Annotated in this window: 107 protein-coding genes, 1 tRNA gene, 1 pseudogene and 2 riboswitches (2 of these 111 only partly in view); of the genes and pseudogenes, 29 read left to right on the top strand and 80 right to left on the bottom strand. The window is 66.4% G+C overall.

Annotated features, from left to right (window positions below):
- The 16 genes from fliI to ACVWWW_RS12550 form a co-directional block, all read right to left on the bottom strand.
- Positions 1-998: the 5' portion of a flagellar protein export ATPase FliI gene (gene fliI / locus ACVWWW_RS12625; RefSeq protein ID WP_027083234.1), read on the bottom strand. It extends 382 nt beyond the left edge of the window; the window shows 998 of its 1,380 coding nt (coding positions 1-998); its start codon is at positions 996-998; its stop codon lies off the left edge, out of view.
- Positions 995-1,582: a FliH/SctL family protein gene (locus tag ACVWWW_RS12620; protein ID WP_027083235.1), complete on the bottom strand. Its 588-nt coding sequence runs from the start codon at positions 1,580-1,582 to the stop codon at positions 995-997. The genes fliI and ACVWWW_RS12620 overlap by 4 nt, the downstream gene beginning before the upstream one ends.
- Positions 1,579-2,565: a flagellar motor switch protein FliG gene (fliG, locus tag ACVWWW_RS12615; protein ID WP_027083236.1), complete on the bottom strand. Its 987-nt coding sequence runs from the start codon at positions 2,563-2,565 to the stop codon at positions 1,579-1,581. The genes ACVWWW_RS12620 and fliG overlap by 4 nt, the downstream gene beginning before the upstream one ends.
- Positions 2,566-2,581: 16 nt before the next feature.
- On the bottom strand, positions 2,582-4,258 hold the full coding sequence (gene fliF, locus ACVWWW_RS12610) for a flagellar basal-body MS-ring/collar protein FliF (RefSeq protein WP_027083237.1): 1,677 nt from the start codon (positions 4,256-4,258) through the stop codon (positions 2,582-2,584).
- A gap of 43 nt (positions 4,259-4,301) precedes the next feature.
- The gene (gene fliE, locus ACVWWW_RS12605; protein ID WP_027083238.1) at positions 4,302-4,661 is read right to left on the bottom strand and encodes a flagellar hook-basal body complex protein FliE; all 360 of its coding nucleotides are present in this window, start codon (positions 4,659-4,661) and stop codon (positions 4,302-4,304) included.
- A gap of 336 nt (positions 4,662-4,997) precedes the next feature.
- Positions 4,998-5,378 carry a VOC family protein gene (locus ACVWWW_RS12600; protein WP_027083239.1) on the bottom strand — a complete coding sequence of 127 codons (381 nt, stop codon included), beginning with the start codon at positions 5,376-5,378 and terminating at the stop codon, positions 4,998-5,000.
- 222 nt (positions 5,379-5,600) lie between these two features.
- Positions 5,601-6,674: an OmpA family protein gene (locus tag ACVWWW_RS12595; protein ID WP_081672129.1), complete on the bottom strand. Its 1,074-nt coding sequence runs from the start codon at positions 6,672-6,674 to the stop codon at positions 5,601-5,603.
- A gap of 493 nt (positions 6,675-7,167) precedes the next feature.
- On the bottom strand, positions 7,168-7,818 hold the full coding sequence (locus tag ACVWWW_RS12590) for a GNAT family N-acetyltransferase (RefSeq protein WP_081672131.1): 651 nt from the start codon (positions 7,816-7,818) through the stop codon (positions 7,168-7,170).
- 105 nt (positions 7,819-7,923) lie between these two features.
- Entirely contained in the window at positions 7,924-8,289 is a 366-nt protein-coding gene (locus ACVWWW_RS12585) for a hypothetical protein (protein ID WP_027083242.1), read from the bottom strand.
- Between the two features lie 207 nt (positions 8,290-8,496).
- Complete coding sequence (locus ACVWWW_RS12580; RefSeq protein WP_155914333.1) at positions 8,497-8,910, bottom strand: hypothetical protein; 414 nt, start codon at positions 8,908-8,910, stop codon at positions 8,497-8,499.
- Positions 8,911-8,994: 84 nt separating this feature from the next.
- Positions 8,995-9,465 carry a hypothetical protein gene (locus tag ACVWWW_RS12575; RefSeq protein ID WP_027083244.1) on the bottom strand — a complete coding sequence of 157 codons (471 nt, stop codon included), beginning with the start codon at positions 9,463-9,465 and terminating at the stop codon, positions 8,995-8,997.
- 290 nt (positions 9,466-9,755) lie between these two features.
- Positions 9,756-9,983 (bottom strand): hypothetical protein, encoded by a 228-nt coding sequence (locus ACVWWW_RS12570; RefSeq protein WP_027083245.1) that lies wholly within the window; start codon positions 9,981-9,983, stop codon positions 9,756-9,758.
- A 109-nt stretch (positions 9,984-10,092) separates the two neighbouring features.
- Positions 10,093-10,395, bottom strand: a complete 303-nt coding sequence (locus ACVWWW_RS12565; protein ID WP_027083246.1) for a hypothetical protein — start codon at positions 10,393-10,395, stop codon at positions 10,093-10,095.
- A 2,110-nt stretch (positions 10,396-12,505) separates the two neighbouring features.
- Entirely contained in the window at positions 12,506-12,913 is a 408-nt protein-coding gene (locus ACVWWW_RS12560; RefSeq protein WP_051235208.1) for a DUF4844 domain-containing protein, read from the bottom strand.
- A gap of 1,296 nt (positions 12,914-14,209) precedes the next feature.
- The gene (locus ACVWWW_RS12555) at positions 14,210-14,692 is read right to left on the bottom strand and encodes a hypothetical protein (RefSeq protein ID WP_027083248.1); all 483 of its coding nucleotides are present in this window, start codon (positions 14,690-14,692) and stop codon (positions 14,210-14,212) included.
- A 69-nt stretch (positions 14,693-14,761) separates the two neighbouring features.
- Positions 14,762-15,148, bottom strand: coding sequence for a hypothetical protein (locus ACVWWW_RS12550; protein ID WP_155914335.1), 387 nt, complete (start codon positions 15,146-15,148; stop codon positions 14,762-14,764).
- A gap of 621 nt (positions 15,149-15,769) precedes the next feature.
- Between ACVWWW_RS12550 and ACVWWW_RS12545 the strand changes: the two genes are divergently transcribed.
- On the top strand, positions 15,770-16,753 hold the full coding sequence (locus ACVWWW_RS12545) for an integron integrase (RefSeq protein WP_027083250.1): 984 nt from the start codon (positions 15,770-15,772) through the stop codon (positions 16,751-16,753).
- 87 nt (positions 16,754-16,840) lie between these two features.
- Here the strand turns inward: ACVWWW_RS12545 and ACVWWW_RS12540 are convergent, their stop codons facing one another.
- From ACVWWW_RS12540 to ACVWWW_RS12430, 23 genes are all read right to left on the bottom strand, one after another.
- Complete coding sequence (locus ACVWWW_RS12540) at positions 16,841-18,301, bottom strand: sigma-54-dependent transcriptional regulator (protein ID WP_027083251.1); 1,461 nt, start codon at positions 18,299-18,301, stop codon at positions 16,841-16,843.
- Positions 18,298-18,696 (bottom strand): response regulator, encoded by a 399-nt coding sequence (locus ACVWWW_RS12535; protein WP_027083252.1) that lies wholly within the window; start codon positions 18,694-18,696, stop codon positions 18,298-18,300. The genes ACVWWW_RS12540 and ACVWWW_RS12535 overlap by 4 nt, the downstream gene beginning before the upstream one ends.
- A 13-nt stretch (positions 18,697-18,709) precedes the next feature.
- Complete coding sequence (rpoN, locus tag ACVWWW_RS12530; RefSeq protein ID WP_027083253.1) at positions 18,710-20,119, bottom strand: RNA polymerase factor sigma-54; 1,410 nt, start codon at positions 20,117-20,119, stop codon at positions 18,710-18,712.
- A 240-nt stretch (positions 20,120-20,359) separates the two neighbouring features.
- A complete protein-coding gene (locus ACVWWW_RS12525; protein WP_051235211.1) occupies positions 20,360-21,016 on the bottom strand; it encodes a response regulator transcription factor in 657 nt (218 codons plus the stop codon).
- Positions 21,017-21,085: 69 nt separating this feature from the next.
- Positions 21,086-21,652, bottom strand: coding sequence for a PilZ domain-containing protein (locus ACVWWW_RS12520; protein ID WP_027083254.1), 567 nt, complete (start codon positions 21,650-21,652; stop codon positions 21,086-21,088).
- Positions 21,649-21,933 carry a hypothetical protein gene (locus tag ACVWWW_RS12515; RefSeq protein ID WP_155914339.1) on the bottom strand — a complete coding sequence of 95 codons (285 nt, stop codon included), beginning with the start codon at positions 21,931-21,933 and terminating at the stop codon, positions 21,649-21,651. Before ACVWWW_RS12515 ends, ACVWWW_RS12520 begins: the two co-directional genes overlap by 4 nt.
- The gene (gene fliS / locus ACVWWW_RS12510; RefSeq protein ID WP_027083256.1) at positions 21,930-22,316 is read right to left on the bottom strand and encodes a flagellar export chaperone FliS; all 387 of its coding nucleotides are present in this window, start codon (positions 22,314-22,316) and stop codon (positions 21,930-21,932) included. The genes ACVWWW_RS12515 and fliS overlap by 4 nt, the downstream gene beginning before the upstream one ends.
- A 20-nt stretch (positions 22,317-22,336) precedes the next feature.
- Entirely contained in the window at positions 22,337-23,668 is a 1,332-nt protein-coding gene (gene fliD / locus ACVWWW_RS12505) for a flagellar filament capping protein FliD (RefSeq protein WP_027083257.1), read from the bottom strand.
- Between the two features lie 82 nt (positions 23,669-23,750).
- On the bottom strand, positions 23,751-24,062 hold the full coding sequence (locus tag ACVWWW_RS12500) for a flagellar protein FlaG (RefSeq protein ID WP_036142036.1): 312 nt from the start codon (positions 24,060-24,062) through the stop codon (positions 23,751-23,753).
- A 65-nt stretch (positions 24,063-24,127) separates the two neighbouring features.
- Positions 24,128-25,273 (bottom strand): flagellin, encoded by a 1,146-nt coding sequence (locus tag ACVWWW_RS12495; RefSeq protein ID WP_027083258.1) that lies wholly within the window; start codon positions 25,271-25,273, stop codon positions 24,128-24,130.
- Positions 25,274-25,732: 459 nt separating this feature from the next.
- On the bottom strand, positions 25,733-26,488 hold the full coding sequence (locus tag ACVWWW_RS12490; protein ID WP_036142039.1) for a flagellar brake protein: 756 nt from the start codon (positions 26,486-26,488) through the stop codon (positions 25,733-25,735).
- 63 nt (positions 26,489-26,551) lie between these two features.
- A complete protein-coding gene (gene flgL, locus ACVWWW_RS12485) occupies positions 26,552-27,742 on the bottom strand; it encodes a flagellar hook-associated protein FlgL (protein WP_036142042.1) in 1,191 nt (396 codons plus the stop codon).
- A gap of 17 nt (positions 27,743-27,759) precedes the next feature.
- A complete protein-coding gene (flgK, locus tag ACVWWW_RS12480; protein ID WP_027083260.1) occupies positions 27,760-29,634 on the bottom strand; it encodes a flagellar hook-associated protein FlgK in 1,875 nt (624 codons plus the stop codon).
- A gap of 3 nt (positions 29,635-29,637) precedes the next feature.
- Positions 29,638-30,627, bottom strand: coding sequence for a flagellar assembly peptidoglycan hydrolase FlgJ (flgJ, locus tag ACVWWW_RS12475; protein ID WP_036142711.1), 990 nt, complete (start codon positions 30,625-30,627; stop codon positions 29,638-29,640).
- Positions 30,628-30,752: 125 nt separating this feature from the next.
- Complete coding sequence (locus ACVWWW_RS12470; protein ID WP_027083261.1) at positions 30,753-31,850, bottom strand: flagellar basal body P-ring protein FlgI; 1,098 nt, start codon at positions 31,848-31,850, stop codon at positions 30,753-30,755.
- A 175-nt stretch (positions 31,851-32,025) separates the two neighbouring features.
- Entirely contained in the window at positions 32,026-32,799 is a 774-nt protein-coding gene (locus ACVWWW_RS12465) for a flagellar basal body L-ring protein FlgH (RefSeq protein ID WP_027083262.1), read from the bottom strand.
- A 9-nt stretch (positions 32,800-32,808) separates the two neighbouring features.
- The gene (flgG, locus tag ACVWWW_RS12460; RefSeq protein ID WP_027083263.1) at positions 32,809-33,594 is read right to left on the bottom strand and encodes a flagellar basal-body rod protein FlgG; all 786 of its coding nucleotides are present in this window, start codon (positions 33,592-33,594) and stop codon (positions 32,809-32,811) included.
- A gap of 12 nt (positions 33,595-33,606) precedes the next feature.
- Positions 33,607-34,353 (bottom strand): flagellar basal body rod protein FlgF, encoded by a 747-nt coding sequence (locus tag ACVWWW_RS12455; RefSeq protein ID WP_027083264.1) that lies wholly within the window; start codon positions 34,351-34,353, stop codon positions 33,607-33,609.
- Between the two features lie 745 nt (positions 34,354-35,098).
- Entirely contained in the window at positions 35,099-36,322 is a 1,224-nt protein-coding gene (flgE, locus tag ACVWWW_RS12450; protein WP_027083265.1) for a flagellar hook protein FlgE, read from the bottom strand.
- 36 nt (positions 36,323-36,358) lie between these two features.
- Complete coding sequence (locus tag ACVWWW_RS12445) at positions 36,359-37,015, bottom strand: flagellar hook capping FlgD N-terminal domain-containing protein (protein ID WP_027083266.1); 657 nt, start codon at positions 37,013-37,015, stop codon at positions 36,359-36,361.
- 19 nt (positions 37,016-37,034) lie between these two features.
- Positions 37,035-37,442, bottom strand: a complete 408-nt coding sequence (flgC, locus tag ACVWWW_RS12440) for a flagellar basal body rod protein FlgC (RefSeq protein ID WP_027083267.1) — start codon at positions 37,440-37,442, stop codon at positions 37,035-37,037.
- Between the two features lie 10 nt (positions 37,443-37,452).
- The gene (flgB, locus tag ACVWWW_RS12435; protein WP_027083268.1) at positions 37,453-37,821 is read right to left on the bottom strand and encodes a flagellar basal body rod protein FlgB; all 369 of its coding nucleotides are present in this window, start codon (positions 37,819-37,821) and stop codon (positions 37,453-37,455) included.
- A 661-nt stretch (positions 37,822-38,482) separates the two neighbouring features.
- On the bottom strand, positions 38,483-39,427 hold the full coding sequence (locus ACVWWW_RS12430) for a chemotaxis protein (RefSeq protein ID WP_027083269.1): 945 nt from the start codon (positions 39,425-39,427) through the stop codon (positions 38,483-38,485).
- A gap of 90 nt (positions 39,428-39,517) precedes the next feature.
- Between ACVWWW_RS12430 and flgA the strand changes: the two genes are divergently transcribed.
- The 4 genes from flgA to ACVWWW_RS12410 all read left to right on the top strand — a co-directional run bounded on the left by flgA (position 39,518) and on the right by ACVWWW_RS12410 (position 42,237).
- The gene (gene flgA, locus ACVWWW_RS12425) at positions 39,518-40,204 is read left to right on the top strand and encodes a flagellar basal body P-ring formation chaperone FlgA (protein WP_051235213.1); all 687 of its coding nucleotides are present in this window, start codon (positions 39,518-39,520) and stop codon (positions 40,202-40,204) included.
- Between the two features lie 99 nt (positions 40,205-40,303).
- Positions 40,304-40,618 carry a flagellar biosynthesis anti-sigma factor FlgM gene (flgM, locus tag ACVWWW_RS12420; protein WP_027083271.1) on the top strand — a complete coding sequence of 105 codons (315 nt, stop codon included), beginning with the start codon at positions 40,304-40,306 and terminating at the stop codon, positions 40,616-40,618.
- A gap of 3 nt (positions 40,619-40,621) precedes the next feature.
- Positions 40,622-40,990, top strand: a complete 369-nt coding sequence (locus tag ACVWWW_RS12415; protein WP_051235215.1) for a flagellar protein FlgN — start codon at positions 40,622-40,624, stop codon at positions 40,988-40,990.
- On the top strand, positions 40,987-42,237 hold the full coding sequence (locus tag ACVWWW_RS12410; RefSeq protein ID WP_155914341.1) for an ATP-binding protein: 1,251 nt from the start codon (positions 40,987-40,989) through the stop codon (positions 42,235-42,237). Before ACVWWW_RS12415 ends, ACVWWW_RS12410 begins: the two co-directional genes overlap by 4 nt.
- Here the strand turns inward: ACVWWW_RS12410 and ACVWWW_RS12405 are convergent.
- The 6 genes from ACVWWW_RS12405 to ACVWWW_RS12380 all read right to left on the bottom strand — a co-directional run bounded on the left by ACVWWW_RS12405 (position 42,226) and on the right by ACVWWW_RS12380 (position 48,067).
- Complete coding sequence (locus ACVWWW_RS12405; protein ID WP_051235217.1) at positions 42,226-43,245, bottom strand: sensor domain-containing diguanylate cyclase; 1,020 nt, start codon at positions 43,243-43,245, stop codon at positions 42,226-42,228. The two genes, ACVWWW_RS12410 and ACVWWW_RS12405, sit on opposite strands and share 12 nt — an antisense overlap.
- A gap of 66 nt (positions 43,246-43,311) precedes the next feature.
- Positions 43,312-45,051, bottom strand: coding sequence for an EAL domain-containing protein (locus tag ACVWWW_RS12400; protein WP_051235219.1), 1,740 nt, complete (start codon positions 45,049-45,051; stop codon positions 43,312-43,314).
- A gap of 61 nt (positions 45,052-45,112) precedes the next feature.
- Positions 45,113-46,543, bottom strand: coding sequence for a M28 family peptidase (locus tag ACVWWW_RS12395; RefSeq protein WP_027083274.1), 1,431 nt, complete (start codon positions 46,541-46,543; stop codon positions 45,113-45,115).
- 75 nt (positions 46,544-46,618) lie between these two features.
- Positions 46,619-47,035: a large-conductance mechanosensitive channel protein MscL gene (mscL, locus tag ACVWWW_RS12390; RefSeq protein ID WP_027083275.1), complete on the bottom strand. Its 417-nt coding sequence runs from the start codon at positions 47,033-47,035 to the stop codon at positions 46,619-46,621.
- 13 nt (positions 47,036-47,048) lie between these two features.
- Positions 47,049-47,759 (bottom strand): fumarylacetoacetate hydrolase family protein, encoded by a 711-nt coding sequence (locus tag ACVWWW_RS12385; protein ID WP_027083276.1) that lies wholly within the window; start codon positions 47,757-47,759, stop codon positions 47,049-47,051.
- Between the two features lie 2 nt (positions 47,760-47,761).
- The gene (locus ACVWWW_RS12380) at positions 47,762-48,067 is read right to left on the bottom strand and encodes a hypothetical protein (RefSeq protein ID WP_051235221.1); all 306 of its coding nucleotides are present in this window, start codon (positions 48,065-48,067) and stop codon (positions 47,762-47,764) included.
- Between the two features lie 76 nt (positions 48,068-48,143).
- Here ACVWWW_RS12380 and ACVWWW_RS12375 point away from each other — a divergent pair, with 76 nt between their 5' ends.
- Complete coding sequence (locus ACVWWW_RS12375) at positions 48,144-48,473, top strand: Rieske 2Fe-2S domain-containing protein (protein ID WP_036142045.1); 330 nt, start codon at positions 48,144-48,146, stop codon at positions 48,471-48,473.
- On the opposite strand, the gene ACVWWW_RS12370 is transcribed toward ACVWWW_RS12375, so the two are convergent.
- The 9 genes from ACVWWW_RS12370 to thiS all read right to left on the bottom strand — a co-directional run bounded on the left by ACVWWW_RS12370 (position 48,470) and on the right by thiS (position 55,534).
- The gene (locus tag ACVWWW_RS12370; RefSeq protein ID WP_027083279.1) at positions 48,470-48,844 is read right to left on the bottom strand and encodes a YciI family protein; all 375 of its coding nucleotides are present in this window, start codon (positions 48,842-48,844) and stop codon (positions 48,470-48,472) included. The two genes, ACVWWW_RS12375 and ACVWWW_RS12370, sit on opposite strands and share 4 nt — an antisense overlap.
- 53 nt (positions 48,845-48,897) lie before the next feature.
- Positions 48,898-50,160, bottom strand: coding sequence for an RNA polymerase sigma factor (locus ACVWWW_RS12365; RefSeq protein WP_027083280.1), 1,263 nt, complete (start codon positions 50,158-50,160; stop codon positions 48,898-48,900).
- Complete coding sequence (locus ACVWWW_RS12360) at positions 50,157-50,579, bottom strand: VOC family protein (protein WP_027083281.1); 423 nt, start codon at positions 50,577-50,579, stop codon at positions 50,157-50,159. The genes ACVWWW_RS12365 and ACVWWW_RS12360 overlap by 4 nt, the downstream gene beginning before the upstream one ends.
- A gap of 10 nt (positions 50,580-50,589) precedes the next feature.
- Positions 50,590-51,012, bottom strand: coding sequence for a VOC family protein (locus tag ACVWWW_RS12355; protein WP_027083282.1), 423 nt, complete (start codon positions 51,010-51,012; stop codon positions 50,590-50,592).
- Between the two features lie 34 nt (positions 51,013-51,046).
- The gene (locus tag ACVWWW_RS12350) at positions 51,047-51,469 is read right to left on the bottom strand and encodes a YciI family protein (RefSeq protein WP_027083283.1); all 423 of its coding nucleotides are present in this window, start codon (positions 51,467-51,469) and stop codon (positions 51,047-51,049) included.
- 109 nt (positions 51,470-51,578) lie between these two features.
- Positions 51,579-53,420 carry an SLC13 family permease gene (locus ACVWWW_RS12345; RefSeq protein WP_027083284.1) on the bottom strand — a complete coding sequence of 614 codons (1,842 nt, stop codon included), beginning with the start codon at positions 53,418-53,420 and terminating at the stop codon, positions 51,579-51,581.
- Between the two features lie 68 nt (positions 53,421-53,488).
- A complete protein-coding gene (gene trmB, locus ACVWWW_RS12340) occupies positions 53,489-54,211 on the bottom strand; it encodes a tRNA (guanosine(46)-N7)-methyltransferase TrmB (RefSeq protein WP_027083285.1) in 723 nt (240 codons plus the stop codon).
- Positions 54,211-55,005, bottom strand: coding sequence for a thiazole synthase (locus tag ACVWWW_RS12335; RefSeq protein WP_027083286.1), 795 nt, complete (start codon positions 55,003-55,005; stop codon positions 54,211-54,213). Before ACVWWW_RS12335 ends, trmB begins: the two co-directional genes overlap by 1 nt.
- Before the next feature lie 316 nt (positions 55,006-55,321).
- The gene (gene thiS / locus ACVWWW_RS12330; protein WP_027083287.1) at positions 55,322-55,534 is read right to left on the bottom strand and encodes a sulfur carrier protein ThiS; all 213 of its coding nucleotides are present in this window, start codon (positions 55,532-55,534) and stop codon (positions 55,322-55,324) included.
- 154 nt (positions 55,535-55,688) lie between these two features.
- Here thiS and ACVWWW_RS12325 point away from each other — a divergent pair, with 154 nt between their 5' ends.
- The 6 genes from ACVWWW_RS12325 to ACVWWW_RS12300 all read left to right on the top strand — a co-directional run bounded on the left by ACVWWW_RS12325 (position 55,689) and on the right by ACVWWW_RS12300 (position 61,540).
- Entirely contained in the window at positions 55,689-57,578 is a 1,890-nt protein-coding gene (locus tag ACVWWW_RS12325; RefSeq protein WP_036142049.1) for an autotransporter domain-containing protein, read from the top strand.
- Positions 57,579-57,633: 55 nt separating this feature from the next.
- Positions 57,634-57,707, top strand: a tRNA-Gly gene (locus tag ACVWWW_RS12320).
- Positions 57,708-57,770: 63 nt separating this feature from the next.
- Positions 57,771-58,235 carry a putative ATP-dependent zinc protease gene (locus tag ACVWWW_RS12315; protein WP_196804379.1) on the top strand — a complete coding sequence of 155 codons (465 nt, stop codon included), beginning with the start codon at positions 57,771-57,773 and terminating at the stop codon, positions 58,233-58,235.
- The gene (gene rimK, locus ACVWWW_RS12310) at positions 58,232-59,140 is read left to right on the top strand and encodes a 30S ribosomal protein S6--L-glutamate ligase (protein WP_051235223.1); all 909 of its coding nucleotides are present in this window, start codon (positions 58,232-58,234) and stop codon (positions 59,138-59,140) included. The genes ACVWWW_RS12315 and rimK overlap by 4 nt, the downstream gene beginning before the upstream one ends.
- 305 nt (positions 59,141-59,445) lie before the next feature.
- Positions 59,446-60,129: a response regulator transcription factor gene (locus ACVWWW_RS12305; protein ID WP_027083289.1), complete on the top strand. Its 684-nt coding sequence runs from the start codon at positions 59,446-59,448 to the stop codon at positions 60,127-60,129.
- 82 nt (positions 60,130-60,211) lie between these two features.
- Positions 60,212-61,540, top strand: coding sequence for a sensor histidine kinase (locus ACVWWW_RS12300; RefSeq protein ID WP_027083290.1), 1,329 nt, complete (start codon positions 60,212-60,214; stop codon positions 61,538-61,540).
- Positions 61,541-61,576: 36 nt separating this feature from the next.
- On the opposite strand, the gene ACVWWW_RS12295 is transcribed toward ACVWWW_RS12300, so the two are convergent.
- From ACVWWW_RS12295 to ACVWWW_RS12235, 13 genes are all read right to left on the bottom strand, one after another.
- A complete protein-coding gene (locus tag ACVWWW_RS12295; protein ID WP_027083291.1) occupies positions 61,577-62,494 on the bottom strand; it encodes a branched-chain amino acid transaminase in 918 nt (305 codons plus the stop codon).
- 55 nt (positions 62,495-62,549) lie between these two features.
- Positions 62,550-63,176, bottom strand: a complete 627-nt coding sequence (locus ACVWWW_RS12290) for a hypothetical protein (RefSeq protein ID WP_051235225.1) — start codon at positions 63,174-63,176, stop codon at positions 62,550-62,552.
- 46 nt (positions 63,177-63,222) lie between these two features.
- Positions 63,223-63,852 carry a hypothetical protein gene (locus ACVWWW_RS12285; RefSeq protein ID WP_155914343.1) on the bottom strand — a complete coding sequence of 210 codons (630 nt, stop codon included), beginning with the start codon at positions 63,850-63,852 and terminating at the stop codon, positions 63,223-63,225.
- Between the two features lie 118 nt (positions 63,853-63,970).
- Positions 63,971-64,792 carry a methylenetetrahydrofolate reductase [NAD(P)H] gene (gene metF / locus ACVWWW_RS12280; RefSeq protein WP_027083293.1) on the bottom strand — a complete coding sequence of 274 codons (822 nt, stop codon included), beginning with the start codon at positions 64,790-64,792 and terminating at the stop codon, positions 63,971-63,973.
- An 86-nt stretch (positions 64,793-64,878) separates the two neighbouring features.
- Positions 64,879-65,568, bottom strand: coding sequence for a hypothetical protein (locus tag ACVWWW_RS12275; protein ID WP_027083294.1), 690 nt, complete (start codon positions 65,566-65,568; stop codon positions 64,879-64,881).
- Between the two features lie 278 nt (positions 65,569-65,846).
- Entirely contained in the window at positions 65,847-67,277 is a 1,431-nt protein-coding gene (gene ahcY, locus ACVWWW_RS12270; protein ID WP_027083295.1) for an adenosylhomocysteinase, read from the bottom strand.
- Positions 67,278-67,320: 43 nt separating this feature from the next.
- Positions 67,321-67,418: riboswitch (S-adenosyl-L-homocysteine riboswitch) on the bottom strand.
- 55 nt (positions 67,419-67,473) lie between these two features.
- A complete protein-coding gene (locus tag ACVWWW_RS12265; RefSeq protein WP_027083296.1) occupies positions 67,474-69,072 on the bottom strand; it encodes an SDR family NAD(P)-dependent oxidoreductase in 1,599 nt (532 codons plus the stop codon).
- Between the two features lie 224 nt (positions 69,073-69,296).
- Positions 69,297-70,508, bottom strand: a complete 1,212-nt coding sequence (gene metK / locus ACVWWW_RS12260) for a methionine adenosyltransferase (protein ID WP_027083297.1) — start codon at positions 70,506-70,508, stop codon at positions 69,297-69,299.
- A gap of 107 nt (positions 70,509-70,615) precedes the next feature.
- Positions 70,616-71,455: a class I SAM-dependent methyltransferase gene (locus ACVWWW_RS12255; protein ID WP_051235228.1), complete on the bottom strand. Its 840-nt coding sequence runs from the start codon at positions 71,453-71,455 to the stop codon at positions 70,616-70,618.
- Positions 71,456-71,510: 55 nt separating this feature from the next.
- Positions 71,511-72,503 carry a tRNA dihydrouridine synthase DusB gene (gene dusB / locus ACVWWW_RS12250; RefSeq protein WP_027083299.1) on the bottom strand — a complete coding sequence of 331 codons (993 nt, stop codon included), beginning with the start codon at positions 72,501-72,503 and terminating at the stop codon, positions 71,511-71,513.
- Positions 72,504-72,524: 21 nt separating this feature from the next.
- Positions 72,525-73,505: a ribokinase gene (locus ACVWWW_RS12245; protein ID WP_027083300.1), complete on the bottom strand. Its 981-nt coding sequence runs from the start codon at positions 73,503-73,505 to the stop codon at positions 72,525-72,527.
- Positions 73,506-73,514: 9 nt separating this feature from the next.
- Complete coding sequence (locus ACVWWW_RS12240; protein WP_027083301.1) at positions 73,515-74,792, bottom strand: nucleoside permease; 1,278 nt, start codon at positions 74,790-74,792, stop codon at positions 73,515-73,517.
- Between the two features lie 85 nt (positions 74,793-74,877).
- Entirely contained in the window at positions 74,878-75,441 is a 564-nt protein-coding gene (locus ACVWWW_RS12235) for a TMEM165/GDT1 family protein (protein WP_027083302.1), read from the bottom strand.
- Between the two features lie 288 nt (positions 75,442-75,729).
- Between ACVWWW_RS12235 and ACVWWW_RS12230 the strand changes: the two genes are divergently transcribed.
- From ACVWWW_RS12230 to ACVWWW_RS12205, 6 genes are all read left to right on the top strand, one after another.
- Positions 75,730-76,704, top strand: a complete 975-nt coding sequence (locus ACVWWW_RS12230) for an aldo/keto reductase (protein WP_027083303.1) — start codon at positions 75,730-75,732, stop codon at positions 76,702-76,704.
- A gap of 118 nt (positions 76,705-76,822) precedes the next feature.
- On the top strand, positions 76,823-77,767 hold the full coding sequence (locus ACVWWW_RS12225) for an SPFH domain-containing protein (RefSeq protein ID WP_036142052.1): 945 nt from the start codon (positions 76,823-76,825) through the stop codon (positions 77,765-77,767).
- 10 nt (positions 77,768-77,777) lie between these two features.
- Positions 77,778-78,218, top strand: coding sequence for an NfeD family protein (locus ACVWWW_RS12220; RefSeq protein ID WP_027083305.1), 441 nt, complete (start codon positions 77,778-77,780; stop codon positions 78,216-78,218).
- Between the two features lie 75 nt (positions 78,219-78,293).
- Entirely contained in the window at positions 78,294-79,397 is a 1,104-nt protein-coding gene (gene gcvT / locus ACVWWW_RS12215; RefSeq protein WP_027083306.1) for a glycine cleavage system aminomethyltransferase GcvT, read from the top strand.
- Between the two features lie 110 nt (positions 79,398-79,507).
- Positions 79,508-79,900, top strand: a complete 393-nt coding sequence (gcvH, locus tag ACVWWW_RS12210) for a glycine cleavage system protein GcvH (RefSeq protein ID WP_027083307.1) — start codon at positions 79,508-79,510, stop codon at positions 79,898-79,900.
- 867 nt (positions 79,901-80,767) lie between these two features.
- Entirely contained in the window at positions 80,768-81,310 is a 543-nt protein-coding gene (locus tag ACVWWW_RS12205; protein WP_051235230.1) for a histone H1-like repetitive region-containing protein, read from the top strand.
- 704 nt (positions 81,311-82,014) lie between these two features.
- Here ACVWWW_RS12205 and ACVWWW_RS12200 read toward each other — a convergent pair.
- Both ACVWWW_RS12200 and ACVWWW_RS12195 read right to left on the bottom strand, forming a co-directional pair.
- Positions 82,015-83,370 (bottom strand): serine hydrolase domain-containing protein, encoded by a 1,356-nt coding sequence (locus ACVWWW_RS12200; RefSeq protein ID WP_027083309.1) that lies wholly within the window; start codon positions 83,368-83,370, stop codon positions 82,015-82,017.
- 219 nt (positions 83,371-83,589) lie between these two features.
- The gene (locus ACVWWW_RS12195) at positions 83,590-85,185 is read right to left on the bottom strand and encodes a choline dehydrogenase (protein ID WP_027083310.1); all 1,596 of its coding nucleotides are present in this window, start codon (positions 85,183-85,185) and stop codon (positions 83,590-83,592) included.
- Positions 85,186-85,292: 107 nt separating this feature from the next.
- On the opposite strand from ACVWWW_RS12195, the gene ACVWWW_RS12190 reads away from it, so the two are divergent.
- Both ACVWWW_RS12190 and ACVWWW_RS12185 read left to right on the top strand, forming a co-directional pair.
- A complete protein-coding gene (locus tag ACVWWW_RS12190; RefSeq protein WP_051235232.1) occupies positions 85,293-86,600 on the top strand; it encodes an MFS transporter in 1,308 nt (435 codons plus the stop codon).
- Entirely contained in the window at positions 86,597-87,451 is an 855-nt protein-coding gene (locus ACVWWW_RS12185; protein WP_051235234.1) for a metallophosphoesterase, read from the top strand. The genes ACVWWW_RS12190 and ACVWWW_RS12185 overlap by 4 nt, the downstream gene beginning before the upstream one ends.
- A 3-nt stretch (positions 87,452-87,454) precedes the next feature.
- On the opposite strand, the gene ACVWWW_RS12180 is transcribed toward ACVWWW_RS12185, so the two are convergent.
- Together ACVWWW_RS12180 and ACVWWW_RS12175 are read right to left on the bottom strand one after the other, a co-directional pair.
- On the bottom strand, positions 87,455-87,928 hold the full coding sequence (locus ACVWWW_RS12180) for a hotdog fold domain-containing protein (protein WP_027083312.1): 474 nt from the start codon (positions 87,926-87,928) through the stop codon (positions 87,455-87,457).
- Positions 87,929-87,994: 66 nt separating this feature from the next.
- A complete protein-coding gene (locus tag ACVWWW_RS12175; protein ID WP_027083313.1) occupies positions 87,995-90,469 on the bottom strand; it encodes an acyl-CoA dehydrogenase in 2,475 nt (824 codons plus the stop codon).
- Positions 90,470-90,676: 207 nt separating this feature from the next.
- Between ACVWWW_RS12175 and ACVWWW_RS12170 the strand changes: the two genes are divergently transcribed.
- Genes ACVWWW_RS12170 through ACVWWW_RS12160 form a run of 3 tightly spaced genes read left to right on the top strand, consistent with a single transcriptional unit; the run spans position 90,677 to position 94,695 of the window.
- Positions 90,677-91,261, top strand: a complete 585-nt coding sequence (locus ACVWWW_RS12170) for a TetR/AcrR family transcriptional regulator (protein WP_027083314.1) — start codon at positions 90,677-90,679, stop codon at positions 91,259-91,261.
- Positions 91,262-91,305: 44 nt separating this feature from the next.
- Entirely contained in the window at positions 91,306-93,105 is a 1,800-nt protein-coding gene (locus ACVWWW_RS12165) for a phosphoenolpyruvate carboxykinase (GTP) (RefSeq protein WP_051235236.1), read from the top strand.
- A gap of 45 nt (positions 93,106-93,150) precedes the next feature.
- Complete coding sequence (locus ACVWWW_RS12160) at positions 93,151-94,695, top strand: tetratricopeptide repeat-containing sulfotransferase family protein (protein ID WP_027083315.1); 1,545 nt, start codon at positions 93,151-93,153, stop codon at positions 94,693-94,695.
- Positions 94,696-94,785: 90 nt separating this feature from the next.
- Here the strand turns inward: ACVWWW_RS12160 and ACVWWW_RS12155 are convergent, their stop codons facing one another.
- The 3 genes from ACVWWW_RS12155 to hslO form a co-directional block, all read right to left on the bottom strand.
- Positions 94,786-97,695, bottom strand: a complete 2,910-nt coding sequence (locus tag ACVWWW_RS12155; protein WP_456998756.1) for a TonB-dependent receptor domain-containing protein — start codon at positions 97,693-97,695, stop codon at positions 94,786-94,788.
- A 228-nt stretch (positions 97,696-97,923) separates the two neighbouring features.
- Positions 97,924-98,754 carry an XOO1806 family protein gene (locus ACVWWW_RS12150; RefSeq protein WP_051235238.1) on the bottom strand — a complete coding sequence of 277 codons (831 nt, stop codon included), beginning with the start codon at positions 98,752-98,754 and terminating at the stop codon, positions 97,924-97,926.
- A 104-nt stretch (positions 98,755-98,858) separates the two neighbouring features.
- The gene (gene hslO / locus ACVWWW_RS12145; protein WP_027083318.1) at positions 98,859-99,767 is read right to left on the bottom strand and encodes an Hsp33 family molecular chaperone HslO; all 909 of its coding nucleotides are present in this window, start codon (positions 99,765-99,767) and stop codon (positions 98,859-98,861) included.
- Positions 99,768-99,841: 74 nt separating this feature from the next.
- Between hslO and mtgA the strand changes: the two genes are divergently transcribed.
- Together mtgA and ACVWWW_RS12135 are read left to right on the top strand one after the other, a co-directional pair.
- Positions 99,842-100,567: a monofunctional biosynthetic peptidoglycan transglycosylase gene (gene mtgA, locus ACVWWW_RS12140; RefSeq protein ID WP_027083319.1), complete on the top strand. Its 726-nt coding sequence runs from the start codon at positions 99,842-99,844 to the stop codon at positions 100,565-100,567.
- A gap of 30 nt (positions 100,568-100,597) precedes the next feature.
- Positions 100,598-101,548 (top strand): glycosyltransferase family 2 protein, encoded by a 951-nt coding sequence (locus tag ACVWWW_RS12135; RefSeq protein ID WP_081672138.1) that lies wholly within the window; start codon positions 100,598-100,600, stop codon positions 101,546-101,548.
- Here ACVWWW_RS12135 and ACVWWW_RS12130 read toward each other — a convergent pair.
- From ACVWWW_RS12130 to ACVWWW_RS12115, 4 genes and pseudogenes are all read right to left on the bottom strand, one after another.
- Positions 101,545-103,527 carry an AsmA family protein gene (locus ACVWWW_RS12130; protein WP_081672140.1) on the bottom strand — a complete coding sequence of 661 codons (1,983 nt, stop codon included), beginning with the start codon at positions 103,525-103,527 and terminating at the stop codon, positions 101,545-101,547. The genes ACVWWW_RS12135 and ACVWWW_RS12130 overlap by 4 nt on opposite strands.
- Before the next feature lie 4 nt (positions 103,528-103,531).
- A complete protein-coding gene (locus tag ACVWWW_RS12125) occupies positions 103,532-103,960 on the bottom strand; it encodes a hypothetical protein (RefSeq protein ID WP_155914345.1) in 429 nt (142 codons plus the stop codon).
- A 73-nt stretch (positions 103,961-104,033) separates the two neighbouring features.
- Complete coding sequence (gene trhA / locus ACVWWW_RS12120) at positions 104,034-104,654, bottom strand: PAQR family membrane homeostasis protein TrhA (RefSeq protein ID WP_027083322.1); 621 nt, start codon at positions 104,652-104,654, stop codon at positions 104,034-104,036.
- Positions 104,655-104,760: 106 nt separating this feature from the next.
- A pseudogene (locus tag ACVWWW_RS12115) lies at positions 104,761-106,366 on the bottom strand (peptide chain release factor 3).
- A gap of 177 nt (positions 106,367-106,543) precedes the next feature.
- On the opposite strand from ACVWWW_RS12115, the gene ACVWWW_RS12110 reads away from it, so the two are divergent.
- Positions 106,544-107,638 (top strand): HDOD domain-containing protein, encoded by a 1,095-nt coding sequence (locus tag ACVWWW_RS12110; RefSeq protein ID WP_155914347.1) that lies wholly within the window; start codon positions 106,544-106,546, stop codon positions 107,636-107,638.
- Here ACVWWW_RS12110 and ACVWWW_RS12105 read toward each other — a convergent pair whose 3' ends face one another.
- Together ACVWWW_RS12105 and ACVWWW_RS12100 are read right to left on the bottom strand one after the other, a co-directional pair.
- Positions 107,639-108,556 carry a M23 family metallopeptidase gene (locus ACVWWW_RS12105; protein WP_036142057.1) on the bottom strand — a complete coding sequence of 306 codons (918 nt, stop codon included), beginning with the start codon at positions 108,554-108,556 and terminating at the stop codon, positions 107,639-107,641.
- Positions 108,553-109,650: a hypothetical protein gene (locus ACVWWW_RS12100; RefSeq protein WP_027083325.1), complete on the bottom strand. Its 1,098-nt coding sequence runs from the start codon at positions 109,648-109,650 to the stop codon at positions 108,553-108,555. The genes ACVWWW_RS12105 and ACVWWW_RS12100 overlap by 4 nt, the downstream gene beginning before the upstream one ends.
- Positions 109,651-109,757: 107 nt before the next feature.
- Positions 109,758-109,858, top strand: a riboswitch (SAM riboswitch).
- Between the two features lie 65 nt (positions 109,859-109,923).
- On the opposite strand from ACVWWW_RS12100, the gene metX reads away from it, so the two are divergent.
- The 3 genes in view from metX to ACVWWW_RS12085 are tightly spaced (at most 8 nt apart) and all read left to right on the top strand, a layout consistent with a single transcriptional unit that may run on beyond the window.
- Positions 109,924-110,952 (top strand): homoserine O-succinyltransferase MetX, encoded by a 1,029-nt coding sequence (metX, locus tag ACVWWW_RS12095; RefSeq protein ID WP_027083326.1) that lies wholly within the window; start codon positions 109,924-109,926, stop codon positions 110,950-110,952.
- Entirely contained in the window at positions 110,949-112,145 is a 1,197-nt protein-coding gene (gene metB, locus ACVWWW_RS12090; protein ID WP_027083327.1) for a cystathionine gamma-synthase, read from the top strand. The genes metX and metB overlap by 4 nt, the downstream gene beginning before the upstream one ends.
- 8 nt (positions 112,146-112,153) lie before the next feature.
- Positions 112,154-112,871 carry the 5' portion of a homoserine dehydrogenase gene (locus tag ACVWWW_RS12085; protein WP_456998755.1) on the top strand. It continues 371 nt past the right edge of the window, so the window shows 718 of its 1,089 coding nt (coding positions 1-718); the start codon lies at positions 112,154-112,156; its stop codon lies beyond the right edge, outside the window.

Below are 112,871 nucleotides of genomic sequence, written 5' to 3'. Positions count from 1 at the left end.
TGGTCGTCGCCTTCGGTGAGCACCGTGTAGAACGCGGTGATCGAGCCGCGGCCGTCGGCGCCGTTGCCGGCGCGTTCGACGAGGGCAGGGAGCTTGGCGAACACCGACGGCGGATAGCCGCGCGTGGTCGGCGGCTCGCCGACCGAAAGGCCGATCTCGCGTTGCGCCTGCGCGTAGCGGGTGAGCGAATCCATCAGCAGCAGGACATGCAAGCCCTGGTCCCGGTAGTACTCGGCGATCGCGGTGGCACGCAGTGCGCCGTGCAGGCGCGCCAGCGGCGGGCGGTCGGCCGGTGCGGCGACAACGACCGCGCGACGCAGGCCTTCCTCGCCGAGCGTGGCTTCGACGAAGTCACGCACTTCGCGGCCTCGCTCGCCGATCAGGCCGACGACGATGACGTCCGCCGCGGTGAACCTGGTCATCATGCCGAGCAGCGTCGATTTACCGACACCGGAACCGGCGAACAGGCCGACGCGCTGGCCGCGACCGATCGGCAGCAGCGCGTTGATCGCGCGCACACCGACGTCGAGCGAACGCGTGATCGGCTCGCGCATGAGTGGATTGATCGAGCGACCGGTCAGGCCCATGTGGCCTTCGGCGCGGATCGGGCCGCGGCCGTCGAGCGGCACGCCGTCAGAATCGATGACGCGGCCGAGCAGGCCTTCGCCCACGGCGACTTCGCCCTGCAGACGACTCGGCACCACGCGTGCGTTCGGCAGCAGGCCTTCGAGATCGGCGGTCGGCATGAGGAACGTACGGTCGCCGGCAAAACCGACGACTTCCGTATCGACCCAGCGGCCACCAGCGACTTCAACGCGGCAACGCGAGCCCATCGGTGCGGAGCAACCGCTGGCTTCGAGCGTGAGCCCGACCGCGCGACGCAGCACGCCTTCGCGCGCAAGGCCGGCATTCGCGATCGTCGGCTCCGTACCGCCGAGACGCGCGGCCAGGCGCAGGTTGCGTGCTTCTTCCCACTGCGCGGCGGCGATCGAAGTCATGCGGCACCCTTGGGTTTGTCGAGCATCGCGTCGAGGCAGGCGCGCAGGCGCGCATCGAGCGTGCCGTCGATACGCATGCTTTCGCTGTGCAGGCGCAGCTCGCCACGGGCGAGGGTGGTATCGCCAGTGAGGCGCACACCGTCGAGCGTCATGAGTTGCGGCATCAAGATGCCGAGGTCGTCCGGATGAAGGCGCAGTTCGACATCGCGCGAGCTGCTACCGACGGCGTCGAGTGCTTCGCGCACGAGGTCGCCGAGCAGTGCGGGGTCGACGCGATACGCGTAGCCGACCAGCGAGCCCGCGATGCGCGTGGCGAGGTCGGCGAGCGCGTCCGACACTTCGCCATCGAGGCGTGCGAGCGGACGCGTGAAGCTGTCGAGGATGCCTTCCATCTGCGCGGCCATGCGGCGCAGGTCGGACTGGCCGGTCGCGAAACCTTCCGAATGGCCGCGACGGAAGCCTTCCTGGTACGCGGCGTCGGTGATCGCCTGCAGCTCTTCCACGCTCGGCGGCTGCGGCACGTCGACAGGCGCGACATGCTCGAAGCCCGGCGCGATCCAGCGCAGCACCGCGGCGTCGCTCATACGAACGTCTCCGCCTTGGCGATGAGCTGGATGGTGCCTTCCTCGGCCATCTTGCGGACGATCTGCAGGATTTCCTTCTGCGCGGCTTCGACATCGGCCAAGCGCACCGGGCCGCGCGCTTCCATGTCGTCCTTCAGGATTTCAGCGGCACGCTGCGACATGTTGCCGATGATCTTGTCCTTGACCTTGGTGTCCGCGCCGCGAAGCGCGACCGCGAGCTTCTCGTTCGGCACTTCGCGCAGGATGCTCTGCATCGCGCGGTCGTCGATCTCGCCGAGGTTGTCGAACACGAACATCAGATCGCGGATCTGGCCGGACAGCGTCTCGTCCATCTGATTGATGGCGCCCAGGATGACTTCGTCCTGGCCGCCGTCCATGAAGTTCAGGATGTTCGCCGCGCACTTCACGCCGCCCAGCGCGGACGACTTGATGTTCTGGCTGCCGGCGAACTGCTTGGCCATGACATCGTTGAGTTCGTTGAGCGCATGCGGCGGCACGCCGTCGAGCGTGGCGATGCGCAGCAGCACGTCGGTGCGCGTGCGCTCCGGCAGCACCTTGAGCACTTCGGCGCCCTGGTCGGGGTCGAGATGCGACAGCACGATCGCGATGATCTGCGGATGTTCGTTGCGAACGAGCTCGGCGATCGCGCGCGGCTCCATCCACTTCAGCGTGTCGAGGCCCGACGTATTGCGGCCGAGCAGGATGCGGTCGATCAGGCTCGACGCACGATCCTCGCCCAGCGCCTGCACCAGCACCGCGCGCACGTATTCGTCCGCACCCGAGCCCAGGCCCGAGGGCTGCTGCAGCGTGTCGACGAAGTCGTCGACCACATCGATGACCTGATTGCGCGTGACGCCGCCGACCGACGTCATCGCGACGCCGAGCTTCTGCACTTCCTTCGCCGACATGTGCTTGAGCACTTCGGCGGCCTGCTGCTCGCCGAGCGTGAGCAGCACGATGGCTGCGCGCTGCGTGCCGGTCAGTTGCTGCTGGTTGTTATCAGCCATCGGATGCCACCAGATCACGCACGACCTGTGCGACGCGCTTCGGATCGCTCGTCACGGCCGTGCGGGCCACGTTGATTTTTTCGTCGAACTGCATCGCGGCGGTGGCGATCGCCGGGTCCTGCGATCGCTGTGCACGCGGCGCCGCCGCCTGCTCGAGCTCTTCGGCCACGATCGTCTGCACCGCGGACTGCTGCGGAATCACGATCTTCGGCTGCAGCAGCTGGCGGAACGCCGGGCGCAGCACGGTGAAGATGAGCACGATGACCGCGATGCCGCCCAGGATGGTGCGCAGCAGGTCGCGTGCATGCGGGTCCTGCCAGATCGGCGTCGAATCGCCGGCGTCGTCACCGACATCGCGCGCGAACGGCGAGTTCACCACTGACACCGCGTCGCCGCGCGTCTGGTCGAAACCGATCGCCTGCTGCACCAGCGTCTGGATGCGCTGCTGTTCGGCGGCGGTCAGCGCGCGCAGCTTCTGCTTGCCCGCCTTGTCGGCAGGGCCGGCCGGCACGTTGTCGACCAGCACCGCTGCAGTGACGCGCCGGATCTTGCCGGGCGCCTGGCGCGTATGCGTCAGCGTGCGGTCGACTTCGTAATTGCGGACTTCGTTGCGCGTGCCCTGCGCGCTGGCCGGAGCGGTCGGCTTTGCGGGCGCGGCCTGCGCCGTCGGGTTACCGGCGTTCGGATTCGGGGTATTGCTCGCGCTGCCGGGCACGCCCTGCGCCGGCGCACCGTTCGCATTGGCCGCGGCCATCGCACCGATGTCGCCGCTCTGCGAGACCTGCTCGCTGCGCACCTTGGCTTCGGGGCCGTAGGTTTCTTTCGCTTCCTCGGTCTCGTTGAAGTCCATGTCCACGCTGACCTGCGCGCTCACGCGGCCCGGGCCGGTCATCGGCTCGAGCAACTGCTCGATGCGCTGCACGTAGACGGCTTCCTGACGATGCTGCTGGTCGAACTGCTGCTGGCCGATCGCTTCGGCCGACGTCGGATCACGCGAGGTGAGCATGCGGCCGAACTGGTCGACCACCGTAATGCGGTTGGTCGGCAGGTCCGGCACGCTGGTCGCGACGAGATTGACGATCGCATCGACCTGGTTCTGTTCGAGCGTGGCGCCGGTGCGCAGCTGCAGCACGATGGACGCGCTCGCGGATTCCTTGTCACGGGTAAACGCGCTCGGCTTGGGCAGCGCGAGATGCACGCGCGCCTCGCGCACCGGGCGCAGGTTGGAAATGGTGCGGGCGAGTTCGATTTCCTGCGCGTGCTGGTAGCGCGCGTTCTCGACGAACTGGCTGGTGCCGAAGCCCTGGTCGCCCTCCATCGACTCGAAGCCCTTGTCGCCGCCCGCAGGCAGGCCGGCCGAGGCCAGCGCCATCTTCGCTTCGCCGATCTTGTCGGCCGGAACGGCGAGCGCGCCGGTGCCGGTGTCGATGCGGTAGGGAATCTGCGCGGTGGTGAGCAGCTGCGACGCGTCTTCGGTCGACTTCGCGTCCTGGCCGGCATACACCGGCACGTAGTTCGGCTTCTGCGTCCAGAAGAACAGCCACAGGCCGGCCGCGATGGCCGCAGCGACGAGCGCGATCATGCCGACCTGGCGGATGGCCGGGATGTCCTGCAGACGCCCCAGTTTCTGCAGGTTCTCGGAGGGCTTGGGAAGCGCGATCACGGCCATCGGTTCGGTCTCGTTTCTCTATCGATCGTCAGGTCGGGTGCCGTCAGATCGGCATGTTCATCACGTCCTGGTACGCCTGCACCAGCCGGTTTCGAACCTCGACCGTGGCGCGGAAGGCAACCTGGGACTGCTGCATGGAGACCATCACGCGGGCGAGGTCCGCCTTGGGGTCGCCGAGTTCGAACGCGCGCTGCAGCTCGCTGGCGTCGTTCTGCACCTTGCTGACGTTGTCGATGGCGTTCGACATGGCGGTCTTGAAACCGCCACCTGAGGTGCCTTCGACACCGGCCGGCGCACCGCCGGTGGGGGCGATGCCATTGCCGGAGGCGATGTCCGACATGCCGCGCATCCGCGTCTCGTGGGCGCGGATCTGGGACAGAACGGAGGAAATCGCGTCGGTCATGGCCTGGCGGGCTCGTCACGGGAACTCGACGGGGCTCAGGCAAGGGGCGTGCCACGAGGGCGCCGGGAAACCGGCGGTGGCGGATTTGATGGGGTTTTTCAGGCCGCTGGGTGGGCCAAGCGGCGGTTGATGCGGGGGCGACCGTCCGGTCCGGTCGGGCGGGGGCGGTCTGGTCAACGGATGCCTCGAAGCGGCTGTCGGGCACGGCCTTCGACCCGTCTATGCCCGACCGGCACGTTTAGGCGCCGCTTCCCAACCGTACTGCCGGTTCTTCGATTCAATGTCCGATGGAACGCGCCACCGAGGGACGCTCGCCGAATAAGGAGGGCGACGGCACTACTTCCCCGCCGGCGGCTGCCACAGCTCGACCTTGTTGCCCTCCGGATCGATCACCCAGCCGAACTTGCCGTATTCGGAGTCGTCCACGCGATCCATGACGTTGCAGCCCTCGGCCCGCAGCGCCGCCAGCAGCGCCGTCAGGTCGCGCACGCGGAAATTGACCATGAAGGACGCTGTGCTCGGCTCGAAATGCTTTGTGTCGGCCGGGAACGGCGTCCACGCCGTCGTGCCGGACGGGTTCTCGGGCGTACCCCAAGTCAGCTTCGCGCCGCCCCAGGGCTTCACGTCGAGGCCGAGATGGTCGCGATACCACGCCGAAAGCGCGGCCGGATCCTTCGCCTTGAAAAACAAACCGCCGATGCCGGTCACGCGTTCCATTGCTTTCCCCTTGCTGCACAACAGTCGGATGGCGCCGAACGACGAGGTCTCGGCATTCGCGTCGCGCAGGAGATGTCACGTTGCACGCCGGTCGGGCGATGGTAGCGGTGCGCGGATGCGGCGGCGCGCCGATCGTCGCCGACGCGGCAGGCACGCAAGCTCCGACGCAAACAAAAAGCCCCGCACTAAGCGGGGCTTTTCGACACGACTGCTTGTTGCGTGTTACTCGCCCAGACCCACCGCGAGCTCGACGCGCCGGTTCGTCGCCTGGTTCGCCGGCGACGTGTTGGCCACCTTCGGATTGTTCGGCCCGTACCAGAACTTCACCATGCGCGACTCGTCCACGCCCTGCGTCGCCAGGTAGCTGCCGACCATGTCGGCACGTCGGCGCGAAAGGCCTTCGTTATGGTCGCGGCTGCCGACGTTGTCGGTGTAGCCGGCGATCACCACGTACGACCGCGGCTTCTCCTTCATGAAGGCCGCGACCTTATCGAGATCCGCGGTGTCTGCCGCGACCAGCGCCGTCTTGTTCGTCGCGAAGTTCACGTCATCGATCTTCAGGCCGACGATCTTCTTGTCGGTCGACGTCTCGACATGCTCGGTCACCTTGACGTCGTACAGCGCGCCGCTCGTGTAGTCCGGGTGGTGCACGAAGTCCGCGAGCGGAATCACGCGCGAACACGAATTGAGCGTCGCGACGTCCGCCTTCAACGACTCTGCGCGCGAGCCCGTCGCGCTGCTGATCACGTAGAAGCAAACGTCGTTTTCCTTCGCGATCTTGCGCGCCACGTCCGCCGGGTTTGCGCCGGTGTATTCGCCGTCCCAGAACACGAACGCCGCGGTGCGTCCCTGCAGCGGCTTCACGATGCTCTCCAGCTTCACCAGCCCGCTGCGGAGCGGTGTAATACCCGAGCCCTTCGTGCGCACGGTGTCCAGCGCGGCCGCAACTTTTTCGCGGTTGTACGGCTGCACCGGCAGGTTGTCCTGCCAATCGGTGTACGTGTAGATGCCCACGTTGTGGCCGAGATCCGGGAAGTACGCGTTGCGCGCCTTCATCAGATCCGTCACCACCTGCACCACCGGGCGATCGGTGTCCTCGAAATCCCGGTTCGACGATGACGACGTATCGAGCAGGAAGATCGCATTGTCCGCAACCTTCACCAGCTGATTCGTCTTCACCACGTTGTTGACGATGTCGTCCCGCGTAATGATCTCCACGGCCCAGGACGGCGCAGCAGCGAGACCCCCGAGAACAACGGTTGCAACCGCACTCCAGATCTTCGACTTCCGTTGCATGGCACATCTCCAAGTCGCGAGCCCCGTGGCCGCCGCTTGAGAGATTGATCGCGACCGAAATCGCGGTTGTTCAATAACCGTGAATCTGCACCAATGGGCACGACGGTTCGCCTGTGGAGGCAGGTCGAAATATCTTTAGCGGCGACGCGTTGTCGTGCGTGATGCGTGCGGTGGCCGCGTTGATGTCACGTAGCGGGCGCGACCGCGTGTCCATGTACATATATACCTGTCCGCGCGGAACTCACTCTCAACGCTGCGTCGGCCTTCCGTGATCGCGACGTCGTCTGCCTGGCAACCGCAAACGCAGCGGACGGATTTCTGTGTCGCTGCGAATATGACGAGCTTGGGCTCCGTGAGCCTCTTCGCAACCGGAGGGCCGATCAGGGCCCGATCTACGCCACGCCGCCGTCGATGCAGCGGCGTGCATTACACGCGGCGTCCCTCGGACCAGCTCGCGTGCTTCGCGCAGGGCGAAGGACAACACCACGACGTCTTACGGAGGGGAAATCACGAACGAAAGGAGCGTGTCTGACGTCTGTATCGGCTTCGCACCCATCGCTTCGTACAAAGCGATGGCCCGGTGATTGCTCATCCGTACGCCCTTGATCACGAACTCCATGCAACCCTTCTCGCGCGCCTTCAACCGCAATTGTTCGATGACTGCCGAGCCGTACCCGCGGGACCGTTTCGCGGAATCGACTTCGATCTTCTCCAGAACGAATTTGCCGCCGGTGCTGAACCAGCCGTACGCACGCCCGATGCGAACGCCATCCAGCCACGGCTCGATCACGTAATGCTGCCGCTCCTCGCTTTCCTCGAAGTGCCAGTCAGCGCGAAACTGGAGGTCGCGAGATTGCAAGTTATGTCCTGTCTCTGTCGGCAAAATTGTGGGCGACCCGTGCGGCGGAGCGGTGTGTCGATGGGTGCCGGTGCTTCGGCGTGCCCGCATCCGCCTGAGGCAGTCGAACGGATAATGTGGTCGCGTGTGGTGCATCGGGGCGCGCGTTGACGCGATGCACTGCCCACGTCGCGCCATTCGAGCCACGCAAGGGTACAGCTGCGGGCGCATGCTGGCCGTCAGTGCGGCGCAGGCATTGGAGATTCGGCGCGAACGCCGGTCGTTCGAGACCACGTCGTACTTCATGTGCAGCGAGACCTCGCGTCAGTTCCCCAAGCCCTGAACTGAAGGCGTGCACCTCGATCGAGCCTCGTTGCCACGCAGCGAGGCTTCGGTCCGCGGTCGCCGCTGCTAGGGGCAGCCCGACTTGTTCGCCTGCGGTGGGCTCGAGTACGCGACCGCGCCTTTGCGGCAAAACGCATACATGAATTGCTTCGGATTCGAGCTGCCCGGCGGGCTGGCGCTCGAGTGGAGTTCCTTCCCGGCGCGGTCGACCAAGCGCACTGTCGACCCGCCCGCCGCGTCCACGGACATCTCCACGACCTGCCCACCCGGTAACGCCATGGTGCGCTTCTGTCCCGGCGGTATCAGGTCGTCGAACTTGAAGCTGACGCCGCCGTTGTCCCATATGGAGCCGACGAATCCGACGGGTTCGGCCGCTGAGCTGGCCGCGATCGGAAGCAGAGCGAGTAACGCGATCAGTGCGAAGCGCTTCATGTCACTCTCCAGTTTTGCGGACAGACCAGTGAATACCTGACACGGAAGTCAACATACGAGGACGCCTCGTCGAAGCACATGTGCGGCCCATATCGCCGCGAGTGTCCCGACAATCCCGCGCCTCACACGGCCATCAGCTCGACTCTGTCGCAACCCCGTCGAGCACCCGAACGCGCCGCGCGCGAGGGGCGCCGCTTGGCGGAATTGCTATGTCTCCGATCGCCGTTTCCACCAGCCCCTGAGTCCGATCAGCAGCATAGCGGCAAGTAGGACGGCAGACGCCGCGAATACACCACGGCACACGGATCCCGATCCGATGCCAGATGCGTCAATCCCGCTTACAACGCACCTCCGTGCGCCCGATCCGGCGGCCACCCAGAGCTCGATCAGCAGCATGAGGCCGACGATCGCCAAGGCCAGCGTCTGGCCTAGGCGCGGGCGATTGAACGCGCTCGCCAATTGCGCGCAACCGGCGACCACAAACGCGGTGGCTGCCAAATACGCCACCCAGGCCGGGGCGTTCAATCCTTCGGGGTACAGCGCGATCATGCCGGCCGTAAAGACGCCGACCGCGATGATGGCCGCGCCGAAGAGCCTGGGATGCGAATCGGCTGCGTTCAAAGGTTTGGAACTCCGGTCAAGCCACGCAGCGGCGTCCGGCTGCACGAGTTCGGGAGCGCCACTCTCGACAACGCGCGCACACGCCTAGCGAGGGCCGACGGCGTTAACCAGCTGCGGTATCGCAAGAAAGATGCTCAGCATGGAGTAGTCATCACCGTCCTCGATCTGCTTGAACACGCGCGTGATCGGGAAAACGATCTTCGAGTGCTCGGGCAATAACACACCCATGCCCTCCTGATTCTCGACCCAGCGGCCATTCAGGGCCTTGTAGTGCTCAATGATCGCGGTGCCGAGAAATGCCCCGTAGATGTTCGCGACCTTCACCTTGGGCTCGCCGGAATATGCCGAGCGCTGTGCACTCACATCGTCCGACAGCCACTTGATGCTCTCCGCGTCGTATCCAAGAGATGGCGACACATTGGAGCGGAGCGATTGCAGCAAGTTGTCCGCGTAGCTTCGAAGGGTAGTGGACGTCTGGAGCGGTACTTCCTCGTAGATCGGCCCCGCCGGAGCCGGCTGCGCCTTACCCCATTTCAGCGAAAATGGATTCTTCATTGGCGCATGCTCCTTACCTGGCTAGGGCGACATTCGCCACTGGGTCGCGTGATGCTGGACGGGCAAGCGACCGTGGTCAAGCAAGGGTGGTTGGTGGCGCACTGTCCGATGTCCGCATCCGAAGTGACGCACTTGTCGTATTGCTTCGATTGCGCATAACACCTGAGTTAAGCCGCGGCGCGTAGTGGAGGTTTTGCAGTGGCAAGCTCTATCTGCCACTGCAAAGCTGGAACGAAGCGACGTCGGCTCGGACGAATTGTTAGGCCTGTTGCCGCGCAGGCCGGCGCCCATCACTGGCGGTCGCCTTTGAACCAGACGATCAGCACCAAAGCAAAGGTTGCGGCGAGTACCCCGGCGTAAAAAGGCACAGCGTCGGTTTCGGGTGGGAAGCGCACGTACACCATGGCGAGCGCCGCGACGTACAAGCCAACGACCACCCAGCCCTGCCATGCAATCGGCAAGCCAAAACCGACGCCGAACTTCTTGGAAGGAAACCAGTACCTCGGCGGTTCGTTCACCACGTCCTCCTTGATTTGTCCAAACGGGCCTAACACCTGAGTTAAGCCGCGCCGCGGAGCGGCGTCGGCTTGGACGAATTGTTAGCGCTCAGGCCTGGAAGGCTACGACTCATGCTTTGCCAGCGCCGAAAACCGAGGAATACCAGTACGCACCTTTGCGGCGGAACCAGGCCGAGTTGTCCGCGCTCTCCAGCCCTGCCAGTTGGCTCATCGGTACCTCATATCGATAGAGCAGGCCCGCCAGCTCCCGGAGCGAATCATCGTCTACTGGTGCCGCCCGTAGCGACAGAATGATTTCGTCCCGTTCGCCCCAGACCTCTGCCACCGCCGGAATACTCTTCGCCCAGCCAAAGAAGCTGTTTTCGTCTCCTGCTGACAGGAACTGGACACGCTTGCAGCGGACTTCTGACATGAGCGCTAACACCTGAGTTAAGCCGCGCCGCGAAGCGGCGTCGGCTTGGACGAATTGTTAGCGCCCACCGCCAGATGGGCTCCGCTGTCGGATTTGGGCAAGCTGCAGTGTTCCTGCAGGCCGAAAATAGTATTGATTACTCTCACTTGGCGCTCCAAGCCGGCCAATAACCGTTGCCCAGCTGCCCGCCAACTCCGCGCAGGCTCGTGGGTCGCTAGTGACACACTCTAGGCCGTTCTCGACAGCGGAATGGTCCGCCAACTCAGACGAGCCAAAGATGTAGACGTGACCCTCTAGAGCTCGAGCAACGCCGCGCACCGCGACCAACCTGCCGCGCAGCGCCGATGGGTTCGCCAAAATGACGGCAAACGGGACGCGACAAACCTTTTCGGAAAAGCCGCCCGAATAGGCGCAATGAACGTCCAAGTCGACTGGGGCGCTCACTGCCGACGAGCTGGTTCGCGAGCAGGCGGCTAAGTAAGCTGCTGCGATCAAAAGACCTGCTAGTAGGGAACGTTTCAAGTGGGCGCTAACACCTGAGTTAAGCCGCGCCGCGAAGCGGCGTCGGCTTGGACGAGTTGTTAGGCAGCGGCCGAGCTACCCATGGAAACGACATGCCTGCGCCAGCTAATCGAAGGCAAATGTCGACTCAGAAAATAGAAAAAGTGAAGGTCGTCTGCATCGATGCCATCGAAAGTTAGGTCGAGTCGCATGCTCACAGCCCGCAATGGGTGGAGCAATAGCGAGCGGTGAATGACTAGCCCGTTGTGTTCGACTGCAACTCTAGATGCCATACCGCTTGCCAGCAGCTCGAATTCTGCGCTAACGACACCGTCGGTAAGGTCCCAAGAGTTTCCGCCGGACCGAAAGAAGAAGCGACCGTTGTACCCATACACAGCATAGAAGCGGCGCCACGGAAAGCCGCGAGCAAACTCGTGGTTCGCGAAGCCGTGAACCACACTTTCCCGTGCTTTTCCCCAGGACGTCCGACGGCTGCCGTCCTCCGGATTGAGATGATGGTGCACCCAAGCACTTCCCCAAGACCTCAAGACAACCATGCGCTGCCTAACACCTGACTTAAGCCGCGCCGCGAAGCGGCGTCGGCTTGGACGAATTGTTAGGCCCCAACCTTGGGAAGCACGGGAGCCGCGTTCTAAACTGGTGTTAAGGCGCATGCCCGGGTGTTCAGGATTCGGCTCTTCTAGCGACGCGACGACCGTACGCAGCGGCGCGCTTGCGAGCGGCGACCTTAATCTTGTCGGCCACCGAATGAAGCCGCAATCCAATAGGAGAAGTAGCAGCGCGATGGGCAAGGGCGCAAGAAAAAACAATGGAGGCGCGTTCTTCACCCACCGAATCAGCGGAATCCCCAAGCCACTCGAGACGGCGGGAGTCACGAGGAACGAAGCCGTGAAATAGAGCCCAAAAAGCGTGCCCCGGTAGAACCATCGGGTCACAAGAATGGGGCTGTTGATCGACTCAGTCGAGAGCAAGAACGCGGCGATCCATCCTCTACTCATGAGTCCAGCTAAGGGAATAATTATCAGCAGCAGCGAAAGCAGCCGTTCTGCAACGGTAAAGTGCATTGTTAAATCTCAAAAAGAGTTTCGTTGCTGAATGCTTTGCCGTTGGGGAGACGTGCAGCCGCCTCTGGGGCCTAACACCTGAGTTAAGCCGCGCCGCGAAGCGGCGTCCGCTTGGACGAATTGTTAGCGCGCATGCCAGAGACCCAAGGCGGCGGCCGCCAGGGACAACACGAGCACCGCGCGAGCTAGTGCACCCCAAATTCCGCTTGACGCGTTGGGCGCACAACGCCAAATGCTCACCGACGCGTACACGGCGTAGCTGATCAGCACCGCGCCGGACAGCCCATCGGACCACCAATTGTCTTGCGGGCCGCGCCAAAATGGATACGTGACAGCAAAGCAGATCAGTAGGGCAGCCGACTGCCCAGCCACACCAACGAGCCAGTACGCTTGCCAGAGCTTCGCCTCGCCAGACCAGCAGCGACGGAAGAAGCCTTTTGGTATTGCACCTGCGATCGCGTTCATCTGCGCGCTAACACCTGAGTTAAGCCGCGCCGCGAAGCGGCGTCGGCTTGGACGAATTGTTAGGGCTCAGCCGACTTGAACTGCAGCGGATCGAACCCGTACATCCACTGGTTCAGAGCGCCGCCCGAACTCTCCAGGCCGGACGCTTCCAAAAGCTCCTCGAAGACCGTTGCAACACGTTCGGCGTCTTCCGTATCGAGTGCCTCGCGATCAACCAGGACCAGCGACTTTTGGAAAACAGCCAGGACTTCGCCGTCGGATGCGCCGGCGGCACGCGCCGACGCCAAGGCGGCTGCGGCCGAATCGACTGCGCCATTCAGCGATGCACGTACCAGCGGGTCATTGACGCCCGTATAGAGGCCATGCGCATCTGCTGCGAAATGGTCCTGACCCGCAAACGAGGCAAGGGCCTTTTCAGCGTCGGCAGGTTCCATCGCGAATGCCGGGTAGACGAGCAGCAGGAGCACAAAGCTTACGACGAGAGCGAATTGTTTTCCCATGAGCCCTAACACCTGAGTTAAGCCGCGCCGCGAAGCGGCGTCGGCTTGGACGAATTGTTAGGCCCCTCAGCGGACCTGTTCGATTGCCGGCTGGGACTCACACGTAAGCTCATAACTCGCACCAGCCTTGAAGCGCTTCATTAGCGTAGGCGGCCCGTCTACAGAAACCCAACCCGGGCATTGATAGGCGATCTCGTGCCGGCCAGGCGACACCCAAAGCGCACGTGCAGGTCCCCCTGGCACCGCGTGTGTGCCGACCGAAAGCAAGCCATCGACCCCCGGCACGAATGGGTAGTCGGGGCGTTCGCGAACGGAGAGATGCGCCATGGTCCCGCTGGCGGGCACGTCCAAGGCAAACGGTGCGCTCGTGCATCCGGAGAGGAATATCAGCAGCAGGATGCTCGCAAGCTTCATGAGGGGCCTAACACCTGAGTTAAGCCGCGCCGCGAAGCGGCGTCGGCTTGGACGAATTGTTAGGCCGCAGCTTGGCGCAACGCCTCATTTGGCGGTCTGTTCGCACAGGCGCGTGGCGAGCATGCCCGGTGGGGGCGGCGACGTACTCACCGTGCACTTGTAGCCGCACTCGTACTCAGGCACGGAACCTTCCTCCGGATGTGTCTTCGCGAGTACGGCCTTCGCGGCCGCGCGACATTCCTCAAGGGTTGCGAAGTGTCCTATCGCCAGATCAAAGGGAGTCTGGCCCGTCTTCGGATAGACCAAACCTTCCCAGTTGTGCTTCTCGCACCCAGCGACCAGTACACAAACGAGCGCCAGAAAAGACAGGCCAGATCGCGAGGATGTTTTCATGCGGCCTAACACCTGAGTTAAGCCGCGCCGCGAAGCGGCGTCGGCTTGGACGAATTGTTAGGCCTCATAGCCACGAGACCAGCCCAGCCATTTGCCAGCTGGCACTAGTTTGACCGTGAGCGCATCGGCGGGCCACATTGCTACAAGGGCGACCGCGCCCGCGAGCAGGCCTACACCTGGTTGAGTAAGGCCTAGCCAGGCCGCTCCGATGAGACTGCCTAAGAGCGACAGCGCAACGCACCAGAACTGGAAGTCAAACTGGCGATTAAGTGCCGCGTGGCAAGCAGGGCAACGGACGTTAGACCAACGGGAGATCTTCCACACTGACCAGGGCACGAACGAGTGGCCGCAGCGTGGACAGCTTCGGGCGCCGGTGGAAGTGTTCATGAGGCCTAACACCTGAGTTGAGCCGCGCCGCGAAGCGGCGTCGGCTTGGACGAATTGTTAGGCCCCAGCTTACGGGACCGCCAGGGCTATGAGCTCGGCGCGGCTGAGCGCAGCAGTGGGAGCTGCGGAAATGGTGCCGCACAACACGCGGTCAGGGCCCGACGCAATTTCGCGAAGATCGTACTGAATGGGAAAGACGTCGGTGAGTGACAGGCCGAGGAAGCTTGCCAGCGCCTCCGGCCCATGAGTATCACGCCCAATATCGTGGTACCTCGCGAGCTCAAACGATTTACCGCTGGGCCCGAAAACCTGCAGCGTTAAAAAGTGCTCGTTGTGGCTCGGCTGATCGATGCTGAAGTTGCCGATTAACCCAGCGATGCTCTCGCCGTTCGCAAGCCGCAACTGGGTGGCGACCAAGCGGCACGCCAAGCTCGAGACCGGCAGGCGCTCAACCGGAACGACAAACACGTCTTCGTCGCGCACAAGGTCGAGTTGCCACACTCTGGCGGCTAAGAGCCGAAGCGGAGACAGCGAATGCAGCGGACGGCTCATGCTGGGGCCTAACACCTGAGTTAAGCCGCGCCGCGAAGCGGCGTCGGCTTGGACGAATTGTTAGGCCACTTACCGACCAACTGCGAGCGTGACTTCTTCAGTTGCGATGATCGCGCCGTTCGACTTGATCTGAGATTCGTACGACGCGGATTCACCGTTCGGCGCGACCGTGACCGTGAAGGCCACCGCGCTTGTACCAGGCGCTCCGGTTGCACCGACCTCCGCCTTTGCCGGAACGCCGGCTTTGACGACGAGCACGGGCTGCGACAGAACATTGTTATTGCGCAAATCGCGCACGGTGGCAGACACCCGGAACGTATTGGCTCCCGCGCGGGCGACGGAAACGTTTACGGCTGGACGGGCGCCGGCCCAGGCAGCACCCGCAGGAGTGGCAACTGGTGCGGCGGTTGCTGCGGCGGCGATAGCGAACAGCGAGAGAGCGAAGAGCTGCTTCATGGGACCTCCTTGTGGTTTCAATGAGTGGCCTAACACCGATTCTGTCTTCAAAATAGGACGGTAACGCCAATCGGCGGGCGTCTGCCAACGGATCGCAACTTCAAACCTGCGAAATCAGCCACTTAGAAGCCGTCAGCCTCGGCACGGCAACGCTGATCGGTCTTACAGCGGTACATGGAGTTGTCGCGCGTTACTCCGTAGGCATGGCCACTGTAGCGGACCGACGACAGAACCGGATTGTTCCTACGCACAGTAAGAACAGCGACCTACAGAAAAAGTTCTTCGTGCAGTCCATCTTACCCGCCTCGAATTGAGGTGTTGCGGGGGATGTACGGCATGGATGCGTTGGTAAATATTTACCGCGGACTGCGGCGGTTGCGTGTTCGTTTGCGCGAGGAGCGCGGTCGGTACGGTTCGCGCGCCGGATCAGGGCAAACTCGCAGTCCGGGAGTGCCGCCCGCTACGGAAATGAGCTCGGTGGCGAACGTGCCGCGCGCGCCTACAGCGGCCAAACAATCGGGGAGTGCTGCGGCGTTCAGTTCTGGCCCACAGGACGACGGCATTCGCTGGCTCGGTGAGCCTTGGGACAATGACCTCGCCGGGCGGGCCACCCGGCCTCCGATCACGAAGCACACGGAGCCCGGCGGCAAGCGTCTCCTCGATCTCGTGCGCGAGCGGGTGCGCGTGCGCCACTACAGCATCCGCACGGAGCGCGCTTACGTCAGCTGGGTGCGGCGCTTCATCATCGCGAACGGGCGGCGGCATCCCCGCGAGTTGGGCGGGCCCGAGGTCGAGCGCTTCCTGACAGATCTCGCTGCACGCGATGACGTCGCGTCGGGCACGCAGAACCAGGCACTCGCCGCGCTGCTGTTCCTGTATCGCGAGGTGCTCGGCCTTAAGCTGCCTTGGATGCAGGATGTCGTGCGCGCGAAGCGGCCTCGTCGTTTGCCTGTCGTGCTGTCGCGATCGGAAGTCGATCGACTGCTCGGTGCGATGGACGGCCAGACGCGGCTGATGGCGGCGTTGTTGTATGGCACAGGCATGCGCTTGATGGAATGCACGCGGCTTCGCGTCAAGAACATCGACTTCGAGCGCTGCGAAATTCTTGTGCGCGAAGGCAAGGGCGACAAGGATCGTCGCGTGCCGTTGCCGCAGACGCTGCGAGAAGACCTGCGTCGTGCGATCGAGCGTGCGTTGCTACTGCATCGGCACGATCTTGCGGAAGGGTTCGGCGAAGCGCGACTGCCGCATGCGCTTGCGAAGAAGTATCCGACCGCGGCTCGCGATCCCGGTTGGCAGTTCGTGTTCCCTTCGGCGCAGCGGTCGGTCGATCCACGCACCGGGCGCACGCATCGTCACCACGTCGACGACAGTGCGCTCCAGCGCGCGGTCAAGCGTGCACGTACGCTCGCAAGCATCACGAAGCCAGCCACATGCCACACGTTGCGACATTCGTTCGCCACGCATCTGCTCGAAGCGGGGCAGGACATCCGCACGGTGCAGGAGTTGCTCGGACACAAGGATCTCGGCACGACGCAGATCTACACGCACGTGCTCGGACGCGGTGCCGGCGCGGTGCTCAGCCCGCTGGATCGACAGTTCTGATCAAATGCCGGCGCCTGCAAACGGTCTAGGTCTCTAGACGCATCACAGTACACACGGAGCATTGCGCTACTTAGAGCGCGACGCGCATCAATCCGCGTCGCGATCAATCCCGTACTTGCGCAATTTCTCGACCAGTGTCGTCCGACGCAGACCGAGCAATGGCGCCGCATGCGCGACCACGCCGTTCGCCTGCTGCAACGCGGCCTGGATCAGCTCGAGCTCGAGCTCCGCCATGTGGCTCTTGAGGTCGAGGCCTTCCGGCGGAAGCGTGGCGCGCGGATTGATCGTCGTCGGGTCGGCACCATCGGCACCGTTACGCGCGGACGGAAGGACCGACGGCGCAAGCGCCGGCGCGGGCGTCGCGGCGACAACAGGTTCTTCGAGGATTTCCGGCGCGCCAGCGCGATAACGCGCGGGCAGGTCGCTGGCGCGCACCTGTCCATTCGGATGCAGCACCGCCAGGCGTTCGAGCAGGTTGTGCAGCTCGCGTACGTTGCCGGGCCAGTGGTAGTGCTTCAGCACATTGACTGCTTCGCCGGTCAGCGTGACGCGACCGCGACCGCTGTCGGCGAGCTGTCGCGTAATCGCCGCGATCAGATCGAGTAGGTCCTCGCTGCGTTCGCGCAGTGCGGGCATCTCGATCGGGAAGACGTTGAGTCGGTAGAACAGGTCTTCTCGGAACTTGCCTTCCGCGATGTGCCCTTCGAGGTTGCGGTGCGTCGCGGCGATCACGCGCACGTTGCACGAATACACCTGCGTGCCGCCGACGCGCTCGAACGTGCGTTCCTGGAGGACGCGCAGCAGCTTGACCTGCATCGCCATCGGCATGTCGCCGATTTCGTCGAGCAGCAGCGTGCCGCCCTCGGCCATTTCGAAACGGCCCTTGCGTTGCGTGAGTGCGCCGGTGAACGCGCCTTTTTCGTGGCCGAACAGTTCGCTTTCGAGCAGGTCGGCCGGGATCGCGCCGCAGTTGATCGCAACGAACGGCTTGCCGGCGCGCTTGCTGCGCTCGTGGATGGTGCGCGCGACGACTTCCTTGCCCGTGCCCGATTCACCAAGCACCAGCACCGTGGTATCGAAGCCGGCGACCTGGTCGATCATGCGATTCAGTCGCACGACCGCTTCGGACGAGCCGGTCGGCCCGACGTTCTGCTTTTCCTGGCGTTCCTCCGCATCGATACGCTTGAGGCTCGCGCGACGCAGCGCTTCCTGCAGTTGCGGGCGACGGATCGGGTAATCGAGCGGCCACACCGCATCGGGATGCACGAGCGAACGCCATGGCGCGCGCTCGTCATGGCCGGGCAGCACCATCAGCGGCGAGTGCAGCGGTTGACGCGACAGCCAGTCGACGAACTTCGTCCACGCATCCGCGTCGCCGACATCGCCGGCGACGATCGCGACCCAGTCACTCGCTTTCGCGCGCGACAGATCGAGGTCGGCCGCATCGGCGACGAGGCGCGGCGTGAAGTCCATGAATTCCAGCAGGGTGGCGACGCGTTCGGCACGCGCCATGTCGCCATCCACGACCAGAATGCGCGACTCGCTCATTCGGTGGCTCCGACCTCCGCGCCCGCGCGGCCGGCAAGTTTCTCCAGCAGCGGCATGACGTCGTGGATGTAGGAGAGCTTGCTGACGAACGCGTCGGCACCGGCGCGCAATGCGTGCTCACGGTGTTCGGCGTCGTCGAAATGACTGGCGATGACGACGTAGGGCGGGGCGTCCTGCGCCTTGATCAGGCGCGTAGCCTGCAGGCCGCCCATCTCGGGCATGGCAAGGTCCATCAGCACGACGTCGGGCCGCAGCGCCTCGCACTGCGCGATCGCCTCGATGCCGTTGCCGGCGGAACCGACGATGTTCACCCAGTCGAGTCGACGAAGGTGGCGCACGGCCGCGTTGATAAAGCCTTCGTGGTCGTCGACCAACAGGACGCTCAGCATTCGGATCTCCCTGGTTCCCTCACCGGGCCGCGACCGCGGCCGCGGGGCGCTGGCGCACCCGTGCGGGGGCGATGTCCAGCTGGTCCCGGTACTTTGCCACCGTACGTCGCGCGATGCGTATCCCCTGTCGGGCCAGGAGGCCGGCGATCGTCTCGTCGGCGAGCGGGGCGTGCGGTGGTTCGGCGTCGATCAGGCGCTTGACCATCGCCTTCACCGCCGCACCGGACACTTCCGCGCCCTCGAGGCGAACCGCGAACAAGCGCTTGAGCTCGAACGTGCCGCGCGGGGTCTGGATGTACTTGCCGGTCGTGATGCGCGACACAGTCGACTCGTGCATGCCGATCGCGTCGGCGACTTCCCGCAGGGTCAGTGGCGCGATCGCTTCCTCACCCTGTTCCAGGAACGCCTGCTGGCGTTCGACGAGAACCTGCGTGGTGCGCAGCAGCGTGTCGTTGCGCATCGCGATGCCGCGCACCAGCCAGCGCGCTTCGTCGAGCAGGCCGCGCAGTGCGCTGACATCCCCGGATGCGCGCGACAGGCCCGACTCGCAATGCGCGGAGATACGAACCCTCGGCAAGGTGCGACCGTTGAGGTTTACGCGCCAGACGCCACCGAGCTTGCGTACGACGACGTCGGGAACGATGTGCGCGTCGTCGTCGTTCGACGGCTCGGGCACCGGGCAGGCGTCGAGCGAAAGAATGAGTGCGACCGCCGCATCCGCGGACGCGATGCTGCAGTCGAGCGCCGACGCGAGTGCGCGGCCGTCATGGCGGGCGAGGGTGGCGAGGTGATCACGCACGATGCGGCGCGCGAGGTCACGTTCGTCGCAGGTCGGCAGGCGGTCGAGCTGCGCGCACAGGCATTCGCTCGCATCGACGGCGCAGAGGCCGGCCCAGTCGCCGTTGAGCAGGCGCAGGCGGACGATTTCCATCGCCTTGATCGACACGCCGAGATCCGCGGCGCCTTCGGCGGCCAGCGAATCGCGTTCGCCTTCGAGCAGGCCCGAGTCGGCGGTGCGGTCGAGCCACCACGCGGCGATCGCGAGGTCGGCCATCGACCAGTCGAGGCGCAGTTCCTTCAGCAGGCGCAGGCGCCAGTCGCTGGACTCGCCATCCATGATGCGGGCGGTGGTGTCGTCATCCCCCACGGTGACGCCGCCACTGCTGCCCGCCAGGAATTGCGGCTCGGGAAGTTCGTCCCAGGCCGCCGCCTCGTACGAGGCCTCGTCGGATTCTGTGTCGTGGCCGTCGGCGTCGGTCTCCCCGACCTCATCGCCTTCGTCCAGCTCCAGCATCGGGTTGCGGTCCAACGCCTGGCGTAGCTCCATCTCGAGCTGGGGCGCGGTCAGCTGCAGCAGACGGATCGACTGCAGCAGCTGCGGCGTCAGGTTGAGCGACTGCGACATCTGTGCGCGAACCGACGCCTTCATGCGAGCCTCCCCCCGTTGCGTTCGTTAGTACGGCATGAATCCTGCAGTGCATCGTGCAGGACTCGTGCCAGACCCCGCATAGGGGCAATCCCGACCCGGCGGACGCGGGTCAGGTGGGGGCGGTAGGGGAAACCCCGACGACGGCGTCGACATTCCGACGCGAACTGTGCGGCCCTCCGAAAATGCGCGGCCGCTCGGGTCGGGTAGATGAACGGTGAGCCGACGAACGGCCACGCGCGTCTAGCGCGGTGCGACGTCCTTGGACGGCACGCGTGCACTCCACTGCACGGCGGTACGCACCAGCTCGACCGCGTTGCGGCAGCCCAATGCCTCCATCAGCCGTGCGCGATGCGTTTCGACCGTCTTGATCGAGATGCCGAGGTCGGCGGCGATCTGCTTGGTGGTGCGGCCTGCACCGAGCGCGGCGAGGATCTCGCGCTGGCGCGGCGGAAGCGTCGACGGATCGGCCCCCTTGCGTGGACGTGTCGCGGCGTCGCCCAGCATCGCGGATGAGACCTGCGGGCTCAGGAAGACCTGGCCGGCGAACGCGGCACGCAGCGCGATGTCGAGTTCGGCAGGCGCGGCTTCCTTGACGACGAATCCGTTCGCGCCACGTGCGAGCGCTTCGCGAACGTGCTGGCCGTCGTCGTGCATGGACATGATCACGACCGCGGTGTCGGGCGCGACGCGACGCAGTTCCTCGAGCGTGTCGAAGCCGTTGCGACCGGGCATGGACAGATCGAGCAGCACGACGTGCGGATGCAGTTCGCGCGTGCGCATCACCGCTTCGTCGCCGCTGGCCGCGTCGCCGACCACCTCGATCCCGTCGAATGACTCGACGAGCCGGCGAAGGCCGGCGCGGATCAGGGTGTGGTCGTCGCAGATCAGGACGCGCACGCGGCTCGTGTCGAAGGAAGTCGTCCGCACCTTAGCCGAGCGGGCGTAGCGACGCCAAGACGAGCGGACTCAGCGATGACGCCGACGCTCGGCCACCGCGCGGCGGTGCAGGCGGAACAGGTGACGTTCGAGCAGCGCTTCCAGGCCCGGGGAAAGCGGGTCGAAGCGGAGCCAGGCGCGGGTTCCACCGTCGATGGTTTCGATCGCGAGTACGTGCGCGGGAAGCAGCAGTGCTTCGGGCAGCGTGTCGGACGGTTGCAGGCGGAGCACGACGGCATCGCCCATCGCGAGCGCGTCGTCGTCGTCGTTCATTGCGATGGCCGCACCGCGTGCGGACCAGTCGAGCGGACGGAACGGATCGGCCGGTTGATCGCGCTGCATGAGCGCGCCGACCAGTCCGACCAGCAGGTCGACCTTGGCTTCGAGTCGGCGGATCGCAGGATCCGCGCCGGGTTCGTCGCCTTCGTCGGTGCGTGCATCGTCGACCAGCGAGAGTGCGCGCATGAGCGCTTCGGCACGCGCGAGTGCGGCGCGCTGGGCGGCGTCGGAAAGCGGTGGAAGGATGGCGAGCGGCCGCGCGTCCTCGCTGGCGATCGCGTCGCCGAACAGCGAGTCCCGCGCAGCGTCGACGCTCACCCGCCGCCCTGCAGGTAAGCCTTCACCGCGCGACCGTCGCGGCCGAGGCGTTCCAGCGAACGCGCAGCGTCGTCGCGTGCATCGCGCAGTTCTTCGATCATCGCGCGCTGCGCGGCGAGGAGTTCCAGCCAGGACTCGCGGCAGCTCTTCTCGGCGGCGGTGCCGGTCTCGAACGTGGCGCGCAGTGAGTTCTCGTGTTCGACGATCAGCGCGTGCGCGCCGTCGAAATCGTTGTTGGCGATGCAGGTGCGGATCGCGTCGGTGGGCAACGCGAGCGTCACGCGGCGGCTCCGATCGCAGTCCATGCCGATTCGATGTCGGCGATCAGGCCATCGCATTCGCGCAGCGCGGCGGTGTCGTTGCCGACGTTCGCTTCGAGCAGGCGACGCTGCACGTAGTCGTAGAGCGCGAGCAGGTTCTGTGCGATCTCGCCGCCGGCTTCCATGTTCAGCGAACCGGCCAGTGCGCCGACGATGGTCGACGATTCGCTGATCGCCTGGCCCTTGCGCGCGATGTTGCCGGCGTCGATGCATGCGGCCGCGAGCTGCAGGCGCTCGCGCAGGCCGGCGAACATCAGCGCGACGAGGCGATGCGGATCGGCCTCGAGCACGGCGCTGGACACCGCGGTCTGTCGATACTGGCTGGCGAGTGCGTGGTAGCTCATGGCGGTGCTCGGTGTTCCGATCAGGAAGGCAGCGATGCGAGCTGCTGCGACAGGTAGGTGCTGGTCGATTGCATCTTGGTCACCAGGGCATCGAGCGCGGAGAACTGCGTGCGGTACTGCGTGGTGAGCTGGTCGATGTGTACCTGGTAGTTATCGCGCTGCTTCTGCAAATCCTTGAGCTTTTTATTGAGGCTATCGGTACGGCTGCTCAGAACGCTGCCCGCGCCGACCCATGAATCCATCGAGCTGCGCAATTGCTTGCCGAGCGGCGCGCTCGGTCCGAACAACTTGCTGACGGCCGCCGGGTCCGCGGTGATGGCCGCATCGAACTTGGCGCCGTCGAGCGTGAGCGAACCGTCGACGGCGGTTTTGAAGCCGAGCTTGGAAAGATCGCCGTACGCGCCCGACACCATCGAGCGCATGTTCTGCATGATCGAGCGCGGCGTCGCGTCGCCGACGAGTGCGCCGGCCGACTGCGAACTCGAGCCGGCCTGGCTCAGCGAACGCATCTGGCTGAGCGCGGTGTTGTACGAGCTGACGAACACCAGCATCGATGCTTTCAGCGCACTGGCATCGGTGTTGACGTCGAGCGAAAACGGCGTGCCCGGCGCGGCTTTCGTGAGCGTGACCGATACGCCGTCGAGTCCGTCGCTGATCGTGTTCGAGCTCGACGTGCGCAGCACGCCGTCGATCTTCACCTGTGCGTCCTGCGCGGGCGCGACCTGCGTGAGCGTGCCGCCGGTAGTTGCGAGCACGCCGAGGCCACCGTCACCGCCGGTGGTGGTGATGGTGATCTGGCCCGCGGTGCCGGTCTTGGTCGCGGCGATGGTGAGCACGTCGCCGCCGTCGCCATGCACGATGCTCGCGGTCAGGCCCTTGTCGCCGACCTTCGCGTTGATCGCATCGCGGATGTTGGCGAGCGTGCCGCTGTCCTGCGCGATGTCGACGTCGATCTGCGTACCGGTGCCGACCTGCAGGCTGATGCGGCCGTAGCCGACCTGCGTGGTCGCGGCCACCGGCGCGCTCTGCAGCTTGTGCGCGGTGGCGAGGCGCTCGACGCTGATGGAATAGGTGCCGAGCTTGGCCGATGACGTCGCGCTGGCGGTGAAGCCGGCGTCGGTCGCAACCGTCGCCTTGCGGCCGGGCAGGGCGCCGTCGCCGTCGTAGCGCTTGATCGTGCTCTGCAGGCTCGACATCGCGCTGGTGATCTGCCCGAACGCGGAGATCTGCGTCTGCGCGGTGGACTGGACCGTGTCGAAACGCCTGTCGGTCGGCGCACGCTCGGCCGCGATCAGCTGGCTGACGAGCGTGCTGACGTCGATCGATCCGCCGGCGCTGGAGATACCTGCCATGAAGCCTCCGGTGCGCCGCGGTGCGGCGCGTTCCCGGAGTCGTTAACGGCGTTGCAGGCCGCTGCTTTAGCGGCCGTGGCGTTCAGGCGCGGCTGTCGAGCAGCGCGCCGGTGAGGGCGAGGCGGCGCGCGACGTCGAGCGCGGCTTCGTCCGGAATCTGGAGGATGACGGCGCCTTGCTGGTCGAGCACGGAGACGACGATCCGATGGGACTGCGAGTCGACGCGGAAGCGCAGCGAGGTGTCGCTGTCGGCGATCAATGCGTCGAGTTGTTTCTGCAATGCGGCGGGCGTGCGAGGCACCGCCGGCGCCGGCGCATGCGCCAACGACGACACCCCGGCGGCGTGCGTCGAGGCGGAAGGCGATACGGATTTGACGGATGCGATGTCGGACATGGCGACTCACATGTGCGAAACCCGGGGCGCGAACGCCCCGGGTTCCGTTTACAGCGGGTTGTCGATCAGCGCAGGAGGCTGAGGACGCCCTGCGTCGCCTGGTTGGCCTGGGCAAGCATCGCCGTACCAGCCTGCTGCAGGATCTGCGTGCGCGACAGCTCGGCGGTTTCCTTGGCGTAGTCGGCGTCGCGGATACGGCTGCGCGAAGCGGACAGGTTCTCGGAGGTCGTGTTGAGGTTCGAGACGACCGAGCTGAAGCGGTTCTGCAGCGCGCCGAGGTTTGCACGCGAGGTGTTGACCGACTTCAGAGCCGCGTCGGCGACGTCGATCGCCATCTGCGCGCCGGCGAAGGACGACACGTTGACGTTACCGATACCGGTGGTGGTCGACGAGGTCGCCGAGAACGCGTTGGCGAAGCCGGCGACGGTCGCGTCATCGGTGGTACCGGTGATCGTGATCGCGGCGGACGACGACAGCGTCAGCTGGCCCGAGGACTGGTCGTACGAAGCGCCGACGCCCGTCTGCGCCGAGACGCGGTTGATGGCTTCGGCCATCTGGCCGACGCGTTCCTGGGCACTACCGGCGGCGGCGACTGCGCCGATGTCGGTACCGTTGATCTTCACGCCGCCCGCGGCGATCGCCGTGGCGAAGCCGGTCACCGACGCAGCGCCGACCGAGCCGGAGTAACGCGTCACCGCGCCGCCGAGGGCCGAGGTCTGCACGTTGGCGATCGAGGCGACGGTGATCGTCTCGCCCGAGTTCGCGCCGACCTGGAAGGCGACGCCGGCGAACGAACCGTCGAGCAGGTTCACGCCGTTGAACTTGGTGGTCGACGACACGCGCTGGATTTCTGACTGCAGCTGCGTGACTTCGGCGTTCAGCGCGTCACGGTCCGACTGCGAGTTCGTGCCGTTCGAGGCCTGCACGGCCAGCTCGCGGATACGCTGCAGGTTGTTGCCGACTTCGCCGAGGGCGCCTTCCGCCGTCTGGGCGAGCGACACGCCGTCGTTGGCGTTACGGGCAGCCTGGTCGAGGCCGCGGATCTGCGAGGTCATGCGCTCGGAGATCGAGAGGCCGGCGGCGTCGTCCTTCGCGCTGTTGATGCGCAGGCCCGACGACAGGCGCTGGATGCTGGTGGCAAGGCTGGCGCCGCTGGTGGTCAGGTTGCGCTGAGCATTCAGCGACATCACGTTGGTATTGATTGCTGCCATTTCACTTCTCTCCTGGTGAGGATCCGGCGGGGCGGCGAAAGCCTTGCGGGCCGGTTTCTGCAGGGTTCGGCGGGATTGCCTTCGCCGCTGCTGTGGTGAGTAACGGCAATCCAGTCCCGGGCTTTAGGCCGCTTGCGTGCGTCAAGACGTTTTTGCTCGACTTGTGATGCACGGCACGCCGGCTGCGCATGCGCGTTCGGCGGCGATGCGAAAAACTTGAGCGGCCGTGGGTGAATGCGTCACGTCGCGTCTTTGCATCGCAGGGGCAACGTTATCGGCGAAGTACGCGAAAACTTGAATTTCGCGGGGTTTTCCGCAGGTTTCGCCGTTTCGACTGCGAGCATTGCACGACATTGCGTCGCAGCACGTCGCGTCATGTCCCGATCGATTTCGAACGCGCAATGAAAAACGCGACACCGAAGCGTCGCGTCTTGTTTGTATGTCGATGTGCAGTGCGCGTCAGTCGTCGCGCATCCTCGCCAGGTGCATGCGATCGAGTTGCATGACGTAGCGCAGCAGTCGCGCCTGGTCCTGCACGGTGAGGTCGACGAAGCAGCAACCTGCACGCACCACGCGACGTCCGCGCTGGTCGATGTGCGCGGCATGCTGCACGCGCAACGTCACCAGCATCGGTTCCTGTTCGGGGAGTTCGAGCATGACGCCGGGAAACAGATCGCCGGTGTTGATCTCGACGCTGTGGTCATCGCTGGTCAGCACCGCGAGACCGCCACCGCCGATGTCCGCGATCGTCGCGCGAACGGTGCGGCGTGCGCCGCCGTCCGAATGCACGGGCAGGATGCAGGACAGCGTGCCCGGCGGTTCGCGACGCACATATTCGCGACGCTGCAGGTGCATCACCTTGACCGGCACCGGAACCTCGAGCGCGGGCAGGCCTTCGTGGATGCCGGTACGCGCCGCGCCGGTGGCGAAGCGCACGGTGATGCGATCGATCGAGCTTTCGAAACGAAGGCGATCGGCGGCGAGCAGTTGCTCGGTCAGCGCGGCATCGCGCGGCACGTCGATCCAGAATGAACCGCCGTCGACACCGAGTGCGGCAGACACCGCGTTCTCCGTACCCGCGGCATGCACGAGCAGCACGCAGCGCTTGTCGACGAGCTGGCGCAGGCAGCCGCGGATGTCGGCGGGGTGATGAAGCATGTACTTCTCGTACAGGCTTTCCCCTTCGACGTGGGCGACGGGTCGTGGCTCGCTCATGCGTGCGCGTTCCGGGGGGCGGCGTCGGGTTGCCGCGGGGTCGGGTTGGGCATGCGGCCGACTTTACAGCTTGTCGAAGAGGGACAGCGACTGTACCCGCAGCATCGTCTTCTGGGCGGCTTCGATGGCGGTCATCTGCAGGCTGAGCCGGGTGCTGGCCTCGGCGTAGTCGGTGTCGCGCAGGCCCGACAGCGTCTGCTTGAGGGACAGCGCCGTGCCCGAGCGGTCGTCGGCGGACTGCGACAGCGAGGCCAATCGGCTGCCGGTGCTCGAGCGGATCGAGAGGAAGTGTTCCTGCGCGGAGGTCACGTCCGACAGCGAGCCGGCGAGCGCGTTCGACAACTGCGCCTTCTGCGCCGGCGTGGTGGCCGGTGCGTCCAGCGCGTCGGCGAGGTTCTGCAGCGTGGCGAACACGTCCTGGCGCGGCGCGGGCTGCAGGGTGAAGGTGTCGCCGGTGGCGGGCGCGCCGGTCAGCCGCGTCTGCACGCCGCCGGCCTGCAACGTGTCGCCGTCAGCATACGTGCCGCTGCTCACCACCGTGGTGCCATCGAGCACGCGGTAGGCGGTGGGCGAGGTGAATTCGAGGGTGAGCGTGCGGCCGCCCCATGCGGACGGATCGGTGACGCTGGTCGCCGCGAGCACGCCGGTGCCGGTGTTCGACGCCGTCGCGCGGCCGCGGATCGTGCCGTCGCCGGTGAGTGCGCGCATGAAGACTTCGCTGCCGGGGTCGGCATCGGACAAGGTCATGTCCGGCGCGACGTCGATGGCGTTCTGGCCGTCGTCGCCGTTGTAGGTCACCGTGCCTGCGGTATCGGAGAACGGCGTGACGTCGTTGCGCTGGCCGGCGAACAGCGAACGCCCATTGCCGTCGGTGCGGTTCGCGACTTCGAGCAGGCTGCTGCGAAGGTGACGGATCTCGGCGGCGACGGTCGAACGATCGGCCGCGGACATCGTGCCGTTGTTCGCCTGCACCGTGAGTTCGCGCGCGCGCGTCATGTAGTCGTTGGCGTCGCTGAGCGCGTTTTCCTGCGCTTCGAGGCGGTTCTGCAGCAGGCCCGCGCCCTTGTCGTACTGGTCGAGCTGCGACACGGCGTAGTCGATGCGCTGCGCCTGCGCGGCGCCCGCGGGATCGTCCGCCGCGCGCGTGAGCTTGTTGCCGGTCGCCAATTGCTGCTGCGTCTTGGCGACGTCGGTCTGACGACGCATGAGCGCCGTGAGTCCCTGTTGATAGAGGCCGGCGGTGGAGATGCGCATGGGTTCGGGTCTCCGGATCAGCCGCGCACGGCGCCGAGCAGCGTCTGGAACATGTTGTCGGCGGTGGAGATGACCTGCGCCGCAGCTTGGTAGGCCTGCTGGTAGCGCAGCATGTCCGCCGCTTCTTCGTCGAGGTTCACGCCGCTCACCGAATCGCGTTCGGCGACCACCTGGTCGTGCAGCACCTGCTGCGCGTCGAGATTCATCTGCGCGTTGGACGACTCGGTGCCGATCTTCGCGGTAATGCGCGACAGGCCGGTCGTCATGCCGGTCGTGCCGCCGTCGAGCACGGTCTTGTCGTCGAGCGCGGAGAGCAGGCGCGCGTTGCTGTTGTCGGTCGACTTCGGTCCGGGGCGTCCGAGCGTGAACGAGTCACCGGCGCCCGGCGTGCCGTCAATGGCCATCGACCAACCGTTGCCGGCGATCGGCTGGCCCGCGGTGAACACCTGCGGTGCGCCGCCGTCGATCGTGTAATGCGTCGCGTCGATGAAGTCGACCTGCGCGGTGGTGAACGATGCGAACTGCGTCGCGTTCGTCACCTGCATCGCGCCCGGCTTCGCGTTGCCGAGATTGGTCGGATCGACCTTCGCGGTGAGCGGCGACGCGGCGGCGATCTTGTTCGGATCCTTCTGGATCATCTGCAGCGCGCCGGCGGCTTCCGACGTCGGGCGCACGGTGAAGCGGTCGCCGTTCGCGGCCGCGCCACTCATCACCAGCGACACGCCTTCGACCACGAAGGGGTTCGCAGCCGTGCCGGCGCCGCTCATCGTCAACGGTTCGCCGGTGCCCGAGCGCACTGCGCTCCAGCTGCCACCGGCGTAGCGCATTTCGATGTTCGGGCCCTTGAGTGCGGCGACGTCGGAAATGCTTGCAGTGAATGCTGCGGTGCCGGTGTTCGCGACGTTCGCGTTCACTTGCGGCGCGGGAATCGAGAACAGATCGCCGCCGGGATCGCCGTTGTAGTCGACGCCCGCGCGGTTCTGCGCATTCATCGTGGTCGCGAACGCGGTGGCCATGCGGCCGAGGTCGGCACGCGCGGGATCGAGCACGCGCTCGCGGAATTCGAGCAGGCCGCCGATTTCACCGGAGAGCGAACCCGACGGCAGCTTCACCGCGCCGCCCGGCGTATCGAGCGACAGCACCTTGCGATCCGCGCTGTACGGATCGGGCGCCAGCGTCAGTTTCCCGGCGCGCGCGCCGAGCACCAGCGCCTGGCCGCCACTGAATACATTCAGCGAGCCATCGTCCTGCGGCACGACCTGCGCACCGGTGAGCGAGGCGAGCTTGTCGATGCGCAGGTCGCGCTGGTCGATGAGGTCGGGGCTCGCGTTCGAACCGGACGACGAGATCTGGTCGTTGAGCTTCGCGATTTCGTTCGCGAGCTGATTGGCGACGTCGACCTGCGCGGTCAGCCGCGTATCGGCTTCGGTGCCCATCGAGGTCAACTGCGAATCCATCGCGCGGAATCGCGACGCGAGCTGGTCGCCCGCGCTGAGCATGGACTGTCGCGCGATGCTGGAACCGGGCTCGGAAACGACGCCCTTCACCGCGCCGTAGAAATTCGACCACGGCGCTGCGAGCCCGGTCGACGTGTTGCTGAAGAGGCCGTCGAGTCGATCGGCGTAGGAACTGAGCTGCGTAAGACGACCGAGTTCGCCGCTGCTGTCGGCCTGTCGCGCGAAGTTCAAACCATCGGCGAGGCGCTGCAGTTTCTGGATCGACACGCCGGCGCCGACATAACCGGCACCGGTGTTCTGGCCGACGCGCGCTTCGAGGTCGACGCGCTGGCGCGAATAACCTTCGGTGTTGACGTTCGCGACGTTGTGGCTGACGGTGCCGAGCGCGCGCTGGAAGGCGAGCAGGGCACTGGAGCCGGTGGAGAGAACGCTCATCGGTTACGCACTCCCCAGCGATGCGAGCGCGCGGCGCATGGTGGCGCCGTTCGCGATCGCGGTGATCTTGCTGGCATACGACGGATCGGTCGCATAACCCGCGTGCTGCAGCGCGGATGCGAACTGATGCGCGTCCTCGCCGGTACCGCGTGCATTCGCATAGCGGGTGCCGCTGAGCAGTCGCGCGTAGTCGGCGAAACTGTCGGCAGGCGTGCCGTAGGAACGGAAATTCGCGCGCTGGCCCTGGCGCACGCCGGCGACGTATTCATGCGTCGCGGCGTTCACCGTGTTGCCGCCCCAGCTGCCGCCGGCCTTGATACCGAACAGGTTGTGCGACACCTGGCCGTTGCCGCCGACGAGTCGACGTCCCCAACCGGTCTCCAGCGCGGCCTGCGCGACCAGCGCCTTGGCCGACACGCCGAGTTCGGCGGCGACCTTCTTCGCATGCGGCCACAGTGATTTGACGAACGCTTCCGGGCTGCTGCAGTCCATCGGCGTCAGCGGGCCGCAGGCCTCGGTGTTCGTGGATGCACTGGTCGGCGCGACGGGCGTTGCCGGTGCCGACAGCGTGCTCATCGACACGCCATTGCTCGACGGTGCGAGCTGCAGCGAATCGCCGAGCTTCATCGGTGCGATGCCCGACGGCACGGACAGCGGCAATGCGCTGGCGGCGGGACGGGCGAGGGGAAGCGGGCCTTGCGGCGCGGCGGGTGTGGCGGACTGACCGGTGCTCTGCTGCAGCTGCCGCATGATCATCGGCGCGAGGCCGAGGCCGCGCCCCTTGGTCAATTCCTTGGCGAGCTGGCCGTCGTACATCTCGCGGTAGGTCGTATCGCCGCCGGACAGCGGATCGCCGCTGGTGGTCGAACGCATCGACTTGATGAGCATGCTCGCGAACTGGGTTTCCAGTTCCTTCGAGGCCTTTTCCATGGCGGGACGCGACGTCGAGGTCGTCGCGGCGTGATCCAGGGCGATGGCGGTCTGCAGGTGCATGTCGGGACCGATGCAAAGGCTGTGCCCAGCGGGCGGCGGAAAGGCGGTGGTCGGGCGGGGCGGCTCGCGGTGTCTGCGTGCGGAAAAGGGCTCTCGACGCCGGTAACGGCCCGGCGGCGAAGGTCTTAAATGACCTCGAGCTCGGCCTTGAGGGCGCCGGCGCGCTTGAGCGCCTCGAGGATCGCGACGATGTCGCCCGGCGCGGCGCCGACCGCATTCACGGCACGCACGATCGCATCGAGCGACGTGCCGCCTTCGAACTTGAACATGCGGCCGCCCGTCTGGGTGGCCTGGATGGTCGACTGCGGCACCACCGCCGTGCCGCCACCGGCGAACGCATTCGGCTGGCTGACCTGCGCGGATTCGGTGATCGACACCGTGAGCGAGCCGTGCGACACCGCCGCCGGCAGCACGCTGACGTTGCCACCCATCACCACCGTGCCGGTGCGTGCGTTGACGATGACCTTGGCCGCGGCTTCGCCCGGCGAAACATCGAGCGATTCGAGCTGCGCGAGGAACGCGATGCGATCCATCGCCGGCGGCGCGATTTCAATCGTGACGCCGTCGACCGCGCGGGCATGGCCCGGGCCGAAGGTCTTGTCGATCGCCGACACGATGCGCGCGGCGGTGGTGAAGTCGGAATCGTTGAGATTCAGCGTGACCGCGCCGCCCTGAGGAGCACCGGGCACCGCGCGTTCGACGATCGCGCCATTCGGAATCGTGCCGGCATTGGTCGCGTTGACCTGGATGCGCGAACCGTCCTTACCGCCCGCGCCGAAGCCGCTGATGATCAGCGAGCCCTGCGCAACGGCGTACACCTGTCCATCCGCACCTTTCAGCGGCGCCATCAGCAGCGTGCCGCCGCGCAGCGAACCCGCATTGCCGATCGACGACACGGTGACGTCAATGTTCTGGCCCGGCTTCGCATACGGCGGAAGCTCGGCGCTGATCGCGACCGCGGCCACGTTCTTGAGCTGCGGATTCACGCCCGGCGGAATGGTGACGCCGAGCTGGTCGAGCATCGACTTCAACGACTGCACGGTGAACTGCGTCTGCGAGGTGCGGTCACCCGAACCGTCGAGACCGACGACCAGGCCGTAACCCACCAGCGGGTTGCCGCGAACGCCGGCGATCTGCGCGAGGTCCTTGATGCGTTCGGCGTGCGCATTCGCGCCGACGGACAGCATCGCGGCGACGGCGAACACCGACTGCAACGTCGACATGCGCGTGCTGCGCGTGCCGACGCGCGGAACGATCTCGATCGGCTCGCGCTGCACGCCGAACTCGGCGTCGCGCTCGGCATCGAGCTGGAACGGGCGCGGCGTGGCGAAGCGTCGGAAGAACGAACGCGATGCGTTGGCGAAGTTGCGGAATCGGAACAGGCGCATGTGGGAAGCCTCAGTACGGCATCAGCGCGGAATTGAAGAAGCGGTCGAGCCAGCCCATCGCGTTGGAACGCGATACCGGCCCGCGACCGCCGTAGACGATCTTCGCGTCGGCCACGCGCTCGGAGCTGACGGTGTTGTCGGCGGCGATGTCGGCCGTGCGCACCACGCCCTGGAACTGCACCACTTCGTCGCCCTGGTTCAGGCGGATCTTCTTCTCGCCCGACACCAGCAGGTTGCCGTTGCCGAGGTCCTGCACGACGGTGACCGACACCGTGCCGTCCAGCGAATTGCTCTGCTTGGTATCGCCTGCGCCATTGAAACCGCGCTTGCCGTCGACACCGACCTGCAGGATGTTCTTGCCCTTGTACGTGACCGACTGGCCCGCGATCGTCGGCGCCGAAAGATCGATGCTCGACTGCTTGTTGATCGCGGTGGTCGCCTTGGTCGACGCGCTGGTCGTCTCGACGAGGATGATCGTCAGAAGATCACCGACGTCGCGCGCCTTGTTGTCCTGGAACAGGCGCATCGGCTTCGCGCCGCTGCTGCCCGCGCTTGCGTAGATCGAGCCGCCACCGTCGCCGGCCGACGTCACCATCGCGACCGGCTGCATCACCGGCTGCTGTGCGGCCTGCGCGCGCATCGCGGTCTGCGCGGCCATCTGCGCATGAATCTGCGCGGGCGTGGGAACGCCCGGATCCTGCTGGAACGTGCGTGCATCGCCCATGGCGGTGGCGCAACCGGACACGGAGGCGGCGAGGGCGCAGAGCAGGGCGAGCGTCTTCATGGCGGGCCGTTACAGGTTCTGGTTGAGGTAGCCGAGCATGTTGTCGACGGTCGAAATCGCCTTCGCATTCGTTTCGTATGCGCGCTGCGTTTCGATCATCGATACGAGCTCTTCGACGACATTGACGTTCGAGCCTTCGACCGAGCCCTGCACCAGCGTGCCCAGGCCACTCGTGCCCGGCGCGCCCTGCTGTGCGGGACCGCTCGCGCCGGTTTCGGCGTAGAGGTTTTCGCCCTTGGCCTGCAGGCCGGCGGGATTGACGAAGTCGACGAGCGTGAGCGAACCCACCTGCACCGGATCGGTCTGCCCGCTCACCTGCGCGCTGACCGTGCCGTCCGAGCCGATGGTCACGCTCTGCGTGCCCTGCGGGAACTGCAGGCCCGGCTGCACCGGATAGCCTTCATTGGTGACCATCTCGCCCTGCGAGTTGATCTGGAACGAGCCGTCGCGCGTGTATGCGGACGAGCCGTCGGGCATCAGCACTTCGAAGAAGCCGCGGCCGTTCACCGCGACGTCGAGTGCATTACCGGTATTCGAAAGATTGCCCTGCGCGAAGTTCTTCGCGGTCGAGGCAACGCGCACGCCGGTACCGATCTGCAGGCCGCTCGGAAGCTGCGTCTGTTCCGACGTGGAGCCGCCGGGCTGGCGCACGGTCTGATACAGCAGGTCCTCGAAGTTCGCGCGGTCGCGCTTGAAGCCGGCCGTGTTCACGTTGGCGAGGTTGTTGGAGATGACCGACATGCGCGTCTGCTGCGCGTCGAGGCCGGTCTTGGCGATCCACAAAGCCTGTGTCATGGCGGTTTCCGATTACTTCGAAGAGAGCAGCGAATTGCCGCTGCGTGCGTTCTCGTCACCGGTCTGCAAGACGCGTACCTGCATCTCGAACTGGCGGCTGTACTGGATCATCGACACGAGCATGTCGGTCGGATTGACGTTGCTGCCTTCCACCGCGCCGCTGACCAGCGACGGGCCCGCGGCCTGCGGCGGGTCGTCGGCGCCGGGCTTGGCGCGCATCAGGCCATCGTCACCGCGAACGAGGTCCGCGGTTTTCGCTTCGACCACCTTGATACGACCGGCTTCGGTGATCGTCGATGCGGGCTGGCCCTGCGGAACGATCGAGATCGTGCCGTCACCGGCGATCGTGATCGTCTGGTACGGCGGGATCGACAGCGGCGCACCGCCGGAGTCGAGCACGGGCAGACCGTTCGACGTGGTGAGCAGACCGTTCTCGGTGAGCTTGAGGTCACCGGCGCGCGTGTACGCGGTGCTTCCGTCGGGCGCCTGCACCGCGAGCCAGCGATCCTGGTGAAGCGCGACGTCGAGATCGTTGCCCGTATTGATGAGCTGCCCGGCTGCACCGCTGACGCCGGCCATCACCGGCGCGGTGGCCACGCGCGACGACAGGCCTTCGCCCAGCACCGGCATCGCCTTGGTGGCGACCAGCTGCTGCTGGAAACCGACGGTGTCGGTGTTCGCAAGGTTCTGCGCGACGCTGGCCTGCGCACGAAGCGAAGCGCTGGCGCCAGTCATGGCGATGTAGAGCGACTTGTCGATCATGCGGGGTGGGTGCGGCTACGGGCGGCGCTGGGGCCGGTGCGGTAGCTAGGCAAGGTGTGTGCCACGGGGCTTGGCGGCCGCTTGGTTCGGGTCGCTTGCTGCTGCTTCGTGCGTGCCGGTTCGTGTGCGCGGCGACGGCAAGGGCGTTTCGTGCGCTGGCGCGCCCGACTCACTTTCTTTGCTGGTGCAAAGAAAGTAAGCAAAGAAAGCACCTTCCCCGACGGATCTACAGCCGGCGATCGGGCTGCTGCGTCGAGATCGCCACACTCGGCATCCTGCCTCGGGTGGCGACGGCCGACGTCCTGTCGGCCGCCCCTTCGGGGTCTTTCCGCATTGGGCGGCTGTTGGTGTGAGAGCCGAGGCTGTTCGCAACTACAGCGGGGCGCCGCGACGTGTAACAAGCGCTAGTGCGGCTTCGCGTCGCGACCAAAATCGTGAGACCCGAAGGGCGGCGGCCAGGGATGGCCGCCGTCCGCACCCGAGCCAGGATGGCGAGTGTGCGGATCGCGGAAGACTCAGACGATCGCGCGCTGTAGATCTGATCGGGGAAGGTGCTTTCTTTTGGTTATCTTTTCTTTGCACCAGCAAAGAAAAGTAACTCGGGCGCGCAAGCGCACGAAACGCTCTTGCTTCCAAAGCACGCGACAACGGCAACCAAAGACACGACCAACAACACAAAAAAAATCGGCCGCCCCCGGTAACGAGAGCGACCGACCCATCTCCTCCCCCGAGGAAACGTCCCTTAGCGGATGTTGATCACCGTCTGCGTGATCTGATCCTGCGTCGTGATCATCTGCGCGTTCGCCTGGAAGTTGCGCTGCGCCGTGATCATGTTGACCAGCTGCTCCGTCAAATCGACGTTCGACGACTCCAGCGCACCGCCCTGGATGTTGCCGAACTCCGACGTACCTGCGGCGCCGCGCAGGGGCTGGCCGGATTCCGCCGACTCCGCCCATGCGTTGTCGCCCAGCGGCTGCAGGCCCTGCGGATTCGCGAAGTTGGTGACGACGACCTGGCCCAGCGGTGTCGAGACACCGTTCGTGTAGCGCGCCTGCACGATGCCGTCGGCACTGACTTCGATACCGGTGAGGCGGCCCGTGGTATGGCCGTCCTGCGTGAGCGAGGCCACGCTGAAGTTGCTGCCGAACTGCGTCGAGTTACCGACGTTCATCGTGATGTTCATCGGCGCGGCGCCGGTGTTCGGCGTGTACGCGGGCAGGGTGATGTTGCCCGGCGCGACCGGCGTGGTGAGCGTGCCGGTGTTGGAATACTGCAGCGTCTGCGCGCCGCCGACGGCGGTGCCGTCGATGAAGGTGCTGGCCTGCCATTCGTTCGGGTTCGCCGTCTTGACGAAGTACATCGACTGGCTGTGCGCGGCGCCAAGCGAGTCGTACACCGTCATCGACGTCGTGTAGTTGTACGAGGTCGGATCGTTCGGATCGAACGTCGCCGTCACCGGTACGCTCGCATTCGCGGGCAGAGTGGTGCCGACGGTGACGGCGGTCGTTGCGAGCGGCGCCGAGTCGCCCGAATTGAGCTGGATGTCGGACATGCGGCCCATGTCGAAGCCGGTGCCGCTGGCGTCGGGCTGGTAGACCTGCAGGCGCTGGCCCGACGGATTGACGACGAAGCCGTCCTTGTCGGTGCCGAAGTTGCCGGCGCGCGAATACACCGTCGTGCCGTTGGCCGACAGCGTGAAAAAGCCCTTGCCGTTGAGCGCGAGGTCGAGCGCCTTGCCGGTGTTCTCGACGGTGCCCTGCGAGAACTGCTGCGCGACGCGCTGCAGTCGCACGCCGGCGCCGACCGTGTCACGGGAAACACCGTAGGCCGACGTCGGATACACGTCGGCGAATTCGGCGCGCGACTGCTTGAAGCCGGTCGTGTTCGAGTTCGCGATGTTGTTCGACGTGACGTTGAGGTCGGACTGGGCCGCGTTCATGCCGCTCAGCGAAATGCGGAAGCTCATGGATTCACTCCTGGTGCGTGCGACGTGTCAGTGGGATCAGCCGATGCGTCGCACGGACGACAACGGTTGCGGGCCGATGCCGCGAAGATTGAGAACGAGGCCGCTGGCTTCGATGGAAACGCTGTCGACATGCGATGCGACGCGCGTGGAAAGCGCCTGCGTCGAATCGCCGGTGCCGGTGGTGGCGTGGATGGTGTACGTGCCGGCCGGCGCGGTGCGGCCGTCCAGAGTCTTGCCGTCCCAGCTCCAGCCCACGTTGCCCGCGCCGTTGGATTCCACGGGCACGCGATCAATGACCTGGCCGCTGGCGTCGACGATCTCGACGTTGATCATTCCCGACGACGTCGCGACCACTTCGCCGCTCATGCCGGTACCCGCGTCGAGCTGCACCGTGTCGGTGTCGACGAGTGCGTTGTGGCCGACGAGCGATGCAGCGCGCAGCGTCTGGTCGGACTCCATGACATTCGCGACCGCGCCGAGCGCGTCCTGCATGCCGTTGATGCCCTGCACGGTGGAGAACTGCGCAAGCTGGCCGAGCATCTGCGTGCCGTCGAGCGGCTTGAGCGGGTCCTGGTTCTTGAGCTGTTCGGTCATCAGCTTCAGGAAGTCGGCCTGCCCGAGCTGCGACTTCTTCGTCGCCGAGCCGACGGTGTACTGCGAGAGTGCGTCGGTCGCGGAACTAACGGTGGTCATGTCATGGATCCTTCAGGCCTCAGCGGCCCATGTTGAGCGTGGCGACCGCGAGTTCCTTGGCGGTGTTGAAGACTTCGACGTTCGCCTGGTAGCTGCGCGACGCGGAGATCATGTCGACCATCTGCGCGACCGGATCGATGTCCGGCGCGTACACGTAGCCTTTCTCGTCGGCCATCGGATTGCCCGGCTCGTAGCGCTTGAGCGGCGCGGCATTCGATTCGGTGACGGTCTGCACCTTGACGCCGGCGAGCGCGGGATCGCCTTCGACAGGCGTCGCCTCGAACACGGGCATCTTGGCGCGGAAGGTGTCCTCGGCCTTGCCGGAAATCGAGTTGGCGTTGGCGAGGTTGGATGCGACGGTCGACAGTCGAACCTGCTGGGCGCCCATGGCGCTGCCGGCGACGTCGAAGATGGGCAGGTTGCTCATGCGCTACGCCTCACTGCCCGGTGATCGCGGTGAGCATGGTGCGCACCTTCGATTCGATGAAGTTGAGCGACGCCCGGTACTCGAGCGAGGCCTGCGCGAACGCCGCCTTCGCGCGCTCGCCGTCGACCGTGTTGCCGTCGAGGCTGGGCTGCGAGGAGGGCGCGTCGAACTGCGCACCTGCCGCGGCCGCGTTGATCGGATCGGTGCCGGCGTCGGCGGCGGGCGCCATGGCGGCGTTGAGCGCCTTGGTGAAGTCCATGTCCTGCGCCCGGAACCCGGGCGTGTCGGCATTCGCGATGTTCGCGGACAGCAACTGCAGCCGCTGCTCGCGCAGGGCGAGGGCGGTGCCGTGGATGCCAAGGAAGGATTCGGTGGCCATGTAGCCCCTCCGGGGGCGGGATGTCGGAGGGACTTAGGCAAGGGGTGTGCCAGCGGCGGATTTGGAGCCCTTGGCAGGACTGGCCGGCCGCCTCGCTCGCTTGCAGCGCTCGGTGCGTACGGCCGCTTTGGCCGGTGCGGGTCGGCCGGTCTAGGCGACCAAGCCACAGCAGAGGCGTTTCGTCCGCTGAAGCGGCCGAGTCACTTTTCTTTGCTGGTGCAAAGAAAAGTAACCAAAAGAAAGCACCTTTCTCGACGGATCTACAGCCTGCGATCGGGTTGCTCTGTCGGGATCGCCACACTCGGCATCCTGCCTCGGGTGGCGACGGCCGACGTCCTGTCGGCCGCCCCTTCGGGGTCTTTCCGGATCGGGCGGCTGTTGGTGCGAAAGCACGCGCACGCGAGCGCTAGAACGGCTTGGCCGCGCGACTCGAATCGTGGGACCCGAAGGGCGGCGGCCATGGATGGCCGCTGTCCGCACCCGAGCCAGGACGGCGAGTGTGCGGATCGTGTGGACTTACAAGCCGCGCGCTGTAGATCTGATCGGGGAAGGCGCTTTCTTTTGGTTACTTTTCTTTGCGCCCGCAAAGAAAAGTGACTCGGGCGCGCCAGCGCACGAAACGCCTTTGCCTTGAAACAAAAACACCAAACGAAACAGCGTCTTACGCCGCCGCCCGCATCCTCTGCAACGCCTGAATCCTCCCCTCGATCCGGCTCGCCAACTCCCGCTCCGAATACTTCGGCACGAAGTCGTCCGCGCCCACCCGCTCGACCATCGCGTGGTTGAACACGCCCGACAGCGAGGTGTGCAGCAGCACGTGCAGGCCGCGCAGGGCCGGGGAGCGCCGGATTTCCGTCGTCAGGGTGTAGCCGTCCATCGCGGGCATTTCGATGTCCGAAATCACCATGGCGTAGCGACGATCAGGCGGGGTGCCGCCGTCGGCCAGCTGCTGGAGGTGTTCCAGCGCCTGGCGGCCGTCCGAGAGCAGCGTCGCGCCGAGGCCGAGCTGGTCGAGGAGCTGGCGGATCTGGTTGCGGGCGACGCGCGAGTCGTCGACTACCAGCACCTCGCGCGGGATGTCGGTGGTGATGACCAGCGGCTGGACGCCGGCGGAGAGCGCGGCGCGCGGCGAGGCTTCGGCCAACACGCTTTCCACGTCCAGCAGCTGGATCAGCTCGCCGTGGAAACGGGTGACGCCGGTGAGGTAATGGCATTCGCTGCCGAGATCCGGCGGCGGCTGGATGTCTTCGACGGCGATGTTGACGATGCGTTCGACGCCGGCGACCAGGAAGCCCTGCACCGTGCGGTTGAACTCGGTGACGACCAGGTACGGCGGCTCCTGGCTACCTGCAGGCGCGGCGTGGCCGACCGCGCGGGCGAGGTCCAGCACGGGCACGGTGCGGCCGCGCACGTCGGCGGCGCCGGCGAAAGCCGGGGGCAGCTGCGGCAGCGTGAACAGGGGCGGGCGCGGGATGACTTCCTGCACCTTGAAGACGTTCACGCCAAAAAGCTGACGCGAGCCCAGCCGGAAGAGCAGGAGCGCAAGGCGGTTGTGGCCGGCCAGGCGCGTGCGTTGGTCGATTCGGTCGAGGAGGTCGCGGCTCATGCCCGCGTTGTCGGCGGGTTTTTCGCATCCTTGAGAGGCTCGGCGTGCAGGTCGTCGCGACTCCGGCACGGCGATTGCTTCAGTGCCGGCATGAACCGCTCCGCCCGCACTTCCCTGCTGCTGCGCTTCGCGATCTTCGCGATGCTGGCGGCCGTCATGCTGATGGCGCATGCCGCTGACGGCGTGACGCCGGTGGCCGACATCCTCAAGGCCGCGGAAGCGGCGCTGGGCGGCAACGGCGCGCAGGTCGAAGCACGCGTGGACACCGCGGTGCGCATGCCCGCGTGCACTCAGCCTTTGGTGGGTACGGCGCTCGGCCCGCGCATGGCCGAGGTCCGCTGCCCCGATCCGTCGGGCTGGCGACTGACCGTCCCGGCGCGCGTGCGTCGCGATGCCGATGTCGTCGTACTGATTGCGCCCGTCCAGGCCGGCGTGCCGATCGACGCCGCGCAGCTCGCCGTGCAGCGTCGTGATGTCGGGAACGGGAGCGGAGTGGGGATGTCGGATCCGTTGCAGGTCGCCGGGCACATCGCCCGTCGCGCCATGCCGGCGGGTGCGGTGGTGTCGGCCGGGGATCTTGCTGATGGCGCGGGGGCGCTGAAGCGCGGGGATCCGGTGGTGATCGTGTCGCGGGCGGGCGGTATCGAAGTCCGGATGGGCGGCCGCGCGTTGGGAGGCGCGATGGCCGGCGCGGTGGTCGCGGTGGAAAACCTGGAATCCAAGCGGATCGTGCGGGGACGGCTGGTCGCCGACGGGGTGGTGGAAGTGCTGCAGTGACCGCCCGTCTGAACCGACGCCAAAAATCTGTGGGCTGGGCCTCAAGTCCGGCTACGGGTCGCCGTTACTGGCCATGACCGCTCACTCCCGGAGTTCGCCATGTCCACCAAGATCGATGGCCTGAGCCCGCCCCCGGCACGCGTCGCAGACACCGCGGCGTCGTCCAGCGTGGCGCGCGCGGGTACCGACCGCTCGAAGCCCGTTGCGGCCGCTCCGGCGACCGACAGCGTGCGTCTTACCGGTGAAGCCACGGGCCTCCAGGCCGCGGTGGAAGCCAAGCTCGGCCAGTCGGCGCCGCTCGACATGGCCAAAGTCAACGCCGTGCGTGCCGCGCTCGACGACGGCAGCTACCAGATCAATCCGCAGGACATCGCGAATCGACTGGTCGCCCTCGAGCGCCAGATGAGGGGATAAGCCATGCTCGCCGCCGCCTTCCATGCACCATCGCCTGCCATCGTGGGTGAAGCGCTCGACGCGCTCGAACGTGCACTGCAGGACGAGCGGCAGGCATTGCTCGACAACGACGCCGATGCGTTGTTGCGCTCCACGCAGGAAAAGATCACCGCGCTGCGTCGCGCCGAAGCGCTGCAGCCGGGCCATGCCGATGCATCGCGCGTCACCGCGCTGAGCGAGCTCAACCGTTCGAACGGCATCCTGCTTTCGCGTCGACGTCGTGAAGTGACGTGGGCGCTGCGCCACCTGGGTCGCGTGGAGAGCTCCGGCGTGTACGATGCCGGAGGTCAGGCGGGCGTTCGCCCGCAGTCGCGATGCCTGGGCGTGGGATGAGCGCGAACGAGACCTCGATACCCGATCTTTCGAACTTGTGGTCGGCCCAGATGCACTGGGCGGCCGATGTCGCGCCGATGGCCGTGCTGCTTCTCGATGCGCACGGCGAACTCGCCTACGCCAACGCAAGCGCACGACGCCTCGCATCGCGCCTCGAGCCCGGCTCGCATGGCGACCACGATGCGATGAAGCGCCTGCTCACGCTCGCCACTGAACAGGACTGGGCGATCGCCTGCGTGCAGGGTCACTCGCGTCGCGACGTGCAGGTGCGGCCCGACGTGATCCTCGCGCTTGAGGTCTTCTGCGGCAGCGGCGACAACAGCGGCCTGCGTTTCGTCGCGCTGACCGACATCTCCCAGCGCAGCGCGCGCGAGCGCGAACTGCAGCAGCGCCACGACGAACTCGAACGCGCTTATCGCTCGCTGTCCGGCGCGCAGGAGCAGTTGCTGCAATCGGAAAAGATGGCGTCGATCGGCCAGCTCGCCGCCGGCGTCGCGCATGAGATCAATAACCCGATCGGCTACGTGCACAGCAACCTCGGCACGCTGCGCGAATATGTTTCGGCGCTGTTCGCGATGATCGAGACGTATGCGAGCGCGCTGGCCGCGCCGGATCCGCTGATCTACCGCAACGACATCCGCGCGCATCGCGAGAAGCTCGACATCGACTTCATTCTCGGCGACCTGCCGCAACTGCTCGACGAGTCGCGCGAAGGCATCGAGCGCGTCACGCGCATCGTGCAGGACCTCAAGGAGTTCTCGCACGTCGGCCGCAACGAGACGATGCGTCCGTCGGACCTCATCAAAGGGCTCGAATCCACGCTCAACATCGTGTGGAACGACCTCAAGTACAAGGTCAAGCTCGAGAAGATCTACACCGAGGTGCCGCTGGTCGAATGCCATGCATCCGAGATCAACCAGGTCTTCATGAACCTGCTGATCAACGCGGGCCAATCCATCGCCGATCGCGGCGTGATCACGCTGGCCTGTGGCGTCGAGAACGACGAAGCCTGGGTGAGCATCGCCGACACCGGTTGCGGAATTCCCGAGGAAACGCTGGGCCGCATCTTCGACCCGTTCTTTACGACCAAGCCGATCGGTCGCGGTACGGGGCTGGGGCTCGCGATCTCCTATCGCATCGTGGAAAAGCACCACGGGCGCATCGAAGTGAACAGCTCGGTCGGACACGGCACGACCTTCCGCGTCGTGCTGCCAATCAAACAGCCCGAGCTCGCGTCAACCGCCTGAGGCGGCGGCACCCGGCGACGCATCGCGTCGCGCACGCTTGATCTCGTACATCGCCGTGTCCGCGCGCGCGATCACCTGTTCGACGTCATCCTCGGGCTGCGCAAGCACCAGCCCGACGCTCGCGCCTTCGCTGCGCACGGGTATGCCCGACAGATCGAACGACGTCATCGTGCGTCGCGTCAGCCAGTTCTGCAGCACTTCGAGTGCGCGGTCCTGCCCGCCTTTCGAGATCGGCGCAACCACGATGAACTCGTCGCCGCCGATGCGGCCCAGAAGGTCCGCGCGCCGCAGCGATGCACGCAGGCGATTCGCCATCGCGACCAGGAACAGGTCACCGATGCGATGGCCATGTTCGTCGTTAACGGCCTTGAAGTCGTCGAGATCGATGAAGCCGACCAGCAGCGCCATGCCGTCGCGACGCGTCCACGCCAGCATGCGGCCCAGCGTTTCGAGCACGTATTCGCGATTCGGCAGGCCGGTGAGCGGATCCTTGTGCGCGAGCGCGGCCAAGCGCTCCTGTGCTTCCTCGCTCTCGCGCACCAGCCGCTCGCGCGAGGCGAATTCACCGATCAGTCGCGCGATGATTTCCGGCGTCCACACCGCGTTCGTGGTCATCGCCACTTCGTGCGGGCTGAGCGCGCAGAGCGTGCCGATCATCGTGCCGTCCACGCGCACCGGCACTGATACGAAGGTGCGGATGCCGTACTCGCGCGCAAGCCACAGGTCGGCGAACGGCGTACCGGCGCACTGCACGTAGAGCCGCCCTTCGTCGAACGCGCGCTTGCACAGCGTGTCCGTCCACGGAATGCGCAGGCCTTCCGGGATGTCCATGCCTTCGTCGTGCACGTAGGCGATGCGTTGCATGCCGGGCTCTTCGTCCGGCTCGGTCAGCAGTGCGGCGGTCATGCCGGTGGAATGCACCAGCAGCCGCAGCAGCGGGCGCACCAGGTCCTCGCCGGTGCGGGCGCTGGATACCAGTTCAGCCAGATGCGCGAGGCGTTGACCCATGGACGGTGCGGGTGACGCGAGAAACGCCGGACCTTACCGTCGCGCCGTTAGGCATGGGTGAGGGTGCTAGAAGCCGACTTCCTCGCCCGCGTTGCGGCGCTCATGCGCGCGGAACGCGGCCTGGATGTGTTCCCGCAGCTCGTCGTCGTTCCACGGCTTGGTGAGGAAGCGATAGATCGCGCCGTGATTGATCGCCTCGGTGATCGTCGCGAGGTCGGTATAGCCCGACAGCACCATGCGCACGGTGTCCGGATACAGGTCGCGCACGCGTGCGAGGAACTCGGTACCGCTCATGTCGGGCATGCGCTGGTCGGACACGATCACCTGCACGCGATTGCTCGCGAGCAGGTCGAACGCTTCGCGCACCGAGTTCGCGGTGAGGATGTGGTAGCCGTCGCGACGGAACAGGCGCACCAGCGAACGCAGCACGTTCTCTTCGTCGTCGAGCAGCAGCAGCGTGCGTTCGGGACGCGTCTGCGCGAATGCTTCTGGCAGCAGGAAACGCTTGCGGATGAGTGCATCCAGCGCTTCGGCCGGCTGCGGCGCACTGAAGATGTAGCCCTGGAAGAAGTCGCAGTGATTGCGGCGCAGGAACCCGAGTTCCGCCTCGCTCTCCACGCCCTTCGCGCAGACCTTCATGTCCAGGCGATGGCCCATCGCGATGATGCCGCGCACGATCGCGGCCGATCGCGTATCGCTGGTGACATTGCGGATGAACGACCGATCGATCTTCAGGCGATCGAGCGGGTACTGCGCGAGCGCGGCGAACGAAAGCCCGCCGAGGCCGAAGTCCTGCACGGTCAGGCAGGCGCCGAGTTCGCGCAGGCCGACCAGCGTTTCGTAGGTATGCCGCGCATCCAGCGACAAGGCGCCTTCCGGCACTTCGAACTCGAGCGCACGGCCGGGCAGGTTGAGTCGATGCAGCAGTTCACCGATGCGATCGCGACAGTCCGGTTGCGACAGCAGCGTCGTCGGCAGATGCACCGAGATGGTGAGGTAATCGATGCCTTCGTCGCGCCATTGCGCAAGCTGTCGCGCCGCCGCTTCCACAACCCACGAACCCAGACGCGCCGAAAGACCGACGCGCTCGACGATGTCGAGGAATCGGTTCGGACGCAGCAGGCCGTTGCCTTCGGAATTCCAGCGCAGCAGCGCAGAGAAGCCCGCGAGCGAGCCGTCGTGTCCGTTGACGAAGGGCTGGTAGAACAGCCGGAACTCGTCGCGATCGAATGCGTCGGCGAATCGCTGCGCGAAGCCGTCGTTGATCGGCCCGCGATCGGGGCGTCCCGAATACAGGCCGACGTTGTCGAGGCCGGTCTGCTTCGCATGACGCAACGCGTGCTCGGCCGTCGCAAGTAAGGCCGCGGCGTTCTGCGCGTGATCCGGGAATACTGCGATGCCGATCGAGATCGTGATCGGCAACGTGTAGGGCGGGATCGACAGCGGTACTTCGAACGCGTCGCGCAGGCGCTCGGCCAGCGCTTCGCCGTCGGGTTCACCTTCGCGATAACCGAGGCCGGCAACGAATTCATCGGTGCCGCGACGCCACAGCCATGCATCCGCGGGCATCGCATTGCGCAGGCGTTGCGCGACGGCGGCGAGCACCTGGTCGCCCACTGTCTCACCCATGTTGCTGTTGATCGAGCCGAACATGTCGACGTCGATGTGCAGCAGCGCGACCTTGCGCCGCGTCGCCGCGGCCGCCGCGATCGCGGTGGCGAGGCTGGGGCCGTTCGCGCCGAGGCGGTAGATGCCCGTCACCGGGTCGACCGGGACGCTGCCGTACTCGTCGTAGCGTTGGCTCATGCGTCCAGTCTAGGCGGTCGCACGGGCGCCGCGCAGCGCCCGTGCGAAGAAGCAGCCGTCGTCAGTGGGCCGCCGCGGGTGCGGGCGGCTTGGGCGCGCTGCCGAAGCTGCCGTCGGCCGACGCCGCGAGATACGCGAATACCGCGTACGCCGCCGCGTTCTGCTGGATCGCCGCCGGGTCGATCTTGTCGAAGGTGTCGTCCGGCGTGTGGTGCAGGTCGAAGTACTGCGTGCCGTCCTGTGCGAGCGACGCCCATGCAAGGCCAAGCTGCGCGAACGGCCCGATATCCGAACTCGGGCCTTCGCCCTTGCCGGGTTCAAGGCGCTTGATGCCCAGCGGCGCGAGCGCCTGCAGGATCTGCTCGTCCGCCGCGCTCGCGTTACCGGTCAGCGAGCTCGCATAACCGTAGATGCGATCCGCACCGAAATCGCTTTCCGCGCCGATCTGGTGCTTGGTGATGTCGGGCAGATGCTTGGTCGCATACGCACGCCCGCCGAGCAGGCCCTGCTCTTCGTTCGCGAACGCGACCACGCGCACCGTGCGCGCCGGATGCTTCGGCAGCTTCGCGATCATCGCGCCTGCGGCCATGCTGATGCCGACGCCCGCGCCGTCGTCGATCGCGCCGGTGCCGAGGTCCCATGAATCCAGATGTCCGCCGATCACCACGACTTCGTCGGGCTTCGAGCTGCCGCGCACTTCGCCGATCACGTTGTACGACGTCGCTTCGCCATTCCAGCCGCAGTCCAGCGCAACGCGCACGCGCTGCGGGCCCATCGCGACCAGGCGCGAAAGTTGCTGCGAATCCGGCGACGACAGCGCCGCAGCCGGAATCGCCTTGACGCCTTCGTCGAAGCGCGTCATGCCGGTGTGCGGCATGCGATGCGAGTCGGTACCGGCCGAATGCATGATGTAACCGAGCGCGCCCTTCATCGCGGCGGTGTTCGGGCCGCGCGAACGGATGCGCGAGCCCATGCCGTAGTCGTCGCCGCCCTGCTTGCGGTGCATCTGGAAGTCGATGAAGACGATCTTGCCGGCGACGGATGCGGCGGGCGCGGCTTCCAGCGATTCGAGATCGGTGAAGCGCACGACGTCGCCTTCAGCGGTGCCGCCCGGGCTACCGCCCAGCGCGGTGAGCTTCATCGGCTGCGAGTGCGCGCCGAGGATCATCCCGCTCTCGCTGCGACGCTCCCACTTCGGGAACGTCACCGGCTCGGTCCACACCTTGTCGTAGCCCAGCGACTTGAACTTCGCCTTTGCCCATTCGACGGCGCGTGCATCGGCTTCGCTGCCGGCCATGCGCGGGCCGACCTCGGTGGTCAGCGATTCGGTGATGCGGTACGCGAGGTCGCTCTGCAGCGCGGTCTCCCGCAGCTTGGTCGACTGCGCGATCGCGGCCTCGGGAATGCGCACGGGCCTGGAGGCGTCCGCGGCGAGCGCGGGCAGCGTCGCAAGGCCGAGGGAAAGTGCCGCAACGATCAACCGGGTGCGCATGCGTCGGACCTGCTCGGGGGAAACCCCGGAGGGTAGCAATGCGTCAGCCGTGCGGGGCCGTGACGATGGTCATGGTCATGTGACCGGCTTCGCCTTCAGCAGGTCGCGGATCTCGCGCAGCAGCACCACGTCCTCCGGCGGGGCGGGTGCGGCAGGCTCGGGCGCACGCAGGCGGTTGTAGGCGCGCAGCGCGATGAAGATGACGAAGGCGATGATCACGAAGTCGATCGTGGCCTGCAGCACCGTGCCGTACTTCAGCGCGATCTCGGGCGCCAAAACCTTGCCTGCGGGGCCGAGCTGCGCGGGCTTGAGCACCATCTTCCACTGGTCGACCTTGATGCCGCCGGTGGCCATCGCGATGACCGGCATCACCAGCCCGTCGACCAGCGCGCTCACGATCTTGCCGAAGGCCGCGCCGATCACCACGCCGACCGCCAAGTCGACGACATTGCCGCGTGCGATGAAGGCCTTGAACTCGTCGAGGAATCGCACGCGGAGCTCCGTGTCAGGCGGGCAGGATGCGGCCGTCCAGCACCGCGAGGTCGTCGAACGTCGCGTGGAACGTATCGCCGGGCACCATCGCGGCAACGCCGGCGGGCGTGCCCATGAAGATCAGGTCGCCAGCCTTCAGCGCATAAAGCTTGGACAGCTCGTGCACGATGTCCTCGACATTCCACACCAGGTCGGTCAGCGCGCCGTGCTGGCGCTGCTGGCCGTTGATGTCGAGCGTGATCGCACGCTGCGTGTAGTCGCCGACGCGCGCGGCCGGCACCAGCGAGCTGACCGGTGCGGAATAGTCGAACGCCTTGCCGATGTCCCACGGCAGGCCCTTGGCCTTCGCATTGCCCTGCAGGTCGCGACGCGTGAGGTCGAGCCCGACGCCGTAGCCGAACACGAGGTCGAGCGCGTTCGCGGGGTCGATCACGCCGTGCGGCGCATCCTTGCCCAGCGCGACGACGAGTTCGACCTCGTGATGCAGGTCGTTCGTACCGGGCGGGTAGGGCACCTGGCCGCCGAGCACGATGGCGTCGGCCGGCTTGAGGAAGAACACCGGCGTGCCGCGGTCGGCCTTCGACGTTGGCACCGCCGCGCCCATCTCGCGCGCGTGGTCGGCGAAGTTGCGGCCGACGCAGTAGATGCGGCGGACCGGGAAATGATCGGAGCTGCCGTCGACCGGAATGCGGACCGGCGGGGGTGCGGAAACGACGTCGGCCATGCTCAGCGCGAGAGCAGCGCGCGCGGGACGACGCGATACGAGCCGTCGAGAACGCGCGGGTCCTGCACGGCGCGCGGCGAGCGACGCAGCAGGCGCCAGCCAAGGCCACCGACGATCATCACCGCCCCGAGCACTACTGCGGCCGCGACCAGTCCCACCAGCAGCACGAGCCCAAGCAGCGCGAGGACCACGCGGAGCACGCGATGACGCGGCTTGCGCGGCTCGATGACGCTGCGGAACACGCTACGGACAGGGCGCTCGGCGCGGCCGAGCAGATCGGAAAAGCGGAGCAGGGTGTGCAGTCGCATGCGAAACTCGACGGTGTTGCGAGCGTCGGAGTATCCGGCGCTGATCCGGCCGTCGTGTGAGGGAAGTGTTAAGCAGATGACCCAGGTTCTCGTTTCGCTGGCCGCGTTGGCCGACGGTCAGCCGTCCGAAGCCGAAGCGCGCGTCGACGGCGAGACCGAGTCGCTGATCCTCATGCGCTCCGGCGAGCGCGTGGACGCCTTCCTCAACATCTGCCCGCATGCCGGCCGCCGGCTGGACTGGGCGCCGGGCAAGTTCCTGCTCAGCAAGGACGGCCTGCTGGTCTGCGCGGCGCACGGCGCATCGTTCGCGCTGCCGTCGGGCGAATGCGTGGCCGGGCCGTGCAAAGGCGATTCGCTGCGACGCGTCGACGTACGCGTCGAGGATGGCGAGGTCCGGCTGGACTAGGCGCCGACGCGACGCCGCACGGCGTCGATGTCGCGCACCGGGCGTACTTCGATCGCGCCGTACTGCGTCCACGGCATCGACTCGGCAATGCGCACGGCTTCGTCCATGTCCGCCGCTTCGATCAGGTTGAAGCCGGCGAGGTATTCCTTGGTTTCCGCAAACGGGCCGTCGCTGATGCGCACGGCGCCATCGCGATGACGCACGGCGCGCGCGGTCGACGGAAGCTCGAGCTGTTGCGACTGCAGCATGCAGCCCTGCTCGCGCAGTTCATCCGCGTTGACCAGGCAGTGATGCATGAGGCGGTCGAATTCCTCGGGCGGAAGTTCCGCAAGGCGCGCTTCGTCGATATAGACAAGCAGAAGAAATTGCATGGGCGGCGTCCGGACGGCGGTCGCCGACATGCTGCGCGCGCGGGCCGCGGCTGTCACGCCGCCCCGCAGCGCGATGCGCGATCGAGCAGCACGCGTTGCTCGCGTGCGTTGCGGCTGAGTGCGGCCGCGCGTTCGAAATCGACACGGGCTTCGTCGCTGCGGCCGAGGCGATCCAGCAGGTCGGCGCGCACCGCCGGCAGCAGCGCGTAGTCAGCGAGCGAGCCGTCGCGGATGAGGCGGTCGACACGTTGCAGCGCACGCTCCGGTCCGAAGGCCATCGACTCCGCGACTGCGCGATTGAGTTCGACGACCGGGGAACCCGTCACGTCCGATAACCGCGCATACAGCGTCGCGATGCGCGACCAGTCCGTGGCGTCCGCCGACGTCGCACGCGCATGGCACGCAGCGATCGCGGCCTGCAGCGTGTACGGGCTCTCCGCACCGCCCAGCGCGACGGCGCGATCGAGCGCGGCCAAGCCATGCAGGATCAGCGTGCGATCCCAGCGACGCCGATCCTGGTCGGCGAGCAGGATCGCGTTGCCTTCGGCATCCGTGCGGGCTTTGAGTCGCGACGCCTGCAGTTCCATCAGTGCGACGAGCCCGTGCACTTCGGCTTCGTCCGGCATCAGGCCGGCGAGCACGCGGCCGAGACGCATCGCGTCCTCGCACAACGCCGGGCGCACCAGATCGTCGCCGGACGTCGCCGAATAGCCTTCGTTGAAAACGAGATAGACGACCTGCAGCACCGCATCGACCCGCTCGGGCAGTTCGTCGCGACGCGGCACCTCGAACGGCACCTTCGCGTCGCGCAGCTTCTGTTTGGCGCGCACGATGCGCTGCGAGATCGTCGACTCGCGCGTCAGGAACGCTCGCGCGATTTCCTCGATGGTGAGGCCGCCGAGCAGCCGCAGCGTCAGTGCGACGCGTCCATCGACCGGCAGCACCGGATGGCAGGACACGAACATCAGTCGCAGCAGGTCGTCGCCGATGTCGTCGTCCGCATTCATGGCCGGGCCTCCATCGATCGACGCGTCGTGCAGGTCAAGCTCCACCGCGTACTCCCGTTGCCGCTCGCCATGCAGCGCGCGCTGGCGCAGGTGGTCGATGGCGCGATGCTTCGCCGCGGTCATCAGCCATGCGGCCGCGTTCGATGGCACGCCGTCGACCGGCCAACGCTGCAACGCCTGCAGCAAAACGTCCTGTACGAGTTCTTCCGCGATGCCGACATCGCCGGTCATGCGTGCGACACGCGCCACCAGCCGCGGCGATTCCATTCGCCACAGCGTGTCCAGTTGGCGCGATACGTCGTCGGTCATGCGCCGGACGGTTCCTGCGGCGGAATCTGCGTTTCGTCGATCCACGACAGCGCCCACTGGTGGCCGTCCGGGTCGTTGAAGCCCCGCTGGTACATGAAGCCGTAGTCGTCGGTGTCACCGCCGTTGGTCGCGCCGTTGGCGAGCGCGATGCCATGCAGTGCGTCGACTTCGTTGCGCGTGTCCAGCCACAGCGCGAGCAATGCATTCGACGCGGTCATCGGGTCGCCCATCGGTTTCGGCGTCAGTGTCTGGTAGAAGTCGCGTGCGACCAGCATCACCTGGATGCCGTCGTTGATGATCATGCAGGCGGCGTTGCCACCGGTGAACTTCGGATTGAACTCGAATCCGAGCGCGTCGAAGAACGTGCGGCTGCGTGCGACATCCACGACCGGCAGGCTGACGAACAATTTGCGGGACATGGCAGTCTCCTCAACCTTGTGGCGGCATGTAGTTGATCATCCACGGCTTGCCGTAGCGATCGACCAGCATGCCGAAGCGCTCGGCCCAGAACGTCTTCTCCAGCGGCATCTGGATGTCGGCGCCTTCCGCGAGTTTCGCCCAGATGCGTTCGGCGTCGGCGGCGCTGTCGGCCATGACGTTGATGCAGGTCCCGCGGCCCTGCGAGATTTCGCTGCCGCAGCCGACCTGTCCATCGGCGCCCATCAGCGCGGCGTCGCCGATCTGAAGATGGATGTGCATGAGGCGATCATGTTGGTCCGCCGGCATGTCGGCGGCCATCGGCGACTGGCCGAGCGTCATCTGGAACACGATCTCGCCGCCGAGCGCCGCACGGTAGAAATCGAAAGCTTCGCGACAATTGCCGTCGAAGGCGAGGTAGGTGATCAGTTGCATGTCGTGTGTCCTTTGGATGGCGTAGCGAGGGTGATCAGGGCGTCGCGGTCTGCGCGCGCAACTTCGTTTCGCGATCGCGGAGCTCGGGCGGCAGCAGCTCCAGGAAATCGTCCATCTCGAATACGGGGCGGATCTCGAGTTCACCGCCATCGGCGTGCGGCGGCGGGCAGCGACGCGCCCACTCGATCGCCTCGTCCATCGAACGCACCTGCCACAGCCAGAACCCGGCGACGAGTTCGCGCGTCTCGGTGAACGGGCCGTCGGTGATCGGGCGTTTCGCGCCATCGAAGCCGATGCGCACGCCGTTGGACGACGCCTTCAGCCCTTCGGCCGCCAGCAGCACGCCGGCCTTGACCAGCTCCTCGTTGAACTTGCCCATCGCCTCGAACAGGGACGGGTCGGGCAGCACGCCCGCTTCGGACGCCTTGCTCGCTTTCACCAGCACCATCACGCGCATCGTCGTTCTCCAGTAAGCCAGCGATTGCCGGCCTTCATGGGATACGACGAACGACGCGGATCGATTTCGACATCGCCAGCGCATCGGCCGACGAACGGTCGAGCGCGCGTCAGAACAGGATGTTGATCATCACCACGATGACGAACGAATAGATCAGCGACAGCGGGCCGCCGATGCGCCAGAGGTCGCGTGGGCTGTAGCCCGCGGGGCCGGCGATCATCGAGATGACCGGGTTCGACGCGGTCATGAAGTTGTTCGATGCCGACAACGCGACGGTGAGCGCGAATGCCGTCGGGTCACCGCCTGACGCGAGTGCCAGATTGATCGCGAGCGGGACAACGACAATCGTCGCGCCGACGTGGCTGATCACCAGCGAAAGCGCCGTGGTGCCAATCGCGATGAGGACCTGCAGCAACCAGGTCGGCGTGCCGGACGGCAGGCGTTCGACGGTGTGGCCCGCGAGCCATGCCGCCGCGCCGCTGGAATCCATCGCCCAGCCGAGCGGGATCAGGCAGGCCATCAGGAACACCGTCTTCCAGTTGATCGCCTGATAGGCCTCGTCGATGTCGATGACGCCCGCGATCAGCATGCCCGCCACGCCCGTCATCAGCGCGATCGACACCGGCAGTCGCGACGACAGCGCCAGCAGCATGGCCACGGTGAAGATGACGATCGCGATGCGGAACTTGTGCGGGCGCTGCTTGGCCTTCGGGTAGTCGGTGACGATCGCGACTTCGCGAGTCGACGCGATTTCCGCGAGATCGGTCCAGATGCTGTGGAAGACGAGCATGTCGCCGGCGCGCAGTGCAACGTCGCGCACGTCATCGCGAATCACTTCGCGGCCGCGGTTGATCGCCAGCAGATAGATGCCGTAACGGCGGCGCAGTTGCAGTTCGCCCGCGGTCTTGCCGATGTAGCGCGACGTCGCGGGCACCACCGCTTCGGAAATGCCGGCGCGTGCGGGATTGAACAGGTCCGCGAAGTTGCGCAGCCGCGTGCCGATACGCAGGAACTGCGCCTGCGCGAAATCCGTCACCTGCTGCTGCGGACCCATCACGCCGAGCACGCTGCCCGCGAGAAGTCGCGCATCGGCCGCGGGCGACAGGCGGCTTTCGTCGCCCGTCTTGAGCGCCAGAAGCATGGGCACGCCGTGCAGGCGTTCGACGTCGCCGATGCTCAGCCCGACCAGCGGACTGTCGTCGGTCACTTCGAGTTCGTAGACATCGCCTTCGATGCCGTGCGCCTGCGCGAAGTAGCTTTCGGTACGGCCGGGCGTCGCGCCTTTACCTTCATCGTCGGGCAGCGCCTTCAGGCCGCGGAAGTGGAAGTAGGCGAGCGACGAGGCGAGCAGCACGAGGCCGATCGGCATCGGCCGGAACATGTGCAGCGGTTCGAGCGTCGCCGCACCGGAGGGCAGATTCGCGTTCGCCGCAACGAGAAGGTCGTTGAGAAGAATGAGCGGCGAGTTGCCGACCATCGTCAGCCCGCCACCCATCACGATCGCGGCGGCGATCGGCAGTAGCAGCTTGGGCAGCGACAGACCGGTGCGCGACGACAGCCGCGCGGCGACCGGCATGTACAGCGCCATCACCGACGGGTTCTGCATGAACGACGAATTGAGGCCCGCGATGCCCGTCGTCAAAAGGAACAGGCGTTGCTCGTCGCCATGCGCGCGTCGCAGCAGCCAGCCGGCGAGGCGATTGAGTGCGCCGGTGCGATCGAGGCCCGCGCCGAGGATCATCGTCGAGATGATCGAGATGACGGCGTTGCCCGAGAAGCCGTTGAACAGCGCGTCGGGTTCGATGATGCCGGTGAGGCCGAGCAGCACCAGCACGACCAGCGCCACGACGTCGGCGCGGATCCGCTCGAACAGGAACATCACCATGGTGAAGGCGGTGATCGCCAGCACCACGACCATGTCCTGCGTCAGCGGAAGCGCGACGTCATCCATCGCTCAGCGGGCTCCGGATCGCGCGTCGTGCGCGTGTGGGGCGGTGCAGGCGCGGGCGACGGTTTGCGTCATCCCACGCGGTCGTACAGAAGGTCCCAGACGCCGTGTCCGAGTTTCAGGCCGCGCTTCTCGAAATGCGTTTCGGGACGCCACTCGGGCCGCGGCACGAATCCGCGCGGACCGGCACGATTGACGATGCCCGGCGTCGCGTCGAGCACGTCCCACATGTGCTCGGCATAACCTTCCCAGTCGGTCGCGAGATGCAGCAGGCCGTCCGGCGCGAGCTTGCGCACGAGCAGTTGCGCGAACGCGGGCTGCACGAGGCGGCGCTTGTGATGCTTCGACTTGTGCCACGGGTCGGGGAAGTAGATACGCACTTCTTGCAGCGCGCCGTCCGCGATCTCGTTCTCCAGCACTTCGACGGCGTCGTGGTGATAGACGCGTGCGTTGGTCGTGCTGTCTGCAGCGAGTGCATTGAGCAATCGACCGACGCCCGGAGCATGCACTTCGATGCCCACGTAGTCGCGCGCCGGATCGTTCGTCGACGCGAAACGAAACGCCTCGCCGTTGCCGAAGCCGATCTCCAGCACGCGCGGCGCATGGCGACCGAACGCGACGTCGAAATCGCGCGGCTGGGCCGTGTAGTCGAGACCGTAACGCGGCCACTGATCGTCGAACGCACGCTGCTGCGCGTCGCTGAAACGCCCCTGCCGCAGCACGAAGCTGCGGATGCGACGGTGGCCTTCTTCGACGGTGAAGGGTTTCGCCTGCGGGACATGCGGCTCCGTCATCAGCCGATCAGTCCGTCCACCGGTGACGACGCGCTCGCAAAGCGCTTGCGCGGGATGCGGCCGGCCTTGAACGCGGCGCGGCCGGCTTCGACCGCGAGCTTCATCGCATGCGCCATCAGCACCGGATCCTTTGCGCCGGCGATCGCGGTGTTCATCAGCACGCCGTCGCAGCCGAGCTCCATCGCAATACTCGCGTCGGATGCAGTGCCGACGCCGGCGTCGACGATGATCGGCACCTTCGCCTGCTCGATGATCTCGATCAGGTTGTACTTGTTCTGGATGCCGAGGCCAGAGCCGATCGGCGCGGCCAGCGGCATCACCGCCACGCAGCCGATCTCTTCGAGGCGCTTGGCGAGGATCGGGTCGTCGGACGTGTAGACCATCACGTCGAACCCGTCGGCGACGAGCGTCTCCGCGGCCGCAAGCGTCTGCACCACGTCGGGATACAGCGTGCGCTGGTCGCCGAGCACTTCGAGTTTCACCAGCTTGTGGCCGTCGAGCAGTTCGCGCGCGAGGCGGCAGGTGCGCACGGCGTCGTCGGCGGTGTAGCAGCCGGCCGTGTTCGGAAGGATGGTGAAGCGCTCGGGCGGCAGCACGTCGAGCAGGTTCGGCTCGCCGGGGTTTTGGCCGATGTTGGTGCGTCGGATCGCGACGGTGACGATCTGCGCGCCAGCGGCGTCGGTGGCGCGGCGAGTCTCGTCGAGGTCGGCGAACTTGCCGGTGCCGGTCAGAAGGCGCGAGGAATAGGCGACACCCGCGATGACGAGCGGGTCGGACGAGGCGAAATCGATCATCGGGGGATTATCGCATCGTGAGTGGTAGGAATTGGGCGGGGCGAGTCGTGGTGGCGAGGGACTTCCGTGGTGCGTTGTCCGGGCGGCGCCGGCGCCTATCGCGGGATCGCGGCGGCGGCGCGACCGGTCACGCGTCGCACCACGTCGGTCCTTCGCTGCGTCACCCGGTCGCGCAACGCCCGGCCCGCGCCAGCGGCGCGGTCGTTCTCGGTGCGCACGCGGCGACGCCGCGTAAGCGCGCACCGCTCACCCGGCCGGCGCCAGCGGCGCCGGCGTTCGGAAGGACTACGCGGCATGCCGCGTAAGCAGCCCTTCCTCACCCACCTCCCAACGCATGCACGATCTCGACCCGGTCGCCGTCGTGCAGCACATGCCCCGCATGCCGGCTGCGCGGGACGATCTCGCCGTTGATCTCGACCGCCACCCGCCGTTCGCCGAGGCCCTCGAGTTCCAGCAGGCCGAGCAGGTCGGTGGACGCGGGCACGCTGCGCGGCTCGCCGTTGAGCTGGAGGTTGAGACTCGATTCCATCGCCCATTGTCGCCTCGCCGGGCGGCCCTCGCATCCCTTCCTGAAGCGGTTTGGCCTATGTCGGACGCCGCTTGCGTAACGGGACCTTCACGTGCTTCGATGCCGGCCATCCGCCCGCGTACGCGGCGGTCCCACCGTTTTCAAGGACGCAACGATGAAACCTGTTCGTACCGCGCTGGCCGCCGCGCTTGCCCTTGCCGCGATGCCCGCCTTCGCGCAGACCTATTCCCAGACCGTGTTCTTCGGCGACTCGCTGACCGATACAGGCGCGCTTCGTCCGGCACTGGTCGCGCAGGCCGGTCCATCCGCCGCCATCGCGGGTCGCTTCACCACGAACCCGGCTCTGATCTGGGCTGAGTATCTGGCCGACTTCTACGGCACCAGCGCGACGCCGTACTACCAGTACGGGTTGCCGAACACGCCTACGGCGCGGACGACGAACCCGAGCGGCACGGATTTCGCGATCGGTGGCGCTCGCGTCGCTGTGGACGCGCCGAATCCGTTTGCCCCGACTCTGCCGGCAGCGATCGCGCCGCCGGTCGCCTCCCTGCAGACACAGGTCAATACGTACCTCGCCAATAACGGCGGCCGCGCGGATCCGAATGCGCTGTATACCGTCTGGGGTGGTGCGAACGACATCTTCAATGCGCCAACGAGTTCGCCGACGGCTGCAGGCGCTGCAGTGGGCGCTGCGGCGACTGCCCAGGTCGCGATCGTCAATCAGCTGAGCAACGCGGGCGCCCGGTACATCGTCGTGGCCACCGTTCCAGACATCGGTGCGACGCCGTCCGCTGCCGCACAGCACACGACGTCGCAGGGTACGCAGTTGTCGACGCTGTACAACAACACGCTTTTCAGCGGCCTGGCCGCCGGCAGCGCTAACGTAATCCCGCTCGACACGTTCCATCTGTTGGGCGAGGTCATCGCGAATCCCGCGCAGTTCGGTATCGCCGACGTTACGCATACAGCCTGCCAGCCGCAGATCACGGCGCAGTCGCTGACATGTAATCCGACGACGTACATCAACGCAAACGCGCCGTACACCTATCTGTTCGCAGACGGCGTGCATCCGACGCTCGCCGGTCACCAGATCATGGGCGACTACGCGATCTCGATCCTCGAGGCGCCGCGCCAGATCCAGCTGCTGACGCACACCACGTCGGTCATCAACCGCTCGCGCGCCGAAGTCGTCGGTGGCGAGGCGATGGCGCGCTCGATGGTCGAGGGCGACGGCTCGCGCTGGTGGGTGAATGCGCGTGGCGACTTCCAGCGTTACGGCAAGGGCGACCTGTATGACGGCACCGGTCCGTCGCTGACCGGCGGCGTCGACTGGAAGTCCGGCAACGTCGTGTACGGCGGCTTCGGCGGCTTCGGTCGCAGCTCGTTCGACTGGGGCAACAACGGCGGCGAGTTCGACCAGCACGACGCGACGCTCGGCGGCTACATCGCCTGGCACAGCGGCGCGGCATGGGTCGACGGCCAGCTGAGCTACACGCGCACCAACTACGACACCGACCGCCACGTGCAGCTGGGCAACGCCGAGCGCATCCATCGCGGCGGCACCAATGGCAACACGCTGACGCTGGGCGCCGAAGGCGGCTGGGAGTTCGGCACCGGCGCGTTCAAGCACGGCCCGGTGATCGGCGTGCTGTCGCAGCACATCGACATCGACGGCTTCGAGGAAGACCAGGCGACGCTGTCCACCTCGCTTGCCTATCCGGACCAGTCGTTCGATTCGCTGATCGGCAAGATCGGCTGGCAGGCGCATTACGACGCCGGCGTCGTGATGCCGTATGCCCGCCTGACCTTCGACCGCGAGTTCGAGGACCAGCCGGAGCAGGCGTTCGCGCGTTCGCAGTCGCTGTCGACCACGGGTGACTACGCGGTGCCGGGCGTCCAGCTCGACGACACGTACTCGACGCTGGCGTTCGGCGTGCGCACCAAGGCGTTCGGCCTCGACACCAACATCGGTGCGAGCCTGACCGAGATGCAGAAGGGCGGCAACGACGCGTCGGTGTTCCTGACCGTCGGCAGCGGGTTCTGATCGACCGCCGCGCGCGTTGCCAAGCGGCGCGCGCGCGGCCTAGACTTCAGGCCTCGCGGGTGTAGTTCAATGGTAGAACTGCAGCTTCCCAAGCTGCTAGCGTGGGTTCGATTCCCATCACCCGCTCCACATAAACGAAACGGCGACCAGTCACACTGGCCGCCGTTTTCGTTTTCGCCAGGGGAAAAGCCAGTGGACATCCCGTCGTCCCCGATCGTGGTCGGCTGGCGTGAGCGCGTGGCCCTGCCGGACCTCGGCCTGGCCGCGGTGCGGGCGAAGATCGACACCGGCGCGCGCACGTCCGCGGTGCATGTCGACACGCAGTGGCGCTTCGAGCGCGACGGCGCGTCGTGGGTCGGCTTCCGCATGAGCCCGAGCGCGCGTCGCACCGTCGAACTCGAAGCACCCATCCACGACGAGCGCGACGTCGTCGACTCCGGCGGCCATCGCACCACGCGCATCTTCCTGCGCATGCGGATGTCGCTGGGCGGCTTCGAGCGCGAGATCGAAGTGAACCTCGCCGACCGTCGCGACATGCGGTTTCCCATGCTGATCGGCCGTACCGCGCTATCCGGAATTTTTACGGTCGATCCGTCACGATCCTATGTGCACGGCCGCGCCGCGCGCCGTTCCCCCATGCCGACATCTCTCCCATGAAACTCGCGATCCTCTCGCGCAACAGCTCGCTGTATTCCACGCGCCGCCTCGTCGAGGCCGCGCGCGAAGAAGGCCACACCGTCCGCGTGCTCGATCCGCTGCGCTGCTACATGCGCATCGCGTCGGAAGGCTTCGCGATGCACTACAAGGGCAAGGCGCTGACGGGGTTCGACGCGGTGGTGCCCCGCGTCGGTGCGTCGATCACGCGTTACGGCTCGGCGGTGCTGCGCCAGTTCGAACTGATGGGCACGTACACGCCGAATCCGTCGGACGCCATCCTTCGCGCGCGCGACAAGCTGCGCGCGCACCAGCTGCTGGCGGCCGAAGGCATCCGCATGCCGGTCACCGTGTTCGGCGACAACCCCGACGACACCAGCGACCTGCTCAACCTGCTCGGCGCGTCTCCGCACGTCATCAAACTCACCGAGAGTTCGCAGGGCACGGGCGTGATCCTCGCGGAGAAGCTGTCGGCCTCGCGCGGCATCACGGAAGCGCTGCGCGGCCTGTACGCGAACTTCCTGGTACAGGAGTTCATCGCTGAGGCGAAGGGCGCCGACCTGCGCTGCTTCGTCGTGGGCGACAAGGTCATCGCCGCGATGCGGCGGCAGGCGCCGGCCGGCGAGTTCCGCTCGAATCTGCACCGCGGCGGCACCGCGGTCGGGGTCAAGCCGACCAAGGCGGAGGTCGAGGTCGCCGTCCGGGCGACGGAGGTGCTGGGCCTGGGCGTCGCGGGCGTCGACCTGATCCGTTCCGACCGCGGTCCGCTGGTCCTCGAGGTGAACGCTTCGCCCGGGCTGGAAGGCATCGAAAAGGCCTCCGGAAAGGACGTTGCGGGTGAAATCGTGCGCTTTGTTGCACGGGCGTGCCCACCGGCGAAGCCGGCCCGGACCGCCCGTAAGAAATAACGATTCCTTTACGAAAAAACCGGTACGCGCTTAACCATCGTTTAAGGGTTTCGGGCGTAGCGTGCCCCGACCGCAGCTCATCCCGGGGTGGCTCCTCGGCGGGCCGCGGTAATCGGGGTAACACTTTTTGCCCGGGCGCTCGCGTCCGGGCACTTTTTTTGGTGCCGCCGGTCAGATGTGAACACCGTGCATGAACAGCCGTCTGACACAATCGAGCGATGCATACGCGAACCTCCGATCCCCGCGCTTCCCACGCCCCGAATCCGATGGTTTCGGGTAGCCGGCTCCAGCCTCAGGAAACCTCCATGCGCATCCTTGTCATCGAGGACAACCAGGACATCGCCGCGAATCTCGGCGACTTCCTCGAAGACCGCGGCCACACCGTCGATTTCGCCGCCGACGGCATCACCGGCCTCCACCTCGCGGTCGTGCACGACTTCGACGCCATCGTGCTCGACCTCAACCTTCCGGGCCTCGACGGGCTCGAGGTCTGTCGCAAGCTGCGCAACGAAGCGCGCAAGCAGACGCCGGTGCTGATGCTCACGGCGCGCGATTCGCTCGACAACAAGCTTGCGGGCTTCGACTCCGGCGCCGACGACTACCTGATCAAGCCGTTCGCGCTGCAGGAAGTGGAAGTGCGGCTCGCCGCGCTGTCGCGTCGCGGACGCGGCGTGCAGACGCGCGTGCTCAACACGGCCGACCTCGAATACAACCTCGACACGCTCGAAGTTCGCCGCCAGGGCAAGCTGCTGCAGCTCAACCCGACCGCGCTGAAGATCCTGCAGGCGCTGATGGAAGCATCCCCGGCAGTAGTGACGCGCCAGGAACTCGAAACGCGCGTCTGGGGCGAGGAGCTTCCGGATTCCGACTCGCTGCGCGTGCACATCCACGGTCTGCGTGCGGTGGTCGACAAGCCGTTCGGCGTGCCGCTGATCCAGACGCGCCACGGCATCGGCTATCGCATCGCCGCGCCCGACGGCGGCGTCTGATCCGACGCGCGCTACGTCGCCCGGCCTCGTGAACGGCCGCGCGAACGCATAGACTGCGCCAACTCCGCAGAGCCGACGACCTATGGCGTCCGCCAGCCCGGCCGCGTCCCCGCGCGGCCGCATCCGTACCCGATACCGCCGGAGGCTGCGCAGCCGAATCATCCTTGGCTTCGTGTTGCTGGGTTTCAGCCTGACGGCGCTGTTTGCGGTTGCGACGCTCGCGTTGCGTGATCGGCTCGAGAGCCAACTCGTCGAGCGCACGCTGATGCGCGAAGTGAGCAGCCTGACGCGTCAGGTCGAAGTCGATCCGACCGCGCCGAAGTTCTTCCTGACATTCGATGCGCGGACGTGGAGCGATCGCAAGGCCTACACCGTCGACCCTCACTATCGGGATCTTTCGCCCGGCATCCACGACGTTCGCCAGCTCGCGCCCAACGGTGAATGGCATGACTACAAGGTCGCCGTCCGGAAGGGCGTGCTCAACGACGGCGAACCCTTCACCAGCCTGATTCGATACGACGTTACCGGTGCGGCGGAGACTGCATCGAAGCTGCGACAAGGCGTGATCGTTTCGGTGTTCGCATTCACTCTGCTGTCGTTTCTTTTGGGTTGGTGGTCGGCTTCCCGCGTCATGAGCCCGGTACTCGAACTCGCGAAGCGCCTTAAGCGCTCGCGCGCCGGACTCAACGAACCACTTGCGAATGATTTCGCCGACGACGAAGTCGGGCAGCTCGCCGCTGCGCTCGACGAATACTCCACGCGCCTCACCCACGTCGTGCAGCGCGATCGAGAATTCAATGCGGACGTCAGCCATGAGTTGCGCACACCGCTCGCGGTGATCCGCGGCGCGGTGGAGTTAATGCTTGCGCGCGATGGCGTCGACGAGAAGACGCTGAGCAGGATGATGCGCATCCAGCGCGCAGAACAGCAGTGCACCGACCTCATCAGTGCGCTGTTGCTGTTGTCGCGCAACGAGCGCGGATCGGGCAGCACCGATGTAGCGAAGGTCGCCGAGCAATTGCTCGATGCGCATCGCGCGCAGCTCGGTGGCAAGCCGGTGACATTGAGCATCGAAGGCCAGCGCGGGCTTGTCGTCGATGCGCCCGAATCGGCGGTGACCGTCGCGCTCAACAACCTGATCGGAAACGCGGTGAAGTACACCGCGGAAGGTGCGGTCGTCGTGCGCCTTAAGCCGCTCGCGGTCGATGTCGTCGATTCGGGGCCGGGGCTTAGCCCGGAAGACGCGGCACGCCTGTTCGAGCGTGGCTATCGCGGCACCCATGCGGGACATTCGCAGGGCGGCGGCATCGGCCTATCGATCGTTCGCCGCCTGTGCGAACTGTACGGCTGGCAGGTACAGGTCAAGCCGGGCGCAGAACGCGGCGTGGTCGCGACGCTGACCTTCGGTTGAAAAGCGCGACGCCGAATCAGCGTCGCGCCTGGTCCATCAGCCTTCCAGCGGTTCAAGCCAGCCGTAGCGGTCCGGCGTCGTGCCTTCGAACAGACCGAAGAAGAGGTCCTGGATGCGCTTGGTCAGCGGCCCCGTCTTGCCTGCGCCGATCTGGCGACCGTCCACCGAACGGATCGGCGTGATCTCCGCCGCGGTGCCGCACATGAAGAGTTCGTCGCAGAGGTAGAGATATTCGCGCGGGATGTCGCGCTCGATCACGGTGATGCCGTTGTCGCGCGCGAGCGTCATGATCGTGTTGCGCGTGATGCCGTTGAGCAGCGCGGCGCTGACCGGCGTCGTGTGCAGCACGCCGTCGAACACGAGGAACAGGTTCTCGCCGGCGCCTTCGCTGAGCAGGCCGGTGGACGCCAGCGCGATGCCTTCGCCGAAGCCGAGACGACGCGCTTCACGCGCGATCAGCTGGCCGGACAGGTAATTGCCGCCGGCCTTCGCGCCCGCAGGAATCGTGTTCGGCGCAAAGCGCTGCCAGCTGGAGACGCAGGCATCGATGCCCTGCTCGAGCACGCCTTCGCCCAAGTACGGTCCCATGAACCAGGAGGCGACCGACACGTCGACCGGCGTTTCCGCCGACAGGCCGAACCCGCCGAGGCCGCGGTAGGCGAGCGGGCGCAGGTAGGCGCGCGTCAGGCCATTGCGCAGGATCACCTCGCGGCAGGCCGCGTTGATCTCGTCGAGCGAGTAGGGGATCGCCATCTCGTAGATGCGCGCCGACGCGTACAGGCGGCGGTTGTGCTCGGTCAGGCGGAAGATCGCCGGGCCGTTCGGGGTCTCGTAGCAGCGGATGCCCTCGAACACGGACGAGCCGTAGTGCAGCGCATGCGACATCACGTGCGTGGTCGCCTCGGCCCACGGCTTGATCGCGCCGTTGTGCCAGATCCATTCGGGGTAGTGCATGCGCGACGTCCGGTGCAGGGAAGCGCGTATTGTGCCCTGAGCCGGCAGGACGACGTCAGTCGACCGGCGGTGCGTCCGGTGGCGGCGGGGCGTCCGTGGCGGGCGCAGGCGGGGTTGTAGACGCGGCTGCAGGCGCACGACGCGCACCGCCCTCGACGATCCACCAGCAGTCCAGGTACTTGCGCAGGCCGAACACGGCGCGGATCGGCGTGCTGCCCTTCGCCGACGTCTGCTCGAGCCGCAAAGCGATCGGCGGGTGCGTAGGCGGCACGGAGGACGGGTAGGGCTCGCCGTCGGGCCAGACGGGCTGCAGGTCGACCAGCGGGCGATCGACGACCGCCTGCAGGCGATCCATCAGGGCGTAAGCCTCGCGCGTGCCCGTTCCGCTCCAGAGATAGACGGACGCCAGGCGATTGACGTCATGTGCCTCGACGGACGACGTCACCTCGTAGGCGAGGTCCCGCAGCGTGCGCGGACAGGCCGGGCGGTAACTGCGCAGTTGCGGCGTCGACCCGGATGGATTCGGCGTGGCCACGCGCTCCTGCGCGCCGATGGCGTCGCAGCGCTGGTCGGTATAGACCTCGGTGCCGTTCGGCATCACGCAATGGCGCACCTGCGCGAACCCGGCAAGCGGGAACGCGCAGAGGATCAGGACGATCAGGAGCAGGGAATGGCGTCGCACCCGCCAAGCCTAAAGCCGGCGCGGTGCGACGTCGCCCTCTCGGACGTCAGAAGTGGACGAAATAGCAGCCCGCGTAGCGCTCGACGTTCAGTTCCATCGACTGCGGGACGTTCTTGCCGACCATCGACATCTGCAGGATGCCCGCGCGGCCGTCGCCCGGCGAAGCGTTGTCGGCGGATGCGAGCTGCGCGCCGAGACCCATCTGCGCGTCGAAATACTGCGTCGACACGAGCTGCTCGTGCGTCAGCCTTTCGAGACGCGCCATCACCGGCGTCGCTTGCTGCTTGGTCATGCCCGCCCACTGCCAGCTCTCGGCGAGACGGTTGACGTCGCGCATCACCATCGAGCCCTGGATGTCCATCGCGAGTTGCGTTGGCGTACGTGCGCAGCCGTCCGCAAGCGAACGACGGCCGACGTTCGACGACGGCGCGATCGCGTTGCTCTGCGACGCATCGGCATACGCCTCCGGCTCGCGCGACGCTTCGCTCATCAAGCGCATGCCGAGATCTTCGGAAACCGGCGCGGGCGTTGCACCGAACGCACCGCAGGGCTTGTCGGTATAGACGGACGTGCCGTCTGGCGCGCGGCAACGCTGGATGCCGGTGTACGCGGCATGCACGTCGGGCGCGACCGGCAACGTGAGTCCAAGACCCAGCGCGAACGTGAGCAAGGACATCGGGACTTTCATGGCGCGCACCTGCAGACTTCGGTGCGTGCATGGTCGAAACGCGTATGTCAACGCGAAGTGTGACAAACGCCTTGGAACTGAACCGCTAGCGAACTGATCCGGAAAATCAGCGCATTTGCGTCAAAACGTTCAGAGTCGGTTTCGACAGATTCAACGTGTAGAAGTGAAGCGACGGTGCGCCGCCTTCTATCAAGCGGCGGCAGAGTTGTCCGACGACTTCCGCACCGAACGCGCGCACGCTGTCGGCGTCATCCGCGTACGCGAGCATGCGTTGCGCGACCCAGCGCGGGATTTCCGCGCCGCACAGTTCCGAGAAACGACGGATCTGGCTGAAGTTCGCGATCGGCATGATGCCGGGCACGACCGGGATGTCGATGCCCGCGCGACGCACGTCGTCGACGAAACGGAAATACGCATCGGCGTTGTAGAAGTACTGCGTGATCGCACCGTTCGCACCGGCGCGCACCTTGCCGATGAAGTTGCGAAGGTCGGCCTGCGAATCGCGCGCCTGCGGATGCATTTCCGGATACGCGGCGACTTCGACGTGGAAGTGATCGCCGGTTTCCTCGCGGATGAACTTCACCAGTTCGTCGGCGTAGCGGAACTCGCCGGCGCTGACCATGCCGGACGGCAGGTCGCCGCGCAGTGCCACCAGCCGCTTCGCGCCGAGCGCGCGATAGAGCTTGAGCAGGCCACGGATTTCTTCGCGCGAGCCGCCCATGCAGGTGATGTGCGGCGCCGCGTCGAAGCCGTCGGTACGCAGCTTCTGGATGGTCTCGGGCGTGTGGCTGAGCGTGGAGCCGCCCGCGCCGAACGTCACGCTGACGTACTCGGGCCCCGCGCTACGGAGCTTGGCGACGGTCTTGTCGAGCTGCGCGTGCTGCTCGGGCGTCTTCGGGGGGTAGAACTCGAAGCTGACGGGAACCATGACGCGCCCAGCGAGGAAGTGGGCGCATTCTATCTTTCTATCGCGATAGAACGAAACAGCCGGGTGCGCAGCCGGTGCCGCACTGCTTACTGCGTCGTATGCGACCCGGTCGTCGTGGCGGCGGAAGCCGACGCGTGGACCAGCCGTCCGGTCTTCGCATCCATCGATGCGAGCTGGCCCGACGTATCGAGCAGCACGAATGGAACGCCTCCGGTCTTCAGCTCGTAAGGGCTGAACCAGCTCATCGACGATGCCGGCGTCGACGCGCCCGCGGCGATCACGCGTTCCGGAAACCCGGCCTTGCGCAGCACGTCGTCGGTCTGGCGATCGTTCCGCGCCATGATCTTCTGTCGCAGCAGGTCGGGCAGGGCGAGCGAGGGATCGAGCGCACTGCGATGCAGGCCGAGGCCCGAGTCGTAGGTCATTTCGCGGGTGGTCGCGGCGGCCCACATCAGTGCGCACGCGCTGGCGCAGCGACCGGTGACGCGCACTGCGATGCCGCGTGCGTTCGCGAGGTCGGCGACACGCAGCGCCTGCGCGCGCATTCCGCCAGGACCGCTGACGATGAGTCGTTGCGTGTCCGGATTGCGATCGAGCGCCGCGCGGACATCGTTTTCGAAGCGCTGGCCGATGACGCCGCTGATGCGCAGAGCATGGTCGTTCGCGACCACTTCGACCGTGGCGTTATCGGTGTCGACATCCGGCACGTCGGCCGCGCGCACCGCGCCCGTGACCACAAGGAGGGCGACGCTTGCTGCGACGAGAATGCGCTTCACTGACGTGCGACCGTTCGGAATCCCCGAGGCTCATCGTCGCGCAACCATCACATGGCTCCGTGCCGTTCGTCGCAGAAGCAGCGTGAACATGGCAACTGAATGTGCACGAGTCCGCAGTTTCACGGCGCTGGTTCACAACGCACTCACATTAGCCGTGCTGGACCGTGCTCCAGCACTTCGCCGAATCACTACCGGCAACCGGCCGTGGCCGTTTCCCACGCTCGCGCCAAACAAAACGGGCGCCGAAGCGCCCGTTCGTTACTGCCGATCGCGAGCGATCAGTAGCGGTAGTGATCCGGCTTGTACGGGCCGTCCTTGTCCACGCCGAGATACGCGGCCTGGTCGTCGGTCAGCACGGTCAGCTTCACGCCGATCTTCTCGAGATGCAGGCGCGCGACTTCCTCGTCCAGCTTCTTCGGCAGGATGTAGACCTTCGCCTCGTACTCGTCCTTGCGCGCCCACAGGTCAAGCTGCGCGAGCGTCTGGTTCGAGAACGAGTTCGACATGACGAAGCTCGGGTGGCCGGTGGCGCAACCGAGGTTCACCAGTCGGCCTTCGGCCAGCAGGAAGATCGAGTTGCCATTCGCGAACGTGTACTTGTCGACCTGCGGCTTGATGTTCAGGCGCACGGCGTCGGACTGGTTCAGCGCGTCGACCTGGATCTCGTTGTCGAAGTGGCCGATGTTGCAGACGATCGCCTGGTCCTTCATGCGGCTCATGTGCTCGAGCGTGATGACGTCCTTGTTGCCGGTCGTCGTCACGTAGATGTCGCCGCGGCCGAGCGTGGCTTCGATCGTGTTGACCTCGAAGCCTTCCATCGCGGCCTGCAGGGCGTTGATCGGATCGATCTCGGTGACCACGACGCGCGCGCCGTAGGCACGCAGCGAATGCGCCGAACCCTTGCCGACGTCGCCGTAGCCGCAGACCACCGCGACCTTGCCCGCGAGCATCACGTCCATCGCGCGCTTCAGGCCATCGGCCAGCGACTCGCGGCAGCCGTAGAGGTTGTCGAACTTCGACTTGGTGACCGAGTCGTTGACGTTGATCGCCGGCACCAGCAGCTCACCCGTTTCGGCGAGCTTGTAGAGGCGGTGCACGCCGGTGGTCGTCTCTTCGGAGACGCCCTTCCAGTCGGCAACGACCTTGTGCCAGAAACCCGGGCGCTCGGTGGCGACGCGCTTCAGAAGGTTCTTGATGACCTGTTCTTCGTGCGACGAAGCCGGCTCGTCGACCCACTTCGAACCCTTCTCGAGCTCGTAGCCCTTGTGGATCAGCAGGGTGACGTCGCCGCCGTCATCGACGACAAGCTGCGGGCCGAGGCCGCCCGGGAAGGTCAGCGCGTCGAGCGTGCAGTCCCAGTACTCCTCGAGCGACTCGCCCTTCCACGCGAACACCGGCGTGCCCGTTGCGGCGATCGCGGCGGCAGCATGGTCCTGCGTCGAGAAGATGTTGCACGAAGCCCAGCGCACGTCGGCGCCGAGATCCTTCAGCGTCTCGATCAGCACGCCGGTCTGGATGGTCATGTGCAGCGAGCCGGTGACGCGGACGTCCTTCAGCGGGCTCGACGGCGCGTACTTCGCGCGGATCGACATCAGGCCCGGCATTTCCTGCTCGGCGATGTCGAGTTCCTTGCGTCCCCAGTCCGCCAGCGAGATATCGGCAACCTTGTAATCGCCTTCCGTGGAGAAGGTCTTGGGCATAGCGTTCATTGGTAGCTCCGTGGTCGTGAGGGAATCCGCGTGTGACGGGATTCCTGCACGGGCGCCGTTTGGAAGATCGCCACCGAGCCTGGCCGTCGGCGTCGTGCGGTGCACGGTCGCTTGCGAACGGTCGCAGCGCCCCTCGGTGGGCGAGGGCATTGTATCAAGGCAGCGGATGGCCGACGGATGCCGGTACCGTCGCTCGTTACCAGTCGGTGGGCTTGTAGTCCTTGAGGAACTGGCCCCACACGTGCTCGCCGGTGTTGAGCCCGTGGATGATCGGGTCGACGATTCGCGCCGCGCCGTCGAGGATGTCGAGCGGCGGGTGGAAGCGTTCTTCGACGACCTTGCGTGCCGCGATCTCGACCGGATCCTCGTCCGTCACCCAGCCGGTGTCGACGGAGTTCATGTGGATGCCGTCGGCCTGGTAATCCGCGGCGGCGGTGCGCGTCATCATGTTGAGCGCGGCCTTCGCCATGTTCGTATGCGGATGACGCGTGGTCTTGAAGTTGCGATAGAACTGACCTTCGACTGCCGACACGTTGACGATGTGCTTGTCGTGTTCGGGCGTGCGCAGCATCAGCGGCTTCAGGCGCGCGTTGATGATGAAAGGCGCGACCGCGTTGACCAGTTGCGTCTCCAGCAGTTCGACCGCCGGCACTTCGTGCATCAGCAGGCGCCACGAATTGCGACCGCGCAGGTCGATCTGCTGCAGGTCCTGATCGAGCTGGCCTTCCGGGAACAGATGCTTCTGGCCGAGCAGTTCTTCCGCGAGCAACGGCACCTGCGAGAGTTCGGCCGCACGCGTCAGGCCCGCGGCATCGCGCAGGGCCTTCGCATCGGTCGACAGCAACGACTGCGCTGCATCGCCTTCCGGCAGCATCGTGTAGCTGCGCAGGCCCTCATAACGGCCGATGAGTCGACGGATTTCCTCGGGCGCCTCGTGCAGTGCGGCCGTTTCGCCGGCCATCATGTGCGCGTAGAACTCGGGCGGGCGACGCACCGTCTGGCAGGCGTTGTTGATGATGAAGTCGAGGCGGTCGTGCGTGCGCAGCAGCTCGGTGCAGAACGCTTCCACGCTCGGCGTGTGGCGCAGATCGAGCCCGAAGATCTCGAGGCGATGCGCCCAGTCGGCGAAGTCCGGTTCCTGCGCATAGCGCATCGCCGAATCGCGCGGAAAACGCGTGGTGACGATGAGCCGCGCACCCGCGCGCAGCAGCTTCATGCCGGCCTGGTAGCCGATCTTGACGCGGCCACCAGTCAGCAACGCGACGCGGCCGGTCAGGTCTGCAAGTTCAGTGCGCTTGAAGTAGTTGAAGTCCGCGCACGACGGGCAGAGCTGGTCGTAGAAGTGGTGCACCTGCGTGTACTTCTGCTTGCAGACGTAGCAGTGCAGAAGTTCGGGCGACTCACGGTCCGGCGTCGCGACATGCGGCGTCGGCGCTTCGAGCATCGGCTGACCGGCCGCGCTCGGCGGAAAGTAGTTCGGCGTGGTGAACACCGGCTTGCGACGCAGCTCGCGGATGCCGGTCGAATCGAGCAGCGTTTCCGTGCGACGGATGTTCTCGGCATTGCGTTCGCGCTCTCGCGCTTTCAGTCGCTGCCGGCGCGCGCGCGGATCCGGGTGGTAGACCTGCGCGACGACCGCATGCAGTTGGGCGCGATCCTCGGGTGGCACCGCGTCGAGAATCGTGCGATCGGCGGCGACGCGCGCGAGCAGGGCGGTCGCTTCGCGCACGCGCTCCGCGAGGTCGGACGCGGCGGGATCGGCCGCGACGGCGTCGGCGGCGTGGGATGCGTTCATAGGAATACCGAGAGTCAGCGAGCCGTCGAGAGTTGGCGGTCGTGGAGGGCCGGGCAGGCCGGCGCGGCGGCATTTTCGCATCAATGGCCCGGCGAAGCCGGCTTCGTCGACGAGATGCGCGTCCGGCAGCGTGACGCCGTTAACGCAGCGGCCGCGCGCTGACGGGAATGCCCAAACGAAACGGGCCGCTTTCGCGGCCCGTCCGGTGAAACATTCGAAGCGGCTTAGATGCCCGCTTCCTTGCGCAACGCGTCGGCGCGGTCGGTCTTTTCCCACGAGAAGGCGGTCGCGGTTTCCGACTTGCCGTCCTGACCGGTGTAGGTCAGCTCGTAGGGCGCGCGGCCGAAGTGGCCGTACGCGGCGGTCGGCTGGTACACCGGGTGGATCAGGTCGAGCATCTTGACGATGCCGTACGGGCGCAGGTCGAAGTGCGCGCGGATCAGCTGCTCGATCTTCTCGTCCGAGATCTTGCCGGTGCCGAACGTGGTGACCGAGATCGAGGTCGGCTCGGCAACGCCGATGGCGTACGACACCTGCACTTCGCAGCGCTCGGCAAGGCCGGCCGCAACGATGTTCTTCGCGACGTAACGCGCCGCGTACGCGGCCGAGCGGTCGACCTTCGACGGATCCTTGCCCGAGAACGCGCCGCCGCCGTGACGGGCCATGCCGCCGTAGCTGTCGACGATAATCTTGCGACCGGTCAGGCCGCAGTCGCCCACCGGGCCGCCGATCACGAAGATGCCGGTCGGGTTGATGTGCACCTTGTGCTTCGGCAGCGCCGACAGCCACTCGGCCGGCAGCACCGGCTTCAGGATTTCCTCGTAGACGGCCTCGACGAGGTCCTTCTGCGCGATGTCCGGATCGTGCTGGGTCGACAGCACCACGGCGTCGAGGCCGAGCACCTTGTGGTTGTTGTCATAGCGCAGGGTGACCTGCGACTTCGCATCCGGGCGCAGCCAGTTCAGCGTGCCGTTCTTGCGAACCTTGGCCTGCTGCTCGACGAGGCGATGGCTGTAGTACAGCGGCGCCGGCATGAACTCCGGCGCTTCGTCGCACGCGAAGCCGAACATCAGGCCCTGGTCGCCCGCGCCCTGTTCTTCCGGCGACGTGCGGTCCACGCCCGCGGCGATGTCCGGCGACTGCTTGCCGAGCATGTTGATGATCGCGCAGGTGTGGCCGTCGAAGCCGACGTTCGAGTTGTCGTAGCCGATCGCATTGATCACGTTGCGGGCGAGCGACTCGATGTCGACCCACGCCGACGTCGTGACTTCGCCGGCGACGATCGCGGCGCCGGTCTTCACCATCGTCTCGCAGGCCACGCGGGCGCGCTTGTCCTGCGCGAGGATCGCGTCGAGGACGGCGTCGGAGATCTGGTCGGCGATCTTGTCCGGATGGCCTTCCGAGACCGATTCCGAGGTGAAGAGGTAGCTGGACATCGGGTTATATCCTTGTATTCGGATAGAAAGATGGCCGCGCATGATACAGGCTCGGGGCCGACCGCGCATTCTGCGCCGGTCCACGCGCGGACGGGGTCAACGTCCGTTCAGAACACGGTCGCGCGTGCCTGCAGGAACGAATAGAAAAACACGGCGTTCGGATCGTTCTGCACCTGGTGCATTTCGCGGCGCATGCCGTCGACGATGTCCTGCGTCACCGCCCCGGCTTCGATCAGGTTGTCGGCCGCCGATAGCAGCAGTTCTTCCCAGAACGCGATCATGACCTTGCGACGGGCCGGCTCGCGGTTGTCGAAGTAGAACGTCTTCACTTCGGTCGACACGTCGCGATAGCCGCCGGCGAGCAGCAGGTTGCCGAGCTTGGCGCCCACGAACGGGTCGCCGCCGTGCTCGTGCTGGAAGTCGTTGAAGGCCATCCAGTAGCGCCAGACGTTGGGCGAATACGGGTCGAGGAAGAATGAGGAATTCATCACTTCGGTGATGTAGAGCGGCGAGCCGGGCATGAGCACGCGGCGCACTTCGTTCAGCACGCGCGCGGGCGACGGCACATGCTCGAGCACCCAGCACAGGAACGCGCCGTCGAAGCTGCGTGGTTCGAAAGGCAGGTCGGTGGCGTCGGCCTGTTGCAGGTCGTAGCGGCCGTCCAGCCAAGACATCGCGCCGAGATGCGCGCGCGCCGTCTCGAGTTGCGCCTCGCTGAAGTCGATGCAGGTGACGTGCAGGTCCGGAAACCTTCGCAACAGGATTTCGGTCTGCGCACCGACGCCGCTGCCGACCTCGAGCACGCGACGCGCGCCCGAATAGTCGATGTGCTTGAAGATCGTCGACTCGGCGATGCGCGCCTGGCGCATGAGGCGCGCCTGCTCCGTGCGCGAGAAGCCGTGCAGGTACACCTGGTCGGCGTTGGGGTCGGTCGTGGCGTCGGTCATGGCGGATCTCCGTATCGGCGCGATTGTCGCGACGCCGCGGAAAGCCGCCGTGAGGTCAGGCGGCTTCGCGCACCGGCACGCCGGCGATCAGCGCGTCAAAGTAGTCGCGGGTGAGGCGCAACTGTGCCTCGGCGGTCTCGGCACGGTTGACCACCGCGCGGAACGCCGCGTTCTCCGGCCGGTCCTTGGCGTACCAGCCCAAGTGCTTGCGCGCGATGCGCACGCCGGACAGTTCGCCGTAGAACGCATGCAGCGCGTCGAGATGTCCGAGCAGCACGTCGCGCACTTCGTCCAGCGACGGCGGCGGGAGCTCTTCGCCGGTCGCGAGGTAATGCGCGATCTCGCGGAAGATCCACGGACGGCCCTGCGCGGCGCGGCCGATCATCACCGCGTCGCAGCCGGTGTAGGCGAGCACTTCGGCGGCCTTGCTTGGCGAGTCAATGTCGCCATTGGCGACGACCGGAATCGACAGCGCCGCCTTCACCGCGGCGATCGTGTCGTACTCGGCGAAGCCGGTGTACTGCTGGTCGCGCGTGCGGCCGTGCACGGCGAGGGACGCGATGCCCGCGCCTTCGGCGATGCGCGCAATGGTCAACCCGTTCTTGGCATCCGCCGCCCAGCCGGTGCGGATCTTCAACGTCACCGGCACGTCGACCGCATTGACCACGGCTTCGAGGATGCGGCCCACCAACGCCTCGTCGCGCATCAACGCCGAGCCCGCCCATGCGTTGCAGACCTTCTTCGCCGGGCAACCCATGTTGATGTCGATGATCTGCGCGCCGTGGTCGACGTTATGACGCGCGGCGTCGGCCATCACTTCGGGCACCGTACCCGCGATCTGCACGCTGATCGGTGCGGGCTCGTCGACGTGGTCCATGCGGTGGCGCGACTTCGACGTGTTCCAGAAGCGCGGGTCCGACGTCGTCATTTCCGACACGCACAGCCCGGCGCCAAGCTGCTTGCAGAGCAGCCGGAACGGTTTGTCGGTAACGCCCGCCATGGGCGCGAGAATCACGCGGGGCGCGATCTCATGTGGGCCGATGCGCATGCCGCCATTCTACGCGGCGGGTCAGGCGGCGGCCGTGGCGTCCGGAAAGCGGGCCTGAACGTCGTTGCGCGACGGCATGGAGGGTGCAGCGCCGTGGCGCTCGGTCGACATGCTGGCGTACGCGATCGCGTAGCGCGCGTGGGCGGCGAACGGGAGCGACGGTTGTGCGGCGAGCGATGAGGCGAGTGCGCCGTTGAATGCGTCGCCGGCGCCGGTGGTGTCGACCACGCTCACGATTCGCGCGGGGAGTCGATAGTGGGATTCGCTGTCGCCGCGCATGGAGTCATCGGCATGCGAGACGAACGCACCGGCTGCGCCGAGCGTGATGACGACGGTGCCGTTCCGCAGCAGTGCGCGACACAGCGCGTGCAAGAGCGCGTCGTCCGCGTCGACCAGCGAACGCGCGTCGATCTCGCGACCGAGATGCGTGCGTACAAGCGCGGCGAACTCGGTTTCGTTCGGCGTCACGATGTCGGCTGACGCAAGCAGCGACGGTGCGACCGGGACATTCGCCGGTGCTGGATTGAGCATCGCGATCGCACCGGATGCGCGTCCGATCGCGAACGCTTCGAGCGCGGCTTCGCTCGGAGTTTCCAGCTGCACGAGCACGACCGCCGACGCATCCGTGCTCAGCGCATCGCGAACGTGCGATGCAGTCAACGTATCGTTCGCACCACCGGCAACGGCGATCGAATTGCGACCGTTCGCGTCGACGAAGATGCCGGCCGAACCGGTTGGTGCCTCGCTCGGCGCGTCGCGAAGATCGATGCCGTCGGCCACCGCGAGCGACCGCGCGTACACACCGCCCGCGTCGTCACCGAGTGCACAGACGAAGCGAGTCGACACGCCGGAACGCGCCGACGCCACCGCCTGATTGAACCCCTTGCCGCCCGGTCCGCTCATGTAGCGCGATGAACGCGTTTCGCCCGGAGCGGGCAGGGCGTCGAGCATCCAGACGTGGTCGACATTGAAGCTGCCGACCACCGTGACCATCGGCGTCATTGCGACGACTCAGGGATTGTTGACGTCGGCGGTGCCGTGGCCCGCAACCGCTGCGGCCGCGGTATGGCGATGACGGAACAGCGGCACGAACAGGATCGCCATCGCGAGCGAGTACAGGGCAAAGGTCGTCCAGATGCCGTGCCAGTCCTTCGCACCATTTGCGCCCGTGAAGAATCGATCGATCATCCAGCCGCTGATCGAGCTGCCGAGTACCGCGCCGATGCCGTTGGTCATCAGCATGAAGAGGCCCTGCGCCGATGCACGGATGCGCGGGTCGCTCTGCTGTTCGACGAACAGCGAACCGGAGATGTTGAAGAAGTCGAACGCCATGCCGTACACGATGCAGCTCAGCACGATCATCCACAGGCCCGGGCCCGGATCGCCGTAGGCGAACAGGCCGAAGCGCAGGAACCACGCGATCATGCTGATCGTCATCACCGCCTTGATGCCGAAGCGCTTCAGGAAGAACGGGATGGTGAGGATGAAGAGCGTTTCGGAGATCTGCGAGATCGAAATGATCACCGCCGAGTGGCGCACGCCGAACGAATCCTTGAACTGCGGCAGCGACTCGAAGTCCTTGAGGAACGTCACGCCGTACGCGTTGGTCAGCTGCAGCGCTGCACCGAGCAGCATGGCGAACACGAAGAACACCGCCATGTTGCGATCGCGAAATAGACGGAACGACGTCAGGCCGAGCGCGTCGATCAGCGAACGGCTGTCGTCGCGACCGAGGCGCGGCGGCGCGGCGGGAAGCGTGAAGCCGTAGATGCCGAGCAGGATCGAGCCGGCCGCGGCGACATAGAACTGACCCGGCGAGGATTCGAGCCCGAGCCAGCTCGTGGTCCACGTCGCGGCAATGAAGCCGACCGTGCCCCAGACGCGGATCGGCGGGTAATCGCGTACGACGTCGAGGCCCTCACCCTTCAGCGCGTTGTAGGCCACCGCGATCGCCAGCGAGATCGTCGGCATGTAGCAGAGCATCGTGGCGAGGATCAGCCAGAAGAACTGGTTGGGATCGGCCGCGCGCGGCAACAGGCACAGGAACACGCCGCCGAGGATGTGCAGCGCGCCGTACAGGCGTTCCGCGTTGATCCAGCGGTCGGCGACGATGCCCATCAGCGACGGCATGAACAATGCCGAGATGCCCATGGTCGAGAAGATCGCGCCGAAGCTCGTGCCCGACCACTGGCGGTTCTGAAACCAGTAGGCGCCGACCGTGATCAGCCACGCCCCCCAGACGAAGAACTGGAGGAAGTTCATCAGCGTGAGGCGCAGCTTGAGATTCACGGGCGGTCCTAGTGAGGCGCGGAAGTCGCCGCAGCGTAGAGGCAAAAGCAGCCGTGGTGAAGCCGGCCGGTGGCTGGCTACCTGACTAGCCGATTCCCCGGACCAGCGCCCAGATGCCCAGCGCTGCGAACACGGCGGCGGCGGTGAGGCGCGCGGCCTTCAGCGGCAGGCGATCGGCGAAGCGGCTTCCCAGCACCACCACCGGCACGTTCGCCAGCAGCATGCCGAGCGTCGTGCCCGTCACCACCGGCACGAAATCGTGGAATCGCGCGGCGAGGAGGACAGTGGCGACCTGCGTCTTGTCGCCGATCTCGGCGAGGAAGAACGCGATCGTGGTGGCGACCAGCGCGCCGTACTTGGACAGGCGATCGTCGCCGTCGTCGAGCTTGTCCGGCTTGAGCGTCCACAGTGCGACCGCGATGAAGCTGCCGGCGACGATCCAGCGCAGCACGTCGGGCGTGAGCAGCGACGACAGCCAGTCGCCGAGCGCGGCGGCGAGCGAGTGGTTGAGCACCGTCGCGATGACGACGCCGCCGACGATGGGCCACGGCTTGCGATAGCGCGCGGCCAGCATGAGGGCGAGCAGCTGCGTCTTGTCGCCGATTTCGGCGAGCGCGACCGTACCGGTCGAAATGAGGAGTGCGTTCATTGGGAGTCCGATGCCGGGCATGCACGAAGGCGCAACGCGGCCCGGCTGGACGCGTAACGCCTTCGGTCTTGCCCCGGACCGGATTGCGATCCTCCGCGCACCACGGCCGGCTGGCCGAGTGTGTTGACGCGCGGGCCGTCGATGCGACGGCGGACTACTCCCCGAGAGGAGCGTGCATTGTACCGATGCACCTGCGCGCCGCGGTGAATGCGCGCCGATGCAATCGATTACCGGACGTGCGTCACGTGTTGCGCAGTTACGATGCCTCGTCCCATCACGGAGCCGACCATGCACTACCGCCGCCTCGGATCATCCGGCCTGCCGCTGTCCGCACTGTCGTTCGGTGCGTGGCTCACTTTCGGCAACCAGGTGCCGCGCAGCGAATGCCGCAACCTCGTCGCCGCGGCGTGGGACCACGGCATCAACTTCTTCGACAACGCCGAGAGCTACGCGCAGGGCAACGCGGAGTCGGTGATGGGCGACGTCATCGCCGACCTGCGCCTGCCGCGCGACGGCTTCTGCGTGTCGAGCAAGGTGTTCTTCGGCGCGGCGGAAGATCCGCGGCCGACGCAACGCGGCCTCTCGAAGAAGCATGTGCACGACGCCTGCCATGCGGCGCTCAAGCGCCTGCGTGTCGACGCGCTCGACCTCTTCTATTGCCATCGTCCCGATCCCGACACGCCGGTCGAGGAAACCGTCTGGGCGATGGACGCGCTCATCCGCCAGGGCAAGGTGCTGTACTGGGGCACGTCGGAATGGCCGGCCACGCTGATCCGCGAGGCGCACCGCGTCGCGAAGTCGCACCACCTGCACGCGCCGATGATGGAGCAGCCGCAGTACAACCTGCTGCATCGCGAGCGTGTCGAACTCGAATACGCGCCGCTGTATGCGGAACTCGGTTTGGGGACGACGACCTTCTCGCCGCTCGCATCCGGCCTGCTCACCGGCAAGTACGCGAACGCATCGAAGGACGAACCGGCACGACTCGAACGCGAAGAGCTCGGCTGGCTCAAGCGCATCGTCGTCGGCGACGAAAGCCAGCGGCGCATCGAACGCGCCAGCCGTTTCGCCGAAGCCGCGAAGTCGATCGGCCATCCGCCGGCGACGCTCGCCATCGCCTGGTGCCTGCGCAACCCGCACGTGTCGAGCGTGATCCTCGGCGCAAGCCGCGTCGAACAACTGCTGCAGAACCTGCAGGCGCTCGAACTCGCCAACGCGCTCGACGAGGTGCAGTGGCAGCAGCTCGAGGCCGCTGCGGCGTAGACATATATATAGAGGGAGGTTGCACGCCGCGCGCGCGTCCGTCGTCGCGCCGTGCGGCCGCGCGGTTGCAGCCGCTCGCGAGGCCTATACTCGCCGCATCCACCAGGGGAGGGGACACATGGGCATTTCGCTTGTCGGGTTGGTCATCGCATTCGTCGTGGTGATCGCGATCTTCAAGACCGTGCGCATGGTCCCGCAGGGTTACCAGTGGACGGTCGAGCGCTTCGGGCGCTACACGCACACGCTCGAGCCCGGGCTGCATTTCCTGTTCCCGGTCGTCTACGGCGTCGGCCGCAAGATCAACATGATGGAACAGGTGCTCGAAGTCCCGAGCCAGGACGTGATCACCAAGGACAACGCGGTCGTCAAGGTCGACGGCATCGTGTTCTTCCAGGTGCTCGACGCAGCGAAGGCCGCGTACGAAGTGGCGACGCTCGAGATCGCCATCCTCAACCTCGTCATGACCAACATCCGTACCGCGATCGGTTCGATGGACCTCGACGAGTCGCTGTCCAAGCGCGATGAGATCAATACGAAGGTGCTGGTGGCCGTCGACCAGGCGACGCATCCGTGGGGCATCAAGGTCAATCGCATCGAGCTCAAGGACATCGCGCCGCCGCGCGACCTGATCGATTCGATGGCGCGGCAGATGAAGGCCGAGCGCGAGAAGCGCGCGAACATTCTCGAAGCGGAAGGCTTCCGCCAGGCGGCGATCCTCAAGGCCGAGGGCGAGAAGCAGTCGGTGATCCTCGAAGCCGAAGGCCAGCGCGAAGCCGCGTTCCGTGCCGCCGAAGCGCGCGAGCGTTCGGCCGAAGCCGAAGCGAAGGCGACGCAGCTGGTGTCCGACGCGATCTCGCAGGGCAACGTGCAGGCGATCAACTACTTCGTCGCGCAGAAGTACATCGAGGCGTTCAAGTCGCTGGCCGAAGCGCCCAACCAGAAGTTCGTGCTGATGCCGATGGAAGCGTCCGGCGTGATCGGTTCGCTGGGCGGCATCGCGGAACTGGCGAAGGAAGCGCTGGACCGCCCGAACGCACCGAAGCCACCCGCGCTTCCGCGCTGAGGTCGACGCCATGCACTGGACGTTCACCGCAACCGTCTGGGCGCTCGTCGCGCTGGTGCTGATCGCGGCCGAGATCATCGCGCCCGGCGCTTTCATGTTGTGGCTCGGCATTGCCGCCGCGGCGACGTGCGTGCTGGTCGTCGCGATGCCCGGCCTCGCACTCGTCTGGCAGATGATCGCGTTCGCGCTGCTTAGCGTGCTGTCGGTCTTCGTCTACCTGCGCTTCTTCCGGACGCACGGCCGCGACAGCGACCGGCCGTCGCTCAACCGTCGCGCCGAACAGATGGTCGGCCGCGTGGTGCCGTTGATGGCGCCGATCATCGACGGCCACGGCCGCGTGCAGATCGCGGACGCGATCTGGGATGTCGAAGGCCCGGACCTGCCGCTGGGCGCGCGCGTTCGCGTGGTCGGCGTGCGTGGCATGACGCTGGAAGTGCGGCCGCAGGACTGAGTCCATCCGCCGGCGTCTGACCCGCCGGCGCGTATCCGCGATAATCACGGGCTCACCCCACGCCGTGATCCCGCCATGACGAGCAAGACCGTCCTCAACGACACCCACCGCGCCCACGGCGCCAAGATGGTCGACTTCGGCGGATGGGACATGCCCATCCACTACGGCTCGCAGATCGACGAGCACCACCAGGTGCGTCGCGACGCGGGCATGTTCGACGTCTCGCACATGACCGTGGTCGACCTGCGCGGCGCGCGTGTGCGCGACTTCCTGCGCATGCTGGTCGCCAACTCGGTCGACAAGCTCAAGAAGCCGGGCAAGGCGCTGTACACCTGCATGCTCAACGAGCGCGGCGGCGTCATCGACGACCTCATCGTCTATTTCCTCGACGAGTCGTTCTTCCGCCTCGTGGTCAACGCTGCCACCCGCGACAAGGACCTCGCGTGGATCCGTGGCCAGGCGATCGCGTTCGACGTCAGCGTTACCGAGCGCGACGACTACGGAATGATCGCGGTGCAAGGTCCGAACGCGCGCGCCAAGGTCATCGGCCTGTTGCGCGAATCCGATCGTGCCGCAGTCGAGAAGGTCGGCCGCTTCGCCGCGGCGACGGGCGTCACCGACGACGGGCTCGAACTGTTCGTCGCGCGCACCGGCTACACCGGCGAGGACGGTTTCGAAGTGCTCGTGCCGGCCGACCAGACCGTGCGCGTGTGGGATCGACTCGTGCAGGCGGGCGTAAAGCCGGCGGGACTCGGCGCGCGCGACACGCTGCGCCTCGAAGCCGGCATGAACCTCTACGGCCAGGACATGGACGAAGACGTGTCGCCGTACGAAGCCGGCCTCGCGTGGACCGTGGCGATGGACGAAGGCCGCGACTTCATCGGACGCGCCGCGCTCGAGCAGCAGCTCGCGAACGGCAGCGCGCGACAGATGGTCGGGCTCGTCATGGACGAGAAGGGCGTGCTGCGCCACGGACAGAAAGTGATCACCGCGGCGGGCGAGGGCGAGATCCTGTCGGGCACGTTCTCGCCGACCATTGGCAAGGCGATCGCGCTCGCGCGCATTCCCGCTGGCGAACCCGGCGACGTGCGCGTCGACATCCGCGGCCGCGAAATTCCGGTGCGCGTGGTCAAGTATCCGTTCGTGCGCGAAGGCGCGAACCTCGTCCCCGACGCCTGATCGAAACATCGTGCGGACGAGCGGCTGTCCCGTCCGCATCGCATGGCTAAACTAGCGACGCATCGAATCCACCCATCAACGCACGCGACCCACGACGCACCGGAGCCCCCATGAGCGAGATCCCTGGCGACCTGAAGTTCCTCAAGACCCACGAGTGGGCCCGCGTCGAAGGCGACGGCAAAGTCACCGTCGGCATTTCCGACCACGCGCAGGGACTTCTCGGCGACCTCGTGTACGTCGAACTGCCCACCGTCGGCGACCGCGTCGAAGCCGGCAACGCATGCGCCGTCGTCGAGTCGGTCAAGGCCGCGTCGGACGTGTACGCGCCGCTCACCGGCAAGATCGTCGCGGTCAATTCGGCGCTCGCCGACAAGCCGGAAACGATCAACGAAGACGCCTACGGCGAAGGCTGGCTGTACCAGCTCGAGATCGAGGACGCGGAGCAGCTCAACGAACTCCTCGATCCCGACGACTACGCCGAGCAGCTGGAAGACGACCACTGATTCGCAGTCGCGAAGCAGTCACCGAAGGCCGCGGACATCCGCGGCCTTCTTCGTTTCGGACGATGCGAAGCGACGGTCGATGCACGACGACGACGTCGCGCGAGCGGTGCGCGACACGCGATCGCGGTCGTCGAAACGGTCGATGTGGACGTGTCGACAGCGTTCGAAAGCTCGCGCACTTTCGCGCAAATCGGGTTGTGCGGCGCCAGATCGCGACGTCGTCTTCGCATCGCGCACACGCCGCCGACGCGCGGCGTTGAGGTTCCGTTCGGGTTCGCGGAACGCATCGCGCGACGTCGACGAATGCATCGAAGTAAATCGAAGTGCTGCACGGAAACACTTGAAACGTAGGGGTTTCGTTGCGCGTAGAAAATGATGCGAACGATTCGATGCGCATCCGCGAGTTACGTCGGAGGTGCTCGATGCGGACCCGAAACCCAAGCGGGGCGCGGACTTGGGAAAAAAAATTTCGCCCAGGTTGTTGACATCAAAAAAATCGGTGATTAGGTTTCGCCCCAGCAGCTAACCTGCGAATGCGAGTGATCAAAACAGACGCGACAACGCGCACCACAAAACGGACCTCCGCCCGGGACATCAAACCGGTGGACGCAGGATCCGTTTCCCTCGCGAAAACACATTCCGCATTCCGAAGCAGCCCGATCCGCAGCTGGCGGTCCGGGCTTTTTCATGCCCCAGCGGAATGTTCAAACCAGACAGGTGCTGTCGAATTCGGTGGACGCATCCGCGTTTCGCCGCTGCTTCCGCCACATCGGTTCCAGGGTGTGGCGGTCAGTCGCTGGGCTGTTCCCGCGACGTTGTCTTGAACTGGGCAACACCCCGATAGACCACTAAACGAGGAGCCACCCCATGGCCACGAAGAAAGCCACCAAGAAGTCCACCGCCAAGAAGGCCACGAAGAAGGCTGCTGGCAAGAAGGCCGCGTCGAAGAAGTCGACCGCCCGCAAGACCGCCGCCAAGAAGGGCGCGCGCAAGACCACCGCCAAGAAGGCCGGCGCTCGCAAGACTGCAGCCAAGAAGGGCGGCGCTCGCAAGACCGCAGCCAAGAAGGGCGCACGCAAGACTGCAGCCAAGAAGGGCGGCGCTCGCAAGACCGCAGCCAAGAAGGGCGGCGCTCGCAAGACTGCAGCCAAGAAGGGCGCTCGCAAGGCAACGGCCAAGAAGGCTGGCGCTCGCAAGGCCACTGCCAAGAAGGCTGGCGCTCGCAAGACCACCGCCAAGAAGGCCGGCGCTCGCAAGACCGCAGCCAAGAAGGGCGGCGCCCGCAAGACGGCCAAGAAGGCCGGCGGCGCGCGCAAGACCGCAGCGAAGAAGGGCGGCGCCCGTAAGGCGACCCGTCGCCGAGCTGATGCCCCGATGACGATGCCGGCCACCCCGGCTCCGATGATCTAAGAAAAAAATACCCGATTACCGCAACACCCGACTCTCTCCCGCAGCCCAGGCGGGGGAGAGTTTTTTTTTGGCGCGATGACGATGACGATGCCGGTGCCGCGACTGCGGGTCGGATGCGACGCATTGCCCTGTCGCGACGCGACGCCTGCAGTGACGACTCGTCGCGATCGGAGATCGGCTGCCGTTGCTTACGGCAGCGCAATGGGTACTGCCGAGCTGTGCATCGCGTCAGCGACCGATGAGCGACGTCGCGGTGCCAGCTCCAAGGACCCATCCGTCTAGCAGCCGTCAGCGAGCGGCGGCGAGGGCGAGAGGATGACGTGGCACGAGTGCGGCCGGAGCGTTGATGTCGAGGCGACCGCTGCGCGGTCGCATAGGCATCGCACCACGCAGCGTAAGCAGTCGCTTCGGTCGTTGCGCGTCCAACGTGCTACGTGCCCGATCCTTTCCGCGCATGCTCAGCGAGTCGCGAACAGATCCCCGCGAGCGACCCGACGCGACGCAGCGCGTCTGGGGTCGGGGCGCGACGATAGCTAGGGCGGCCGGCCGCGATCGAACGACGCGCGTTAACACGGACGCACGCAGCGCCCGGCGTCGCATTGCCGCCCGGCATTCGAACCTGGCGCCGCACGATGCGCGCGCCATTCCCCCAAACGAAAACGGCCGACAAATATGCCGGCCGCCTTCTTCCCGCTAGACGAAACTCAGTGCGGCGCTGCGGTCGACTTCGCGGCGCTCGTGCCCGGCTGCTGGCCGTCTTCGTCGTTCTGCACGAACTGCGTCGGCTCGTCGAAGTCGTCCTTCATCCAGTGGCTGCCCGGAATGCCGAGTGCACGGTCGAGGATGGTCGGGATCATTGCGGACGGCAGCGAGCTCTCGCTGTTCCAGAGCAGTGCGACGCCGAAGTCGCGATCGGGAAGCATTGCCACCGCGCCGCGATAGCCCTGCACCGCGCCGCCGTGGAAGACGAGCGTGTTGCCGGCGTAGTTGTAGACGCGCCAGCCGATGCCGTAGCCCGCCGAGCTCAGGCGCTCGCGACGCCACGGCGATGCACGCATCTCGCTCGGCGTATCGACGCGCGCGGTGTGCAGCGTGGCGAGCAGCGACGCCGGCAGCACGTCCGGGCGATAACCGGTGTGCGCGACCAGCCACTGCGCCATGTCGCTCGCGCTCGCGTTGACGCCCGCCGCCGGCAGCACCTGGTAGTACGGCGTCTTCGGCATGACCGACACCCAACCACCGCGGCCGTGCACGTGCGGATGCGCCCAGCGCGGGCTCGACTCCAGGCCTTCCATGCCGATGCTCGCGTCGTTCATGCCGAGCGGCTTGAAGATGCGGCGCTGCACTTCCTGACCGTAGAACTGGCCGGTCGCCGCGAACACCACGTCACCGATCAGGCTGAAGGCGACGTTCTGGTAGCCGTAGCAGGCGCCCGGCTGGCAGGCGAGCGGCACCGACGCGAGGCGCTGCGTCAGCGTCGTGTACGGGACGTAGGACTCGAGATCGCGATCAAGCGAGTTGCGCGGCAGGCCGACGCTCTGGCTCACCACGTTCGCGACCGTCACCGCCTGCGTGGCGTTCGGATCGCTGAGCTGGAAGTTCGGCAGGTACTGCGTGACCTTGTTGTCCCAACGCAGCGAACCGTCGTTGACGAGCAGGCCGGTGAGCGTGCCCGCGAACGCCTTCGACAGCGACGCGAGACGGAACACCGTGTGCGCGTCGACCGGCTCGGCGGCCGACATGTCGGTGATGCCGTAACCGCGCACGCTGACGATGCGACCCTTGTGCACGATCGCCATCGCCAGGCCCGGCACCTTCTGGTCCGCGACGAGCGACTGCGCGAGCGATTCGATCTGCGCGACATTGAAGTCGGCTGCGATCGGCAACGGATTGCGCACGACCTGCTGCGGTGCAGCGATGGTCGTGGTGGTTGCGGGCGTCCAACGCGGCGGCGGAGGCGTTTGCGCGCCCGCGCCGGTACCGAGTGCGACCGGCAGCAGGAAGGCCAGCGCGCCGACATGGAAACCACGGCGGCGGAAGCGAAGGGCGGCGTCAGTCATGGGTGCGGCATCCACGAAACATTCACGGGTCGATCATAGCGTCGTCATCAAGTGACGCCAGAGGAAAGACATTCATATTCATGTTTTTGCTCGAAAACAGTGACGCAGCGCCGGCCGCTTCACTGCGTATCGTTCACGTGCGGCGCGTCGAGGCACGCAGTAGAGCCATTGCGGACCCGCGCGCGTTCGTTATCCGTCACCGGTTTGTAAAAAGTCCGTTCAGGCGTGAAGCGGCGGTCGTTCGCGAATGAGATCGGCTGCACGTTCCGCGATGGCTATCGTCGGCGCATTCGTATTGCCGCTGACCAGCCGCGGCATTACCGACGCATCGACCACGCGAAGCCCGTCGACGCCGCGTACTCGCAGTTGCGGATCGACCACGCTCGCGTCGTCGCTGCCCATGCGGCAACTGCCGACCGGGTGATAGACGGACTCAGCCTTGGCGCGAATGAAGTCGACGAGCTCGGCATCGGTGAGGTCGTTGCGTACGGGCAGCACCGGTGAGCCGCGATACGCATCGAACGCGGGTTGCATGAGCAGCTCCCGCGACAGCCGCGCGCACTCCAGCATCATCCGCAGGTCGAAGCCGTCGCCGTCCGACAGGTAGTTCGCGGCGATGCGCGCGGGTTGCGCCGCATCGGAGGACGCGAGTTCGATCGCGCCGCGACTACGTGGTCGCAAGAAGCACGCATGGATCGTGTAGCCGTCGCCGGGCAGGCGATTGCGGCCGTGATCGTCGAGCTGCGCAGGAACGAAGTGCAGCTGGATGTCGGGGCGTGCGTCGAGCGCGAGCCGGGAGCGAACGAACGCTCCGCCTTCCGCGATGTTCGACGAGCCGGGCCCACGATGCCCGCGCAGGAAATAATCGAACGCGATGCGCAGGTCGCTGACGCGATCGTAGGTGACCGGCATGCGGCTGCCATGCAGCGTGCAGATGTCGAGATGGTCCTGCAGGTTCGCGCCGACATCGGGTGCGTCGTGCTGCACTGCGATGCCATGGCGTCGCAGCGCGTCCGCAGGCCCGATGCCCGACAGCATCAGCAGCTGCGGCGAGTTGATCGCACCGCCGCAGAGCAGCACTTCGCGTGACGCATGCACGCGATGCAGACCGCGGCCGATCGCGTACTCGACGCCATTCGCACGCGAACCATCGAACAGCACGCGGGTCGTCAGCGCACCGGTGCGCACCTCGAGGTTCGGTCGACCGAGCGCAGGGCGCAGGTAGGCAACCGCGCTCGAACAGCGTGCGCCGTCCTTCTGCGTGACCTGGTACAGGCCGAAGCCGGTCTGCGGCGCACCGTTGAAATCATCGTTGCGTGCGAAGCCCAGTTGTTCGCCGGCGTCGATGAAAACGCGCGATAGCGGGTTGACGTGGCGCAGGTCGGAAACATGCAGCGGCCCCGCGTCGCCATGCAATGCGTCCGCACCGCGCGCGTTGTTCTCGCTGCGGATGAAGTAGGGCAGCATGTCGCGCCACGACCAACCCGTCGCGCCCGCATCGGCCCAGTCGTCGTAATCGACGGGGTTGCCGCGGATGTAGCACATCGCATTGATCGAGCTGGACCCGCCCAACACGCGTCCGCGCGGCCACCACAGTCGACGTCCGTTCAATGCCGGCTCGGGCGCGGTGTTGTAGTCCCAGTTGAGACGCCGCACGTTGACGAGCTTGGCGATGCCCGCCGGCATGTGGATGAAGGGATGACGATCGCGCGGGCCGGCTTCGAGCAGCAGCACGCGTACCGACGGGTCCTCGCTCAGGCGATTGGCCAGCACGCAGCCAGCGGACCCAGCGCCGACGATGATGTAGTCGTACATGCTCACCCCGCACGACGACCGGGCGGTCGCGGCCGCAGCATAACGGGCAAGGGTGGCGGCGCGGCCGCGCGGACGGTACGGTGCGCATCCCCCACCGGAAGCGACCGATGAGCGCGCATCCCGAGCAGTCCCCGGCAGATCAGGGGCGCGTGCGTCGCGGCGAGTGGCCGGCACTGCTGCTCTCGCTCGCGTACTTCTTCTGCGTGCTCACCGCGTACTACGTGATCCGTCCGGTGCGCGAGCAGTTGTCGGCGGCGGTCGGGTCGACGCAGCTTCCGTGGTTCTACCTCGCGACCTTCATCACTACGCTCGCGCTGACGCCGCTGTTCGCCGCGTTGGTGTCGCGCTGGCGGCGACGCGTGATGGTTCCCGTCGTCTACGGCGTGTTCGTGGCCTGCCTGCTCGGCTTCATGCCGTTCTTCGCGCACCAGGATGCGCTCGATGCGCGGACGCTCGGCATCGTGTTCTTCGTGTGGGTGAGCGTGTTCAATCTCTTCGTGGTGTCCGTGTTCTGGGTGTTCATGTCCGACATCTGGTCCCCGGTGCAGGCGCGGCGCTTGTTCCCGTTGATCGGGTTCGCGGGGACGGCGGGCGCGCTTGCGGGTCCGGCGATTACGAAGTCTCTGGTCGGCGTGGTCGGCATTGCACCGCTGCTCGGCGTATCCGCATCGCTGCTCGCCATCGCGACGGTGCTTTCGGTGGTTCTCGGTCGCTGGGCACGCGATGACGCGCGCATCGAAACGCTGGACGACGCACCGCTCGGCGGCGGCATGCTCGACGGGCTCAAGCAGGTCATTGCTAGCCCGTTCATGCGCAACATGGCGATCCTGCTGATCCTCGCCGACGGCATCGGCACGATCAATTACGCGCTGCTCGCCGACTACAGCGGCGCGACGTTCGCGACCGGCGAAGCGCGCACTGCATTCGCCGCGACTGTCGACCTCGCGTCGAACGTGCTGACGATGCTGCTGCAGGTCGGCGTCACCTGGTGGCTGATGCCGATGATCGGCCCGGGTCGCGTGCTCATCATCTGGGCGACGGTCGCGATGGCGTCGCTCGCGCTGGTGGTCTTCTCGCCGGATGCGTACGCCCCGCTGGTGGGCGCGATGCCGGCCGTCGCGCTCGCGGCGATCGTCACCCGCGCATTGGGCTACGGTCTCGCCGAGCCATCGCGCCATGCGCTGTTCACGCAGGTCGCGCGAAGCGAACGCTACAAAGGCCAGAACGCGGTCGACACGGCCGTCTGGCGGTTCGGTGATCTTCTTGTGGCACTCACGATGAACAGCATGAAGGCGCTCGGCGCGACCGTCGGCGGCGTGGCGTCGATCGGGCTTGCCGCAGCGAGCGCGGCCGCGGCGATCGGCTGGCGCCTGTCGCGTGTGCGCGATGCGGGACAGGACGTGCCGCGCGCATGAGGCCGCAGCTCCGGCACTGGCTGCGACGGCTGTTCTTCGCGTGGGTGGCGCTGGCGTTCGTGGCGGTGGTCTACGGCCTGTTCGTCGAGCCGCGCCGTCTGGTCGAGCGCGACTACACGATCGCGCTGCCGCGCTGGCCGGCCGCATGCGAAGGGCTGCGCATCGACCACGTCAGCGATGTGCACACCGGTTCGCCGAACAACGGCCTCGACAATCTCGACCGCGTGGTCGCACAGCTCGAGTCCAGCGATTCCGACGCGGTGCTGATGACCGGCGACTACGTAATCCTCAGCGTGCTCGGCGGCCGCTACATTCCCGCCGATGTCAGCGCACCGCACTGGCGCGCTCTGACCGCGCGTAAGCCCGTCTACGCCGTTCTCGGCAATCACGACTGGTGGAAGGGCGGGCCGGGCGTGCGTCGCGCGCTGGAGGCCGCAGGCGTCGTCGTGCTGGAAGACGAGTCGCGTCGCACCGTCATTCGCGGCTGTCCGCTGTGGATCGTGGGCGTCGGTGACCTGTGGACCGCGAAGCACGACGTGCACAAGGCGTTCGCTGGCATCAACGACGACGCGCCCGCGATCGTAATGACGCACAACCCCGCGCTCGTCGACCAGATTCCGTCGCGCGCTGCGCTCGTGCTGGCGGGCCACACGCACGGCGGTCAGATCTCGCTGCCCGGCATCGGCCAGCCCGCGCAATGGGGCAAGCCCGAGAACCGCTACATCCGCGGCTACTACGGCGACGCGTCGCGACCGCTGTTCGTCTCGCCGGGCATCGGTACCAGCATCATGCCGATGCGCATCGGCGTGCCGCCGGAGATCTCGCGCCTGACGCTGCGCGCGCAGCGCTGAGCACTACGCGGCGCGCGGCGGCCGCGGCGATACCCACATCGATACGACGGCGCGGAAGACGACCTCGCCGTGGGGATCGGTGACTTCCACGTCGACCGGCGCTTCGCGTGCATCGCCGCCGTTCGGCAGGTCGTCGCGCACACGGGCCGTCGCGGTCATGCGGCCCGTCGCCTTGCGCACGTACTCGACCTGCATGCCCTTCGGAATCCAGCGCATCGACTGCGGCAACCCGGCTTCGGTCGCGAGTCCCGCGGCAAGTTCCGCCGCGTTGCACAGCGCGATCGCGTGCACCGTGCCGATGTGGTTGGTCACCGCGCGCCGATGCGCGAACGAGACGACGCAGTGGCCCGGCTCCAGTGCGTCGATGCGCGGCGCGATGCTGCCGAAGTAGGGCGCCTTGAAGCAGACCGCGCGGGCGAACAGCCAGCGGCCGAGTGGCCAGCGCGTCATGCGTCGATGCAGGGCAAGCAGGTTCATCGTGGACTCCGGATACGACGACGGCGGGTCGATGCCCGCCGTCGTGCAGAACGTTTCGCGTATCGATCAGGCCGCTGCGCGCTGGCCCGGTTCGCCGGTCACGGCGGCATAGCCCGACGAGCGCAGCTCGGAGGCTTCGAAGTCATCCACGCTGATCGTGTCGATGGTGATCTCGCGCAGCGCTTCGAGCTGTGTGCGCTCGTCCGCGGTGATCCAGCCGTTGCGAACGGCGAGATCGAGCTGCGACGCGAAGTCGTGCGCTTCCACCTCGTGGCCCTTGAGCGCTTTCTGGAACTTGCGCTCGACCGGCTCCGCCGCGACGACCGCCGGCAGGTAGCTGTCGATGCGACCGGCCGGGTTGAACGGGCCCGGCGTCAGGAACGCGCCGCGACCGAGGCGATCGCGTGCTTCGCCCGGCGTCATCAGGATCGACGCGACCTTGTGATTCAGGCGATCGCTCGGCGCCACTGCGCGACGGCCGAACGGGAACACCAGCGCCCACAGCAGCCAGCCGACCGGACGCACCGGGAAGTTGCGCAGCGCGGCCGACAGCGACAGCTCGAGCTTGTGCATCGAGTTGTGGAACGACCACGCGAGCAGCGGCTGGTCGGCCACCGGCGCACCCTGGTCGTGATAACGCTTGAGCATCGCGCTGGCGATATAGAGCTGGCTCAGCACGTCGCCGAGGCGGCCCGAGAGCGACTCCTTGAACTTCAGCTTGCCGCCGAGCAGCAGCATCGACGTGTCGGCCATCAGCGCGAGCACCGACGAATAGCGGTTGAGCTTGCGGAAGTAGCGCTTCGTGTAGTCGTCGCCGGGTGCGGCACCGATAGTCGCGCCGGTGATGCCGAACCACAGCGAACGCACCGCGTTGCTGATCGCGAAACCGATGTGGCCGAACAGCGCCGAATCGAAGTCGCGCAGCGCCTGCGTGCGATCCGGATTGTTCGCGGCCTTCATTTCCTTGAGGACCCACGGATGACAGAGGATCGCGCCCTGTCCGAAGATCATCAGCGAGCGCGTCATGATGTTCGCGCCTTCCACGGTGATGCCAATGGGCGAGGCCTGCCACGCGCGGCCGAGATAGTTCTTAGGGCCGAGGATGATGCCCTTGCCACCGTGGATGTCCATCGCATCCTTGATGACCTCGCGGCCCATCTCGGTGCAGTGGTACTTCGCGATCGTCGACGGCACCGCGGGCAGTTCACCACGCGCCACCGCCGCCGCCGATGCTTCGGCGAGCGCGGTGATCGTGTACGCATTGCCGCCGATGCGTGCGAGCGCTTCCTCGACGCCTTCGAAGCGGCCGACCGACAGGCCGAACTGCTTGCGGATGCGCGAGTACGCTCCGGTTACGCGAGCGCCCATGCGCGAGCCGCCGGATGCAGTGGAGGGCAGGGTGATCGACCGGCCGATCGACAGGCACTCGACCAGCATCTGCCAGCCCTTGCCGGCATACGCTTCGCCGCCGATGAGCTGGCTGAGCGGAATGAAGACGTCCTTGCCGCGGATCGGGCCGTTCTGGAACGGCGAGTTCAGCGGCATTGCGCGACGCCCGATCTCAACGCCGTCGGTATCGCGCGGCAGAAGCGCGAGGGTGATGCCGATGTCCTCCTTCTCACCGAGCAGGTGGTCTGGGTCGTACATGCGGAAGGCGAGGCCGATCAGCGTCGCGACCGGCGCCAGCGTGATGTAGCGCTTGTCGAAGGTGAGCTTGACGCCGACGACGCGCGCGCCGTTCCAGTCGCCCATCGTCACGATGCCGTAGTCCGGAATCGACGTGGCATCGGAACCCGCCCACGGGCCCGTAAGGCCGAAGCACGGCACTTCGCGGCCGTCGGCCAGGCGCGGCAGGTAGTAGTCCTTCTGCTCGGTCGTGCCGTAGTGCATCAGAAGTTCGGCCGGGCCCAGCGAGTTCGGCACGCCGACCGTCGAGCTCACCACCGACGAGATCGACGCCAGCTTCTCGATCACCTTGTGGTTGCCGAGCGCGGTGAAGCCAAGGCCGCCGTATTCCTTCGGCACGATCATGCCGAAGAACTTGTTGCGCTTGATGTAGTCCCACAGCTCCGGCTGCAGGTCGGCGTGCACGTGCGTGATCGACCAGTCGTCGACCATGCGGCACAGCTCTTCGACCGGGCCGTCGAGGAAGGCCTGCTCGTCCGCGCTGAGCGTCGGCTTCGGCTGCGACATCAGCACGTTCCACTCGGGCTTGCCGGAGAACAGCTCGCCTTCCCAACCCACGGTGCCGGCCTCCAGCGCGACGCGCTCGGTCTCCGACAGCGGGGGCAGGATCTTCTTGTAGAACCCGAAGAGCGGCTGCGTCACCAGCGTCTGGCGCAGCGCCGGCACCAGCAGCGGCACCGCGATGATCGCGAACAGCACGGCCGCGACGATGGTGGCGGTCGCGTTGGCGCCGAGCAGCCAGCACGCGACAAGACCGGCGACGGACATCGCGACCCACGGCGCGAGGCGCATGCGGTGGTAGGCGGCCACGCCGCCAAGGATCAGCAGGACGAGGAACGGTGCGGCGATGCTCATGGAGCGCTCCAGCGGACGGGCGTCCGCGCGGTTTTCGTGGTGATGGCAAGGGCGGGCGCCGGATTCAAACGGCAGCATGAAACACCCGACATACGGGCGAGTATGGTAACGTTTTCGGACCGCTGTCAACGCACTTTTCAGCGGCCGGACGGGCGAATTCCTTAACGCATACTGTCCCGGCCGGACCCGTACGGATACACTGCGACCATGACGACCGACACGCCGGCCAAGTCCGACCGAACGGGGCGCCTCAGCGCCGATGACTGGGCGCAGGCCGCTCTCGACCTCATCGCCGAGCAGGGTGTCGCCGCCGTGGCGGTCGAACCGCTCGCGCGCCGCCTCGGCGTCACCAAGGGCAGCTTCTACTGGCACTTCCCGTCGCGCGAGTCGCTGCTCGTCGCCGCGCTGGAGCGCTGGGAGAAGACCGAGCAGGAAGCGATCTTCGGCCAGCTCGAGCAGATCGCCGACCCGCGCCAGCGCCTGCGCCAGCTGTTCGACGTCGTCGCGCACGAGGTCACCTCGCACATCATCTATTCGGCGCTGCTGAAAGCGCTGGACCACCCGATCGTCGCGCCGGTCATCGGCCGCGTCTCGCAGCGTCGCCTCGAATGGCTCGCCGCGTCATTCCGCCAGGCCGGCCTGGACCCGCACGCCGCGCTCAATCGCGCGCGCCTCGCCTATGCCGCCTACGTGGGCTTCCTGCAGCTCAACCTCCAGCTCAACCAGACGCGCCTGCCGCGCGAAGAGTTCGAGGCATTCGTCGAGCACATGATGGCCACGCTGATCCCCTGAGGATCCGACACCGTTTTCCATTCGCTTTGTAAGGAGGTTTCCGCATGAATGCCCTCGTCCAGGACGTCGACAAACGCACCCCCGAGGTGCAGGGCCGCGGAACCACGCTGGCAAGTCTCGCGCGCTGGGTCGAAGACGTTGCTGCGCTCACGCGTCCCGACGCGATCCACTGGTGCGACGGCAGCGATGCCGAGAACGCCGCGCTGGTCGCGAAGATGGAAGCCGACGGCACGCTGATCCGCCTCAACGAGCAGACCAACCCGGGCAGCTGGCTGCACCGCTCGCACCCGGACGACGTCGCGCGCGTCGAGCACCTGACCTTCGTCTGCACCTCGCAGCAGGACGACGCCGGCCCGAACAATCACTGGATGTCGCCGGCCGACGGCCATACCCAGATGGACGGCCTGTTCGACGGCTGCATGGAGGGGCGGACGATGTACGTCATCCCGTACTGCATGGGCCCGATCGATTCGCCGATCTCGCGTTGCGGCGTCGAGATCACCGACAGCCCGTACGTCGTCGCCAACATGCGGATCATGACGCGCATGGGCGAGCCGGCGCTGCAGCGCATCGAGCGCGACGGCACCTTCGTTCGCGGCCTGCATTCGATCGGCGAACTCGACCCGAACCGTCGCTTCATCATGCATTTCCCCGAAGAGCTGACGATCAAGTCGTACGGCTCGGGCTACGGCGGCAACGCGCTGCTGGGCAAGAAGTGCCACGCGCTGCGCATCGCCTCGCACCAGGCGCGGCAGGAAGGCTGGCTGGCTGAGCACATGCTGATCCTCGGCATCGAGAACCCGCAGGGCGACACGCATTACATCGCCGCCGCGTTCCCGTCGGCCTGCGGCAAGACCAACCTCGCCATGCTCATTCCGCCGGAGGGTTATCGCGCCGATGGCTGGAAGGTGTGGACGGTCGGCGACGACATCTGCTGGATGCGTCCCGGTCCCGACGGCCGCCTGTACGCGATCAATCCGGAAGCCGGTTTCTTCGGTGTCGCGCCCGGCACGTCGGCGAAGTCCAACCCGAACGCGCTCGCGACCATTCGCAGCAACACCATCTTTACGAACGTCGGCCTGACCGCCGATGGCCAGCCGTGGTGGGAAGGTCTCGACGAAGGCCAGCCTGCCTTTGACTGGCGCGGAAATGACTACGATTTCAACAAGGGCCCGGCCGCGCATCCGAATGCACGCTTCACCGTGTCGGCCAAGCAGTGCCCGAGCTATTCGGTGCACGCCGAAGATCCGACCGGCGTGCCGATCTCGGCGATCGTATTCGGCGGCCGTCGCGCGTCACTCGTGCCGCTGGTGTTCGAAGCACGCGACTGGACGCATGGCGTGCTGGTCGGCGCTGCGATGGGTTCGGAGACGACGGCCGCGGCGACCGGCGCGGTTGGCGTCATGCGTCGTGACCCGATGGCGATGAAGCCGTTCTGCGGCTACAACTTCGCCGACTACTTCGCGCACTGGCTGTCGTTCGACAACGGCCAGAACAAGCTGCCCAAGGTCTTTCACGTCAACTGGTTCCGCAAGGGCGACGACGGCAAGTTCCTGTGGCCCGGCTTCGGCGACAACCTCCGCGTGCTCGAGTGGATGATCAAGCGCGTCGACGGCACCGCCGACGCCATCGACACGCCGATCGGCGCACTGCCGCGCGAGCAGGACCTGAACCTGGACGGCGTGCAGCTCTCCGACGAAGTCCGCGCCAAGCTGTTCGGCTTCGACCACGACGGCTGGCGCACCGAGTTCGCCAGCATCGGCGACTACCTCCGCGAATACGGCCCCCGCATGCCCCAGGCGCTACATGCCGAGCAGCAGCGGATCGCATCGCAGCTCGGTTGATTCAGCCCGGATGACGACGTCTCGCGCCACGCGTAACGTGGCGCGATGACTGCCGATCTCTATCCGCGCGCGGCCGCGCTGATCGCTGCGAATCGCTGGGCCGATGCCGCGCGCGAAATCGCGCCGGCGCTCGCCGCCGATCCATCTGCCGACGTGTTGGAGCTCGCCGCCGAAGTCTCGTTGCACTTCGGTGCCTATGCAGAAGCATGCGAACTCGCGCGCCGCGCGACGGCGGCGCTGCACGCGCCTTTAGCTGCGCACGCGGCGGTGCGCACAGCGCAGCTGCTTCGGCGTCTCGAGCTGGCGCCCGAACTCGAAAAGTTATTCGCAACGCAGGCCGTCCTTGGCTGGCCAGCTACGTTGGCCGCCGAAATGGCTGTGCTGGCAAGTTCTGCGTCCTTGTTCGACCAGGCAGCGGCAATTTCGACACGTCTGCTGGCGGCCGCCCCGGCGGACCCCAACGCCCATTACGTCGCTGGTTTGTTGGCTATGTTCGATGGCGATCGGGATCGCTCTCTCTCGCATCTGGGCCGTGCGCTGGCGATCGAACCGCGGATGGGAAACGCGCACTGGCTCGTCGCGATGCAAGACGAACCGGCCGGCGCGGCGGCGCATGTCGAACTCATGCGCAAGGCTATGAGCGGGGTCGTCCCTGGGTCGGAGGCTGAGGCCTACTTCCGTTATTCGCTCCACCGGCGCCTGCATGATCTTCGGCGCTATCCCGAAGCTTGGGACGAGCTTGCGGCGGGTTGGGCCACACAGCGTCGTCTTGAGCCTTACGACATCGAACGCGATATGCAGCTATTCGATGCGTTGCATCGTGTGCAGGTCGAGTCCGATGGGGCAGCGCCGCAGCCCGGCGAACCGCGTGTGATTTTCATCGTCGGGATGTTCCGTTCGGGGACATCGTTGATCGAGCGCGTGCTGACTTCACATCCCGACGTCGTTGACGGCGGTGAAACCTACCAGTTCACCGCGGCGTTCCGCCAGGCTGCAGATTCGGACGGGCACGGGCCGATCGACCTCGAGCTCGTGCGTCGCGCGGCCGCCGTCGACTTCGAACAGGTGCGCGAGCGCTTCATGAGGTACGCGCGCTGGCGCGTCGGCGGGCGGGGCGTGTTGACGGAGAAGCTTCCGTCGAACTTCCTCAATATTCCGTACATCCTGCGTGCAATGCCGGACGCCACGGTCGTCCATCTGCGCCGTGACCCGATCGATACGTGCTTCTCGAACCTGCGCACGTATTTCCGTGGTGCTGCGCCGTACGCGAATGCCCCGGACGATATGGCCCGCTATTACGTGGCCTACGAACGCCTGATGACGCATTTGTGCCAGCAGGCGCCGGGCCGGATTGTCGAGGTCGACTACGAGTCGTTTGTAGGCGACGCCGATGCCGGATCTCGAAGCCTTTTGGAGGCATGCGGCCTCGATCGCGTCGCCGAAAACCAAGTAGCCCGCGATCACAGATCGACGACCGCCAGCGCGGCCGACCTCGGCAAAGGAATCCTGAGGGGGCGGGGTGGGGCGTGGCGACCATACGCGGCGCAGCTGAAAGACCTTCGCGAGGTTCTGGACAGCGCCACGCGTTAACAACCATGGCGTCTCCGCTTCATTCGCGTCGGCCATAAAAAACCACGGCCCCTTTCGGGGCCGTGGCATTTGGAGCGGTGGAGCTATCGATCAGAAGCGCTGCTGATACTTCATGTACAGCGTACGACCGATATCGAAACCACCGTAGTACGGGAAGTCGCTGTTCGGGGTGGAGAACATGATCGGACCGTAGTGGTTCGTGATGTTCGTCGCACCGACCGAGGCAGTTGCATTCCAAGGCAGCTTCACGTTGAACTGCAGATCGTGGAACGTGTTCGAGCCCACGTGATTCTGCTTGTCGAGGTTGCCGTAGACGTCACGATGCGTCGCGTCATCACACGGACGCGGAGCCGAGCCACACGCTTCCTTCATGCCCGAGTAGTAGCGAGCCATGTAGGCGATCGAGTAGTCACCCTTTTCCCAGACGAGGCCGAGGTTCGAGCGAAGACGGAAAATACCCGGCGTACCGACATAGCCCACCCACTGCGTTTCCGGGCTGTTGTCGGCGAGCTGGTCGTACTTGCTCGTGTAGGTCGACTGCCAGTTCACGTTGAACTTACCGAACGACGTTTCCGGCACACGGTAGTTCACGCCGAAGTCGTAGCCTTCCGTACGGATGGCGCCGAGGTTCGTCAGGCCGAAGAACATGTTCGTGATGGCATGGGTGGCAGGATCACGCACGATGCCGGCGCAGCGAGCCGAGATATTCGCCACATAGCAGTCGTTGAGGATCGAATCAACCGAATCCGAGGCGATCGTGTCTTCGATCTTGACGTCGAACCAGTCCAGCGTGAAATCCAAGCCCTGGACCCACTTCGGGCTCCATACGATACCGGCCGTCTTCGAGGTCGCGGTCTCGGGCGAAAGATTCGGGTTGGAACCGCTGAGGAACTGGAAGTTGGTCTGGCACGGAACCGTCGTGCAAGCGATGTTGCCCTGGCCCAGCTGGACGTAGCTAGCCGGAACGCCCGCGGCGGTACATGCCGGGCCGCCCGCGCCCGCCTGCGGATCGGGACCCGACGCGCACGGGTCGGTGTACGACTCGAAGCTGCCACCGATGCCGCCGAACAGATCGGAGATCGAGGGCGCGCGGAAGCCCTGCGCATACGTCGCGCGAACCAGCAGGCCTTCCATCGGACGCCAACGCATCGAGAACTTGCTGTTGAGCGTGTTGCCGAAGTTCGAGTATTCCGAGTAACGGCTCGCGATGTTGAAGGTCAGTTCCTTGGCGAACGCGACGTCGGCGAGCACCGGTACTTCGAGTTCGACGTACGCTTCGTTCAGCGAGTAGCTGCCCGCCGTCGTCGTGGCAGGAAGACCCGTGCTCAGACCGGCCTGCGCGAACGCATCCGGAACGAAGCGACCCTTCTCTTCGCGGTGCTCCACACCGAACGCGAGACCCATGTCACCGGCCGGCAGCGAGAAGAGCGTGCCGCCCATGTTCGCGCTGTAGATCGTGGTCGTGGTTTCGCCGGCATCGTGGTACTCGGGGAACAGGTATGCCTGCAGCGCCGGGTTCGCGAGCGAGCCTTGGCCGGCCTGGCCGTACGGCAGGAGCGGGTTGAACGGAATGCACTCGCCGTTACCGTAGTTGCTGCCGTACGCGATCGGGGCAGCCGCGCTGCCGCACTCGACGCGGCCCGTGGCTGCGTTGAAATACGACGGACCGATCGCCTTCGAGCTAGCGAGCGTGTTGGCGTCGCCGTGCGCGTACTTGTTGTTGTCGTTGCGGTTCGACAGGTAGCCGACGTCCCAATCCCACTGGTGGTCGCCGAAGTTCAGAACGCCTTCAAGGCCGAGGCTGACGCGGAGCGTGTTCAGCACGCTGCGCGTGGTGCGCGGCACTTCCCACAGACGGCGGTAGAAGTACGCGTCACCAGCAGCCGGATTCGGATTGAAGTAGCTCTGCGCGGAAATCAGGCCGAAACCGTAGTTGAACGGATACCCAGCGATCTGCTGATCAGTAGTGCGCTGGTTGTAGCCGATGTCCGCCGTGGCCTTGAGGTCGTCGGTAATGTTCAGCGTCGAGCTGACGAACACCGAACGGCGCTCGATGCCGGTCTGCAGCATCATCTGCTGGTTTGCGTTCGCACGCTCGGCCGGCGTCAGGCTGTGATAGTTCGCCGGATTGCCCGGATCTGCGCCCTTGTTTACGGTGCACATGCCGCTCGCGCAAGTCGGATCAACAAAGTTGATGTTCTGACCGTACGTGTCGGAGTCAGGGTCCGTATCGATGATCGGGCCGCCCGGGCCCTGATTGCCGAGCCACACGCCGTTCTGGCTAATCGGGCTCCAGCCGGAGAACGGGAAGTCCGGACCCGAGTTGCCGTACGCGCTGAACCAGCGGTCCTTGGCGAAAACCGGATCTTCCTTCGTGTATTCCGCGCTCAGCGTGACGCTTGCACGGTCGCCGCTCGCGCCGAGCGTGACGTCGTACGACTGCTTGAAGCCGTCGCCCTTGTCGTAACCGCCGAGGTAGACGTTAGCTTCCGCCCCGTCGAAGTTGCGACGGGTGATGATATTGACGACGCCCGCGATTGCGTCGGAACCGTAGATCGCAGATGCGCCGTCCTTCAGGACTTCGATGCGCTGGATCGCGGAGACCGGGATCTGGCCGAGATCCTGCAGACCCGAAGTCGAGATGCCGAGACGCTTACCGTTGACGAGCACGAGCGTGCGCTGCGCGCCGAGGTTGCGCAGGTCGATGTAGTAACCACCGACGTCTTCGCCGGAAGCCAGCGCGTCAGCGCGCGAGATTGCCGGCGAACCTGCCGACGTGAGGTTCTGCAGGATGTCCGCGACCGAGGTGAAGCCCTGGTTCTGGATCTGCTCACGGCTCAGCGTGATGATCGGCTGTGCGGTTTCGACGTCGGCGCGCGGAATACGCGAACCGGTGACTTCGATGCGGTCGAGCTGCTGGGCGTCGCCGGTCGGCGGCGCAGCGGTCGGCGCTGTGGTCGTTTGCGCGAAGGCCGAACCGGCCGCGGCAACGGAGCTCATGGCGATCGCGATTGAAATCGCGTCGCGGAGCCTGGTGGTCTTAAAGGTCATTCTCTCTCTCTCCAAGTGTGTCTGGTATTTCCCATGGGAACCTTTCCGGCTGAGCTTTGGAGGACGCAATCCGGCGAGGTCGGCCCGATAGTAGCGGCCCCTTTTGAGAAATTAAAGTGTCGTTAACAAAAAAGGCCGCCCGGGTGGGGCGGCCTTCTGGGACGGGGTTCTCAGGGATCAGAGATCCTGCTGATACCGGACGTAAGGAACGGCGCCTTCGTCCTGCTCGCCATTGCCTGGCGCGAACGGGTTACGACCACGCGTCACGACGTTTTCGGCGCCGACGCTCAGCTGGCCGCTCCACGGGGTGCGCCAGCTCAGACCGAGGTCGAGGCCTTCCCAGCGGCCGGGCTGCGTCGGGGAATCCACGACGCGACCGATCACGTTGGCGCCGAAGCGGCCGACGCTGGTGCCGACGCTGAGCGTCTTGATGTCCCAGCGATCGGCGAGCTCAGGCACCGCGTCCGGCGAGACGAGGCGGGCGCGGGCGATCGTGCCGGCGATCGAAACCGTCGCCTCGCGACCGATGTTCTTTTCGCCGATCAGCGTGAGCGCGTTCTGGTTGACGCGCGAATTCGCGTGACCGGACGTGAGCCACGCAGGAAGCGTGTCATGGGTGTTATTCAGGCCGACGCCGACGCGGACGTTCTTGCGCGATAGGGTTGCGCCGGCGCTGGTCTGCTTGGCGTGCGTATTGCCGAGCGACGCGAGAAGGCAGTTGTCCGCGAGGGTACCGATTGCGCTGCCGAGCCCGGACTTGCGATCACAGAGCAGGCCAAGGGTGTCGCCGGTGCCAACCCCGAGCGCGCTGTCGAGACGCGTGCTGCCGAACTGCCACGTCGCGGTAGAGACGGGTTCGAGCAGAAGAACCGCTTCGACCTTGCCACTGTTCTGGTTCCACACGGGCAGCGCCTGCGGATGGGGCCGGGCGACCTGTGCCGACGCAATGCCCGACGCGACCAGGAGGCCGGCGGCGAGAAAGCTGCGGAATGGGCGGGCTCGGGACATCACGGGGTGTGCGACCGGGTGCGTGCCGGAAAGTTCCGGGCGTGTGAACGGATGGTTCAACTATAGGAGATTTATCAATCTTTAACAATCCGCTCGTCGTCCCGTCACTGCGGTCGGTCAGGCGGTTGTAACTCCCGATCGGCGTTCTGGAACAGCTGCTCGATCTCGTCCGGCGTGAAGATATACGACTGCCCGCAGAACTCGCAGCGGATCATCGCTTCCCCGTCCGCGGCGGCAAGTCGAGCCTCTTCGTGGCCGATCGCGACCAGCATCGACTCGACCCGGGCCCGGGAGCAGGAACATCCGAACGCGAGCGCCCGGTCGCCGAGCAGCTCGACGCCATCCTCGTGGAAGAGGCGGTGGAGCAGGCGGTCGCCGTCGATGGAGATCAGTTCTTCCTCGCGCAGCGTGTCGAACAGTGCGCCGACGCGGTTCCAGCCGTCATCGTCGCCCTCGTCGCCCGGCAGCTTCTGCAGCATCAGGCCGGCGGCGGTGTCGCCATTCGCGGCGAGCAGGAGACGGGTGGGCAACTGCTCGGACTGGCGGAAATAGTCCTCGAACGCGCCATCGAGACGGCTGGCCTCGAGCGGCACCAGGCCCTGGTAGCGCACCGGTTCGCCGTCGGGGCCATGGTTTTCGATCGTGATCGCGAGGATGCCGCCGTAGCCGAGATCGCGCAGGTCGGGCGACACCACGCCTTCGGCTTCCTCGGCGAGCTGCACGATGCCGCGCAGCGTGCCGACTGCGGTGCATTCGGCGAAGAGCGTACGAATGGCGCCATCGCTGCGCATCTGCACGGACAGGCGGCCGTCGACCTTGGTGTGGCCCGTGAAGAGTGCAGCCGCGGCGGCGGCCTGGCCGAGCATCGACATCGCGGCGTCCGGATAGTCCTCGCGCGAGCGGATCTGCTGCCAGGTGTCGTCGAGGCGCACGTGCACGCCGCGCACGCCGGCGCGGTCGATGAGGAATCGGACGAGGCGGTCGCGTCCGGCGTCGAGGGTCGGTTCGGTCATGGGGATCGTGGAAGCGGCGCTTGGCCGATAATGCCCAGCGGGGCTGCAAGGCGATGCGACGACATGGGGACGCAATGACGACGACACAAGGCGGGCGCTCGCGCGGCAGGCGATGGCTGCGGCGACTGCTCTGGCTGCCCGTCATCTTCGTCGCGTTCACCGTGCTGCAGGTGGCGACGCTGCGATTCGTCGACCCGTGGTTCTCGAGCTTCATGGCCATCCGCCAATTCGAGGCTTGGGGCGAGGGCGATTTCCGCTTCGGCGTCGCGTACGACTGGCGCGATCTGGATCGCATGTCGCCGAGCCTTCCGGTCGCGCTCGTCGCCGCCGAAGACCAGCGTTTCGCCGACCATTTCGGTTTCGATTTCCAGGCGATGGAAAAGGCTGAGCGCGCGAACTCGCGCGGACGCAAGCTTCGCGGTGGCAGCACGATCAGCCAGCAGCTCGCGAAGAACCTGTTCCTTTGGGGCGGCCGCAGTTACGTGCGGAAAGGTGTCGAAGCCTGGTACACGCTTCTGATCGAGGCGATGTGGCCGAAGCAACGCATCATCGAGGTGTACGCGAACGTCGTGGAATTCGGCGACGGCGTGTACGGCGCACAAGCCGCGGCGCGACACTTCTTCGGCAAGGACGCATCGCGCCTGACACCCGCCGAATCGGCGCGGCTTGCCGCGGTGCTGCCCGCGCCCAAGCGCTACAACGCGGGGCAACCCGGGCCGTACGTCACACGACGCGCGCGGGCGATCGAACATCAGATGGCGATGATCGGCGGCCGCGGTTACCTCGAGCGGCTCGACTGACATCGGCCTTCGACGACGTAGGATGCGCGCATGCACACCGATCGCCTGACCGTCGTCGTCGCGGCCTACAACGAGGCCGAAAGCCTTCCGTTGCTGCATCCGCGCATCGTCGCGGCGTGTAGCAGCGTCGAGCAGATCGACGCACGCGTGCTCTACATCGACGACGGCAGCACCGATGCCACGTGGCGCGTGCTCTGCGACATCGCCGCCAAAGATGCGCGTGTGTCATTGCTGCGGTTGTCGCGCAACTTCGGCAAGGAGGCGGCGCTCACCGCGGGTCTCGATCTTGTCGATGAAGGCGGCGCGCTGATCCTCGATGCGGACGGACAGGATCCGCCGGAACTCATTCCAACGTTCGTCGCGAAATGGCGCGAAGGCTTCGACGACGTGCACGGTACGCGCACCGTGCGCGTCGGCGAAGGGCTGCTGAAGCGCACGACGGCGCACGCGTTCTATCGCGTGATCGGCCGACTCTCGCGCACGCCGATTCCGGCGGACACCGGCGACTTCCGCCTGCTATCGCAACGTTCGCTGGTCGCGCTGCGCCAACTGCGCGAGCGACATCGCTTCATGAAAGGGCTGTTCGGCTGGGTCGGCTATCGCAGCGTCGCGATCCCGTACGAGCGTGATGCGCGACTCGCGGGCGGCAGCAAGTTCAACTTCTGGCGCCTGTGGAATTTCGCGATCGAAGGCATCACCAGCTTCTCGACCGCGCCGTTGCGACTGGCGACCTACATCGGTCTGGTCACCGCAATCCTCGCGTTCTTGTACGCGGTCTGGATCGTGCTGAAAGCTTTCATGTGGGGCGACCCGGTCGCTGGCTGGCCGACGATGATGGCCGTGATTCTGTTCCTCGGCGGCACGCAGCTGATCGCACTCGGCCTGATCGGCGAGTACCTCGGGCGCATCTACGACGAGTCGAAGCGGCGCCCGCTGTATCTGGTCGACGAATTCCGCCCGGCCGACGCCGACGGCGGTTAACGCGCGTACTGCCCGCCGCAGTTCGCGTCCTTGCCGCCGCCGAGTTCCATCGTCGCGAGCAAGGCGGCCGGCGGCGCGATGTGGCCGAGAACGATCGCAAGCGCAGCACGTAGCCCGACGCGAGCGAGGTCCGGCCGGAAATGCGGTTGCTTGAACGTGCCGGTGAGATAGAGCGGCGCACGGAACGAGAACAGGCTTCGATCCTTCGGTCGCGGTCGCAGCTTCAGATCGAGAGTCTCGTCGCGCAGGCTGATGTTGCCTTCACCGATGATGATCGTGTCAGTCGTGTCGAAGGCGAGCGACTTCGCGTTCATAACGCCGTTGTTGACGCCGAAGTCGCCGAACGCGCAGCGCACGGGGATCTGCTTGTCGCCGCCGATCAGGAACTTCAGCGATTCCTGTACGTCGAGGCCCGCGAGTTCCATCACGAGGTTGCTGATTCGGCCCGCGCCCATGCCGACGCCGACGCTGCCGTCGGACGAACCGAGGATCGCGGCGATCGAGTTGCCGGTGCCGGCGAGCGTTGCTTCGCCACCGACCTTGCCGACCGCTTGCTTCACCAGCTCGGCCTTGGGCATCAGGCGACCGAGGTTCAGCCCGCGCGCGCTGATCTGAGCGCGAGTACGGATCGGCGACTCGCGTGCATCCATGCGAATCGTCGAACGGATGTCGCCGCCTGCGACGCCGAAGTTCAGCGGTTCGAGACGTAGCAGGCCGTTATCGAGCTTCAGGTGCGCGTCCATGTCGTCGAGCGGCAACGACAGCGAACTGATCTGCGTCGCTCGCAGGCTCACGTCGGCGTCCATCGAGCGCAGTTTGTCGAGATGGTAGGGCTCGTTCGGAAACACGCGCGGGCTGGCGGCGTCGCGCGCTGCTTTCGCGGCAAGTTCGGGATTAGTGCTTTCGCCGCCGCCGGCAGTCGGGGCGCGACCGATGAAGCCGGCGAGATCGTCGAAGTCGAGGCGGTGGGAGACGAAACGCCCCTTCAGGAACGGGCGCTTGCCTCCGGTGATGAATGTCGCGTCGCCGGAGAGATCGCTGTCGCCGACGCGGCCTTTGAAGTTGTCGTAGTGCCAGGTGGTGCGGTTGGCGTCCATGTCGCGCGTGAGTCGACCGTCGAGCGAGTAGGGCGGCGTCGGCGGCGCGGCGAGGCCGAGCAGCGGATACAGGTCTTCGAGGTTCTCGCCTTCGAGCGCGAGCTGCAGGTTGAAGTCGGCGAAACGCAACGGATCGAGCAGCGTGCCGCGTGCGTGCGCATGCGTGCGACCCGCCGATGCATGCACGTCGACGTGATACGGCGTTTCGCGATTTGCAAGCGCGAGCGGCGATTCGGCGCGACCGTTGAGCGTGAACGGATTGCCCTGCCAGTGGCCCGTGCCCTTCGCAGTGAACGGTGGCGGACGATTTCCCTTCGGCGCTTCGCTCTGCACGCTGATGCTGACGTCGGTGCGCTTGGGCGGGTCGAGGAATTCGAAGTGGCCGCCGTTGACCCAGAGGTTGCGAAACTGGACCTTCGTGTTGCTCGGCGATTTCTTGTCGAATACCCAATTGCCGCCGTGCGTGCCGGTCTCGAGATTCACGACGGGCTTTTCCAGCCACAGGGCGGGGATGTGCACTTGCCCTTTGAACAGCGGTTTCAGTTCGAGGCGGAACGTGAGCTTGTCGCTCTGTCCCATGAGCGGGCGTTTCGCCCACGCTGCGTTCGAAAACGTGATGCGCTCGGCGGAGATGGTCGGCACCCAACCGAGTTTGACGTCGAGGTTGCCGTTGATGTGCAGCTCGCGGCCCGTCTTCGCGTGCACGAGTTTTTCGACCGGGCGACGGAACCAGTTCCAGTCCCAGAAGATGATGAGCAGGATGATCGCGATGGCGAGCAACGCCAGCAGCGTGCGGAACGGATGACGCAGCACCGCGCCCAGCGGCGACTTCCCGTGGTCGGGCGGCGGCGCGTCAGCGGTCGGTGTTTCGGTCGTCGACATGTCGTCAGCCGCCCGCGCAATGGGTGGTGCCGCCTTCGTCCTGGCTCAGGTCGCCCTGGCCATCCTTCATGCGGAACGACAGCGCCTCGCCCTTGAACTGGAACGCGTTGTCCGGATCACGCGCGACCTGCACGGTGCGCCCGTCCTTCAGCGTCACCACCGCGACCAGATCGCCGATCTCGACCTTGCTTCCGTTGTCGCAGGTGAACGACGCCGGCGCGCGCGGGTTCGGCGCATCGGCGATGTCGGACGGCTTCACCGCCGCGCCCTGCGCCTGGTAACCCTCGGACGCGGAAATGCCCGTCTGGTGCTCGGCCGCCTCCGGCTCGTCGGCGGGCTTCAGCGGTTCGCCGCTGCGCTTTTCCTGCGAGCACGCGGCCAGCGCGAGGATGAGCGCGGCCACGGAGATGAGGCGGGGCACCGATGTGGGCATGGGGACGTCCAACTGAACTGGCCGCACCTTCTCTGCCCGGTGGTCAAGCACCGGTGAATTGGTTGCGGATGGTTCAGACGACCTGGCGCAGCACGGCCACGTAATGGCAGACGCTGCCGGCGACGCAGAACAGGTGCCAGACGGCGTGCGCGTACCGTGAAGTGCGCAGGTAGAACACGGTGCCCAGCGTGTAGGCGAGGCCGCCAGCGAGCAGCCAGCCCAGCGTGGTCGCGTCGACCGCATGCATCATCGGGCGGATCGCGACGATCGCGGCCCAGCCCATCGCGATGTAGAGCGCGGTCGACAAGCGCTTGAAGCGCCCCGTGAAGTAAAGCTTGAAGATGATGCCGGCGATGGCCAGCGTCCAGATCGCGGCGAACAGGCCCCAGCCCAGCGGGCCACGCAGGTCGATCAGGGTGAACGGCGTGTACGTGCCTGCGATCAGCAGATAGATCGCGCAGTGGTCGAACACTTTCAGCCGTGCCTTGGCGACCGGATTCTTCGCCGCGTGATACAGCGTCGACGCGAGGTAGAGCAGCAGCAGGCAGATGCCGAAGACGATCGCGCCGGTGAGCTGCCAGCCATCACCGTGCACCGCCGCGAGCGTCACCAGTACGGAGCCGGCGGCAAGCGCCGCGATCGCGCCGACGCCATGCGTCAACGCGTTCGCGAGTTCGTGTGTCGCGGTGCGCATCCCGGTGTCACGGGGTGCGGCGGCCGAGCGGGGGTCGAGGCCGGTGGAAGCGTCCATGACCGCATCCTACTGTACGGATGCGCATGGATTTCACGCCGGCGGTCGGTCAGTCGACGCTCACCGCATGCGCGTGTTCGCGCGTGGCGAGGAACTGCACGGACGGCGCGCGTTCCTGCGCCAGCTGCAGGTTCACGCGCGTCGGTGCGAGGTAGACGAGTTGGCCGGCACCGTCGATCGCGAGGTTCATCGCGTTCTTTTCGCGGAACTCCTCGAGCTTCTTCGCGTCGTCGCAGCGGATCCAGCGTGCGGTCGCGACCTGCACCTGCTCGAAGCTCGCATCCACGCCGTATTCGTCCTTCAACCGATACGCCACGACGTCGAACTGCAGCATGCCGACCGCGCCGAGGATCAGGTCGTTGCTCATCAGCGGACGGAAGAACTGCGTCGCGCCTTCTTCCGACAACTGCGCCAGGCCCTTCTGCAACTGCTTGAGCTTGAGCGGGTCACGCAGGCGTGCGCGGCGGAACAGTTCCGGCGCGAAGTTCGGGATGCCGGTGAAGCTCAGCGGCTCGCCCTCCGGTGAAGCTGTCGCCGATCGAGATCGTGCCGTGGTTGTGGATGCCGATGACGTCGCCGGGATACGCGGCTTCGGCGATTTCGCGATCGCTGGCCATGAAGGTCAGTGCGTTGGCGAGCTTGAGTTCCTTGCCGCTGCGCACGTGGAACGCCTTCATGCCGGCCTTGAACTCGCCCGAGCAGATGCGCATGAACGCGACGCGGTCGCGGTGCATCGGGTCCATGTTCGCCTGGATCTTGAACACGAAGCCCGTGAGCTTGTTTTCGACGGGCTCGACTGGGCGACCGGTCGTCGCGCGCGGTTTCGGCGACGGCGCGTTCTCGACGAAGAAGTCGAGCAGCAGCTGCACGCCGAAGTTGTTGACCGCCGAGCCGAAGAACACCGGCGTCTGCTCGCCGCGCAGGTAGGCGTCGACATCGAACGGATGCGACGCGCCCTCGACGAGTTCGAGCTCGTCGCGCACTTCCTGCAACATCTGCGTGCCGATTCGCGCTTCGAGCGCGGGGTCATCGATGGACGGGAAGATCGTCGAATCCTGTCGAGTGAAGTTGCGGCCCTGCTCGTACAGGTGCACTTCGCCGGTGAGCAGATGCACGACGCCCTTGAGGCGCTGGCCCATGCCAATCGGCCATGTCACAGGCGCGCACTGGATCTTCAGCACGCTCTCGACTTCGTCGAGCAGGTCGATCGGGCTCTTGCCTTCGCGATCGAGCTTGTTGATGAAGGTCATGATCGGCGTGTCGCGCAGGCGGCAGACCTCCATGAGCTTGATCGTGCGTTCCTCGACGCCCTTGGCGACGTCGATCACCATCAGCGCGCTGTCGACCGCGGTGAGCACGCGGTACGTGTCCTCGCCGAAGTCGGCGTGGCCGGGCGTGTCGAGCAGGTTGACGATGCGGTCTTCGTACGGGAACTGCATCACCGACGACGTCACCGAGATGCCGCGCTCCTTCTCGAGCGCCATCCAGTCCGACGTCGCGTGGCGCGCGGCCTTGCGGCCCTTGACCGAGCCGGCCATCTGGATCGCGCCGCCGAACAGCAGCAGCTTCTCCGTCAGCGTGGTCTTGCCGGCGTCGGGATGCGAAATGATGGCGAAGGTGCGGCGGCGCAGCGCCTCAAGGGAAACATCGGACATGGCGTCGGCGCGCTCGGCGCGCGGCAGCAGGATCGGGGAGGCCGCGATTATAGCCGCCACGGCCGCGCGGACCGCGGAAACGCGCGGCACGTCGCAATCCCTGCATCGCGCGGCTCAGGTCCGTGAAGAACGCGGCGGCCGTGCCGTTACCGCGTCCAGAGCACAAGCGTCGAGGGAATGTCGGTGTACATCGTGATCGTCGGTGAGGAAGGTGGCCGGGCAGGCGAGCTCCAGCTCGCATTGCAGGATTTCGGCCTGGACTGGACAGTCGACTGGCTCACCGCGTCTGGCGATGCCGTCACGCTGCCGGCGGATCGACGCATCGATGTCGTCGTCAGCGACATGCAGGTCGGTCGAGTGCAGGGCGCCGCGCTGCTCGAGCAGGTGCGCACGCTGCACCCCGAGGCCGCGCGCATCCTCCTGCTCGACCGCAACCACGGCAGCGACGCGATGCAGGCGCTGGACGTCGCGCATCGCTTCCTGCGCAAGCCGCTGGACGCCAGCGAGCTGATCGAGGCGGTCGAAAGCGTGCAGGAACTGCGCGACCTTCTGACCAACCCGACGCTGGTGCAGACGATCGGACGCGTGGGCTCGTTGCCGCCGCCGCCCAAGCTCTACCTCGAACTCGACCGCCTGATGCAGGACCCGGACGTCAGCGCCGCGGAGATCGCGACGCTGATCTCGCAGGACCCGGCGGTGGTCGCCAAGGTGCTGCGACTCTGCAATTCCGCGTATTTCTCGGCGGGCCGCGCGATCACCGACATGCGCACCGCAGTGACGCGCCTCGGCACCAAGATCCTCCAGCGCCTAGTGCTGACCACCGAAGCGCTGGGCACCGGCACGATGACGCCGAGCGAGCGCGAAGCGATGCAGGAACGCGCGTTGCGCACGTCGCGCCTGGCGGGACAGTTGCTCACCGGCCCGAGCGCGGAGCTCGCCGCGACCGCCGCGTTGCTCGCCGAGGTCGGCAAGCTGCTGCCGGGCGTTAGCCACGGCCGACCCGACGACACAGGCCCGCATTACGCGGAAGCCGGCGCGTACCTGCTGGGCCTGTGGGGCCTGCCGATGCCGATCGTAGAAGCAGTGGCGTACCACCATCGCCCTGGCGCGGTGCGCATGTCGGGCTTCTGGGTGCCGGGTGCGGTGCACGTCGCCTGCGCGCTGGTGTCTGATCTGCCGCTCGACGAGGAATACCTGCGCTCGACGTTCCAGCTCGACCGGCTGCCGGAGTGGCGAGAAAAGGCCGAGAAACTCGCAGCGCTTCCGGCCTGATCAGCCGCCGCTGATGTTGAGCGGTCCCTGCGGACCGCGCATGCGGAAGCGGATCGACTCGAGCCGCATCCCGCGATTCACCTGCACGGCGAAGTGCAGGTGCGGCCCGGTGGTGAAGCCGGTATTGCCCGACAACGCGATCTGCTGGCCCGCATGCACATGCTGGCCGACGCGCACGAGCATGCCGTCGAGTTTCAGGTGCGCGTACACCGCCATCGTGCCGTCGTCATGCAGCACGCGGATCAGGTTCGCGCGGCCCGCATAACGCTCGCGATCCAGCCCGGCTTTCGAGAAGTCCGATTCGACTTCCATGACCACGCCATCCCGCGCGGCAAGCACCGGCGTGCCGATCGGCGCGGCGAGGTCGATCGCGTAGCGGTTCTGTTCGTCGTCGTGGCTGAAACTGCCGCCGAAGCCCTGGTCGATATGCCAGCCGGCCATGCGTAGCGGCAACACGTATTCGACATCCTGCGGCCGCGCCTTCGGGTCGCCCGGCACGACGTCCATGCGCAGCTCGAAGTTGCCGGGGCGCGTGGTGTCGACCATGTCGAGGTAGGTCACCACCGTGTGGCCCTGCGGTGGCACGACGGCGCGCGTCGGCAGGTCAGGCTCGCCGTGCACGTTGTCGGCGCGCGAGAACTCCATGCGCACTTCAACGGGGCCGGCGAGATGGTTGTCGGCGATCGCCTGGAAGCCGCGCCCGACCTGCTGCGTGCGCAATGACGCGATCGCCGACGGCTCGGCGATGACCGGAATCACGCGCACGCCCGATTGCGGCGCGACGTTCGGATCCGGCACGTGATCGCCGTAATGCACGACGCCGCGCGAATCGACCCAGCGATAGACCTTGCCGGCATACGCCGCAGGCAGCGCGACGAACAGCAACGCCGCGATCAGCGCGCTGCGACGTGCGCTCATTGCACGCACCGGTCGGAGAGGTGCAGCGCGGTGGCGACGTCGCGCAGGTCGAATGCGGCGACGGCGCGGTCGTCATGCACGGCGTACATCACGCCGTACGGAAAACTCGGCGTGGCCGCGGCATGCAAGGCGATGCCGTCGGTATGCGAGGTGACTTTGCCTTCGAACGAACCGACCAGCGCGAGCGTGCTGCGATCGAACACATGGAAGATCGTGCGCGGCGCGAGCTGGTCGACGCCGATCCAGTAGCCGACATCAGCGTCGCAGGACCACAGTGCGATGCCTTCCGCCTGCGCCGCGAAGGTGCCTGCAGGCGTCGAACGCCCGGTGTAGCGGCCGTCGAACGTGTACTCGCGCAGGGTCGAGGGATGCGTCGTGTCTTCGTCGGCGATCAGCAGGCGATCGTGGCCAGCGTCGCCCGCAATGGATTCGACGATGTGCAGCGACGCGGCATCCGTCGTATCACCGAACGTATTCGCAAGCCGCGCCTGCACGCGGCCGTCGCCGTCCACCTCGACACGGAACCGCTTCACGCGTTGTGCGAGTTGCGGCGTCGGCGGCACGCGGTCGAACTTCGGACCGTCCATGTAGTTGTCGGTGACGTAGACATCGAGATCGCCGGGTTCGGTCTCGTCGATCGACACGCCGTACGGGCTGCGCAGGTCGGATGCGCCGAAGGTCGCGACGGACTTGAAGTCGGGCAGCGAGAAAACCTGCACGCGATGGTTGTCGCGTTCGACGACGAACGCGAGATCGCCCTGCACCGCGATGCCGTTCGGGCGGTTGAACTGCCCGGGCGCACTGCCGCGACTGCCGACCTCGCGCAGGCGCTCGCCGCTGTCGCCGTCGAACACCACGAGGCGATGCGTGGACTTCGCGGTGACGATCACCCAGGTGCGGCCGTCTTCTGTCGTCCACGTGGCGGGCGAATCGAGCTCGTCCTCGACGCTTTCGGGCGAGACGAAATGCTCGGGAACGACGGTCGCGGCCGGGCCGGGCTCGACGGCGACAGGCGTGGAAACGGGCGGGGCGGGACGCGTCGTCGCGCAGCCGGCCAGGGCCGCGATGAGCGCGGCGAGGGCAAGGGATCGCATGGCCGGGAGTGTAAGGGCCGCAACCCGGCCGCCCGCTGACCGCGCCGTCCATCGCTTCATCGGCATGAAGCGATTGACACTCCGGAAATCGATTGGCAGACTGCGGCCATCCATCGAGACCGGCGGAGGGACAGGCCCTTTGATGCCGGGGCAACCAGCACGCGAGTGCCAGGTGCCAACTCCTGCGGCGTCAGCCGGAAGATGGTCGTGCAGTTCCTGCCGCAAGGCGGGCGCTCGCAGGCTCGATGGCCCCGTTTCGTCCGGAGCCCCGCCATGAGCCTTGTTTCGAATTTCTGTATCGCGGACGCGCCGCTTCAGGCCGCCGAATCCGAACTTTTTTCCACGTTGCCCGCCGCTCGCCGTGGCGAGGTCGATGCGGACCTCGTGCTGCGTTATGCCGGCCCGCGCCACGTGTGGCTGCGCTACGAAGTTGCCGGCGACACATCGCTTCCCGCCGTGTTCGTTGCCGGCGGCATTTCCGCGCATCGCCATGTCGCCGCGAATGGTGCTGACCCGGCGCGTGGCTGGTGGGATGCGCAGGTGGGCGTCGACCGCGCGATCGATCCCACCCTGCATTGCATCGTGTCGTTCGACTGGGTCGGCGCGGACGGCACGCTCGACGCGCCGATCGATCCCGCCGACCAGGCCGATGCGATCGCCGCGCTACTCGATCACCTGCGCATCCGCCGACTGCATGCATTCGTCGGCAGTTCGTATGGCGCCATGGTCGGGCTGCAGCTGGCGTCGCGGCATGCGGCGCGCGTGCAGCGCCTGGTCGCGATGAGCGGCGTGCATCGCGCGCATCCGTTCTCAAGCGCGTGGCGTGCGCTGCAGCGGCGTGCAGTGCAGCTGGGCGCGGTGCAATGCGATGGCGTCGACGGGCTGGTGCTGGCGCGTCAGCTCGCGCTGCTGAGCTATCGCACGCCGGAAGAATTCGACGAACGCTTCGGCGCGGCGCGCGTGGTGGACGGGCGCGTGCACGTGCCGGCCGAGGATTATTTGGACTACGCCGGGCAGGCGTATGCGTCGCGCACGCCGGTCACCGCGTTCCTGCGGTTGTCCGAATCGATTGACCTGCAGGACGTGTCGCCGGAGTCGATCGCCGCGCCGGTGACACTGGTCGCTGTCGAGCAGGATCGCCTTGTTCCGCTCGCGGATGCGTATGCACTCGCGCAACGCCTAAGAGGTGAAACGCGGCTCCGTGTACTGCGCTCGCGTTACGGCCACGACGCGTTCCTGAAGGAGCCCGAGGCGATCGCCGCCATCCTCGACGAAGCGCTGGCTGCGGAGGCGCTGGCATGAGCGCGTCGCGTCCGACCCGTCGCGCCACCGTCGCCGTACGCGCAGGCATCGATCGCGACACCGCATTCGGCGCAGTGACGCCGCCGCTGGTGCTGTCGTCGAACTTCTCCTTCGCCGGCTTCAATGAAAAACGCGCGTACGACTACACGCGCAGCGGCAATCCGACGCGCGACCTGCTGGGTGAAGCGCTGGCTGAACTTGAAGGCGGCGTTGGCGGCACGATCACCTCGACCGGCATGTCGGCGATCACGCTGGTGCTGCACGCGCTGGTGCCCGCAGGTGGACGGGTGATCGTTCCGCACGATGCCTACGGCGGCAGCTGGCGGCTGTTCAACGCGCTCGCCGCGAAAGGCATCTTCGAACTGGTGACGGCCGACCTGACGCGCGCGGAGTCGCGCGACGCCGCACTCGCAGACGGCGCGGCAATCGTCTGGATCGAAACGCCGTCGAACCCGCTGCTGCGCATCACCGACCTTCGCGCGACGATCGACGCCGCGCATGCGGCCGGCGCGCTCGCGGTGGTCGACAACACCTTCCTGTCGCCCGCGCTGCAGCAGCCGATCGCGTTCGGCGCGGACGTGGTCGTGCATTCGACGACGAAGTACATCAACGGTCACAGCGACGTTGTCGGCGGCGCGGTGGTCGCTCGCGACGCTGCGGTGCATGAGCGACTGACTTGGTGGGCGAATGCACTCGGCCTCACCGGTGCGCCGTTCGATAGCTTCCTGACGTTGCGCGGCCTGCGCACGCTCGATGCGCGGCTGCGCATCCATCAGGAAAACACCGAGGCCTTGGTCGCTCGACTTGCCGATGACGACGCCGTGCGCGCGGTGCATTACCCAGGGCTTGCCTCGCATCCCGGCCATGCGCTCGCGGTGCGTCAGCAGACCGGGTTCGGCGCAATGCTCAGCGTCGAACTCGAGGGCGGCGAAGCCGGCGTGCGCGCGTTTCTCGACGGACTGCAGTGCTTCACGCTCGCCGAGTCGCTGGGCGGTGTCGAAAGCCTGGTCGCGCATCCGGCGACGATGACGCATGCGGCGATGTCGCCTGAAGCGCGACGCGCGGCGGGTATCGGTGATGGTCTGGTTCGACTGTCGGTCGGCATCGAGCATGTGGACGACCTGCTCGACGACATCAAGGCCGGGCTGGCGCGCGTGCGCCACGCCTGTCGACGCGAAACGGCGGTCGCCTGATGGAAGCGCTGGCACGACCGATCGCAGCGTCGCGAAAACGCGAGGCGGCTGCGGCCGAGATCGCGCTGCTGGGTGTCGGCACGGTGGGTGGCGCGCTGTTGCAGCGGATCGATCGATTGCAAGGCGCGTTGCCGTCGCTGCGGCTCGTGCATGTGGCGAATTCGCGACGGTCGATCTCGAACGCGGACGGTTTCGCGGCGTCGACTGCGCGCGATCGTCTTGTCGCCGCAGTATCGACACATCACCACGCTCTACTCGACGTCTTTGACGGCGCATCGTCCGCGATCGTCATTGACGCGACCGGCAGCGAATCGGTCGCGGCACGCCACGCCGACTGGCTCGCGCAAGGCGTGCACGTGGTGACCGCGAGCAAGCTCGGGCAGGGCGTGTCGCTCGCGCGCTGGCAGGCGATCCAGTCCGCCTGCCGCGCCGGGCGCACGCAGTACGGCGACGCCGCGACGGTCGGTGCCGGGTTGCCGCTGCTGCGGAGCCTGCGAGCGTTGCGCGACGGCGGCGACGCGATCACCGGCATCGCGGGCGTGCTCTCGGGCTCGATGGCGTGGCTGTTCGGCGCCTATGACGGGCTGCGACCGTTTTCCGGTTTCGTGCGACAGGCGCGCGATGCCGGCTACACCGAGCCGGATCCGCGCGAGGACCTTTCGGGCGAGGACGTACGCCGCAAGCTGCTGATCCTCGCGCGCGCGGCAGGTTTTTCGCTCGATGCGG

It is taken from the genome of Lysobacter sp. HA18, assembly GCF_054057595.1.
The sequence above is the reverse complement of the archived record's forward strand: the minus strand, read 5'-3'. Positions and strand labels throughout refer to the sequence as shown.

Coding starts and splice junctions, on each gene's coding strand:
- ACVWWW_RS12620 (WP_027083235.1), bottom strand. CDS start 1,582: ATGAGCGACGCCGCGGTGCTGCGCTGGATCGCGCCGGGCTTCGAGCAT.
- fliF (WP_027083237.1), bottom strand. CDS start 4,258: ATGGCCGTGATCGCGCTTCCCAAGCCCTCCGAGAACCTGCAGAAACTG.
- fliE (WP_027083238.1), bottom strand. CDS start 4,661: ATGACCGACGCGATTTCCTCCGTTCTGTCCCAGATCCGCGCCCACGAG.
- ACVWWW_RS12600 (WP_027083239.1), bottom strand. CDS start 5,378: ATGGAACGCGTGACCGGCATCGGCGGTTTGTTTTTCAAGGCGAAGGAT.
- ACVWWW_RS12595 (WP_081672129.1), bottom strand. CDS start 6,674: ATGCAACGGAAGTCGAAGATCTGGAGTGCGGTTGCAACCGTTGTTCTC.
- ACVWWW_RS12590 (WP_081672131.1), bottom strand. CDS start 7,818: ATGAAGTACGACGTGGTCTCGAACGACCGGCGTTCGCGCCGAATCTCC.
- ACVWWW_RS12585 (WP_027083242.1), bottom strand. CDS start 8,289: ATGAAGCGCTTCGCACTGATCGCGTTACTCGCTCTGCTTCCGATCGCG.
- ACVWWW_RS12575 (WP_027083244.1), bottom strand. CDS start 9,465: ATGAAGAATCCATTTTCGCTGAAATGGGGTAAGGCGCAGCCGGCTCCG.
- ACVWWW_RS12565 (WP_027083246.1), bottom strand. CDS start 10,395: ATGTCAGAAGTCCGCTGCAAGCGTGTCCAGTTCCTGTCAGCAGGAGAC.
- ACVWWW_RS12555 (WP_027083248.1), bottom strand. CDS start 14,692: ATGAGCCGTCCGCTGCATTCGCTGTCTCCGCTTCGGCTCTTAGCCGCC.
- ACVWWW_RS12550 (WP_155914335.1), bottom strand. CDS start 15,148: ATGAAGCAGCTCTTCGCTCTCTCGCTGTTCGCTATCGCCGCCGCAGCA.
- ACVWWW_RS12540 (WP_027083251.1), bottom strand. CDS start 18,301: ATGAGCGAGTCGCGCATTCTGGTCGTGGATGGCGACATGGCGCGTGCC.
- rpoN (WP_027083253.1), bottom strand. CDS start 20,119: ATGAAGGCGTCGGTTCGCGCACAGATGTCGCAGTCGCTCAACCTGACG.
- fliS (WP_027083256.1), bottom strand. CDS start 22,316: ATGAGCTACCACGCACTCGCCAGCCAGTATCGACAGACCGCGGTGTCC.
- fliD (WP_027083257.1), bottom strand. CDS start 23,668: ATGGCAGGTATCTCCAGCGCCGGCGGATCGATCGACGTCAGCACGCTC.
- ACVWWW_RS12500 (WP_036142036.1), bottom strand. CDS start 24,062: ATGTCCGACATCGCATCCGTCAAATCCGTATCGCCTTCCGCCTCGACG.
- ACVWWW_RS12495 (WP_027083258.1), bottom strand. CDS start 25,273: ATGGCAGCAATCAATACCAACGTGATGTCGCTGAATGCTCAGCGCAAC.
- ACVWWW_RS12490 (WP_036142039.1), bottom strand. CDS start 26,488: ATGAGCGAGCCACGACCCGTCGCCCACGTCGAAGGGGAAAGCCTGTAC.
- flgL (WP_036142042.1), bottom strand. CDS start 27,742: ATGCGCATCTCCACCGCCGGCCTCTATCAACAGGGACTCACGGCGCTC.
- flgK (WP_027083260.1), bottom strand. CDS start 29,634: ATGAGCGTTCTCTCCACCGGCTCCAGTGCCCTGCTCGCCTTCCAGCGC.
- flgJ (WP_036142711.1), bottom strand. CDS start 30,627: ATGCACCTGCAGACCGCCATCGCCCTGGATCACGCCGCGACGACCTCG.
- ACVWWW_RS12470 (WP_027083261.1), bottom strand. CDS start 31,850: ATGTCGACGTTGCAGTCGGTGTTCGCCGTCGCCGCGATGCTGTCCGTC.
- ACVWWW_RS12465 (WP_027083262.1), bottom strand. CDS start 32,799: ATGAAGACGCTCGCCCTGCTCTGCGCCCTCGCCGCCTCCGTGTCCGGT.
- flgG (WP_027083263.1), bottom strand. CDS start 33,594: ATGACACAGGCTTTGTGGATCGCCAAGACCGGCCTCGACGCGCAGCAG.
- flgE (WP_027083265.1), bottom strand. CDS start 36,322: ATGAGCTTCCGCATTTCGCTGAGCGGCATGAACGCGGCCCAGTCCGAC.
- ACVWWW_RS12445 (WP_027083266.1), bottom strand. CDS start 37,015: ATGACCACCGTTAGTTCCGCGACCGACGCACTCTCGCAGTACACCGTC.
- flgC (WP_027083267.1), bottom strand. CDS start 37,442: ATGAGCAACCTGCCCATCTTCGACGTCGCCGGCAGCGCCATGGGCGCC.
- flgB (WP_027083268.1), bottom strand. CDS start 37,821: ATGGCCACCGAATCCTTCCTTGGCATCCACGGCACCGCCCTCGCCCTG.
- ACVWWW_RS12430 (WP_027083269.1), bottom strand. CDS start 39,427: ATGAGCCGCGACCTCCTCGACCGAATCGACCAACGCACGCGCCTGGCC.
- flgA (WP_051235213.1), top strand. CDS start 39,518: ATGAACCGCTCCGCCCGCACTTCCCTGCTGCTGCGCTTCGCGATCTTC.
- flgM (WP_027083271.1), top strand. CDS start 40,304: ATGTCCACCAAGATCGATGGCCTGAGCCCGCCCCCGGCACGCGTCGCA.
- ACVWWW_RS12415 (WP_051235215.1), top strand. CDS start 40,622: ATGCTCGCCGCCGCCTTCCATGCACCATCGCCTGCCATCGTGGGTGAA.
- ACVWWW_RS12410 (WP_155914341.1), top strand. CDS start 40,987: ATGAGCGCGAACGAGACCTCGATACCCGATCTTTCGAACTTGTGGTCG.
- ACVWWW_RS12405 (WP_051235217.1), bottom strand. CDS start 43,245: ATGGGTCAACGCCTCGCGCATCTGGCTGAACTGGTATCCAGCGCCCGC.
- ACVWWW_RS12400 (WP_051235219.1), bottom strand. CDS start 45,051: ATGAGCCAACGCTACGACGAGTACGGCAGCGTCCCGGTCGACCCGGTG.
- ACVWWW_RS12395 (WP_027083274.1), bottom strand. CDS start 46,543: ATGCGCACCCGGTTGATCGTTGCGGCACTTTCCCTCGGCCTTGCGACG.
- ACVWWW_RS12385 (WP_027083276.1), bottom strand. CDS start 47,759: ATGGCCGACGTCGTTTCCGCACCCCCGCCGGTCCGCATTCCGGTCGAC.
- ACVWWW_RS12380 (WP_051235221.1), bottom strand. CDS start 48,067: ATGCGACTGCACACCCTGCTCCGCTTTTCCGATCTGCTCGGCCGCGCC.
- ACVWWW_RS12375 (WP_036142045.1), top strand. CDS start 48,144: ATGACCCAGGTTCTCGTTTCGCTGGCCGCGTTGGCCGACGGTCAGCCG.
- ACVWWW_RS12370 (WP_027083279.1), bottom strand. CDS start 48,844: ATGCAATTTCTTCTGCTTGTCTATATCGACGAAGCGCGCCTTGCGGAA.
- ACVWWW_RS12365 (WP_027083280.1), bottom strand. CDS start 50,160: ATGACCGACGACGTATCGCGCCAACTGGACACGCTGTGGCGAATGGAA.
- ACVWWW_RS12360 (WP_027083281.1), bottom strand. CDS start 50,579: ATGTCCCGCAAATTGTTCGTCAGCCTGCCGGTCGTGGATGTCGCACGC.
- ACVWWW_RS12355 (WP_027083282.1), bottom strand. CDS start 51,012: ATGCAACTGATCACCTACCTCGCCTTCGACGGCAATTGTCGCGAAGCT.
- ACVWWW_RS12350 (WP_027083283.1), bottom strand. CDS start 51,469: ATGCGCGTGATGGTGCTGGTGAAAGCGAGCAAGGCGTCCGAAGCGGGC.
- ACVWWW_RS12345 (WP_027083284.1), bottom strand. CDS start 53,420: ATGGATGACGTCGCGCTTCCGCTGACGCAGGACATGGTCGTGGTGCTG.
- trmB (WP_027083285.1), bottom strand. CDS start 54,211: ATGACGGAGCCGCATGTCCCGCAGGCGAAACCCTTCACCGTCGAAGAA.
- ACVWWW_RS12335 (WP_027083286.1), bottom strand. CDS start 55,005: ATGATCGATTTCGCCTCGTCCGACCCGCTCGTCATCGCGGGTGTCGCC.
- thiS (WP_027083287.1), bottom strand. CDS start 55,534: ATGGAATCGAGTCTCAACCTCCAGCTCAACGGCGAGCCGCGCAGCGTG.
- ACVWWW_RS12325 (WP_036142049.1), top strand. CDS start 55,689: ATGAAACCTGTTCGTACCGCGCTGGCCGCCGCGCTTGCCCTTGCCGCG.
- rimK (WP_051235223.1), top strand. CDS start 58,232: ATGAAACTCGCGATCCTCTCGCGCAACAGCTCGCTGTATTCCACGCGC.
- ACVWWW_RS12305 (WP_027083289.1), top strand. CDS start 59,446: ATGCGCATCCTTGTCATCGAGGACAACCAGGACATCGCCGCGAATCTC.
- ACVWWW_RS12300 (WP_027083290.1), top strand. CDS start 60,212: ATGGCGTCCGCCAGCCCGGCCGCGTCCCCGCGCGGCCGCATCCGTACC.
- ACVWWW_RS12295 (WP_027083291.1), bottom strand. CDS start 62,494: ATGCACTACCCCGAATGGATCTGGCACAACGGCGCGATCAAGCCGTGG.
- ACVWWW_RS12285 (WP_155914343.1), bottom strand. CDS start 63,852: ATGTCCTTGCTCACGTTCGCGCTGGGTCTTGGACTCACGTTGCCGGTC.
- metF (WP_027083293.1), bottom strand. CDS start 64,792: ATGGTTCCCGTCAGCTTCGAGTTCTACCCCCCGAAGACGCCCGAGCAG.
- ahcY (WP_027083295.1), bottom strand. CDS start 67,277: ATGAACGCTATGCCCAAGACCTTCTCCACGGAAGGCGATTACAAGGTT.
- ACVWWW_RS12265 (WP_027083296.1), bottom strand. CDS start 69,072: ATGAACGCATCCCACGCCGCCGACGCCGTCGCGGCCGATCCCGCCGCG.
- metK (WP_027083297.1), bottom strand. CDS start 70,508: ATGTCCAGCTACCTCTTCACCTCGGAATCGGTCTCGGAAGGCCATCCG.
- ACVWWW_RS12255 (WP_051235228.1), bottom strand. CDS start 71,455: ATGACCGACGCCACGACCGACCCCAACGCCGACCAGGTGTACCTGCAC.
- dusB (WP_027083299.1), bottom strand. CDS start 72,503: ATGCGCATCGGCCCACATGAGATCGCGCCCCGCGTGATTCTCGCGCCC.
- ACVWWW_RS12245 (WP_027083300.1), bottom strand. CDS start 73,505: ATGACGCCGATGGTCACGGTGGTCGGCAGCTTCAATGTCGACCACGTC.
- ACVWWW_RS12235 (WP_027083302.1), bottom strand. CDS start 75,441: ATGAACGCACTCCTCATTTCGACCGGTACGGTCGCGCTCGCCGAAATC.
- ACVWWW_RS12230 (WP_027083303.1), top strand. CDS start 75,730: ATGCACTACCGCCGCCTCGGATCATCCGGCCTGCCGCTGTCCGCACTG.
- ACVWWW_RS12225 (WP_036142052.1), top strand. CDS start 76,823: ATGGGCATTTCGCTTGTCGGGTTGGTCATCGCATTCGTCGTGGTGATC.
- ACVWWW_RS12220 (WP_027083305.1), top strand. CDS start 77,778: ATGCACTGGACGTTCACCGCAACCGTCTGGGCGCTCGTCGCGCTGGTG.
- gcvT (WP_027083306.1), top strand. CDS start 78,294: ATGACGAGCAAGACCGTCCTCAACGACACCCACCGCGCCCACGGCGCC.
- gcvH (WP_027083307.1), top strand. CDS start 79,508: ATGAGCGAGATCCCTGGCGACCTGAAGTTCCTCAAGACCCACGAGTGG.
- ACVWWW_RS12205 (WP_051235230.1), top strand. CDS start 80,768: ATGGCCACGAAGAAAGCCACCAAGAAGTCCACCGCCAAGAAGGCCACG.
- ACVWWW_RS12200 (WP_027083309.1), bottom strand. CDS start 83,370: ATGACTGACGCCGCCCTTCGCTTCCGCCGCCGTGGTTTCCATGTCGGC.
- ACVWWW_RS12195 (WP_027083310.1), bottom strand. CDS start 85,185: ATGTACGACTACATCATCGTCGGCGCTGGGTCCGCTGGCTGCGTGCTG.
- ACVWWW_RS12190 (WP_051235232.1), top strand. CDS start 85,293: ATGAGCGCGCATCCCGAGCAGTCCCCGGCAGATCAGGGGCGCGTGCGT.
- ACVWWW_RS12185 (WP_051235234.1), top strand. CDS start 86,597: ATGAGGCCGCAGCTCCGGCACTGGCTGCGACGGCTGTTCTTCGCGTGG.
- ACVWWW_RS12180 (WP_027083312.1), bottom strand. CDS start 87,928: ATGAACCTGCTTGCCCTGCATCGACGCATGACGCGCTGGCCACTCGGC.
- ACVWWW_RS12175 (WP_027083313.1), bottom strand. CDS start 90,469: ATGAGCATCGCCGCACCGTTCCTCGTCCTGCTGATCCTTGGCGGCGTG.
- ACVWWW_RS12170 (WP_027083314.1), top strand. CDS start 90,677: ATGACGACCGACACGCCGGCCAAGTCCGACCGAACGGGGCGCCTCAGC.
- ACVWWW_RS12165 (WP_051235236.1), top strand. CDS start 91,306: ATGAATGCCCTCGTCCAGGACGTCGACAAACGCACCCCCGAGGTGCAG.
- ACVWWW_RS12160 (WP_027083315.1), top strand. CDS start 93,151: ATGACTGCCGATCTCTATCCGCGCGCGGCCGCGCTGATCGCTGCGAAT.
- ACVWWW_RS12155 (WP_456998756.1), bottom strand. CDS start 97,695: ATGAGCTCCGTTGCCGCGGCCGGTTCGGCCTTCGCGCAAACGACCACA.
- ACVWWW_RS12150 (WP_051235238.1), bottom strand. CDS start 98,754: ATGTCCCGAGCCCGCCCATTCCGCAGCTTTCTCGCCGCCGGCCTCCTG.
- hslO (WP_027083318.1), bottom strand. CDS start 99,767: ATGACCGAACCGACCCTCGACGCCGGACGCGACCGCCTCGTCCGATTC.
- mtgA (WP_027083319.1), top strand. CDS start 99,842: ATGACGACGACACAAGGCGGGCGCTCGCGCGGCAGGCGATGGCTGCGG.
- ACVWWW_RS12135 (WP_081672138.1), top strand. CDS start 100,598: ATGCACACCGATCGCCTGACCGTCGTCGTCGCGGCCTACAACGAGGCC.
- ACVWWW_RS12130 (WP_081672140.1), bottom strand. CDS start 103,527: ATGTCGACGACCGAAACACCGACCGCTGACGCGCCGCCGCCCGACCAC.
- ACVWWW_RS12125 (WP_155914345.1), bottom strand. CDS start 103,960: ATGCCCACATCGGTGCCCCGCCTCATCTCCGTGGCCGCGCTCATCCTC.
- trhA (WP_027083322.1), bottom strand. CDS start 104,654: ATGCGCACCGCGACACACGAACTCGCGAACGCGTTGACGCATGGCGTC.
- ACVWWW_RS12110 (WP_155914347.1), top strand. CDS start 106,544: ATGTCGGTGTACATCGTGATCGTCGGTGAGGAAGGTGGCCGGGCAGGC.
- ACVWWW_RS12105 (WP_036142057.1), bottom strand. CDS start 108,556: ATGAGCGCACGTCGCAGCGCGCTGATCGCGGCGTTGCTGTTCGTCGCG.
- ACVWWW_RS12100 (WP_027083325.1), bottom strand. CDS start 109,650: ATGCGATCCCTTGCCCTCGCCGCGCTCATCGCGGCCCTGGCCGGCTGC.
- metX (WP_027083326.1), top strand. CDS start 109,924: ATGAGCCTTGTTTCGAATTTCTGTATCGCGGACGCGCCGCTTCAGGCC.
- metB (WP_027083327.1), top strand. CDS start 110,949: ATGAGCGCGTCGCGTCCGACCCGTCGCGCCACCGTCGCCGTACGCGCA.